The 115,343-nt window shown below is 31.9% G+C and carries 113 protein-coding genes (2 of these 113 only partly in view); 74 read left to right on the top strand and 39 right to left on the bottom strand.

Annotated elements, in window-relative coordinates; translation table 11 throughout:
* The 14 genes from ACJJVO_RS08085 to ACJJVO_RS08020 all read left to right on the top strand — a co-directional run.
* On the top strand, positions 1-624 hold the final stretch of the coding sequence (locus ACJJVO_RS08085) for an alpha-keto acid decarboxylase family protein (RefSeq protein ID WP_405572644.1). It extends 1,077 nt beyond the left edge of the window; the window shows 624 of its 1,701 coding nt (coding positions 1,078-1,701); its start codon lies off the left edge, out of view; the stop codon is at positions 622-624.
* A 62-nt stretch (positions 625-686) separates the two neighbouring features.
* Positions 687-2,027 (top strand): MFS transporter, encoded by a 1,341-nt coding sequence (locus ACJJVO_RS08080; RefSeq protein ID WP_405572641.1) that lies wholly within the window; start codon positions 687-689, stop codon positions 2,025-2,027.
* Positions 2,028-2,051: 24 nt separating this feature from the next.
* Positions 2,052-2,549 (top strand): hypothetical protein, encoded by a 498-nt coding sequence (locus ACJJVO_RS08075; protein WP_405572639.1) that lies wholly within the window; start codon positions 2,052-2,054, stop codon positions 2,547-2,549.
* 23 nt (positions 2,550-2,572) lie between these two features.
* A complete protein-coding gene (locus tag ACJJVO_RS08070) occupies positions 2,573-3,073 on the top strand; it encodes a hypothetical protein (RefSeq protein ID WP_405572636.1) in 501 nt (166 codons plus the stop codon).
* A gap of 11 nt (positions 3,074-3,084) precedes the next feature.
* Positions 3,085-3,654, top strand: coding sequence for an HdeD family acid-resistance protein (locus ACJJVO_RS08065; protein ID WP_405572633.1), 570 nt, complete (start codon positions 3,085-3,087; stop codon positions 3,652-3,654).
* A gap of 14 nt (positions 3,655-3,668) precedes the next feature.
* On the top strand, positions 3,669-5,261 hold the full coding sequence (locus ACJJVO_RS08060; protein ID WP_405572631.1) for an oleate hydratase: 1,593 nt from the start codon (positions 3,669-3,671) through the stop codon (positions 5,259-5,261).
* Between the two features lie 54 nt (positions 5,262-5,315).
* Entirely contained in the window at positions 5,316-6,908 is a 1,593-nt protein-coding gene (locus tag ACJJVO_RS08055) for an oleate hydratase (RefSeq protein ID WP_405572630.1), read from the top strand.
* A gap of 27 nt (positions 6,909-6,935) precedes the next feature.
* Positions 6,936-7,559 (top strand): DUF2238 domain-containing protein, encoded by a 624-nt coding sequence (locus ACJJVO_RS08050; RefSeq protein WP_405572629.1) that lies wholly within the window; start codon positions 6,936-6,938, stop codon positions 7,557-7,559.
* A gap of 82 nt (positions 7,560-7,641) precedes the next feature.
* Positions 7,642-8,118, top strand: a complete 477-nt coding sequence (locus ACJJVO_RS08045; RefSeq protein WP_405572627.1) for a Dps family protein — start codon at positions 7,642-7,644, stop codon at positions 8,116-8,118.
* A 215-nt stretch (positions 8,119-8,333) separates the two neighbouring features.
* Positions 8,334-8,987 (top strand): BON domain-containing protein, encoded by a 654-nt coding sequence (locus ACJJVO_RS08040; protein WP_405572624.1) that lies wholly within the window; start codon positions 8,334-8,336, stop codon positions 8,985-8,987.
* Between the two features lie 172 nt (positions 8,988-9,159).
* Complete coding sequence (locus ACJJVO_RS08035) at positions 9,160-9,822, top strand: BON domain-containing protein (RefSeq protein ID WP_405572623.1); 663 nt, start codon at positions 9,160-9,162, stop codon at positions 9,820-9,822.
* Positions 9,823-9,860: 38 nt separating this feature from the next.
* The gene (locus ACJJVO_RS08030; protein WP_405572620.1) at positions 9,861-10,757 is read left to right on the top strand and encodes a 3-hydroxyacyl-CoA dehydrogenase; all 897 of its coding nucleotides are present in this window, start codon (positions 9,861-9,863) and stop codon (positions 10,755-10,757) included.
* 91 nt (positions 10,758-10,848) lie between these two features.
* A complete protein-coding gene (locus tag ACJJVO_RS08025) occupies positions 10,849-11,502 on the top strand; it encodes a BON domain-containing protein (protein WP_405572617.1) in 654 nt (217 codons plus the stop codon).
* Between the two features lie 29 nt (positions 11,503-11,531).
* On the top strand, positions 11,532-12,296 hold the full coding sequence (locus ACJJVO_RS08020; RefSeq protein WP_405572615.1) for an exodeoxyribonuclease III: 765 nt from the start codon (positions 11,532-11,534) through the stop codon (positions 12,294-12,296).
* Positions 12,297-12,317: 21 nt separating this feature from the next.
* Here the strand turns inward: ACJJVO_RS08020 and ACJJVO_RS08015 are convergent, their stop codons facing one another.
* Genes ACJJVO_RS08015 through ACJJVO_RS07995 form a run of 5 tightly spaced genes read right to left on the bottom strand, consistent with a single transcriptional unit; the run spans position 12,318 to position 15,258 of the window.
* Positions 12,318-12,674 (bottom strand): hypothetical protein, encoded by a 357-nt coding sequence (locus ACJJVO_RS08015; RefSeq protein ID WP_405572612.1) that lies wholly within the window; start codon positions 12,672-12,674, stop codon positions 12,318-12,320.
* A gap of 29 nt (positions 12,675-12,703) precedes the next feature.
* A complete protein-coding gene (trxA, locus tag ACJJVO_RS08010) occupies positions 12,704-13,063 on the bottom strand; it encodes a thioredoxin (RefSeq protein WP_405572610.1) in 360 nt (119 codons plus the stop codon).
* Positions 13,064-13,080: 17 nt separating this feature from the next.
* A complete protein-coding gene (locus tag ACJJVO_RS08005) occupies positions 13,081-13,494 on the bottom strand; it encodes a hypothetical protein (protein ID WP_405572608.1) in 414 nt (137 codons plus the stop codon).
* Between the two features lie 13 nt (positions 13,495-13,507).
* Positions 13,508-14,464, bottom strand: a complete 957-nt coding sequence (locus tag ACJJVO_RS08000; protein ID WP_405572606.1) for a DnaJ C-terminal domain-containing protein — start codon at positions 14,462-14,464, stop codon at positions 13,508-13,510.
* Positions 14,465-14,481: 17 nt separating this feature from the next.
* Positions 14,482-15,258, bottom strand: coding sequence for an RNA polymerase sigma factor (locus ACJJVO_RS07995; RefSeq protein ID WP_405572603.1), 777 nt, complete (start codon positions 15,256-15,258; stop codon positions 14,482-14,484).
* 168 nt (positions 15,259-15,426) lie between these two features.
* On the opposite strand from ACJJVO_RS07995, the gene ACJJVO_RS07990 reads away from it, so the two are divergent.
* From ACJJVO_RS07990 to ACJJVO_RS07975, 4 genes are all read left to right on the top strand, one after another.
* Positions 15,427-16,080 carry a BON domain-containing protein gene (locus tag ACJJVO_RS07990; RefSeq protein ID WP_405572602.1) on the top strand — a complete coding sequence of 218 codons (654 nt, stop codon included), beginning with the start codon at positions 15,427-15,429 and terminating at the stop codon, positions 16,078-16,080.
* A gap of 126 nt (positions 16,081-16,206) precedes the next feature.
* Entirely contained in the window at positions 16,207-16,755 is a 549-nt protein-coding gene (locus ACJJVO_RS07985; protein ID WP_405572600.1) for a hypothetical protein, read from the top strand.
* A 154-nt stretch (positions 16,756-16,909) separates the two neighbouring features.
* Positions 16,910-17,305 carry a hypothetical protein gene (locus tag ACJJVO_RS07980; protein ID WP_405572598.1) on the top strand — a complete coding sequence of 132 codons (396 nt, stop codon included), beginning with the start codon at positions 16,910-16,912 and terminating at the stop codon, positions 17,303-17,305.
* Positions 17,306-17,320: 15 nt separating this feature from the next.
* Positions 17,321-18,175 (top strand): universal stress protein, encoded by an 855-nt coding sequence (locus tag ACJJVO_RS07975; protein WP_405572596.1) that lies wholly within the window; start codon positions 17,321-17,323, stop codon positions 18,173-18,175.
* Between the two features lie 53 nt (positions 18,176-18,228).
* Here ACJJVO_RS07975 and ACJJVO_RS07970 read toward each other — a convergent pair whose 3' ends face one another.
* Both ACJJVO_RS07970 and ACJJVO_RS07965 read right to left on the bottom strand, forming a co-directional pair.
* A complete protein-coding gene (locus ACJJVO_RS07970; RefSeq protein ID WP_405572594.1) occupies positions 18,229-18,897 on the bottom strand; it encodes a carboxymuconolactone decarboxylase family protein in 669 nt (222 codons plus the stop codon).
* Positions 18,898-19,025: 128 nt separating this feature from the next.
* Positions 19,026-19,514 (bottom strand): hypothetical protein, encoded by a 489-nt coding sequence (locus ACJJVO_RS07965; protein ID WP_405572592.1) that lies wholly within the window; start codon positions 19,512-19,514, stop codon positions 19,026-19,028.
* Positions 19,515-19,743: 229 nt separating this feature from the next.
* Between ACJJVO_RS07965 and ACJJVO_RS07960 the strand changes: the two genes are divergently transcribed.
* The 3 genes from ACJJVO_RS07960 to ACJJVO_RS07950 are packed head-to-tail and all read left to right on the top strand — an operon-like array spanning position 19,744 to position 20,643.
* Positions 19,744-20,076 carry a YtxH domain-containing protein gene (locus ACJJVO_RS07960; protein ID WP_405572591.1) on the top strand — a complete coding sequence of 111 codons (333 nt, stop codon included), beginning with the start codon at positions 19,744-19,746 and terminating at the stop codon, positions 20,074-20,076.
* A gap of 2 nt (positions 20,077-20,078) precedes the next feature.
* Complete coding sequence (locus tag ACJJVO_RS07955; RefSeq protein ID WP_405572589.1) at positions 20,079-20,444, top strand: hypothetical protein; 366 nt, start codon at positions 20,079-20,081, stop codon at positions 20,442-20,444.
* Positions 20,425-20,643, top strand: a complete 219-nt coding sequence (locus ACJJVO_RS07950; protein ID WP_405572587.1) for a DUF6327 family protein — start codon at positions 20,425-20,427, stop codon at positions 20,641-20,643. The genes ACJJVO_RS07955 and ACJJVO_RS07950 overlap by 20 nt, the downstream gene beginning before the upstream one ends.
* A gap of 42 nt (positions 20,644-20,685) precedes the next feature.
* Here ACJJVO_RS07950 and ACJJVO_RS07945 read toward each other — a convergent pair whose 3' ends face one another.
* The 6 genes from ACJJVO_RS07945 to ACJJVO_RS07920 all read right to left on the bottom strand — a co-directional run bounded on the left by ACJJVO_RS07945 (position 20,686) and on the right by ACJJVO_RS07920 (position 28,188).
* The gene (locus tag ACJJVO_RS07945) at positions 20,686-21,756 is read right to left on the bottom strand and encodes a response regulator (protein WP_405572585.1); all 1,071 of its coding nucleotides are present in this window, start codon (positions 21,754-21,756) and stop codon (positions 20,686-20,688) included.
* On the bottom strand, positions 21,753-24,137 hold the full coding sequence (locus tag ACJJVO_RS07940) for a PAS domain-containing protein (RefSeq protein WP_405572582.1): 2,385 nt from the start codon (positions 24,135-24,137) through the stop codon (positions 21,753-21,755). The genes ACJJVO_RS07945 and ACJJVO_RS07940 overlap by 4 nt, the downstream gene beginning before the upstream one ends.
* 34 nt (positions 24,138-24,171) lie before the next feature.
* Positions 24,172-25,260, bottom strand: coding sequence for a mechanosensitive ion channel family protein (locus ACJJVO_RS07935; protein WP_405572579.1), 1,089 nt, complete (start codon positions 25,258-25,260; stop codon positions 24,172-24,174).
* A 35-nt stretch (positions 25,261-25,295) separates the two neighbouring features.
* On the bottom strand, positions 25,296-26,075 hold the full coding sequence (locus tag ACJJVO_RS07930; RefSeq protein ID WP_405572577.1) for a patatin-like phospholipase family protein: 780 nt from the start codon (positions 26,073-26,075) through the stop codon (positions 25,296-25,298).
* 71 nt (positions 26,076-26,146) lie between these two features.
* Positions 26,147-27,574, bottom strand: coding sequence for a cardiolipin synthase (cls, locus tag ACJJVO_RS07925; protein ID WP_405572574.1), 1,428 nt, complete (start codon positions 27,572-27,574; stop codon positions 26,147-26,149).
* Positions 27,575-27,588: 14 nt separating this feature from the next.
* Positions 27,589-28,188: a DUF6134 family protein gene (locus ACJJVO_RS07920; RefSeq protein ID WP_405572572.1), complete on the bottom strand. Its 600-nt coding sequence runs from the start codon at positions 28,186-28,188 to the stop codon at positions 27,589-27,591.
* A gap of 386 nt (positions 28,189-28,574) precedes the next feature.
* Between ACJJVO_RS07920 and ACJJVO_RS07915 the strand changes: the two genes are divergently transcribed.
* The 5 genes from ACJJVO_RS07915 (at position 28,575) to ACJJVO_RS07895 (ending at position 34,091) form a co-directional block, all read left to right on the top strand.
* On the top strand, positions 28,575-29,963 hold the full coding sequence (locus ACJJVO_RS07915; protein WP_405572569.1) for a TolC family protein: 1,389 nt from the start codon (positions 28,575-28,577) through the stop codon (positions 29,961-29,963).
* A complete protein-coding gene (locus tag ACJJVO_RS07910; RefSeq protein ID WP_405572566.1) occupies positions 29,960-30,934 on the top strand; it encodes an HlyD family secretion protein in 975 nt (324 codons plus the stop codon). Before ACJJVO_RS07915 ends, ACJJVO_RS07910 begins: the two co-directional genes overlap by 4 nt.
* 8 nt (positions 30,935-30,942) lie before the next feature.
* Complete coding sequence (locus ACJJVO_RS07905) at positions 30,943-32,124, top strand: ABC transporter permease (RefSeq protein WP_405572563.1); 1,182 nt, start codon at positions 30,943-30,945, stop codon at positions 32,122-32,124.
* A complete protein-coding gene (locus ACJJVO_RS07900; protein WP_405572560.1) occupies positions 32,121-33,302 on the top strand; it encodes an ABC transporter permease in 1,182 nt (393 codons plus the stop codon). Before ACJJVO_RS07905 ends, ACJJVO_RS07900 begins: the two co-directional genes overlap by 4 nt.
* Positions 33,303-33,365: 63 nt before the next feature.
* Positions 33,366-34,091, top strand: coding sequence for a peroxiredoxin (locus ACJJVO_RS07895; protein WP_405572558.1), 726 nt, complete (start codon positions 33,366-33,368; stop codon positions 34,089-34,091).
* A gap of 82 nt (positions 34,092-34,173) precedes the next feature.
* Here ACJJVO_RS07895 and ACJJVO_RS07890 read toward each other — a convergent pair whose 3' ends face one another.
* Entirely contained in the window at positions 34,174-34,608 is a 435-nt protein-coding gene (locus ACJJVO_RS07890; protein WP_405572555.1) for an Hsp20/alpha crystallin family protein, read from the bottom strand.
* A gap of 351 nt (positions 34,609-34,959) precedes the next feature.
* On the opposite strand from ACJJVO_RS07890, the gene msrB reads away from it, so the two are divergent.
* From msrB to ACJJVO_RS07835, 11 genes are all read left to right on the top strand, one after another.
* Complete coding sequence (msrB, locus tag ACJJVO_RS07885; RefSeq protein ID WP_405572553.1) at positions 34,960-35,421, top strand: peptide-methionine (R)-S-oxide reductase MsrB; 462 nt, start codon at positions 34,960-34,962, stop codon at positions 35,419-35,421.
* Positions 35,422-35,435: 14 nt separating this feature from the next.
* Entirely contained in the window at positions 35,436-37,004 is a 1,569-nt protein-coding gene (locus tag ACJJVO_RS07880; RefSeq protein ID WP_405572550.1) for a protein adenylyltransferase SelO, read from the top strand.
* Between the two features lie 48 nt (positions 37,005-37,052).
* The gene (msrA, locus tag ACJJVO_RS07875) at positions 37,053-37,559 is read left to right on the top strand and encodes a peptide-methionine (S)-S-oxide reductase MsrA (RefSeq protein ID WP_405572547.1); all 507 of its coding nucleotides are present in this window, start codon (positions 37,053-37,055) and stop codon (positions 37,557-37,559) included.
* 16 nt (positions 37,560-37,575) lie between these two features.
* Complete coding sequence (locus tag ACJJVO_RS07870; protein ID WP_405572545.1) at positions 37,576-38,535, top strand: aldo/keto reductase; 960 nt, start codon at positions 37,576-37,578, stop codon at positions 38,533-38,535.
* A 46-nt stretch (positions 38,536-38,581) separates the two neighbouring features.
* Complete coding sequence (locus ACJJVO_RS07865; RefSeq protein WP_405572543.1) at positions 38,582-38,863, top strand: DUF427 domain-containing protein; 282 nt, start codon at positions 38,582-38,584, stop codon at positions 38,861-38,863.
* Positions 38,864-38,903: 40 nt separating this feature from the next.
* The gene (locus ACJJVO_RS07860; RefSeq protein WP_405572540.1) at positions 38,904-39,428 is read left to right on the top strand and encodes a peptide-methionine (S)-S-oxide reductase; all 525 of its coding nucleotides are present in this window, start codon (positions 38,904-38,906) and stop codon (positions 39,426-39,428) included.
* Entirely contained in the window at positions 39,425-40,648 is a 1,224-nt protein-coding gene (locus ACJJVO_RS07855) for an alpha/beta fold hydrolase (RefSeq protein WP_405572537.1), read from the top strand. The genes ACJJVO_RS07860 and ACJJVO_RS07855 overlap by 4 nt, the downstream gene beginning before the upstream one ends.
* A gap of 626 nt (positions 40,649-41,274) precedes the next feature.
* Entirely contained in the window at positions 41,275-46,908 is a 5,634-nt protein-coding gene (locus tag ACJJVO_RS07850; RefSeq protein ID WP_405572536.1) for a PAS domain S-box protein, read from the top strand.
* Positions 46,909-47,091: 183 nt separating this feature from the next.
* A complete protein-coding gene (locus tag ACJJVO_RS07845) occupies positions 47,092-47,520 on the top strand; it encodes a hypothetical protein (RefSeq protein WP_405572533.1) in 429 nt (142 codons plus the stop codon).
* Entirely contained in the window at positions 47,517-47,933 is a 417-nt protein-coding gene (locus ACJJVO_RS07840) for a hypothetical protein (RefSeq protein WP_405572531.1), read from the top strand. Before ACJJVO_RS07845 ends, ACJJVO_RS07840 begins: the two co-directional genes overlap by 4 nt.
* Positions 47,934-48,163: 230 nt before the next feature.
* Positions 48,164-49,021 carry a phospholipase A gene (locus ACJJVO_RS07835; protein ID WP_405572528.1) on the top strand — a complete coding sequence of 286 codons (858 nt, stop codon included), beginning with the start codon at positions 48,164-48,166 and terminating at the stop codon, positions 49,019-49,021.
* Positions 49,022-49,036: 15 nt separating this feature from the next.
* Here the strand turns inward: ACJJVO_RS07835 and ACJJVO_RS07830 are convergent, their stop codons facing one another.
* The gene (locus ACJJVO_RS07830; RefSeq protein ID WP_405572525.1) at positions 49,037-50,035 is read right to left on the bottom strand and encodes a metal-dependent hydrolase; all 999 of its coding nucleotides are present in this window, start codon (positions 50,033-50,035) and stop codon (positions 49,037-49,039) included.
* 132 nt (positions 50,036-50,167) lie between these two features.
* Between ACJJVO_RS07830 and ACJJVO_RS07825 the strand changes: the two genes are divergently transcribed.
* The 3 genes from ACJJVO_RS07825 to ACJJVO_RS07815 all read left to right on the top strand — a co-directional run bounded on the left by ACJJVO_RS07825 (position 50,168) and on the right by ACJJVO_RS07815 (position 51,819).
* Positions 50,168-51,214, top strand: coding sequence for a DUF3365 domain-containing protein (locus tag ACJJVO_RS07825; protein ID WP_405572523.1), 1,047 nt, complete (start codon positions 50,168-50,170; stop codon positions 51,212-51,214).
* A gap of 13 nt (positions 51,215-51,227) precedes the next feature.
* On the top strand, positions 51,228-51,524 hold the full coding sequence (gene trxA, locus ACJJVO_RS07820; protein WP_405572520.1) for a thioredoxin: 297 nt from the start codon (positions 51,228-51,230) through the stop codon (positions 51,522-51,524).
* A gap of 124 nt (positions 51,525-51,648) precedes the next feature.
* The gene (locus tag ACJJVO_RS07815) at positions 51,649-51,819 is read left to right on the top strand and encodes a hypothetical protein (protein ID WP_405572518.1); all 171 of its coding nucleotides are present in this window, start codon (positions 51,649-51,651) and stop codon (positions 51,817-51,819) included.
* A 68-nt stretch (positions 51,820-51,887) separates the two neighbouring features.
* On the opposite strand, the gene ACJJVO_RS07810 is transcribed toward ACJJVO_RS07815, so the two are convergent.
* Together ACJJVO_RS07810 and ACJJVO_RS07805 are read right to left on the bottom strand one after the other, a co-directional pair.
* Positions 51,888-53,990, bottom strand: a complete 2,103-nt coding sequence (locus ACJJVO_RS07810) for a TonB-dependent receptor domain-containing protein (RefSeq protein WP_405572515.1) — start codon at positions 53,988-53,990, stop codon at positions 51,888-51,890.
* Positions 53,991-54,056: 66 nt separating this feature from the next.
* Positions 54,057-54,434, bottom strand: a complete 378-nt coding sequence (locus ACJJVO_RS07805) for a hypothetical protein (RefSeq protein ID WP_405572513.1) — start codon at positions 54,432-54,434, stop codon at positions 54,057-54,059.
* A 378-nt stretch (positions 54,435-54,812) separates the two neighbouring features.
* Between ACJJVO_RS07805 and ACJJVO_RS07800 the strand changes: the two genes are divergently transcribed.
* From ACJJVO_RS07800 to ACJJVO_RS07770, 7 genes are all read left to right on the top strand, one after another.
* Complete coding sequence (locus ACJJVO_RS07800) at positions 54,813-55,355, top strand: hypothetical protein (RefSeq protein WP_405572511.1); 543 nt, start codon at positions 54,813-54,815, stop codon at positions 55,353-55,355.
* Positions 55,356-55,549: 194 nt separating this feature from the next.
* A complete protein-coding gene (locus ACJJVO_RS07795) occupies positions 55,550-56,275 on the top strand; it encodes a peroxiredoxin (protein WP_405572508.1) in 726 nt (241 codons plus the stop codon).
* Positions 56,276-56,450: 175 nt separating this feature from the next.
* Positions 56,451-57,797, top strand: coding sequence for a rhodanese-like domain-containing protein (locus ACJJVO_RS07790; RefSeq protein WP_405572505.1), 1,347 nt, complete (start codon positions 56,451-56,453; stop codon positions 57,795-57,797).
* A gap of 5 nt (positions 57,798-57,802) precedes the next feature.
* The gene (locus ACJJVO_RS07785; RefSeq protein WP_405572503.1) at positions 57,803-58,243 is read left to right on the top strand and encodes a methyltransferase family protein; all 441 of its coding nucleotides are present in this window, start codon (positions 57,803-57,805) and stop codon (positions 58,241-58,243) included.
* Positions 58,244-58,264: 21 nt separating this feature from the next.
* Positions 58,265-59,581: an APC family permease gene (locus ACJJVO_RS07780; protein ID WP_405572501.1), complete on the top strand. Its 1,317-nt coding sequence runs from the start codon at positions 58,265-58,267 to the stop codon at positions 59,579-59,581.
* Position 59,582: 1 nt separating this feature from the next.
* A complete protein-coding gene (locus ACJJVO_RS07775; protein ID WP_405572498.1) occupies positions 59,583-60,374 on the top strand; it encodes a class I SAM-dependent methyltransferase in 792 nt (263 codons plus the stop codon).
* A gap of 2 nt (positions 60,375-60,376) precedes the next feature.
* Positions 60,377-60,970 (top strand): class I SAM-dependent methyltransferase, encoded by a 594-nt coding sequence (locus ACJJVO_RS07770; RefSeq protein WP_405572496.1) that lies wholly within the window; start codon positions 60,377-60,379, stop codon positions 60,968-60,970.
* 166 nt (positions 60,971-61,136) lie between these two features.
* On the opposite strand, the gene ACJJVO_RS07765 is transcribed toward ACJJVO_RS07770, so the two are convergent.
* Positions 61,137-61,556, bottom strand: a complete 420-nt coding sequence (locus ACJJVO_RS07765; protein ID WP_405572494.1) for a Fur family transcriptional regulator — start codon at positions 61,554-61,556, stop codon at positions 61,137-61,139.
* 85 nt (positions 61,557-61,641) lie between these two features.
* On the opposite strand from ACJJVO_RS07765, the gene ACJJVO_RS07760 reads away from it, so the two are divergent.
* Together ACJJVO_RS07760 and ACJJVO_RS07755 are read left to right on the top strand one after the other, a co-directional pair.
* A complete protein-coding gene (locus tag ACJJVO_RS07760; protein WP_405572491.1) occupies positions 61,642-63,951 on the top strand; it encodes a TonB-dependent receptor in 2,310 nt (769 codons plus the stop codon).
* 11 nt (positions 63,952-63,962) lie between these two features.
* Positions 63,963-64,682, top strand: a complete 720-nt coding sequence (locus ACJJVO_RS07755) for a hypothetical protein (RefSeq protein WP_405572488.1) — start codon at positions 63,963-63,965, stop codon at positions 64,680-64,682.
* Between the two features lie 137 nt (positions 64,683-64,819).
* Here the strand turns inward: ACJJVO_RS07755 and ACJJVO_RS07750 are convergent, their stop codons facing one another.
* The 5 genes from ACJJVO_RS07750 to ACJJVO_RS07730 all read right to left on the bottom strand — a co-directional run bounded on the left by ACJJVO_RS07750 (position 64,820) and on the right by ACJJVO_RS07730 (position 68,464).
* Positions 64,820-65,368, bottom strand: a complete 549-nt coding sequence (locus ACJJVO_RS07750) for a dual specificity protein phosphatase family protein (protein ID WP_405572486.1) — start codon at positions 65,366-65,368, stop codon at positions 64,820-64,822.
* 141 nt (positions 65,369-65,509) lie between these two features.
* The gene (locus tag ACJJVO_RS07745; protein WP_405572483.1) at positions 65,510-67,168 is read right to left on the bottom strand and encodes a bifunctional metallophosphatase/5'-nucleotidase; all 1,659 of its coding nucleotides are present in this window, start codon (positions 67,166-67,168) and stop codon (positions 65,510-65,512) included.
* A 2-nt stretch (positions 67,169-67,170) separates the two neighbouring features.
* Entirely contained in the window at positions 67,171-67,596 is a 426-nt protein-coding gene (locus tag ACJJVO_RS07740; protein ID WP_405572481.1) for a sulfur reduction protein DsrE, read from the bottom strand.
* Between the two features lies 1 nt (position 67,597).
* Positions 67,598-68,002 carry a DoxX family protein gene (locus ACJJVO_RS07735; protein ID WP_405572478.1) on the bottom strand — a complete coding sequence of 135 codons (405 nt, stop codon included), beginning with the start codon at positions 68,000-68,002 and terminating at the stop codon, positions 67,598-67,600.
* A 99-nt stretch (positions 68,003-68,101) separates the two neighbouring features.
* Positions 68,102-68,464: a hypothetical protein gene (locus ACJJVO_RS07730; protein WP_405572476.1), complete on the bottom strand. Its 363-nt coding sequence runs from the start codon at positions 68,462-68,464 to the stop codon at positions 68,102-68,104.
* Between the two features lie 244 nt (positions 68,465-68,708).
* Here ACJJVO_RS07730 and ACJJVO_RS07725 point away from each other — a divergent pair, with 244 nt between their 5' ends.
* From ACJJVO_RS07725 to ACJJVO_RS07655, 15 genes are all read left to right on the top strand, one after another.
* Positions 68,709-70,043 carry a cytochrome ubiquinol oxidase subunit I gene (locus ACJJVO_RS07725; RefSeq protein ID WP_405572474.1) on the top strand — a complete coding sequence of 445 codons (1,335 nt, stop codon included), beginning with the start codon at positions 68,709-68,711 and terminating at the stop codon, positions 70,041-70,043.
* A gap of 2 nt (positions 70,044-70,045) precedes the next feature.
* Positions 70,046-71,122, top strand: coding sequence for a cytochrome d ubiquinol oxidase subunit II (cydB, locus tag ACJJVO_RS07720; RefSeq protein ID WP_405572472.1), 1,077 nt, complete (start codon positions 70,046-70,048; stop codon positions 71,120-71,122).
* A gap of 15 nt (positions 71,123-71,137) precedes the next feature.
* The gene (locus ACJJVO_RS07715; protein ID WP_405572470.1) at positions 71,138-71,449 is read left to right on the top strand and encodes a hypothetical protein; all 312 of its coding nucleotides are present in this window, start codon (positions 71,138-71,140) and stop codon (positions 71,447-71,449) included.
* Between the two features lie 83 nt (positions 71,450-71,532).
* On the top strand, positions 71,533-72,147 hold the full coding sequence (locus tag ACJJVO_RS07710; protein WP_405572468.1) for a TetR/AcrR family transcriptional regulator: 615 nt from the start codon (positions 71,533-71,535) through the stop codon (positions 72,145-72,147).
* Position 72,148: 1 nt separating this feature from the next.
* Complete coding sequence (locus tag ACJJVO_RS07705) at positions 72,149-73,399, top strand: TolC family protein (RefSeq protein ID WP_405572465.1); 1,251 nt, start codon at positions 72,149-72,151, stop codon at positions 73,397-73,399.
* Positions 73,400-73,444: 45 nt separating this feature from the next.
* The gene (locus ACJJVO_RS07700; RefSeq protein ID WP_405572464.1) at positions 73,445-74,347 is read left to right on the top strand and encodes an HlyD family secretion protein; all 903 of its coding nucleotides are present in this window, start codon (positions 73,445-73,447) and stop codon (positions 74,345-74,347) included.
* Positions 74,348-74,372: 25 nt separating this feature from the next.
* Complete coding sequence (locus ACJJVO_RS07695) at positions 74,373-74,831, top strand: OsmC family protein (RefSeq protein WP_405572461.1); 459 nt, start codon at positions 74,373-74,375, stop codon at positions 74,829-74,831.
* 6 nt (positions 74,832-74,837) lie between these two features.
* Complete coding sequence (locus tag ACJJVO_RS07690) at positions 74,838-75,740, top strand: ABC transporter ATP-binding protein (protein ID WP_405572460.1); 903 nt, start codon at positions 74,838-74,840, stop codon at positions 75,738-75,740.
* Between the two features lie 129 nt (positions 75,741-75,869).
* A complete protein-coding gene (locus ACJJVO_RS07685) occupies positions 75,870-76,598 on the top strand; it encodes an ABC transporter ATP-binding protein (protein WP_405572458.1) in 729 nt (242 codons plus the stop codon).
* Positions 76,599-76,704: 106 nt separating this feature from the next.
* Positions 76,705-77,091, top strand: coding sequence for a GxxExxY protein (locus ACJJVO_RS07680; protein ID WP_405572455.1), 387 nt, complete (start codon positions 76,705-76,707; stop codon positions 77,089-77,091).
* Between the two features lie 176 nt (positions 77,092-77,267).
* A complete protein-coding gene (locus ACJJVO_RS07675) occupies positions 77,268-78,374 on the top strand; it encodes an ABC transporter permease (protein ID WP_405572452.1) in 1,107 nt (368 codons plus the stop codon).
* A gap of 200 nt (positions 78,375-78,574) precedes the next feature.
* A complete protein-coding gene (locus ACJJVO_RS07670) occupies positions 78,575-79,696 on the top strand; it encodes an ABC transporter permease (RefSeq protein ID WP_405572449.1) in 1,122 nt (373 codons plus the stop codon).
* 68 nt (positions 79,697-79,764) lie between these two features.
* On the top strand, positions 79,765-81,375 hold the full coding sequence (locus ACJJVO_RS07665; RefSeq protein WP_405572446.1) for a T9SS type A sorting domain-containing protein: 1,611 nt from the start codon (positions 79,765-79,767) through the stop codon (positions 81,373-81,375).
* A gap of 162 nt (positions 81,376-81,537) precedes the next feature.
* Positions 81,538-82,995, top strand: a complete 1,458-nt coding sequence (locus ACJJVO_RS07660) for an NAD(P)/FAD-dependent oxidoreductase (protein ID WP_405572443.1) — start codon at positions 81,538-81,540, stop codon at positions 82,993-82,995.
* Positions 82,996-83,049: 54 nt separating this feature from the next.
* Entirely contained in the window at positions 83,050-83,187 is a 138-nt protein-coding gene (locus ACJJVO_RS07655; RefSeq protein WP_405572441.1) for a hypothetical protein, read from the top strand.
* A 63-nt stretch (positions 83,188-83,250) separates the two neighbouring features.
* On the opposite strand, the gene pncA is transcribed toward ACJJVO_RS07655, so the two are convergent.
* From pncA to nadA, 4 genes are all read right to left on the bottom strand, one after another.
* A complete protein-coding gene (gene pncA, locus ACJJVO_RS07650) occupies positions 83,251-83,859 on the bottom strand; it encodes a bifunctional nicotinamidase/pyrazinamidase (protein ID WP_405572439.1) in 609 nt (202 codons plus the stop codon).
* A 38-nt stretch (positions 83,860-83,897) separates the two neighbouring features.
* The gene (locus tag ACJJVO_RS07645; protein WP_405572436.1) at positions 83,898-85,295 is read right to left on the bottom strand and encodes a nicotinate phosphoribosyltransferase; all 1,398 of its coding nucleotides are present in this window, start codon (positions 85,293-85,295) and stop codon (positions 83,898-83,900) included.
* Positions 85,296-85,798: 503 nt separating this feature from the next.
* Positions 85,799-87,382 carry an L-aspartate oxidase gene (gene nadB, locus ACJJVO_RS07640; RefSeq protein WP_405572433.1) on the bottom strand — a complete coding sequence of 528 codons (1,584 nt, stop codon included), beginning with the start codon at positions 87,380-87,382 and terminating at the stop codon, positions 85,799-85,801.
* A 10-nt stretch (positions 87,383-87,392) separates the two neighbouring features.
* Positions 87,393-88,388, bottom strand: a complete 996-nt coding sequence (gene nadA / locus ACJJVO_RS07635; protein WP_405572431.1) for a quinolinate synthase NadA — start codon at positions 88,386-88,388, stop codon at positions 87,393-87,395.
* Between the two features lie 251 nt (positions 88,389-88,639).
* Here nadA and ACJJVO_RS07630 point away from each other — a divergent pair, with 251 nt between their 5' ends.
* The 6 genes from ACJJVO_RS07630 (at position 88,640) to ACJJVO_RS07605 (ending at position 95,544) form a co-directional block, all read left to right on the top strand.
* Entirely contained in the window at positions 88,640-89,116 is a 477-nt protein-coding gene (locus ACJJVO_RS07630) for a DUF4405 domain-containing protein (protein WP_405572429.1), read from the top strand.
* A gap of 6 nt (positions 89,117-89,122) precedes the next feature.
* A complete protein-coding gene (locus ACJJVO_RS07625) occupies positions 89,123-90,430 on the top strand; it encodes a TolC family protein (protein ID WP_405572428.1) in 1,308 nt (435 codons plus the stop codon).
* Positions 90,431-90,484: 54 nt separating this feature from the next.
* Positions 90,485-91,561 carry an efflux RND transporter periplasmic adaptor subunit gene (locus tag ACJJVO_RS07620; RefSeq protein ID WP_405572426.1) on the top strand — a complete coding sequence of 359 codons (1,077 nt, stop codon included), beginning with the start codon at positions 90,485-90,487 and terminating at the stop codon, positions 91,559-91,561.
* 151 nt (positions 91,562-91,712) lie between these two features.
* Positions 91,713-94,907 (top strand): efflux RND transporter permease subunit, encoded by a 3,195-nt coding sequence (locus tag ACJJVO_RS07615; protein WP_405572424.1) that lies wholly within the window; start codon positions 91,713-91,715, stop codon positions 94,905-94,907.
* Between the two features lie 106 nt (positions 94,908-95,013).
* Entirely contained in the window at positions 95,014-95,319 is a 306-nt protein-coding gene (locus ACJJVO_RS07610; protein ID WP_405572421.1) for a hypothetical protein, read from the top strand.
* Between the two features lie 18 nt (positions 95,320-95,337).
* On the top strand, positions 95,338-95,544 hold the full coding sequence (locus tag ACJJVO_RS07605) for a DUF2892 domain-containing protein (RefSeq protein WP_405572419.1): 207 nt from the start codon (positions 95,338-95,340) through the stop codon (positions 95,542-95,544).
* 282 nt (positions 95,545-95,826) lie between these two features.
* Here the strand turns inward: ACJJVO_RS07605 and ACJJVO_RS07600 are convergent, their stop codons facing one another.
* Complete coding sequence (locus ACJJVO_RS07600) at positions 95,827-97,725, bottom strand: T9SS type A sorting domain-containing protein (RefSeq protein WP_405572416.1); 1,899 nt, start codon at positions 97,723-97,725, stop codon at positions 95,827-95,829.
* Between the two features lie 40 nt (positions 97,726-97,765).
* Positions 97,766-103,408, bottom strand: a complete 5,643-nt coding sequence (locus ACJJVO_RS07595) for a beta strand repeat-containing protein (protein ID WP_405572414.1) — start codon at positions 103,406-103,408, stop codon at positions 97,766-97,768.
* Between the two features lie 607 nt (positions 103,409-104,015).
* Between ACJJVO_RS07595 and ACJJVO_RS07590 the strand changes: the two genes are divergently transcribed.
* Positions 104,016-104,375 carry a DUF4870 domain-containing protein gene (locus ACJJVO_RS07590; protein WP_405572412.1) on the top strand — a complete coding sequence of 120 codons (360 nt, stop codon included), beginning with the start codon at positions 104,016-104,018 and terminating at the stop codon, positions 104,373-104,375.
* 80 nt (positions 104,376-104,455) lie between these two features.
* Here ACJJVO_RS07590 and dnaN read toward each other — a convergent pair whose 3' ends face one another.
* The 6 genes from dnaN to ACJJVO_RS07560 form a co-directional block, all read right to left on the bottom strand.
* Entirely contained in the window at positions 104,456-105,574 is a 1,119-nt protein-coding gene (dnaN, locus tag ACJJVO_RS07585) for a DNA polymerase III subunit beta (protein WP_115817679.1), read from the bottom strand.
* Positions 105,575-105,794: 220 nt separating this feature from the next.
* Positions 105,795-107,465 carry a gliding motility-associated ABC transporter substrate-binding protein GldG gene (gene gldG / locus ACJJVO_RS07580; RefSeq protein ID WP_405572409.1) on the bottom strand — a complete coding sequence of 557 codons (1,671 nt, stop codon included), beginning with the start codon at positions 107,463-107,465 and terminating at the stop codon, positions 105,795-105,797.
* A complete protein-coding gene (locus tag ACJJVO_RS07575) occupies positions 107,452-107,949 on the bottom strand; it encodes a hypothetical protein (RefSeq protein WP_405572407.1) in 498 nt (165 codons plus the stop codon). Before ACJJVO_RS07575 ends, gldG begins: the two co-directional genes overlap by 14 nt.
* Position 107,950: 1 nt before the next feature.
* On the bottom strand, positions 107,951-108,673 hold the full coding sequence (gldF, locus tag ACJJVO_RS07570) for a gliding motility-associated ABC transporter permease subunit GldF (RefSeq protein WP_405572404.1): 723 nt from the start codon (positions 108,671-108,673) through the stop codon (positions 107,951-107,953).
* Between the two features lie 69 nt (positions 108,674-108,742).
* Positions 108,743-109,039, bottom strand: coding sequence for a putative quinol monooxygenase (locus tag ACJJVO_RS07565; protein WP_405572403.1), 297 nt, complete (start codon positions 109,037-109,039; stop codon positions 108,743-108,745).
* A gap of 4 nt (positions 109,040-109,043) precedes the next feature.
* The gene (locus tag ACJJVO_RS07560; protein WP_405572400.1) at positions 109,044-109,883 is read right to left on the bottom strand and encodes an S-adenosyl-l-methionine hydroxide adenosyltransferase family protein; all 840 of its coding nucleotides are present in this window, start codon (positions 109,881-109,883) and stop codon (positions 109,044-109,046) included.
* Between the two features lie 121 nt (positions 109,884-110,004).
* On the opposite strand from ACJJVO_RS07560, the gene ACJJVO_RS07555 reads away from it, so the two are divergent.
* The 3 genes from ACJJVO_RS07555 (at position 110,005) to ACJJVO_RS07545 (ending at position 112,672) form a co-directional block, all read left to right on the top strand.
* Complete coding sequence (locus ACJJVO_RS07555; protein WP_405572398.1) at positions 110,005-110,958, top strand: PhoH family protein; 954 nt, start codon at positions 110,005-110,007, stop codon at positions 110,956-110,958.
* Between the two features lie 133 nt (positions 110,959-111,091).
* On the top strand, positions 111,092-111,607 hold the full coding sequence (locus tag ACJJVO_RS07550; RefSeq protein ID WP_405572397.1) for a hypothetical protein: 516 nt from the start codon (positions 111,092-111,094) through the stop codon (positions 111,605-111,607).
* Between the two features lie 120 nt (positions 111,608-111,727).
* A complete protein-coding gene (locus ACJJVO_RS07545; protein ID WP_405572396.1) occupies positions 111,728-112,672 on the top strand; it encodes a phosphoribosylaminoimidazolesuccinocarboxamide synthase in 945 nt (314 codons plus the stop codon).
* A gap of 101 nt (positions 112,673-112,773) precedes the next feature.
* Here the strand turns inward: ACJJVO_RS07545 and ACJJVO_RS07540 are convergent, their stop codons facing one another.
* From ACJJVO_RS07540 to rlmD, 4 genes are all read right to left on the bottom strand, one after another.
* A complete protein-coding gene (locus tag ACJJVO_RS07540) occupies positions 112,774-113,883 on the bottom strand; it encodes a peroxiredoxin family protein (protein ID WP_405572395.1) in 1,110 nt (369 codons plus the stop codon).
* A 62-nt stretch (positions 113,884-113,945) separates the two neighbouring features.
* Positions 113,946-114,707: a DUF6048 family protein gene (locus ACJJVO_RS07535; protein ID WP_405572393.1), complete on the bottom strand. Its 762-nt coding sequence runs from the start codon at positions 114,705-114,707 to the stop codon at positions 113,946-113,948.
* A complete protein-coding gene (locus ACJJVO_RS07530) occupies positions 114,670-115,275 on the bottom strand; it encodes a DUF6452 family protein (RefSeq protein ID WP_405572391.1) in 606 nt (201 codons plus the stop codon). The genes ACJJVO_RS07535 and ACJJVO_RS07530 overlap by 38 nt, the downstream gene beginning before the upstream one ends.
* 63 nt (positions 115,276-115,338) lie before the next feature.
* A protein-coding gene (rlmD, locus tag ACJJVO_RS07525) for a 23S rRNA (uracil(1939)-C(5))-methyltransferase RlmD (protein ID WP_405572389.1) crosses the window boundary here: on the bottom strand, positions 115,339-115,343 show its 3' portion. The gene runs 1,450 nt beyond the window's last position; 5 of the gene's 1,455 nt are visible here — the last part of the coding sequence; its start codon lies off the right edge, out of view — the gene reads right to left on this strand; the stop codon is at positions 115,339-115,341.

Here is a 115,343-nt window from a genome sequence, read left to right as displayed (position 1 = left end):
AAAGAAGCCAGACAAGATGCAAAACTTATGCGTACCGAACTGTTTAGACAAATCCAAAAAGTCGTCACATCAGAAACGACCATCTTCGCAGAAACTGGTGATTCTTGGTTTAATGGTGTTGCACTGAAACTACCCAATGGTGCTCGATTTGAATCTGAAATGCAATGGGGACATATCGGTTGGTCAATACCATCTGTTTTTGGTTACGCAGTTTCAGCTGCTCAGAATCGTCGTATCATCTCTTTAACTGGAGATGGGTCATTCCAACTAACAGCACAAGAAGTAGCTCAAATGATACGTCGTAAACTACCTGTTATCATTTTTCTCATCAATAATCACGGATATACAATTGAAGTCGAAATTCATGATGGGCCTTATAACAATATTAAAAATTGGGATTATGCAGGACTTGTGGATGCTTTTAATGCAGAAGATGGCAAAGGCCTTGGTTTGCGTGTGGAAACAGGTGGAGAACTCTCCAATGCGATAAAAAAGGCACTAGTTAATGAGGAAGGACCAACACTTATAGAATGTGTGATTGACCGCGATGATTGTTCTGCAGAACTGATTTCATGGGGACATTTAGTCGCTAAAGCAAACGGTCGTCTACCACATGCGCAATAACTACAAACTATTGGTTCAACCCAAATTAAGAACCTAGAAATTTATAATAAAAGACAAATATCATGACCGTTCACAAATCCACTTCGGACGACAATCATAAACAAACGTCCGTATCAACATCGCCACCAAAAGAGCTCAAGAGCGGTTATGTTCTCGCTTGGTTTCTTTGCGCCTTGTTCTATTTTTATCAATATGCCGTGCGCTCTGCACCAGGAGTGATGCAGACTGAACTAACAGCCGCTTGGGGAGAAAATGACATCGGTTCTATAATTTCCGCCTACTATATTACTTATGCAATAATGGCACTTGTTGCAGGTGTGTTACTTGACCGTTATGGCGCTCATCGTACTATTCCTGTTGGTATTACTGTAGTTGGTGTTGGGTGCTTAATATTTGCTCAGGGTAGTGAAACTGCAGGAATGGCTGGATTTGTTATTCAGGCTATCGGTGCAATCTTCGGATTTATTGGAGCGTCTTATGTGGCTGCAAGATATCTTCCTGCAAGAATGCTAGCCATTTTCATTGGGCTTACACAATGTCTCGGTATGGCTGGCGCAGCATTCGGTTCAAAACCTGTTCATATGGTAATCGATTCAAGCGGTAGCTTTCAATGGTCGCTGCAAACGGTATGGATTACATTTGGAGTTATAGGGTTCGTATTAGCAGTTGCCACGTGGTTTGTAATGCCCAAGGATAAAGGAGATAGCGCAACCCATCACGGTAAGCTCTCTGTTGCTAATTTAATTGCACCCTTTAAAACTGTATTCGGAAATAAACAGAGTTGGTATGCTGGTATCATTGGTGGACTTCTTTTTGTGCCAACCACTATTGGTGCGCTAGTATGGGCTACTTCTTTCTTGCATTCGGGAGAGAACATTCCTATGTCGCAAGCAGCTTCTATTGCCTCGATTGTTCCTATTGGTTGGGTTATAGGTTGTCCTTTACTTGGTTTTATTTCTGATAAGATAGGACGTCGTAAACCTGTTTTGATTGGTGGTGCTCTTATTATGTTGGCAGCAGCTATCATAGCGGTTTATGTACAAGCAGATGGTAGCGTTATAATACGTTATGCTGTAGCATTAATACTCGGTATTGCGTCAGGAGCTGCCATGATTCCTTTTTCGATGATTAAAGAAGCAAATCCACCAGAGGTTAAAGGAACAGCAGCAGGCAGTATGAACTTTATTGTTTTTGGAATAAGCGGTGTCATGTCGCCTTTCGTAGCACGACTTATGGGACCTACTCCAGATAAGTCGTTAACCTTACATCAGTTTCAAGATGCGCTTTTACCTCTCATTGGAGGGATAATTGTGGCTATTATATTAAGCTTTTTAATTCGCGAGACAGGGCATTTCAAAAAGAATAAAGAAAATCAACAGAACAAAAATCCTATTCGAAAATAGTAACTTTTAATTATTTAAAAAAAAATGAAATTGTGGATTTTGGCCTTAACCATAATAGGCTTTATGTTAGGAACCATTTTAGTAAGCTGTGGAGTATCATCAAAGCGCAATATTATATCTGAACAAAAGAATATAAAAGAAGTTAATAATAATTTAAAACTAAAAAAGACAAATACTCAAAAACAAATTAAAGTAACTGAAAAAGTAGATTGGGAAGAATTTAATAAAGATGCTCAGATTGCCATAAAAGAAAGGGAATCTCAAATAGAAGAAATACGGAAAGAAATTTTAATAATCAGAAAAAATGAACAACAAAAATTTAATACTGCACTCGATGCATTAGAGCAAAAAAAGAATAATCTAAAAAAGAGCTTAGCAGATATTAATAAAAAACTAAAAACAAACTTAAACAATGTTAATGAATCCGATAAAGTCTTAAAAACAGCTTTTGAGCATGCATTTGTAAACGATATGAATGCACTTTTGGTTGGACTTAGAGATTTTTGGAAAACAAACAATTAAAATAATTTTTAAAACAATAAATTATGAAAACAAATATTTTATCCTTCATCATAATAGTATTTATGACAGGAACAGTTTTAACAAGTTGCGGACAAACATCTAAAAAAGATGCAAAACAAGTTAAAGAAGATGTAAAAGAGCTCAATAAAGATTTATCACAAGGTGCAAAGGATACCAGTGAAGAAATTAAAACTGCAGTAAAAGCGGATTGGCAAAAATTTAAAACAGCTTCGGAAGCAACTATTGCAAACACAGAAGAGGAGATTGCTGCATTGAGATTAAAAATTTCAAAAGCTAATGCCAATGAAAAAGAAAGATTGACAGCAGCATTAGATAAGTTGGAACAAAAAAATATCGAACTCAAAGAGAAATTAGCTGAAAGATCTAAAAAATTCAAAGAAGATATGATCAGCTTCAATGAAAACGCAAAAGCAAATGAACAAAAATTTGAACGCGAGTTTACACATGATACTAATGAGCTAGGAACTGCCTTAAAAGATCTTTTTAAAGACAATGTAAATTAAAAAGTTAGGTTATGGCAACTACAGTTTTAAGTTCAGTACAGTCTGCAGTAAAACATTGGTGGATATCACTATTGTTAGGTGTGTTATACATTATAGCAGGCATTTGGGTGTTTCAAACACCATTAGAAAGTTATGTGTCATTAAGTATTGTTTTTAGCATATTTATTTTTGTCTCAGGGATTTCTCAAATTGTATTTTCTATTTCTAGTAGAAATGAAATAAATAATTGGGGATGGTATTTGGCAGGTGGCATTATAGATTTAATTATAGGCCTATTATTAATAAGTCATCCAATGCTTACAATGGCAATTTTACCATTTTATGTCGGATTTTGGCTTTTGTTCCAAGGATTTATGGCAATAGGTTTATCCTTTCAGTTTAAATCCATTGGAGTATCTTCTTGGGGATGGCTTTTATTTTTAGGATTTCTTACGTTAATATTCTCATTTCTGTTATTAGCTAACCCTGTTTTTGCAGGTTTAAGTATTGTTTATATGACAGCTATGGCATTTGTTTCTGCTGGTATTTTTAGAATTTTTCTGGCTTTTGATTTAAAGAAAATCAATAATATTCTAGACTAAAAAGGATAGAAATTATGAGAACTAATATAAAAGAAACTAAAGCCTATTTAGTAGGTGGAGGTATCGGATCTATGTCAGCTGCTTCATTTATGATCAGAGATGCTAAGATTCCAGGAGAGAATATTACAATTTATGAAGCATTACCTGTATTGGGAGGTGTTTTGGATGCAGCTGGTAATGCAGAAAGTGGTTACTCAATGCGTGGAGGACGCATGCTATGTGCAGACATTTATGAGTGCATGTGGTCACTAATGAAAACGATTCCATCATTAACAGACCCTAATAAATCTGTTTATGATGAAACTGTAGAATTCAATAAAGTAGTTAAAACAGATGCTCACGCACGTATTATCAATAAAAATCGTGCGGTTCCAGATCTTTCATCATTGGGTTTATCAATGCACAATCGTTTTGAACTTTTGAGACTATTAGAAACTAGTGAGGAAAAACTTGGTAATGATAGAATTACAGATTGGTTATCGCCAGAACTTTTAGAATCAAATTTTTGGTACATGTGGATTACGTCATTTGCTTTTGAACCTTGGCATAGTGCTGTAGAATTCAAACGCTATATGCATCGTTTTTTAAAGCAGTTTACACAAATTGCAACTATGGGAGGGATTTCACGTACCGTTTACAATGAATATGATTCAATTGTACGTCCTCTTGAAGCTTGGTTAGTAGAAAAAGGAGTTAAGATTTTAAAAGGACACAAGGTTACCGACTTAAATCTCGATTTTGATGATGAAGATGGCAAATGGGCTGTAAACAAGCTTGAATATGATTTTGAAGGAAAAACAGAAACGATTCCTATTAGTAAGAATGATTTGGTGTTTTTCCAAAATGGTTCTATGGGAGACGCAACTAGTATTGGGTCAATGACAAGCCCACCAAAACATTTAACAAAAGAAGATAGTAAAGGTTGGGTGCTATGGGAAAAACTTGCAAAAGGACGTCCAGAATTTGGAAATCCTGCTGTATTTAATTCTAGCATACCAGAATCTAATTGGGAGTCATTTATCGTAACCTTAAAAGACCCTGTGTTTTTTGATAAAATGGAAGAATTAACAGGTAACAAACATGGTACAGGTGCACTAGTTACTTTCAAAGATTCAAATTGGTTATTGTCAATAGTACTTAAACACCAAAGACGTTATCCACAACAACCAGATGGCGTACAAGTGTTTTGGGGCTATTCTTTAAGACCAGATCGCATTGGTGACTTTGTTAGTAAATCAATGACAGATTGTAATGGTAAAGATATCCTTAAAGAAATCTGTGGTCATCTTAGATTTGATATGGATGAGGTGTTTTCAAAAGCAACTTGTATTCCTTGCAAAATGCCATATATCACTAGTATGTTTATGCCACGTACCAATACGGATCGACCATTACCAGTACCAAAAACATCCAGAAATTTGGCCTTTGTAAGTCAGTTTGTAGAAATAGCACATGATACTGTTTTTACCGTTGAATATTCTGTTAGAGCAGCACAGATGGCAGTTTATGAATTATTGGATATTGATTTGGAAATTCCACCAATTACACGTCACGACAAAAATTTAAAAGTGAATCTTGAAGCAGCTCTTAGAACATTAAAAAATTAAGTAACAAGTCCTCAAGAAGAGTAGTCGCTTTTCTTGAGGAAAAAAAATAAAATTATGAAGCGACATAAAAATAAAAATCCAAAAGACGCTAAAGTATATCTCATTGGAAGTGGAATAGCGTCGCTTGCAAGTGCTGTTTATTTGGTTAAAGACGCTGGTTTGCAAGGAAAAAATATCCATATTTTAGAAAAAGATAATATTCTTGGTGGTGCTTTAGATGGCGCAGGAAATGAAGAAGACGGTTACGTGGTTAGAGGAGGAAGAATGCACGAAAAACATTATGAGTGCTACTGGGATTTACTATCCTATATTCCATCTTTAGAAGACCCTAAGGTTTCTGTAAGAGATGAATCGTTTGAATTTAATGAGAGGTTTGTGTCAAATGGAAAAGCGAGGTTATTAAAAGAGGGTAAAAAACTAGATGTTTCTTCCTATGGACTTTCACTTAAACAGCAAGCAGATTTCTTAAAACTATTAATGACGTCTGAAAAATTATTAGAGAACAAAAGAATTGAAGATTGGTATGATCACGATTTTTTTGAAACTAATTTCTGGTACATATGGTCTACAATGTTTGCTTTTCAAAAATGGAGTAGTGTTGCAGAAATGAGAAGATACATGAGACGTTTAATTCATTTAGTTGGTGGACTTTATCGTTTAGGAGGTGTAATGCGTACAAAATATAATCAGTACGATTCAGTAGTGCGTCCTATGAAAACATATCTAGATGACAGAGGTGTTAATTTTGATATGGAGTGTGAGGTTGTAGATATAGATTTTGATTTGTCTTCTGATAAAAAAACAGCGACTGTAATACATCTAAAAGATAAGAATGAAATAGTGCTTGGTGAAAATGATTACGTTTTTATAACCAATGGTTCTATAACCGATAGCACAGATAATGGTGCTTGGGACAGACCAACAAAACTAAAAGGAGTTGTAGAATCTGGGTCTTGGAAACTTTGGAAAAACATAGCTAAAAAAGATAAGTCTTTTGGTAATCCTGGTGTTTTTTGTGATAATATCGATTTACAAAAATGGTATTCATTTACGGGAACCTTAAAAGATAGTACCTTCCATGATTATATGGAGAATTTTTCGGGTAATGTTGATGGTACAGGTGGTCTAGTAACTATGACTGATTCTAATTGGTTGATGTCTATAGTTATTGCACGTCAACCCCATTTTCCAAATCAACCTAAAGATGTTAAGGTTTTTTGGGGATATGGTTTATATCCAGATAGAAAAGGAAATTATATTAATAAAACGATGGCAGAATGTACAGGTGAAGAAATCTTAGAAGAGCTTTGGTATCATTTAAAAATTCAGAATTTAATGAAGCCTATTGTGTCTACAGGAAAAGTAAACTGTATACCTACAGCAATGCCATTTATCGACAGCTTATTTATGCCAAGAGCGTATGGAGATAGACCAGAAGTTTTAGTTGAAGGCGCATCTAATTTTGCCTTTTTAGGTCAGTTTGCAGAGGTACCAAAAGATATTGTATTTACGGTAGAATATTCTGTAAGAACTGCGCAAACTGCGGTTTATGGATTGTTTGAAACAGGAAAAAAAGTAATTCCTGTTTATCCTTCAATTCATGAAGCAAAATCGCTTATTAAAGCCGCGAAATCAATTAGTAGGTAGTAACTTATAATTTAGAATTATTTTGAAATGAAATTGCAAAGCAGTGTTATAACTGTAATCGGACATAAGCTTTTTTGGTATGGTTTTTTGTTTTGTATCGTTTGGGGAAATTCCCTAATAGGTACTACAGACATTAAGAATTGGCTTATAGAAAATACGTTAACCGTAATAGCACTGCTTTTTTTAATATTTAACTATAAAAAATACAAATTTAGCAACTTTAGTTATTTGCTGATTTGTATTTTTTTATGTCTTCATGTTTATGGCTCTAAATACACTTATGCAGATAATAATTTTGGCTATTGGCTTCAAGATATAATGCATTCTTCACGAAATCAATATGACAGGTTAGTACATTTTTCTTTTGGCCTTTTACTTTATTATCCACTTCAAGAATCTCTTTTAGAAGGTTTTAAAATCACAAAATATATTGCGCTTAGGCTTCCTGTTTTAATAATTCTTTCAGCAAGTGCATTATATGAAATTATAGAATGGTTAGTAGCTGATGTGTTTTTTGTAGAAGAAGGTATTTCTTATTTAGGCACCCAAGGAGATGTTTGGGATTCGCAAAAAGATATGGCAATTGCTTTTTTAGGGGTTTTATTAGCTTCTGTAGGATTTTATACCTATTCCGTATTAAAAAAATCTTAAAAAACGGTCTACTGACCTAGGTCATTATGATTGTTTAAGGCATCCAATACCTTTATACCTAAATTAATTAAAAATCATAAAGATGAAAACGCCAAACATAGGAATTTCAGCAGAAAACAGACAAGCTATAGCAGACCAATTATCTAAAATATTGGCAGACGAGTTTATATTATATTCAAAGACTTTAAACTTTCATTGGAATGTTGAAGGACCAGATTTTCATTCTGTACATGTTTATTTAGAAACCTTATATGAAGAACAACAAGAGGTTGTAGATACAGTCGCAGAAAAAATACGTATGATAGGTCATTATGTGCCTGCAACGTTAGGAAAGTATTTAGAACTGACACATCTTACCGAAAAAACAAAAGGTAAAAATGATAGTCAAAGTATCTTTGCAGAATTGCTAGAAGACCACGAAAGCATTATCGTTTTTATTAGAGAACAAATAAAACCTATTGCAGACAAATGGGAAGCAGATGGTATTAGTGACTACATTACTGGACTTATGGAACAACATGAAAAAACGGCTTGGATGTTAAGATCACATTTAAAATAAGTATAATAAATATTTAACGTATAGCATTTAAAAACCCAAAAGGTAGAAATACTCTTTGGGTTTTTTAGTTGTGTAAGATTATTGTAATCTAAAAAGAAGATTGCTTTGTTAAAGTTTTCTGAAAAAAATAGCATACTGATGTAGGTCAGAGTCAGTGTTTTATGATCCTTATATCTTTGATATATAATAATTGTTTAATATAAATCATAGAAATTATGAGAACAGATTTAAGTATCAAAGAAGATGTTTTGGAAGAATTACAATGGCAACCAAACATCGATGAGACACAAATTGGAGTCGTTGTAAAAGATGGTATTGTAACATTATCAGGAACAGTAAATAGTTATGTAAAAAAACGTGAAGCAGAAAATGCAGCAAAAAGTGTACTTGGTGTAAAAGCAGTAGCTGAAGATATTCAAGTACAATATTCTAGTGGTTTTGATAAATCCGATACAGAAATTGCAAGTGCTGCAGTGAATGCCTTGAAATGGAATATTTCGGTACCTCAGAATAAAATAGATATTAAGGTAGATGATGGTTGGGTATATTTAACAGGAGAAGTTATGTGGGCTTTTGAAAAAAATGCAGCTAAAAAAGCCGTTGAAGATTTACCAGGTGTAAAATATGTAGTCAATAATATCACTTTAAAAAACGTAGTGGATTCTAGTGATATAAAAGATAAAATCAAAAAAGCCTTTGAACGCTCTGCAGATATTGATTCAAAAGGAATTAATGTGATTACAGAAGGACACACCGTGAAATTAACAGGTGAAGTACATTCATTAAAAGAAAAAGATGATGCCAGAAGAACGGCTTATTACGCACCAGGTGTTTGGACTGTTGACAACGAATTAGAGGTTGTTTATTAATTATTAACGTAGCACATAAGATATCGGTTTTGTCGGTTCTTATAAGAAATTGCCCTAATTCAATAGTATTAATTAGGGCAATTTTTTTTACTGATCTGGATCATTAATTATCACTATTAACTGTTCTAATTTTACAATAAATAATGCGTAATTCAACTAAAATAAAGAGACCATGAAAACAGATTTAGAAATTAAAAATAACGTTCTAGAGGAACTAGAATGGCAACCAATTCTTAAAGACGCACAATTAGGAGTAGAAGTCGTGGATGGCATTACAACCCTTACTGGTACAGTAAGTAATTTAGCTGAAAAAATAGCTGCAGAAAATGCGGTGAAAAGTGTAAAAGGAGTAAAAGCGATTGTAGAAAAGCTTAACGTTAAAAATGACAAAAACGTTACAGATAAAGATGTGGCAAAAAGAATTATTGATGATTTAGAATGGAATGCGTCTGTAGAACAAGAAGATATTAATGTAAAAGTTGAAGACGGTTATGTTTATTTATCAGGAAAAGTAAAATGGGCTTATCAGAAAAATGAGGCAGAAAAAAGCTTAGAATATATTGAAGGTATCAAAAGTATTACCAATGATATAAGCGTCACAGAAAAAACAATATCTAATAATGTAACGCATCAAATTAATAAAGCCTTTAAACGTTCTGCAAACATTGATGCTCATAACGTGTCAGTCATTGTAGAAGGTAATACCGCAACGCTACAAGGCACTGTAAAATCAATAAAAGAAAAAGATGATGCATTAAGAGCAGCATATTTAGCAGATGGTATTACTGATGTAAAAAATGAACTCAAAGTAGAGTATGATGCCATTTATATGTAGATACATCTCTCAGGTCATTAATATAAAAACCTATTAAAATGAATTATAAAAATATAACGATAGCAGGAAGCGGAGTTTTGGGATATCAAATAGCATTTCAAACTGCCTTTCATGGATTTAATGTCACCGTTTATGATATTAAAGATACAACTTTGGAAAAAGCAAAACTAAAGTTTAATACTATGAGTGATGCCTTTAAAAGAGACCTAAATGCAACACAAGAACAACTAGATAAAACATTTAAACACTTAAGTTATACATCAGATTTAGCAGAAGCAGTAAAAGATGCAGATTTAGTAATTGAAGCTGTGCCAGAAAACCCAAAAATTAAAATAGACTTTTACCATAAATTAGCAAAAGTAGCTCCGGAAAAAACGGTTTTTGCTACCAATTCATCAACCTTATTGCCAAGTCAATTTGCAGAAGCTACAGGAAGACCTTCCAAATTTTTAGCCTTGCATTTTGCTAATACTATTTGGATACATAATACGGCCGAAATTATGGGCCATCCTAATACGGATTCAAGTGTTTTTAAAGACGTTGTTGCATTTGCAAAAGCCATAGGTATGTTAGCATTACCTTTATATAAAGAGCAACCAGGCTATATTCTAAATTCTTTATTGGTGCCATTATTAAGTGCTGCAACAAGCTTATTAGTTAACCATGTAGCAGAACCAGAAATTATAGATAAAACGTGGATGAAAGCCACTGGTGCACCATTAGGACCATTTGGTATTCTAGATGTTGTTGGTATTACTACTGCGTATAATATTGATAAAATGGCTGCGGAAAAAACTAAAGATCCTTTAAAAATAAAAACGGTGAACTATTTAAAAGAAAATTTTATTGATCAAAACAAATTAGGAGTTTCAACAGGCGAAGGCTTTTATAAATACCCAAATCCGGCTTATAAAAATTCAGATTTTTTAAAATAGCTTTTGCAAATTGAAAGTCTTTTTAAACTAAAAAGTACATCACAATAAATTATTAATACTTAATTAAATTAAGTTATAACAACTAGAAATCATGAAAACAGATTCAGAAATTAAAAGTGATATATTAGAAGAATTAGCATGGCAACCTAATATAGATGAAACCGAAATTGGAGTGGTAGTAGAGGATGGCACTGTAATGCTTACAGGTGTTCTAGATGATTATCGCAAAAAAGTAGCAGCAGAAGACGCTGTAAAAAACGTAAGAGGAGTAAAAGCCTTAGTGGGAGATATTCAGGTTAAATATGGTGCAAATTACCAAAAGACCGATTTAGAGATTAGTAAAGCCATCATAAAAGCATTTGAGTGGAATACAGCTGTACCAGAAGATGAAATTTCGGTTGAAGTCCGTGATGGTTGGGTTAATTTGTCTGGTGAGGTAGATTGGGCCTACCAAAAAGATGCTGCTAAACGTGTGGCTGAAAATATAATTGGTGTAAAATGGATAAACAATACCATTACAATTAAACAAACCATACAACCAGCAGATGTTAAAGAACAAATAAACAGAGCTTTTATGCGCTCAGCACATATTGAAGCCAATGCAATAACGGTAGAGGCAACAGAAGGTTTGGTAAAATTATATGGCACAGTACACTCTATTGCTGAAAAGAAAGCAGCTGAAGATGCAGCTTATTTATCTCCTGGTGTTCATATTGTGATAAATGAATTAGAAGTTATAGATTAGTGTATTATTAAATTGAAACAACATATATAATGAAAATAGTCTCTTGGAATGTTAATGGCATAAGGGCCATTGTAAAAAAAGATTTTTTTGAAACTATTAAAGAATTGAATGCCGATATTTTGTGTTTTCAAGAAACAAAGGCGCAAGATAATGAGGTAGAAAAAGCCTTGTCTCAATTAAAAGGTTATAACCATTATTATAATTCAGCAGAAAAAAAAGGGTATTCAGGTACTGTTATTTTAAGTAAAATACAACCAGTGTCATTTGCAAATGATATGGCCATTACTAAACACGATGCTGAAGGACGTTTACAATGCGCGGAATATGAGAGTTTCTATTTGGTAAACGTCTATGTGCCCAACTCTGGACAGCATTTAGATAGGCTTGATTATCGTAAACAATGGGATTTAGATTTTTTAGAATATGTAAAACAGCTAGAAAGTACTAAACCGGTAATTATTTGTGGTGATTTTAATGTGGCTCATAATGCCATTGACTTAAAAAACGATAAATCAAACTATAATAAAACAGCAGGATATACTCAGGTTGAAATTGACGGTATGGATAATTTTCTAAATGCCGGATTTTTAGATGCCTTCCGCTATTTTTATCCAAAAGAGATTGCCTATACCTTTTGGAGTTATCGTTTTAACTCTAGGGCAAAAAACGCAGGTTGGAGAATAGACTATTTTATAGTTAGTAATTCTTTAATTACAAAAATAAAATCAGTGGACATAAATTCCCAATACTTTGGGTCAGATCATTGTCCGATAAGTTTGGAGATTAATTTGTAATTAAATGTAATGAATAGATATTTAAAAGGCATCGAGATACCCTTTTAAAACATCAATTTGAAACTCACTTACAACAGGCAAGCTTGTATCTGCATTCATCAATACTAATCCGTAGCCTAAATGAGAAAGTTTGCAATCTTCAATAATTCCCTGACCTATTCCACTAAATACAGGCATAAAATGTTTGTTGGTATCAATACCCGAAGATTTAGCCACTTTAATGGCTTCTAAAACGGCATCATTAATTTGATTAGCTGATAATCCTTTTTCTAAAAGATCGCTTGCCAAATGGTTTAAATTAATAGCGTTATAAAAATTCATAAAAGTCTGAATGCTATCTTCCATATCATACGTACTGCTGTATATTGCTAATTCCATAATCGTACTCTTTTTAATTAATATTTTTTTTAACTCATTACTGTGGTATACTGTTTAATCACACTTAGAAGTTGAGATTTACTTTGTACACCAGATTGTCTCCAAACAATTTGTCCTTCATTGAATAAAACCAATGTTGGTACGCCTCTTACATTATAGCGTTGCGCAATAGCCTGATTTTTATCAATATCTATTTTAATAACACGGACTTTTTCACCTACTGCTTCTGCCACTTCTTTAATTATAGGTGATTGTGCTTTGCATGGTCCACACCATTCTGCATGAAAATCAACCAAAACAGGTATATTTCCATTTACTATTTTATTAAAATCCCCTTTCATGAGTTTATTTTTTAATTTGTAACTATTAATTCGTGTTTTGATATTCACGAATTAATAGTATTTTTTTACAACTTTAAACCTTTAGAATAATCAAAAACGATTTTTTTAAACGTTTTAAAATCATTAGAAAAAGTGTTCATTTTGTTATGTAAGTGCTGATGTTTTTCTCTGTAATCATTATCAGATAATCCTTTTTCTGAAAGTTCTATTCTAGATAATAATTGCTCGTGTTTCATGATGCTTTCTTCTAAATCATCAAATAAATCTTTATGAATTTTATCTAAATTTTTTAGCATTTTTTCATAATCTGCATTGTTGTTTTTTGAATTTTCTTTTTTATTTAGTAAATCTTCAAAAAATCTAACTTCATCTTTGTAGAAGTCAATAGTATCTAACCATTCTCTACTTTCAAAGTGTAATACATCTAGTCCTGCACCTAATAAATATTGTGCTTTTGGGTTTGCAATTAAAGTATTCATAATTCTATTTTTTTTAGTTTGTATTTGCAGTTTGTGGTTCTCTTAAGCCTTGTAATGTTTTAAATAAATTTTGTTCTTCAGCAGTCAAGTCTTTAGGAATATTCACATTTAATTTTACTAATAAATCTCCATGATTTGAAGGTTTACCGTATTTTGGCATGCCTTTGCCTTTAAGTCTGAGGGTTTTTCCTGTTTCGCTACCTTTTGGTATGGTTACCATTACACTTCCATTAAGGGTTGGAACTTTTATTTTTCCACCTAATATGGCTGTATATAAATCTACAGAAGCATTGTATATTAAATTGTCCCCTTTTCTTTCAAACTGAGCATCTTGTTGTACTCTTAATATAATGTACAAATCTCCTCTCTGACCTCCTTGAACTCCTTGTTGACCTTTGCCTTTTATTTTTAGTTGTAAACCATCATAAGCGCCAGGTTTAATATTAATTCGTAATTTTTCGTTATGTATCTCAAAAGTACGTTTGCTACCCTTGTAAGCTTCTAAAAGTGTAATGGGCATTTCAGCTTGAGTATCACCGCCCGAACGTGTTGGACGCTGACCTCTAGCGCCTTGTCCGCCTGCGCCAAAGAATGTTTCAAAAAAGCTTGAAAAATCATCACCTCCTTGACCGCCTTGACCAAAAATATCTGAAGGATCGCCTTGATAAGAATAAGAATTTCTTGGACGTTGACCTTGCTTAGCACGATTAGCGTAATCTCGCCAATCATCTCCTGTGTTTTGGTAAGCATCCCAATTAGAGCCTAACGTGTCGTATTTTTCTCGTTTTTCTTTATCGCTTAATACTTCATTAGCCTCATTGATTTCTTTAAATTTTTCTTCAGAAGTTTTATCATCTGGATTTTTATCTGGATGATGTTTAGCTGCTAATTTGCGATATGCTTTTTTGATGTCCTTTGCAGAAGCATCCTTACTTACACCTAATATTTTATAATAATCTTTGTAATTCATTTTACAATGATATTTTGTTAATTAACTGAATATCTATTGAATAAACTTACTTGTAATGCTTTTTTTGCATCATTTAAAAGTTGTTTAACTTCCTCAAGCGTTTGATGTCTTATTTGTGCAATTTCTTCGAGTTCTAAATGCTGAATATTAGCTAACTCAAAAACTTTACGCATGTTTACAGGTAAATTATGTAATACCAATTCTATGTGATGTTTTACATCTTCATCACTTAAGTCTTTGTCTATTTTTTTTATTAAATCTTTTTCATCATTTTCTATAAATACATGATTTAAAGTATAATCATTGTGGTTATAAGATCTGTCTTCAAATTCTTCAATCATTAATAAATGCCCATCTCCATCTGCATCCGAACTATATTTCTCTTGCATGGCATCCCATTCTGGTCTGGTATAATCATCGATGTTTTTAAAGAAAAATTCATCAAATTCTTCCTCAACGGTAATGTCTTCTAATAAATCATTTGTTTTTTTAAATAGCCATACATAAAAATCGTCTGCTTGTTTAACGTCTTCTATATGGTCATAGATTTCAATAAAAAGCTGATCTATAATATCATCTGCCTTAAACTTGTTTTTAGAGAAGTGCCCTTTTCTTATTGCTATGTTTAATTGGGTATTAATATACTGTCTAATTTGAGGCATTATTTTAAGCACTAAGTCATTAAAAGAAGCTTGATTTCCTTCTTTTTTTAGTTGTATTAATTGAGAATAGGATTGTGTTACGAATAATCGGAACTCCTTTATATTTTGATAATAAGAAACATTGGTTTTCATAAGTCGGATAATTGATAATTATAATATAAAGGTCTAAAATTCATTATTTTGATAAAATGACTTGGGTCAGTCTGTAAAAGAACCTTGTGCTGACCTCAATCATTTGAAAGGCTGTATTGGCTCATTAATTTTGAAAAGAAATACGATGTAAATAAAATTCAGATTATTATGAGATCAGATTTAAGTATTAAAGAAGACGTGCTTGCAGAATTAGATTGGCAACCTAATATAGACGAAACCCAAATAGCTGTAACTGTAAAGAATGGCGTGGTAACTCTAAGTGGCATTGTAGATAATTATACTAAGAAACGAGTTGCTGAAAATGCAGTGAAAAGCGTTACAGGAGTAAAAGCCGTAGCAGAAGAAATAGAGGTGAAGTATGTAGATAATAATAAAAGAACGGATGCGGAAATTGCTAAAGCAGCAGTAGATGCATTAATGTGGCATTCTTCTATTCCAGAAGACGTTGTTGATGTTAAGGTTGAAAATGGCTGGGTTTATTTGTCTGGTGAAGTGGAGTGGGATTATCAAAAAGATTCTGCTAAAAATGCCGTTGAGAATTTAAAAGGAGTGCTTGGTGTAACAGATGACATCATTTTAAAACGAGTAATTAAGCCTATTGAACTTAAAGAAAAAATCAGAAGAGCTTTTGAACGGATGGCAGATATGGAGTCTAATAATATTACTGTAGAGGTTGAAGGGCATACAGTAAGATTAAGCGGAAAAGTGCATTCTATTTTAGAAAAGGATGAAGCCAGAAAAATGGTTTTTAATGCTCCTGGTGTGTATGAGGTTAAGAACGAAATAGAGGTATGTAGCTAAAGCATAAAAAAGTATTAAAAATTGTAGAGATTGACCTAAGTCATTCTGCTATTTTATAGTCAGCTTTAGATTTGTAGTATAAATTATCACAATAGTAATATCAGTAAAATTTTAAATAATAAAAAAATGAAAAAAATAATTTTAGGCCTATTTTTAATAGGAATAGCAATGCATTCCTATGGTCAAGACGTGGTTTTTAAAGCAAAAATCAAAAGAGAAATCGTTCCAGTATCAATTATTGAAGCCATAGATTTAGATTTTAGGGGCTTTGAGGTGATTGAATTTTACGGAGTACCTGTAGAATTTATAGAAGAAGATGTATATATAAATGATGATGTTGCAACCGATGAAGATTATGAAACTTTTCAAGTTTCTTTAAAAAGTGAAAACGGTAAATTGATGGTTACTTATAATAAAGAAGGTGAACTATTAAGTTCTGTAGAGCATTTTAAAAACATTGCTCCTAATATAGATGTTAGAGAAGCTATTGTTAAAGCTTTTCCTGGTTGGACACTTACAAAGGATTATTATAAAATGACTCATTTTGCCCAAGAAGCCACTAAAGAACGTTACAAACTTATTCTTAAAAAAGGTGATGAAGAAAAAGTGGTTTATATGGATGGTAAAGGAGAGATTTTAAAAGTTCATAAAAAAATAAATTTAAACCTCAAATAACACTTATATCAGTTTATACTTAAAAGTAAATTTTGTGGTATAATTGATAACCGAACTTATTAAATTAAGTTCAATTAAAAGGAAGTCTTGGTTGGTTGGCTTCCTTTTTTTTAGTTTAAACCATGTGTTTTATTCACTTTAAAATAATAATACGATGTCTTATAATTTTTATTCAAAAATGTTTAGAACTTTAATACTCATTTTTCTGTTAATGTGTTTAAGTTGTTCGGGTCAATATCACTATGATGCTAATGGTAAAACTATAGAATTAAGCGAAGATGATCCGTTTCAAATTGTATTAGAAGGTAATTCTGGCCCTGATTTTTATTGGGAAATTATTTCTAAAAATACCTATGTTAAATTACAAAACCCAGTATCAATAGCCACAGATGCAGATAAAAGAGTTTACACATTTGATTTTAAAACCGTTTCTGATGGAGAAGAACATATAGAAATGATATACACTGATGGTAATACTATTGAAAATACCTTTCGATTAAATGTTATTGTTGGAACCATAGGACTTATCACTTCAGATTTAATACAATAATACTTAGGTGTTACAATGGAAAAGCGAATTTTATGTTACACTGATTTTTCTGAAAATGCCCAAAATGCTATTGATTATGCTATACAGCTATACGATAAGCAGACTTGCACATTTTATTTTTTAAATGCCTTTCAGGCAGATGCAGATGCGTCAGATATTGAAGCGCTCATTCCTGATCTAGAAAATGATATTTATATATCAGAAAAGAAGACATCAGAAGCAGGATTAAATAAAATAATACAAACCATAGCATCTAATTCTAAAAATAACAAGCATAGCTATAAAATGATATCAAGCTATAACGCTTTGCTTTTTGCTTTGAAGGAGGCTATAAAAACGAATGCTATAGATTTACTAGTCATTGGTGCTAAAAATGCATTAGATGATCAGGAAAATAAGAATATACCAACCTTAGATATTATGGAATATATTACAGAATGTTCCATTTTAGCTGTGCCTAGAGACTTTAAATTTTGTAGTCTTAAAGAAATTGTACTTCCAGTTAATTATGAAGAAGTATTGCATGAAACTAGTTTTTTAGAATTGCTTAATCTTGCCAATTTATACAACACAGAGGTGCAAATTCTACACATTAAAAAAGAACATAATTTAGATGATAATCAATTAGAAAATAAAACCAAGTTAGAGCACATTTTTAAAGGTCTAACCTGTAATTTTCATAGTCTTGAGCGCATGAATGTGAATAAAGGTATTATCAGCTTTGTTGAAAATGAACGTTGTAATCTCATCGCTTTTATAGGAGAACAATCCAATTATATTGGCAATGATCTTCCAAAACCTTTATTAAAAGAATTGGATACGCATTTGTCTTTGCCTGTATGGTTAATTAATACTATTGGATTAAAGTAAAATCTATACCATAAACGGTTTTAGTTTAATTGCTACAAATTATTAAGTGTTATTCACACTGTATTGAATCCGTTTTGTTCTTCAGTAGTACTTTTATCAAGTCTTACATTTGATAATCCAATTAAACCTCTTAATAAACCATGAACAAAAGCTATTGGCATTAATAAGATGCCCATAATTAATACACCTAGTTCAAAAAACAATGAACTATCTTTATAAGGTTTTCCTTTAAGTCGAGATTGAAATGCACTAAACGGAATACCAAGCATATTACCAACAGTTATCAACTGGATTGCAGAAAGTATAATACGTGCCTTTTTTTTGCCATAGTTTTGTATAATAACATCGTAAGCATATTTTTTAGGATGACCTCTTGAGTCTGCATAATGTTGCGCAAACATAATGGCTTTAGCTTCTTCTGGCTTTATTAAATGATTCTCTCCGCTTAAAATACTAATTATTTCTTGTCCACTTAAGCCTTGCCGTAAAGCCATTTTAGCATGTCCATACGAGCAAATAGAACACCCATTTACTTCGGTTACGGCCAATTGTAAACGTTTCACAAAATCATTATTAACATATTGCTTTTTGCTATTTGCTATCATTTTTAGCAATGCTCTCGGTAGATAAACAAAAGCACTATACATTTCCCCTAAACTGAATTTTTTTTTAAATTCAGTTTGTGAGCTTATGGTTTCGGGTATATGAAGGTCTGTTTTCATATTATGAGTTAACTGTGTTTTTGACCAACTATTTTTATGCTCAATTCAAAATATATATCGCATAGATAATAGGATGAAAATATATAAATCAACTAGGCTTTTCAGTACTAATTGTTCTCCTTTATTAACTATGCTAATTCCTGTAGATTAACTTTTAGTTTAATTATGTCACTTTTATTACCTCTAATTATAAGTATCAGACCTCCTTTATTTAATGCTTTTGAGTAACCCGAAACATTTTCTTGATCTATACCTAAACCTCTTAAAATTCCATAAAAACCAGTAGACATAGCACCTATTGTTTTACCATTAATTTCTTGCAAAAACATAGGAGCCAAAAATCCGGCTATAAAATACGTGCCAATCTCAGAGTTAGAAACCATACCAAAATTTGAAGCAAGTTGTAATTTATTTGAACAATATGATTTTAGTTCTTTCCATGAGTCTGCAAAATTTGTATCAAAATTAACGTCTTCAACTTTTCCTAATACCGAAATCTGAATGTCATTAATGTCTGAGCTACAAATTTGTTTTATTATATTTTCAATTTGTCTAATGGATTTAAATGACTTTAATAAAACATGTTTATCTTTTATATCCTCGTCTCTATTCTTCATCTGTATTTTACTACTAGAACTATTCTTCCTGATTGTATAGCTAAGTTAATGGGATAATTAAATCTGTAAAATGACTTATATCAATCTTGGCGCCTTTTTATTTTATATATTTTTTGATAGAATGATGTGGGTCATTCTAATTAATGGGTATTTGATCTAATTTTGATGTATAGAAAATTATTTATTAATCATACCTAATGAGAGTTTGTTAGGTTAAAAAAATAGAATCATGACAAATAATAGCGAAAACACACTATTGGCTTTATTAACAGGAGCAGCAATAGGTGCCGGAATTGGAATTTTGTATGCACCAGATAAGGGGACAAAAACCAGAAGAAAAATTAAACAAAAAACAGAAGAAACCAAACACGAAATCTCAGAACGTATTTCTCATGCTAAAGCTGACCTTACAAAAACTGTGAACGATAAAAAGGAAGAGTTTGAGCAAAAATTAGATGACACAATTTCTAATATGAGTGGTAAAGCAGAGGATATAATTTCTAGTTTAGAACACAAATTAGAAGAACTTAAATATAAAAATACGCACGCTCAAAAAAACTAATTATGGCTTTTGAGACCTTAAAAGAAAACGTGTTAGACACTGATGCTAATATTCACAGATATTTAAAAACTAGTGAAGATTACATTAAGCTACAAAGTTTTAAAGCACTTATGATTGGCATAACTTATATGGCTAAAACAATAATTATAGGTGCTTTAGCTTGCGTTGCTTTGTTAATAGTATCTTTTGCTATAGCTTTTAAATTAGCTCAGGTTTTACAGAATACATTTTATGGCTTCTTAATTGTAGGCTTGTTTTATGTTTTGGTTGTAGTGCTTCTGTATTTGTTTAGAGCCAAGCTAAATGCTCCTATAATAAGAAAGTTTTCTAACTATTATTTTACAAGAGATGATACCAAAACGTTATAATTCGTTTGATGAAATAGATAATGACTTGCAGATTTTAAGTTTGCAAAAACAGATCTATAAAGAGCGTATAAAGTTGAGTGTGAGAAACTCAAAAAACAGCTTAAAATCTGTAAATATTAAGAATGAGTTGAAAGGTTTACTTCAAAACCAATTACTTACGTTTGTAAGTGATAAAATTTTAAATCAGCTTAAAAAATAGCAAATCATTTTGCTATAGATTTTTCATTTAATAAAGTCTGCTTTATCCAAATTCTGCAATATCTCTCAAACTTTCTTTATCTAATAATATGAGTTTTCTGTTGGTTTCAATACTAATTAAGTCTTCATTTTTAAACTCAGTTAACATTCTTATAGCGGTTTCTGTTGCCGTACCAATTAAGCCAGCAAAATCTTCTCTTGGTATACTAATGCCTTTGTGCGTGTCATCTTTAATCATGCCTTTTGCATCCAATTCTAATAACGCTTTAGCTGTTTTTTGTCTTACTGTAGCAAAGGCCATATCTACTAAATGTTCTTGTAAATCAATTAGATTATGAGATATGATTTCAATAAATTTATTGGAAACCTCTTTGTTGCTATATAATAGTTTTGTGAAATCGGCCTTAGGGATACCACAAACTTCCGCGTGCTCTAACACACTTGCGGTTTCTAGGTAAATACCAGAATCGTCAAGAAGCGATAATTGTCCAATAAAATCGCCAGCGCCAAAAAAGCCGGTTACAAATTCTTTACCAGATTCTGTTGTGCGGTATGTTTTTACAGTACCACTTTTTATATAAAACAGTTGATGTGCAGCATTACCTTCATTAAAAATATGCTCTTTGTTTTCATAACGCTCAATATCTCTATTTTCTATTAAGGCTTCTAAATTAAGATATTCAGAAGCTTCATTCAGAAATTGGTTGATACCATTTGTGTTTTTTGAGAATTCTTTTTTTAGAAAATCATTTTTTTTGATTCTACACTCAATAGCTTCTAGTAATTCATTTTCCTCAAAAGGTTTGGTTAGATAATCATCTGCACCTAGATTCATACCTTTTCTTAAATCTTCTTTTTCGGATTTTGCAGTTAAAAAAATGAAAGGAATACTTGCTGTTTTAGACATGCTTTTTAGACTCTCAAAAACACCATAACCATCTAATTCTGGCATCATAATGTCGCAAATAATTAAGTCAGGAATAATTTTTAGTGCTTTTTCAACTCCTATTTTTCCATTTTCGGCAGTGCTAACATAGTAATTTTCTATTTCAAGAATTTCTGCTGTATTTTCCCGAACATCTTGGTTATCTTCTATTAATAAAATTTTTTTCATAATTTTTCAATGTTTAAAGGGAACTCAATGAAAAAAGTAGAGCCTACATTTAATTCACTTTTAAATGTAATACTTCCTCCCATCAGTTCGGTATATTGTTTTACTATATTTAAGCCTAAGCCAGTACCTTGGATATTAGTGGTGTTATTTGCGCGATAAAATCGTTGAAACATACTATCTAAATCTTCTTTAGGTATGCCAATACCTTGGTCTATTATTTCAATTAGTACATTGTTGTTTGTTGTTTGTATTTTCAAAGTAATGGATTTATTTTCTTCAGAATACTTAATGGCATTAGATAATAGATTAAAGAGAATATGTTTTAATAGTTTGGAATCTAGGTGTATATCAATTTTTGGTTGTTGATGTTTTAGTGTAATTATTTGACCATTTTTTTTAATGCCTTCAATTTCTTCAATCACAGATTTTGAAAAATCAATAAGATCAAAAGACGAAGGTTGCACTAAAACTTTACCTTCTTGTAATTTACTTAAAGATAAAAAGTCATTAAGAATTAGGACTAAGTCTTTGACGTTAGATCTAATTTTTGACACATGATTTAATCTTTTTTCTTCATTTCCTGGCTTGTTTAGTTTTTCTATTAAAATAGCTGAAGATAATATAGCACTCAGCGGAGTTCTAAACTCATGCGAAGCCATAGAGATGAAACGAGATTTTAATTCGCTTAATTCTTGTTCTTTTTTTAGTGTATTTAAAATTTCAAATTCGGCCTTTTTTTGTAATGTAATATTGTTATGTACCAGCAAAACTTGCTCTATTTTGTTTTCTGAATTGTACAAGGGAGTTGTGTTTACTAAAAAAGTTCTGTTTTGATATGCTATTTCAAAAGAACAATGTTCGCCTTTAAAGGTTTTTAATATATTGTATCTAACTTTTTGCTTAACATCAGCAGGTACACCTATAACATGGTCTAATAATGTGTTTGAATCCGCTAATCCTTTAAATCCTAGGTCTTCAACTTCTTCTCCTTCAACTAAAAGTATATTGAAATCAACATCAAAAACAGCAACAAACCCTTTAGGAAAGTTTTTAGAAATATTTTCAAGTAAATATCTATTCTGTTTAACTTCATTTTCTGCCGACTTCGTTATTTGTATTTGATCCTCGAGACTTAAATTAGATTCTACAAGTTTTTGAACTGTTGTGGTCAATTCCTTAGTTCGCTCTTTTACTTTGTTTTCTAATTTTTCTGTATAATCACGTAAGGCTACGTCATCATCTTTTAATTTTTGTTCTGCTATTTTCTGCGTCGTAATATCATGTGTAACTCCTATGACTCTTATGGATTGGCCTTTTGTGTTTTTAAAAATTTTTCCTTTTTCGTGAAGCCAGTGAATAGAATTGTCAGGATGTATTATTCTATAATCTAAGACATAACTACTTGCGTTTTTTACAGCATTTGAGATCTCCGTTTTTATATATTCTCTGTCGTCAGGATGGACATTTTCTAAAAAAGATTGATATGTAATACTTTGTTCTTTTCCTTCTGTATTAGTTGTTTTTATACCGAATAAATGGTTTTGGTAGTCGTCTCTTATTATTTTATTGCTTACTAAATTCCATTCCCAAGAGCCGAGTTCTCCGACTTCTAAACTAAGTCTAAGTCTTTCTTCATTTTCTTTAATTATTTTATCTGTTTGCTTACTTTCAGTAACGTCTCTAATAACTGTTAAATAATGACCATTGTCTGTTGGTACTATACGAGATTCAAGATGTCTTAAACGATCTTTTACAACAAGTGCATATTCCAAAATTTGAATTTCTTTTGTTTGGTTGCAATCAATAAAAGCCTGCCTAATCATTTCACACACTTTTTTAGGTAGAATAGCATCTATATTTTTACCAATATGATCATTATAAGATGCTATTAGCTCAAGATTATTAGGGGCATGAACTTCTAAATGATTTCCATCCTTATCATATAAAATTACAATATCTGGCAAAGTCCCTAAAATGGCTTTTTTTTGTGCTTGCTTAATGGATAGTTTTTGTTCAATTTCTTTATGTCTTGTGACGTCTTGCACAAAACCTTCTAAAGCAATTGGTTGGTCATTATCATCATAAATGGCTTGTCCTTGTTCCCATAAATACTTGATGTTGCCATTTTTATGCTTAATACGATATTCTAAATTATAAGATGTTTTATTTACTATAGCTTTTTGAGTTTTCTGCCACACCATTTCGAAATCTTCTGCAAGAATTATTTCAGCTAAATGAATACGACTATTAATAAAATCTTTATTATGATATCCTGTTAATTCAAAACAGCCTTCACTAATAAATTCTGCCGTCCAGTTTTTATCATTCTTTGTGCGATATACAATACCTGGCAAATTTTTGATTAAAGCATCTAATTTCATATGGTTAGTTTTTCGAACATTTTAGATCGCTAATTTAGTTTTCATTAGAATTTATTTGTCTAATGGTTGGAAGACCATTACCTTGATTTTTTTGAATGTAATTTATCATTTCTTCTCTTACATTACAACGTAAATTCCAAATATCAGATGCGTTTTTTGCACTAAAAGTAGCTCTCAATTCCATAGTAGTTTTATCTAAATTGGTGACTAAGAGATCAGCCACATTGCAATCCCATAGTTTGTTGTTCTTTAAAATTTCTAAAAGTTTTTTTCTAAAATCACTAATGGGAAACATATAATCTACATGAAAAAAGACAGTTCCAATGAGTTCTTGAGAACTAAATGTCCAGTTTACGAAGTAGTTGTCATTAAAATAATTAAGAGGTAATACAAGCCGTCTCCAATCCCAAGTTTTAATAACTACGTAGGTGAGTGTTATGTCTTCAACGGTACCAAATTCTCCTTCTATCACCACTTCATCATCAATTTTAATAGGCTGTGTAAAGGCAATCTGAAATCCAGTAATTAAATTGGCTATTGATTTTTGAGCGGCTACACCAGCAATAATTCCTATCACTCCAGCAGAAGTAAGTATGGTTGTACCTACTTTTCTTACCGAAGAGATATTCCATAAAATAGCGGCAATTGCAAGTGTAATTATAATAACAACAGTTAGATTTTTCATAAAACGTAACTGGGTCAATACTTTTCTTTCTTTTACTTTATGGCTATCATTAATGGTGAATTTTTGTTTTACAACTTCTTCTATGGCATTTAATGAGGCAATAATTAGCCAAGAGAAATTAATGATAATAAGACTTTCAACACATTTATGCCAAAATGAATTAAGATCAAGAAAATTAAAGGCACTGAAAATAAATAGAATTGGAAAAAGAAACTGGGACGGAATTTTTAAATGTTTAAGCAGTTGGGCTTTTAAAACAGTTGGTTTTCTACGATTAGAAATTTTAATGATTAAAAAGATAATCCATTGTAAGAGTAAGCCAAACAAAATTGAGCCAAGGATTACTAGAATATAGGTAAACCAAGATTCTAATTCCAATGATGTTTTAAATTGGCTGAAATCCATATTTTTTGCTAAATCTATTGCTACATTTTTCAATTTAAAATGACTTGGGTCATGGCTTTACTAAAAATTTATTTTCCATTGAGTACAGCCAATATTTTTTCGTTTTTTGATAGGATTTTATGTGTGTAATTATAACCTATTTTAAAAATAGCATCGACATTATTCATTCCAAAAGTGCTATATTTTACTAGTTCTTGCGGATTTATAACCAAATCGCAATCCGAGAATTTTGATATAGATTCTGCTGCAACTTTTATTTTATAAGCGCGCTCTACAACCGAATATGAATGTTTTAAATCTTCAATGACAACAGATTTTAAAGGATTGACATAAACGCCAATAATTTTATGACATGCATCTTTTAATGGTTCTACAGGGAAGTTGTTTAAAGTACCTCCATCTACATAGTACTTACCATTAATTTCGGTAGGTGTAAAGACACCAGGAAAAGAGGCTGAAGCGATAATAGGTTTAATAACTTCACCAGAGCTAAATATTTTTGAAGTGCCATCTATAATATTTGCTGCTGTAACAAATAATGGTTTTTTTAAAGCACTAAAGTTATCTTCAGGGAAATAGGCTTTAAGATCATCGTAAAAGTTTTCAGAATTTAAAAATCCTGGCTTATTTCGCGCATATCTATACGTACTAAAAATAGTTATGGTTTTAAAAAAACGTAAAATTTCTGACCAAGAAAAGCCTGCAGCATATAAACCACCAACAATGGCACCTGCACTAGTACCAGCAATATGTGTTGGGAAAATATTATGTTCTTCTAATGCTTTAATCACACCAATATGAGCCGCTCCACGAGCGCCTCCTCCAGATAGTACTAATCCTATAGTCATTTTGTGATTTTAGTTGGTTTAAACAAAGGTATTGGGTTGATTATTAAAGAATAATGATATAAATCAGTTTGTTACAAAACCGGACTAAATACTTTGGCAATGCCTTCTTTTAATCGCTCTGTTTTAGGTCTTTTTAGATATTGTTTGTAATCTAATGGTTCACTTTTTTTACAATCTTTTAAAAAGTCTTGCTTCAATTCCGAAGTAATATTACCATCGTAAATTAAAACGTTGACTTCATAATTCTCTTCAAAACTTCTAATATCAAGATTTGCCGTTCCTATAGTTGCAAGTTCATCATCTGAGATAATCACTTTGCTATGTAAAAAACCATCAGGATATAAGTAGATTTTAACGCCTGCTTCTAGTAAATCTTCAAAACTTGAGCGCACTGTCCACTTCACCAAAAGACTATCTGAATTTGTGGATAATAGTAATCTAATATCTACACCACTCATTGCAGCAACTTGTAAAGCTTCTTTTAAAGCTTCGCCGGGAATTATATATGGATTGGTTATATAAACATATTTTTTAGCGCTATTAATTATTGAAAAATAATGCTGGTGAATAGAAGAGAAGTCAGAGTCTGGTCCGCCAGCAACCACTTGCGCAATAGAATTTTTATTAGTGGTATGTTTTACTAAGTATTGCATATTTAATAAGTGGTCTGTACCACTAGCAAAACTCCAGTCCATAGCAAAAACGGCTTGCAGACTGTTAACTACATTGCCTTTTAATTGTAAATGCAAATCGTACCAATTCCCTAAAACAGGATCACCAGAGATGTATTTATCAGCGACATTAATACCACCTGTAAAACCATAAATGCCATCCACAATAACTATTTTTCTATGGTTTCTGTAATTTATAGATGAAATAAGTTTACCAAAATGCATAGGTAAAAAACCATAAACTTCTATGCCTTCTGCTTTAAGGCTATTAATATATTTATTACTCAGTGATCGGCTTCCTAAGGCATCATAAAGAAAACGTACTTCAACACCTTCTTTTACTTTCTGTATTAAAATGGATTTAAATTTTTCAGCTAAATCGCCTTCTTCAAAAATATAATACTCAATATGAATGAATTTTTTAGCCGTTTTCATGGCCGAAAAAATAGCTTTGAATGTCGATGAACCATTTTTTAAAGGAATTAATTCATTTCCAAAAGTAGGAGCGAAGTTAGAACCCTTAGTGACCAGCTTAACTAGTTTTAAGTGGTTTTTAATGGCAATAGGGACATTATTTTTTTTATATAAAGGATCGTTGTTTTCAACCTTTTCTAAATATTCCGAAATGGCCTTAGTTTTCTTAAGGGTATAGAATTTATTTTTTTTTCGGTTTCTGCCAAGTATAAAATAAAACAGCATACCACCAACCGGAATTGTGAAAATGGCCAGCAACCAAGCCAAAGTTTTTGTGGGACGTACACCATAAAGTAACAATCTGCCCATTAAAACGAATGCCATAAGAAAATATATAATTAGAGCTATCGTCATAATTTTAAATTGTATTAATTTTTTGCAACAATTTCGAATTTAATTAATCCGCCATCTATAGTTGCTTTTTTTAAAACACCATTTTTGTAGTAGTAAATATTTTCTCGTCCTTTTGAATTAATTTTTTTATACCGATGATTTCCTAATGGTTTTATGGTATTAAAACTTCCATCTTGTTCAGAATAACACTTTTCTATATGTTTTGGTTCTTTAAAATAAAGTTGAATTGTTGCATAATTAATAGAGTCTGTTAAGGTTTCTTTGTCTTCACCATCTTTTATAACTTGATAATCTGAATTATGCCATAATGTATGCGTTTTGGCATGTGGTTTTTCATTTACGGTAATATCTACATTAGAGGATTCTAACATGTTGTTTTCAAACGCGACATCATATTTGTAATTTACCTTAACTTCTTTTATAATTCGAGTTTCAATAGTTGTAGAACTTTGATAATAGATCATAGAGTTTTTGAAAGTTTTAGTAGCGTTTAGACTTCCAATTACGTTTCCATTATGTACCACATCAAAATAGAGGTTTTTTTCGGTAGAATTTTTACTGCCTACCAATAACATAAAACAACTAATCCATATTAAGGTTTTAAAAATCTGCATTGATGTGTTTTTTATTTTTAGCAAATTATAGTATTAAATAAAGCTATGAAATGATTAAAGTCATTTCGCTATAGTATTATTAAAAGCCAATTGAATAGTGCAAAAAAGAGTGGTGACATTGTAGTGCTGTTATTTCGTTTCTAACTATTCAATATATCAGAAGGAATGACACTTGTATTATAAACAGCAAGCAAGATAAAGACTGATTTAGGTCATGTTTATTTTTATTTGTGAATTGTAATTTTACATCAAAATTTGAGCACTCACCTTTATACATACAGATGAAAGATTGTATTTATATTTTTTCTACAAAAACAGTACACCTCATTAATACGTTTATCCTAATATTATTATGTAGCAATTTTTTATATGCACAAGAAAGAAAGATGAGTATTTCTGAAGCTTTAGAGATTAGCTATAGAAATAACGAAAATATAAAACGCTATACAGAACGAGTTGAGCAAAAGAACTATGAGGACAAAGCGGCAAAAGGTAATTTTTTACCCTCTATTAATTTGCTTGGAGGTTATACTTATTTAAGCGAAAACATGGAGATAAATACGTCTCAAGTTCAAAGCTCTTTAGATGATTTGGGCGGGAAATATGGTGCTGCTTTTATACAGGCTTATGGAGATCAGATAGGTCTATCAGGAGTATCTGCAGAAAGTGCATTTGGTACTTTAGTAGGCGTTTTAGAGCAATTTCCTGCATATCCTAATGTCATTGTAGATAACCAACAGATTTCAACTGCAGCGATAACCGCAACACAACCCATTTTTACTGGTGGAAAAATTATTGCAGCAAAGCGATATGCAAAAGCAGAACTAGAATCATCTGAAATAGAATTGAAGCAAATTAAAGAAGAAATTGCCCATGAGCTTATAGATCGATATCTCACTGTGGTTTTGTTAAAGCAAGTCATTAAAACACGTGAGCAGGTTTATGAAGGAATGTTAACACACAAAGCACAAACAGAACGTGCCATTGAATTAGAAATACTGCCCAAACATGTGTTGTTAAGAGCGAAAGTAGCCGTTGCTGATGCGGAAAAAGATCTAGAGAATGATAAAAATAAATTAAAATTAGCAGAATTAGCTTTGCGCACCACGATGAATCTATCAGATACAATGCCACTTAAAGTTATGGATAGTATTGGTTACCAAAACCTCAATTTTGATTTTAATAAGCTTCTAGAAACAGCGAATACAAATCAACCCATGTTAGAGTTAATTGACCAAAAAGAAATTATGGCTAAACAGTCTTATGCTTTAGAACGATCTAAGTTTATGCCCAATATTGCTGCTTTTGGGACTTACAACATGTTTCGTGAAGATTTGCCAATTATTCCTCCAAAATTCATTGTTGGTGTACAAGCGCAGCTTAATATTTTTAATGGTTTTAAAGATGTGAATAAATTAAAAGCCAGTAAACATTTACAAGAGGAAGTGAAAAACGCAAAAGCTTATGCATCACAACAAATTAAATTACTTGTTGAAAGCAATTATATGAACACGCTTAACCAACAAAAATTATACAATAGCCAAATAACTACAGTAGAACTCGCCAAAGAAAATCTTAGAATTAATACCAGACGTTTTGAAGAAGGTCTTGGGAAATCTATTGATGTCATTGATGCTTCTTTGCTCTACGAAAAATCTAAAATAGAACAGCTTGTGGCTCTAGACGGTTATTACAAAGCTATCGCTAGTTTGTACAGTGCTATTGGGCAACCAGAAGAAATAATTCCAATTATTAGTAACCAACTATTACCATGAAAAAATCGTACATTATATTAACCATTCCGATACTAATTATAATATTCTCAATTGTGTATTTTTTAGTTAGGTCTAATACACCTGAACAAGAGATATATGTTGGCATGCTTGAAACTACAGAGATTAATGTATCATCAGAAATTCCCGGACGTGTAAATTCTATTTTAATAGAAAAAGGAAGTTCTGTGAAAAAAGGGCAAGTTTTGGCAACACTAGAAGCTGATATTTTAGATGCTAAAAAAGGACAGGCAGAAGGTATGGTAAAAGCAGCACAATCTTTAATTGAAAAAGCAAAAACAGGTGCACGAAAAGAAGAGGTGAGTGCATTGCAGAATCAATATTTAATGGCTAAAAGCCAGTTTGATTTTGCAGAAAAAAGTTATAAAAGGTATCAAGCTCTTTATGCAGATAGCATTATTTCCAAACAAGAAATGGATGAAGTACAGTTTAAGTATGATGCTGCAAAAGAACAAATGAATGCCGCAAAATCCATGTGGGAAATGGGTAAAAAAGGGACGAGACGAGAAGATATTAAAGCCGCACAAGGTAGTTATGAAAGTGCTCAAGGTGCTTATAATGAAGTTGAAGCCTATTATGATGAACTAGATATAATTGCACCTAAGTCTGGCATTATTAGCAATCAAATAGCAGAAGAAGGTGAGGTTATGACTTCTGGTTATCCGATTGTAACGATACAAATCCCAGAAAATATATATGCTATTTTCAATATTAGAGAAGATAATTTATCTGATTTTAAAATGGGAACGACGCTAAAAGCTAAAGTGCCAGGTTTAAATAATGAAATGGTAAATTTTAAAGTCACCTACATTTCACCTATGGCAGATTTTGCAACTTGGGTGCCTATTAAAGCAAAAGGTGAATATGAATTAAAATCTTTTGAAATTCATCTAAAACCACAAGAGCGTATTACCGATTTACGACCAGGAATGTCTATTCAAATTATTAAATAAACAGCGCCATGAAATGGTCTGTATACCATATTTTTAAAAGGGAAATGATGAGGTTGTCTCGGCAAAAATCGGCTAGAAATCTTTTTATCATAATACCTATTGTTGTTTTTCTTTTACTAGGTTCTATTTATTACAAAGGCGCATTAAGAGAGGTTTCAATTGCGGTTTACGATAATGATAATAGTGAGTTGAGCAGAACTTATATTCGTTCGTTAGAAGCGTCTCCTAATTTAGATATTACCTACTATATGTCTTCCGAAGACGATTTGGAAACTGTATTTGTAAATAATGAAGTTCAAGGTATCTTCTACATTCCTAAAGATTTTCATAAAGAAGTGCTTAAGGGAAATGCTGTGCAGGTAAAGATATATACCAATTCTACCAATATTGTTTTCGGAAATCTATTATACAAATCTGCAGCAGAAGTAACACAACTAATGAGTGCTGCTGTAGTGGTTAAAAATATGGCACCTTTAGGTATTAATCCAGATAAAATATTGGGTACTGTAATGCCAATAGATATTAACACTAAGGTTTTAGGGAATCCTCAGTATAATTATGTTTACTACCTCTTACCTGGTTTGGCAACCGTTTTGTTACAAATGATTATGTTTTTTGCAGCTTCAAGAGCGTTTAATAATGAATGGAAATTAGAAACATACTCAGATTTATATGCCATGGCAAATGGGAATATATTAGCCATCATTTTAGGTAAATATTTAGCCTTTATGGTATTTGGACTAAGCTTATGTGGTTTCCTTTTTGCAATTGTTTTTCCCATTTTTGGGATTACTATTTATGGTAACATCGGTTCTCTTTTAGTATTGCTATTGCTTTTTCTTACCGTTAATATTTTTCTTGGTTTTGGTATTTCACTGCTTTTTAAAGATGAAATAATAGCACTCGACATGGCTATATTTTATAATTCACCAGCCTTTGTGTTTAGTGGTTTTACATTTCCTATTTGGGCTATGCCTTGGTTTAATAGCTTGTATGCACAAGTTATTCCCTATACGCACTTTTTAACAGGTTTCTTAAAAATATACCAACTAAATACACCATTCAAATTTATAGTGCCCGAAATAGAGAAGTTACTAATTTTTCTTGTTGTTGGTGTTTTTCTAATGAGTATTGGACTTATTATTAATAGAAAGAATGTTTTTCTTCAACCTAAATTGAGTACAATATGAACCTTAAAATCATTTGGGAATTACTCAAAAAAGAAGCGACCTTAGTCTATAACGATCATAGTATTTTATTGGCTTTGTTAGCTGCGCCTTTACTTTATTTTGCACTTATGGGTTCTACTTATTTTAATAAGGATGAAGAAAATGTAAGTGTAGGTGTTGTTGATTTAGACCACTCACAAAGCAGTAAATCTTTTGTAAATAAACTAAATGCTACCCAAAAAATAAACATAACGCATAGTTATATTGATTTGGTTGAAGCTAAAAACGGATTTTACAGTTTTGATGTGCAAGGCATAGTAGAAATTCCTAAAGGATTTGAAGAAAAATTAATAGCAAAAGAAAGTACACCAATTGGCTTAATTCTTAATAATTCTAAGTTTCTATCTTCTAACGATATTAACAAAGCGGTTAATTTGGTGGCTATGGAATATGCCGAGAACTCTCGTCAAAAGTTTTTTGAATCTAAAGGCATAAATCCATCATTGGCTCAGTTAAAGGCTCAACCTATAACTGCGCAGATTAATGCAATTTATAATCCAACCAATAATTATGGTAATTTTTTATTGCCTGCATTGTTTATTCTTATTTTACATCAGACGTTGCTTATTGGTATGTCTGAAAGTGTGGCTTATGACCGAGAAGAAAATCTGCTAAAACGTAACTTAGAAGAAAGTAATTATAGTTTTCTCAATTATATTTTTGGTAAAACAGGCTTTTATCTGTTACTGTATTTTGCTTATTTGTTACTTACTTTTTTTGTTGTATTTCCCATTTTCGATTTGCCGTTAAATGGTAGTTTGTTTACGTTGATAACAATTTCTTTCTTGTTTTTTATGGCGACCATATTTTATGGATGGTTTGTGTCTTCTTTCTTTAAATCTCAAGCTAGAGTTATGGAAATAATGGCTTTTACATCTTATCCTGTGTTTTTAATTACCGGAATCACATGGTCTTTTAAAGATATGCCTCTGATTTTACAATATATTTCGAATTTAATTCCATTAAAACCTTATTTCGAATTTATAAAGAAACAAACTGTAATGGGTGTTGATAGTAGTTTATATAATTCTGAAATTGTTCATATTCTCCTTTTACTACTAGTTGGTTATGTTGCTGCTTTATTGAGATTCTCTTATCTAAAGAAGAGCGTTTTAGAAAAAAAACCTAGACTGATTTAGGTCATTTAGGTTAGTGTAATGGTATCTTAATTTTGTGTAAAATCTTTATAAAAAATAGATATTATGGAAACATTACAAGAAAAAGAGCAGAGCACTGCAATGCCAAGAATTGGTGATGCAGCTCCAGAATTTAAGGCTGTTACAACTCAAGGAGATATAGATTTTCCGGAAGATTATGCTGGGAATTGGGTGATTCTATTTAGTCATCCAGCAGATTTTACTCCAGTCTGTACTTCAGAATTTATAACATTTGCGCATCTAGAAGATAAATTTAATAAAGCCAATTGCAAATTAGTAGGTTTATCAATTGATGGATTGTATAGTCATATCGCATGGTTAAGAACCATTAAAGAAAAAATAGAGTTTAATGGTATGAAAAATATTGATGTCAAGTTTCCATTAATAGAAGATATCTCTATGGAAATTGCCAAAAAATATGGCATGGTGCAGCCAAATGAAAGTAAAACGCAAGCCGTAAGAGCTGTGTTTTTTATAGACCCAAAAGGTATTATAAGAGCAATTATTTATTATCCATTAAGTTTAGGTAGAAATTTTGATGAAATTTACAGAGCTTTAATTGCTATGCAAACTGCAGATGCCTTTAACGTTGCGACTCCAGCTGATTGGAATCCTGGTGATGATGTTATTGTATCTCCGGCAGGTTCTTGTGGTGTGGCAAAAGAAAGAATGGATAGTAATAATGAAGACTTAGACTGTAAAGATTGGTTTTTCTGTACTAAAAAAATGGACAAGGCAACTGTTTTAGATAAAATTCTAAAGAAACAATAATTCAGAATTTTAAAATGTATTGAAACAAAAAAAGTAGGAAATGATATAATTCATTTCCTACTTTTTCATGAAGCTTAGATAATTAAGCAATCTCTACTTTTTTTGGTTTATGATTCTTAGCATCTGCTTTTTTCAGTAGATTAAAACTAAGAATACCATCTTTGTATTTTGCTTTAACATCTTCTTCTTTTACAGAATCTGGAAGTTGTAATTTTTTTTCAAAAGAGCTATAACTAAATTCTTTACGAGTATAGTTGTCGTCTTTTTCTTCTTTAGAATTTGAACTTTCTGCTGTAATATTTAAACATCCGTCATCAATGGTGACATCAAAATCATCTTTTGCATAACCAGGTGCAGCCAATTCTACCTCAAAGGCATCATCAGTTTCTTTAATGTTTAAAGCTGGTTCGTCCAGATTCTCATTAAATAATTGTCGGTCTAGGAAATTGTCATTATCAAAAAAGTCTGATGTAATAAGTTTTCCCCAAGGTCTTCTACTAAATTTTACTAGTGACATAATTTTATAATTTAAGTTAAACAATTTATTTACAGCTAAATTATAATGAAACATACATTTTGAAAATGATCTAGGTCAGAAGAGAAGACGTTATTGTTAAGAGTTTGTGAAAATTTACAATCAATAAATACATCTTTAATTGCAATTATATTATTCAATTATATTTATAATATGAGGCTTATCTTTGCATTTAATGTTGAAATTATACGAGCTTCAACTTATATCATTTATATTAGAAATGATACGTAAGGATGTCTTTATTCGTAGAGTGTTAATATTTATGAAACACTAAACTTAAAGGACGTAATTTTTAGTATCTTATTTCGACTAAAACTCAAAAAGAATAAAGCTATGTTAACGTGGAAAGACATTATCAATTTTTCGATTAAAGGAAATCCAAAACCAGATCGTAGAGTTGAAAAAACGGAAGAAGAATGGCGTGCTATTTTAACTCCAGAACAATTTAGAATAACGCGAATGGCTGGTACAGAAGCTCCAAATTCTGGAGCCTTATGTAGCAGATACGATGCCGGAAAATACAATTGCGTTTGTTGTGATACACCATTGTTTGATTCTACAATTAAATTTGAGTCTGGTACCGGATGGCCTAGTTTTTCGCAGCCTATTAAAGAAAATGCAATTAAGTATATAAGAGATACATCATTTGGTATGCTTAGGGTAGAAGTACAATGTAATACATGCGATGCACACCAAGGACATGTTTTTCCAGATGGTCCAGAACCGAGTGGTTTAAGATATTGTATTAATTCGGAGTCTATGGTGCTTCAATCTCAAAAAGAAGAAAAAGAATAGAGAACGGTAAAAAAATGACATTAAAACTTAATATAAAAGATAGATTTAATAAAGAGCTTCCAGCAGATCCAATTCTCGAGAATAGCAGGAGGCAAGTGAGCGAAGCTTGTTTTTCTTTTGTGACACCTAAAATTCCTAGTAATCCTTCGTTAATTCATGTGTCTCTAGAAATGTTGAATAATCTTGGACTAACAAAAGAGGATAGTGACTCTAAAGATTTTTTAAACTTAGTGACAGGAGCAGAAGTTTTTCCTAACACTAAGCCATATGCCATGTGTTATGCTGGTCATCAGTTTGGTAATTGGGCAGGACAATTAGGTGATGGTAGAGCCATTAATTTAGCTGAAATAGAACATCATAATAAACATTGGGCATTGCAATTAAAAGGTGCAGGCGAAACACCATATTCTAGATCAGCCGATGGTTTAGCTGTTTTGCGTTCATCAATTAGAGAATATTTGTGTAGCGAAGCCATGTTTCATTTAGGAGTACCAACAACAAGAGCTTTGTCGTTGTCATTATCTGGCGATCAAGTATTGCGAGATGTTATGTATAATGGAAACGCAGCTTATGAAAAAGGTGCTATTGTAGCGCGAGTATCACCATCATTTTTGCGTTTTGGAAGTTATCAAATTTTTCCATCTAGAGGAGATGTGGATACCTTAAAAACGCTAGTTGATTATACCATTAATACACATTATTCACATTTAGGAAAACCATCAAAATCGGTGTATATCGCCTTTATGAAAGAGGTTACAACCCGAAGTTTAGAGATGGTAATCCATTGGCAACGTGTTGGTTTTGTGCATGGTGTAATGAATACCGATAATATGTCTATACTTGGTTTAACTATAGATTATGGACCGTATGGTTGGTTAGAAGGCTATGATCATGGCTGGACACCAAATACAACAGATAATACACATAAAAGATATAGTTATGGTTCGCAAATGCAAATTACACATTGGAATTTATTTCAATTAGCAAATGCCATATATCCATTGGTAGAAGATGCAGAACCTTTTGAAACGATTTTAAATAATTTTCCTAAAGAAGCGGAAACAGCATATAGAAATATGATGCGTTCTAAATTAGGTTTAAAAGTTGAAATTGAAAGTGATAGTGAATTAATCGAAGAACTAGAAAAAGTGCTGCATGCATCTGAAACCGACATGACTATTTTCTTTAGAAATCTATCAAATTTAAAGAAAGCAGAATCTCAAGATTGGTGGACCATTATCAACAATGCTTTTTATAAAACCAATGAAATAACAGTAGAAGTAAAAGACCTTTGGATGCATTGGTTTAATAATTATGGTCAACGCTTGGCAAAAGAGAAAATCTCAGACGATGAGCGTAAAGCTGAAATGAACAGTGTAAATCCTAAATACGTACTTCGTAATTATATAGCTCAATTAGCCATAGACGACGCAGATAAGGGAGATTATAAGTTAATTGATGAGCTATTTAATTTGCTTAAAAAACCTTACGATGAGCAACCAGCATCAGAAAAATGGTTTGCTAAAAGACCAGAATGGGCTAGAAATAAAGTAGGCTGTTCTATGCTGTCTTGTAGCTCATAATAAAAACTGAATTATAAAAAATAACATTTTTAACAGAAAAAGAAAACAATGACAAATTATAAAAAAGCATATATAGCAGGAGGCTGTTTTTGGGGAATGGAGGACCTATTTAGAAAACAACCTGGAATAATAGATACAGAAGTGGGTTACCAAGGTGGAGAAAATGAGAATCCAAGTTATAAATATCATCCTGGGCATGCAGAAGGCATAGAATTAACTTACGATCCTAATGAAACGTCTTTTAAGAAAATTTTAGATTATTTCTTCAGAATGCACAATCCAACAACTGTAGATCAGCAAGGCAATGATAAAGGTTCTAGTTATAGATCTGCTATTTTTTATCAAAATGAGGAAGAAAAAGCTATAGCAGAAGAGATGATAAATCTAGTTAATGCTTCTGGTAAATGGGATGGTGACGTAGTTACAACTTTAGAACCATTCTCTCCGTTTTGGCCAGCAGAAGAAAATCATCAAGATTATTTGGTTAAAAACCCAAATGGTTACACGTGTCATTTTTTAAGATTTGATGAAAGTTTTATAAAAGAAGACAAATAACATAAATATTGACTAAGTGATAAACTCAAAACATATAGGATTAGGAACTGCAGCCATTGGCAGACCACTTTATATAAATATTAAACAAGATGCTAATACTGAGCCATTTTCTTTGTCAACTTTCAAAGAAAAAGGAATGGAGGTGTTGGAAGATGCTTACAATAAAGGGATTCGGTACTTTGATACCTCACCTGGATATGGTATTGCAGAAGAATTGTTGTTACAGTGGTTAAAAACTAAAAATGATCCAAGTATTCAAGTATCTACAAAATGGGGCTACACTTATGTCGCTAATTTCAATCCAAATGCCACACAGCATGAGGTTAAGGAGCACTCATTAAGTAAGTTGAATGAGCAATGGGAATTTTCTAAAGCGCTATTGCCTTATTTAAAAGTGTATCAAATTCATTCTGCTACTTTTGATACAGGTGTCCTTGAAAATGTTGAAGTTTTAAATCGTTTGCATGAATTAAAGCAAGAGCATAATATCATTATAGGTTTAACAACTACAGGTGCAAACCAGACTGAAGTATTAGAAAAAGGGCTTTCCATTCAGATTGAAAATGACCCGTTATTTCAGTCTTTTCAGTGTACTTATAATGTTTTAGATCAAAGTGTTTTTAAATATTCTGAAGTATTAAAAAGCCTTAAAGGACCATTTATAATTAAAGAAGCTTTAGCAAATGGTAGATTAATTCCTAATAAAAATTTCCCGCAATATCTTAACCTTTACGATTTAATGAATCACTTAGCAAAGAAGTATAATGTCGGAGCAGATGCTATTGCTTTGAGATATTGTATAGATATTTTTCCGGACGCATTAGTATTAAGTGGAGCAAACAACGGTGTGCATTTAGCGGCTAATTTAAAAGCAGATCAATTCTCACTAACCAATTCAGAAATAGAAGAATTAAGCACTTTTGGAATTTCAAATAATAACTATTGGAAAGAAAGAAAAGCGCTAGCATGGAATTAAGAGGTTATATATAAAGCTAAGAATTAGTTTAAATTAAAGTTACATTATGAAAGCAATTTGGAATAATAAAGTCATCGCAGAAAGCAATAATACCGTGGTTATTGAAGGAAATCACTATTTTCCTGAAGAGAGTTTAAATAAAGCGTTTTGTATATCTAGTGATTTAAAATCTACATGTGCATGGAAAGGGGAAGCGTCTTACTATTCTCTAGAGGTTGATGGTAAAATAAATAAAGATGCGGTTTGGTATTACGAGAATCCTTCAGAAATGGCTAAGGCCATAAAAAATCATGTCGCGTTTTGGAGAGGTGTAGAGGTAACTAAATAAGTGGTGTTTTAAAGGTGTAATTGGAGCATCATAACTTATAATGAAGAGCATTAGTAAGATAGGATTTGGTGGAGGATGTCATTGGTGTACAGAAGCCGTATTTCAGTCCCTTAATGGAGTAGAAAATGTGCAACAAGGTTGGATAGCTTCAAATGGAGATAATTCTAGCTTTTCTGAAGCTGTAATTGTAGAATATAATGTGACTATTATACCAATAGAAGTATTAATTGAAATTCATTTGCATACACACAAAAGCACTTCTTCGCATAGTATGCGTAAAAAATACCGTTCTGCAATTTATGTTTTCGATGAAAATCAAGAAATTAAAATATTAGAGGTACTTAAAACACTTCAACATAAATTCAAAAATAAACTAGTTACACAAGTGCTTGTGTTTTCTGAATTTAAACCATCTAGAGAAGAGATTCTGAATTACTATTATAAAAATCCCGAAAAACCGTTTTGTAAAACATTTATAAATCCAAAATTAAAGATACTCTTAGAAAGTTTTAGAAACTATACCGACTTAATTAAAACAACACATTTAAATTTTAAAGAATTATGAAAAGCAGTAAAATAGAAATTAAAAATAGTAAAGGTTATACATTGGCTGCGCATTTAGAATTACCACCAAATCAAAAGCCAAATTACTTTGCTGTTTTTGCACATTGCTTTTCATGTACGAGTAATTTAAATGCAACCCGAAATATTTCAAGGGCATTAACAGCGCATGGTTTTGGAGTTGTTAGATTTGATTTTACAGGTTTAGGTAGAAGTGAAGGGGAGTTTTCTGAAAGTCATTTTTCTGCAAACGTAGAAGATTTAATTGCTGTGAATGATTATATCACAGCCCATTATAAAGCTCCTAGTTTGTTAGTGGGACATTCTTTGGGAGGAGCAGCTGTAATTGTTGCGGCATCAAAATTAGAAAATATTAAGGCCGTTGCTACAATAGGCGCGCCAGCTGCTGTAGATCACGTTACACAACATTTTTCGCATGCTATTGATGAGGTTGCAGACAAGGGTGAAGTAGAGGTAAATATTGGTGGGCGACCATTTAAAATTAATCAAGATTTTATAAAAGATTTTAGTAAAACTGATTTACCAACCATAACCAAAAATCTACGTAAACCAATACTTATAATGCATGCACCTTTTGATACAATTGTGAGTGTAGATAATGCACAGCAATTATATAAAAAAGCGATGCATCCAAAGAGTTTTGTGAGTTTAAATGATGCCGATCATTTACTTTCAAATTCAAAGCATAGCGCATACGCAGGAAGCATGATTGGAGAATGGGTTAAATTATATTTGCCAGAATTAGAAAACGAAATGTTAAGTACCGAAGGCGAACAATTAGTCGCGCATCTTAATTTAAAAGAAAATAATTTTACAACGCAGATTCAGACCAATAAACATACTTTTATTGGAGATGAACCAACTAGTGTTGGTGGAGATGATTTTGGTCCATCACCATACGAATATCTAAATGCAGCCATTGCCACGTGTACAGCTATGACTTTAAAATTGTACGCAGAACGTAAAAAATGGGATTTACAAGAGGTTTATGTTTATATCTCTCATCAAAAAAAGCATAGTGATGCCTTAATGTTAGATGTTGAAAAACCTGGATACCTAGACCATATCTCAAAACAATTAAAATTTGTTGGTAACCTAGACGAAAAACAGAAGCTGCGATTAAAGGAAATAGCATCTAAATGTCCTGTGCATAAAACGGTGGCTAGTGAAGTCATTTTTAATACAACGATTTTAGAAGTATAATTGTAACAAACATAAAAACATTTATGAATATTACAAATGCTATTAAGTAGTAGTCAGTAATAACAACAAGATGTTTTTATTGTTTAGTAAATACTCATTATAAAAGAATCTCACTTTTTCTTTAAATTCAATTGAGTCATTTGGAGGTGATTTTTACTTTGTTTTTGGAGACAAATAATAAAGCAATACCTGTTAGTTGTTTTCCGTGTTGTTTTAATTGCTTTTGGTTTTAATGGATAGTATTTCTAAGGTCTATTCAAAAATTCATAATTAGATAAAAATAAGGGGAGTTTATTAAAGCCTAATACCAATATTTCGGATTAAATGTTGGTATTTATATTAAGTAAAAAGATATAAAAAGGAAGGCGGAATTTTAAATAAAAAGATCTTTGTGTTTTCATAATAATAGTATATTTTTATCAAAAATTTTTGAGTAAACTTTTTTTTAGTTTATTGTAATTCAATATTTTAAAAAATATTTTTAATAAATGTCTATAATTGCACTGGTAAAGGTGTGTTAAGGGAATTATAGATTCTTTCTTGCTATTTAGTGCTAATATTTATATTTTGAAAAGGGGATATACTTTTAATAAAAAGTAGGAACGTCCAAAAATATTAATTAAAATATGAAAACGATATTGATTGTAGACAGTATGTCTAAAAATCTATATTTACTTAAATCTGAATTAGAAGAAGCGGGTTTTTTAGTTATAGAAGCTACAGATGGAAAAGACGGATTAGATAAGCTAAATAAAAATAGCATTGATGTCATTATCTCTAGTGTGTTGATGTCTTTGATGGATGGTTATAAGTTTTGTGAGGCTTGCAAAAAAGATAAATCATTTAAGCAAATTCCTTTTATTTTTTACACTTCTACTCATGTCGAAGAATCCGACAAAAATGTAGCTTACAAATTAGGGGCAGATTATTATTTGATAAACCCAAAAGATGCATCAAAATTACTTCTTATAATTAATGGTTTGTTTAAAGGAAACCAACTTAATTCAAAACTTAAAAAACAAAATAAACTAACCGGAGAAGAAGTGCTTAAACTTTCTGATAATCTCGTAGATAGTGATGTAGAACAAAAAAATATCGATCTAGGTAATAAATTATTAGAACAAGAAAAATCAGAAAAATTATTAATTAGTAAAAATCAAATTTTAGATTTATTAACGGAAAACACACCTTTAAATAAAATTTTTGACCATTTACTTTTAAACTTCGAATCTATCCATCCAGATTATTATGGCTGCATTAGTTTAGTAGATAAAGATGAAAGTCATCTCGTTTTAGAATCAGCACCATCACTACCTAAGTCTTATAGTTTGGCAATTAAAAGCCTGCCAATAATTATGAATTCTGGTTCATGCCCTACAGCAGCATTCATAAAAAGACCTGTTATAGTAGCAGATATAAGTACAGATAAGTTGTGGGATAAACATAAGGACATTGCCCTACAACATGGATTAAAGTCGTGTTGGTCTATTCCTATTTTATCAAAAGATAATACTGTATTAGGAACCTTTGCTATATACAGTAAGTCCATTAAATCGCCTACAATAGATGAGATAAGGGAAATTAATTTTGCTGTAAGCTTAGCTAATATTGCGCTTGAGAAGTCTAGAATAATTTTAGAAATTAAGAAAAAAAATGAATCGTATAACGCATTAATAAATCAGGCGAGTGATGCCATCCTTATGTATACATTTGATGGTGTTATTCATGAATTTAATCAAGCAATACACCAAATCTTAGGTTATACATCAGAAGAGTTTTCAAAGTTAAAGATTCAAGATGTTATTGTTGGTAATTTTATTACAATGCCAGATGTTTATATGCGGATTCTAGATGGGCAATCTGTATTTTTTGAAAGGCAACTAATTTGTAAAAATAAAACAATAGTAGATTTTGAAATCTCAGCAAAAAAGCAAAAAGACGGAAAAATATTATCCATAGGACGTAATATAACAGAACGAAAAAAAGCAGAAGTAAAACTTAGAGAAAACGAATACTTTTTAAGGCAAACTCAAAAAATAGCCAATATTGGATCTTATACTGTAGATTTAAAATCTAGGACATGGACAAGTTCACCTGTGTTAGATGAAATCTTTGGTATGGATGCATCATATGTAAAAACAGTTGAAAGCTGGAATAACCTTGTCCATCCAGACGAAAGAGAAGAGTTGTTAGATTATTTTGATCATTGTATAGCAAATAATAAAAAGATTAATATTGAATACCGAGTTATAAAAATTGATACAGAAGAAGAGATTTGGGTGACTGGTCTTGGTGAGTTAATTTTTGATAGTGAAAATAAAGCTGCAAAAGTGATAGGTACGATTCAAGATATTACTCATCGTAAAAAATCAGAAATAAAACTTAGAGAAAACGAATACTTTCTAAGACAATCTCAAAATGTAGCCAATATTGGTTCTTATAGCTTTGATATTAAATCTGGTATTTGGGAAGGTTCTCCAGTATTAGATGATATTTTTGGCATCAATGAATCATTTTTAAGAAATGTTGAAAATTGGATTGGTCTAATACACGTTGATGATAGAGAAATAATGCTACGTCATTTGCAAATAGATGTCATTAAAAATCACAAAAAATTTAATAAAGAATACAGACTTGTTAATGTTAAGAATAAGGAGGAAATTTGGGTAGAAGGCATTGGTGAATTAACTTTTGATAGTGATGGAAATCCCGATAAAATGATTGGTGTTATCCAAAATATTACTGAGCGTAAAATGGCTGAAGTGAAAATTTCAGAACGAGAGTATCACTTAAGACAATCTCAAATAGTTGCCAATATTGGTTCGTATAAGGTAGATATTGAGAAGAGAACTTGGACAGGATCATCTGTGTTAGATGAAATTTTGGGTATAGATGAATCATACCCTAAAACTGTTGAAAGCTGGAATAATCGTATCCACCCAGACGAAAGAAAAGAGTTGCTAAGTTATTTTGAATATTGTGTAGCAAATAATAAAAAGTTTAACAAAGAATACCGAGTGATAAAACTAGATACTCAAGAGGAAATCTGGGCACATGGTATAGGCGAGTTGATTTTTAATAGCGAAAACAAGCCTGTATACTTAATAGGAACTATTCAAGATATTACTCACCGAAAGCAATCGGAAATTAAACTGCAAGAAAGCGAGTATAGCTTAAGGCAATCTCAAATAGTTGCTAATATCGGTTCTTATGTATTAGATTTAAATACAAGGACTTGGGAGTCGTCTGCAGTATTAAATAATGTCTTTGGTATACCTGAATCTTATGTAAAAACTATTGAAAGTTGGGTGAATCTTATTCATCCTGATGAGAAGGAAGAGATGTTGAATTATTTGGAAAATAATATCATCAATAAAATTAATTTCAACAAAGAATATCGGGTTTTAAAACCAGATTCTAAAGAAGAAATTTGGGTTTATGGTATTGGTGAGTTACTTTATGATGATGATGGGAATGCAGTGAAACTGATTGGTACAATGCAAGATATTACCGATCGAAAGCGTTCTAGAATTAAACTTCAAGAAAGCGAAAAATCACTGTTAACAGCTCAAAAATTAGCTAAAATTGGTAGTTTTAATTTAGATATAAACAGGTTGGTAGGTGAGACTTCTGTAACCTTTAATGAAATTATTGGAGTAGACCATACTACTGAAGTTGATTTTCTGCTATGGAAATCAGTTGTTTATCCTCAAGATAGAGCTTTAATAAAAGACGCAGTTACAAATAGCGTAAAAAATAAAGAAAAATTTAGTTTAGAATATAGAATTATAACTAAAGATAAAAAGGAATTAAAATGGATTCATGGTTTAGGTGAAGTTATTTATGCTAATGGAAAAGCTATAAGTTTTATTGGTACTATTCAAGATATTACAGAGCGTAAAAAAATTGAATTAGATTTAAATATTGCAAATAAATTTTCATCTAGTCTTTTACAATCAATGCATGAAGGTTTATTTGCTATAAACCTAAACTCAGAAATAGTTAGTGTAAATCCAGCATTTTGTAAGATGACAGGTTTTACAGAAAAAGAATTAATAGGTATTAAGCGTCCATATCCTTTTTCTCCACCAGAATTAAGAAAAGAAAATAACAAACGTTATAAGCTGTTACTACAGAATAAAAATGAAAGCGATTATGAGAATATATACATGCGTAAAAATGGAGAACGTTTTCCTGTGCATGTAATGGTCTCAAGTATTTATGATGAGAATGGTGTAAAAACAGCAAATTTTGCAACTATAGAAGACATTACTCAAAGAAGAAATGCAGAAATAAACTTACAGTTAGCAAAAGCATTTAATGATAAGCTTATTATGTCTATGCAAGAAGGTTTACTTATTCTAGACATGTTAGGTAAGGTGATTAAAGTAAATGATTCGTTATGTAAACTTCTTGGATATTCAGAGCAAGAACTTATTGGGCTAGAGTTGCCCTACCCATTTGCACGAGAAGAAGACTTTGATAAAATGCAAGAGATTAAAGCTAAAGTAGCTAAAGATGAGGCACCTTCTTTTCTGTTAGAATTTACTAGAAAAAATGGTAGTGAATTTTTGGCTTCATTTTTGGCAGGTACCATAAAAAATGACAATGAAGATGTTATTGCCATCTTTGCTACTATAAAAGATGTCTCAGAAGAAGAAAAAGCTAAAAAAGTATTAGAGGAAAATGCTCAAAAATCATTAGAGCGTAAAAATGTTATTATTGAATTGGCTAGTCTTGTAGGTACTGATTATAAGGTGGCATTAAATAAAATAACAGCTTTATCTGCAAAAACGTTAAATGTAGGAAGGGGAAGCGTTTTAAAATTTAATAAAGAAAAAACAGAAATGTTTTGTGAAAAATCATACATCAGAAAAAATGATAGTTATGAAAGTGGGCAAGTGTTCTGTAAAAAAATAAATGAGAAGTATTTTGAAACAATAAACAAAGGTGAAATCGTTAGGGCCTCTAATGCTCAAATTAGTGATATTCTTGAAGGTTTTATGGAAGATCATCTTATACCATTAAACATAAAATCTAAATTGAGTATCCCAATTCAAGGTATAAATGAAGTTTACGGAATTCTCTGTTTTGAAGAAGTGGATGATAAGCATATTTGGTCTACAGATGAAGAAGAGTTTGCAACTTCGATAGCCAATTTAGTGTCTTTAATGATTCAAAGTACAGAACGAAAACTAGCAGAAAAAGCATCAGTTTTAGCAAATAATCAACTTACACTAGCTAATGATGAATTAAATAAATTACGAAACCAATTAGAGCAAGAAAATGTATATCTAAGAAATGAGTTAGATTTAGTATTTAACTATGAGGATATGGTTTATGGCAGTGCGGAGTTTAGCGATGTGTTAACCGAATTAGAAAAAGTAGCACCTACAAAAGCTACGGTTCTATTACTTGGGGAATCCGGAACAGGTAAAGAGTTATTGGCAAGAGCCGTGCACAATATAAGTACGCGTAATAACAAACCTTTAATTAAGGTTAATTGTGCAGCAATACCAAGAGAGCTCTTAGAAAGCGAATTGTTTGGGCATAAAAAAGGCTCATTTACAGGAGCATTTAATGATAAAATAGGAAAGTTTGAATTAGCAGATCAAGGCACTTTGTTTTTAGATGAAATTGGTGAATTGCCTTTAGATATGCAGCCAAAAATTTTAAGATTTTTACAAGAAGGTGAAATTGAAGTTGTTGGTGGTGCTGGCACAAAAAAGTTAGATGTTAGAGTGATTGCTGCCACAAACAGAGATTTAAGAGAAGAAATTGATAAAAAACGTTTTAGAGAAGATTTATTTTTTAGACTCAATGTGTTTCCTATAAAAGTTCCTGCGCTTCGTAAACGAAAAGATGATATTCCATTGTTAGTTGAGCATTTTGTAGAAAAATTTAATAAAAATTATGGTAAAAACATAAAGTATATAGCTGAAGAAGCTATGAATAAACTTAAAAACTATGATTGGCCTGGTAATATTAGAGAATTAGAGAATTTAATTGAACGTGCTGCTATTTTATCTACAGACGACACGTTATTTATACCAGGATTTGAATCTTCTAATCAAATGGTAAACCCAATAAATAAAAAAGATTTATCATTAGATGTAGCACAACGTAATCATATTCTTCGAATTTTAGAGCAATGCGACTGGAAAATAAGCGGACCCAATGGCGCATCTGAGCTATTAGCCGTTAAGCCGAGTACACTTCGTGATAAAATGAAAAAATTAGATTTAAAAAAGCCGAGTTAAAAACACGGTATTCCGTTAATCTTAAAAGTGGTTGAAAATGCATCACGGTATTCCGTGGGTGATTAAAGGGGTTTATATTCTGTTTTGTTTTTTATAGTATTGATATATAGTGATTTACGATTATTTTTGGAGTTGCTAATATCTTTTGGCATACCTATTGGCATAACGTTACAAAAGAACATTATGAGAAACGTTGTACAATATGAAGGTATTAAGCTTTGGGTAGACCAAGATGTCATTCATTGTAAGATTAGACCCGATTTTTTTAAAAATTACGAAAAGAAGAAAACAGAAGAGGCTTTGTTTAATGCTATTTCTATTTTATACGATAGAGAATACAGACCTCTGTTATTAGATTTAAAACAAATTAATAGAACTGATGCTATTGAGATATTCATGCTCATTTCTAATAGTGTGCCTATAAATACCTTAGTGCTTTCAAGAGCTTTTTTAGTGCGTTCTACATGCTTAAAATTTTTACTTGCCATAAATAATATTACAGGTAATAAGGTTGTGCCTAATAGAATTTATACAGATTTTGATTTAGCACTATTATATTGTAAACATAAATACAAGGATTTTAATACCGTTAGCCAAGGAAGTTTTACATGAGCAAAGTAATTGGATTTAATAATGCCATATTTTGGACAGATGATACGGGAATTCTTTATTGCGAGTTTAGTAGTAGTAGCCCAAATCTTAAATTAGAAAAACAAAATATAGAGCTATACATCAATGCTATTAAAACTTTATGTAATGGTAAACCCATGCCATTCCTTATAGATTTAAAAGACATTCGTGGTACGTTTTCTGTCGCTGCTGCTAATCTGGTAACTAATAATCCTGAGATTGTTAAATTAAGGATTACAGAATCTTATCTTGTTAATACTGTGAGAATGAAACTTTGGCTTGCGTGTTATAAGCGATTGTATGACAGAATTACTCCATTTGCTACTTTCAGTGATATCACCTCTGCTAAGAACTATTGTTTGGAAGCAAGAAGCAGGTTTTACAAAAGTGCTTAAATACCGCTTAAAATCGTATTTATGAGAGACTAAATCCACTTTAATGGTTTGTAAAAAGCATAAAGAAGATTTAAAAAAAACCTCAATAAGTCTAAAGTGTAAAACACAGCACAAACTTCTACAATTAAAAAATAATTAACGTTTTTAATGTAACACAGATACTTTAATTCGTATTTGAGTTAACCCTTTGCTTAAGCTAATCCTAGTTTTGTAAAATATTCAAATTTGACATGAAAAAATTAAGACTTAGCCAACTGCAACTTTTATTATGGTGTATTATTGCTACTATCGTTTTGTCCTTTAAAGGACATTCTCAAAGTTATACCAAAGAAGAGTTTAAAGATTCAATTGCAAATCAGCCTTATTTTTCAATCCATAAGGATAATTACTTTATCACAGGCGTACCAACTAATAAAACAATCGATAGAACAACAGCTAACGCTAAGTATCAAATTAGTTTTAAACAAATACTTACACGAAGCAGACTGCCTTGGGATACCTATTTATTTATGACGTATACGCAGAAATCTTTTTGGAATATATATAAAGAATCATTTCCGTTTAGCGATATTAATTTTAATCCTTCTATAGCAGTAGGAAAGGCTTTTTTTGATAAAAAAGGCAAATTAAAGGGGATTGCAAACCTTTCCTTTGAGCATGAATCTAATGGAAGAGATAGTATTTTCTCTAGAAGTTGGAATAGGCTTAGCTTAGAGTATACCACCAGTATAGCTAAAAATACAATAGGTAGATTTAAAGTTTGGGTGCCATTTGGCTATGAAGAAGGAAATCCAGATTTATTAGAATACGTAGGTCTAGGTCAAATTAATCTTTCACATATTATAAAGCCAGATAAGTTTTTTTTCGATATAAGATTTCGTAAAGGTCTAAACTTAGACCTAAAAGGATCTGTAAGAACACGCGTATATTTTAATCCGTTTGATAACAATATATCTAATCAGTACTTAATGCTCGAGTGGTTTGTTGGGCAAGCAGAAGGGATGCTCAACTATCAGCAATCTCAAAGTATGATTAGGCTTGGGTATGTAATAAGAACTAATGAGTTTAAATGGTTAAGTGGTAAATAGTAAATTGAAACAAGATTAGTTCCCTTTTAGTCTTTGCCATAAATCTTTCATAAGTTGTTTGCCGTCTCTATTTGTTTTTTCTTGTTCTATAAAAGTTACATTACCAGAAGAATCTACTTTTATTTCATATTTAAATACAAAATCTTGAGAGTTTGGTTCTAAACTCAATAAACCAAAACGCAAATCATTATAGTATAATGTATCATCTATTTTGTTAATAGTGTACCAACCTTCAGAAATGGCTATCATACGTTTTACTTTTTCATTCTCTATGAGATTTCCTAGTAAATAATGATTTTTAGGATATTTCTCAAACGAGATATCTTTAGTGTCAAAAAATGAATAGGTACCTAATAAGTAGTTGTCTTTAGTATCTACGTTGGCATTCCATAAAATGGTGTTTAGTGGTGAAGGTCTAATGTCTAATTGTAGGTAATTAATATCTTCAGTTAGTAATTGGTCTTCAAATTGATTTAATGCTTTGTCTTTTAATATAAAAGTAAGTGCTAAATATGCTGTACTAATAGTTAATCCAATACCATTATAAAGTCTTCTTTTTTCTGAATTTCGTTTTTGAAACATTGTTAAAATCAAGAATACCAAAAAGGGTAAAGTATATAAGGGGTCAATAACAAAAATGGTTTTAAAAGCCAATCTTAAATCCAAAGGCCAAAATAGTTGTGTGCCCCAAGTGGTATGTGCATCTAATATTGGATGTGTTATTAGTGCCCAGAAAAATAACCACGACCAGCCTTTAAAATCTTTATATTTTTCATATCTCGAAACAAGCCAACCAAAAAGAGGAGCAAAAAGCACTGAAAATATAATAGAATGTGTAAATCCACGATGAATCTCTAAAGCAGAAACTGTATCTGTAAAATAAGAAGCAAAAACATCTAAATCTGGTATGGTACCAGCGATTGCTCCATATAAAATGGCTTTATTGCCTACTTTTTTTCCTAAAACAGCCTCTCCAACGGCTGCTCCTAAAACGATTTGTGTGAGTGAATCCATAATTAGTGGTAAAAATACATTTTCTAATATAGAAAATTAGTCTCATTGTTGTAGTGTTTTTATGTGAGCACTGTAACATTAGTTACCTAATTATTTTTTATTCTTTCGTATCTTTAGTAAAACTTAGTTTGTATGAAAAATGTTATTGGATTTCTCGTGTTAATTGTAACTTTAGTAAGTTGTAACTCAAGTAATAAAACGAAAGACACATATGGTAGTGTTGATAAATCGAGTACAACAAAAGAGCATCCTGGTAAAAAAATGATGGAAGCTAATTGCTATGTTTGCCATAATCCTACTGCAACTGAAGCCGATAGAATTGGTCCTCCAATGATTGCCATTAAAAAACATTATATTGATAGTGAAACAAGTAAAGAAGACTTTATTGCTTCAATGCAAGCTTGGATTAAAAACCCAAATGCAGCTGATGCTAAAATGTATGGAGCTGTAAAACGATTTGGTGTGATGCCAAAACAAGCATTTGCAGAGAAAACTATAGAACAGATTTCAGATTATATGTATGATTATGATATAGAGCAACCAGAATGGTTTGAAGATCACTATAATAAAGAAAGAGGTAATGGAAAAGGAAATGGCCAAGGTAAAGGCATGGGAAATGGGCAAGGTAATGGTATGGGAAATGGACAAGGTAAAAAGCATGGTATGCAACAAGCCCAAACAAATTTTCAAGATTTACCTTATGGTGAACGTGGTTTAAAATATGCGTTAACCACAAAAGCGGTTTTGGGTAAAAATTTAATGGGTACAATTCAGAAAAAAGGAACTTTAGAAGCATTAACATTTTGCAATGAGCGAGCATATCCTTTAACAGATAGTATGTCAGTGGTGCATAATGCTATTATAAAACGTGTTTCAGATAAACCTAGAAATCCAAAAAATAAAGCGAATTCAGAAGAATTAGAATATATAAATACCTTTAAAAAGGTTATTGCTAATAATGAAGAAGCAAGTCCAATTGTAAAAGAACTAGATAATAAAGTTAAGGTTTATTACCCAATTACGACAAACACCATGTGTCTTCAATGCCACGGAAAACCTAATGAGACTTTAGAGAATATTACATTAACAAGAATTAAGAGCTTATATCCTATGGATAAGGCTATAGGTTATAATATTAATGAAGTAAGAGGCATTTGGAGTATTACTTTTGATAAATAAATATAAGTCAGGTATGAGCAAATTTTCAGAAATAATAAATCAAGATCAACCCGTTTTAGTTGACTTCTTTGCAGATTGGTGTGGACCATGTAAAATGTTGAGCCCAATTTTAAAACAAGTGAAAGACACCTTAGGAGAAGGTGTAACTATTCTTAAAATTGATGTTGACAAAAATCAAGCTTTAGCTTCAAAATACCAAGTTAGAGGTGTGCCAACCATGCTATTGTTTAAAAATGGGAAGCAAGTCTGGAGGCAATCTGGAGTGCTTCAAAAAGATGAGATTATAAATGTTATTACTACAGCTAAATAATTAATTGGGATTTATAATTAAAAGATTAGCAGGTTGATAGTTTTTTATATTTAATGATAAATATCATTTTTATTAAAAGTTATTGTTATTAATTTTACACTCTCAAAATTAAATAAATACACATATGATTAATACATTAATAGCATTATATAGTTGGACAGGTGGAGTTGTAATGATTGCAATTTTCGCATTGGTTTGCATTACGCTGGTTGGCATTTTAATTAACTTTTTGTCTAAAGGTAAAAGTAAAGATGAGTCTAACAGTCTTAATGAAGATAATAACTCAGAGTATTAATTAAAGCTAATTATATATTTGAAAAGAGGGTAGTCAATAATTAACTACCCTCTTTTTTTGTATTTATACTAAAATTTATACTGTAAAAATGCTGAAAAATTTCTACCAGGTTCTGTGATTGGTGTGCTTCCAAAATCTGTTTGGTTGGTAAAAGAAAAGTTTAAATGATTATTGTAAGCTTCATCTAAAGCGTTTATCACTGCAACACCTAACGTAATATTCTTAATTGGTTTAACACCTAATCTAATATCTAAGGTTTGGTAACCATCGGTTTCTGTTTCACCGAAACTTCTTGAAATGTTATCTTGCTTAGAGACCATATTATATTGAATATTTGCCCAAAACTTGGCTCTATTTATTCCAACAGCTACTCGTGTTGTAAATGGAGGTGTTAGCGGCAGTGATTCTCCTAAATCCTTGTTTTTAGCATACACATAAGAAAATTCAGATTTAAAATAATAATGATCTAAAAAATCAATTTGTGCCATGGCTTCAAATCCAGTTTTGTAAGCCTCATCAAGGTTTCTAAACACTTTTGGGTTTGTTGGTTCTAGCGTAGGATTAAATTTTCGAGTTAACGATTCATCTACAATCCCAACGATATAGTTTTCAAAAAACGAATAGTAAAAAGAGGTTTCATACCTAAAACTATTAAAGCCATTTTTTAGTGGCTCATTGCCTTTAAAACCAATTTCGAACTGATTATTAACTTCAGCTTTTAAGTCTGGATTTCCAATATACTCATAAGGATCTTGACCTACCGTAAAGTGATTAATAAAACGTTCTATCATATTAGCAGAGCGCACACCACGACCATAAGCTGCTTCTAAAGTGAATTTATCTGAAACTCTCTTTTTAACAGAAACAGTTCCACTAATGTTGTGTTCTGTTCGTTTATTAAGGTCATACATGGCTGCAAAATCGTCTTCAGGATCTTGTATATCTGAAGTTACATTATCATAACGTAATCCTGCAGTGAAAATAGTATTAGCACCAAAACTATATTTAGCTTCTGTAAATACACCTATATCTGTAATATAAGAATCTTGCCAAACCTTATCATTAAATGTAACAGGTGTTGGTAATGTATTGCCATTCATTATTTTTATTAATCGCGTTCTGCCTCCATCTCTTGCAATATACATGGCATCTAAACCAGAAAAGACATTCAATTTTTCAAAAGGGCTCCAATTGAGTTCTATTTTTCCACCAGCTGTAACAGCATCAACAGCAGAAGCGGCTTCCATCATCATAAACGAAGGTCTATTGTTATTAGTCATTAAATGATCTACATAACTGTAATACGCTTTAGCAGTTAATGACTTTATAGTTTTGCCAATATCATCTAATGAGTAATCTAAAGAAAGAATACTGCTATTATCATATTCCGTATCCATTGGTAATGCAGCATGCAACACATCGCGACCAAAAGATTGTCTCCAGTGCGCTTGTAAACGTTGATCGTCAGAAAAATTATAACCTATTTTAATACCATAATCGGTACTTCTAAATGACGAAGGGATTTCGGTGCCATCTCCATCTTCATAATTTCCAAAATCTCTATAACCAGCATTGGCAACAATATCGTATTTATCTTTAATATATTGTAATTGCACAAGGTTAACCAAAGAGTTACCATTGCTTTCATAGCCACCAGAAACTTTACCATGTAAACCATAATCCTCAAAATCTGGTTTTTGAGTAACTAGATTTACAATACCACCAAAAGTAGCACCATACCTTACTGTGTATGGTCCTTTTATAATTTCAATTTTAGAAATTTCTTCAGGAATAATATGCGTAGTTATAGGGTCCATTCGGTTAGGACAAGCATGCATCGCTTTTGTACCACCATCATATTGAATATTGAGTTGCTCATATTGTGCGCCTCTAAACGATGGATCGATAGCATAATTCCCTCTCTTTATAACCGAAAAGCCATTAATGTTGTTAAATAAATCGGCAACGTTCTTAGGTTGCACAATTTTTTCGTCATATTTATTGGAAACAATGGTAAGTACAGGATCGGTTTTTAAATTTCCGGTAATAATGACTTCTGTGAGTTTAGTTGTTTTTTGTTTTGTAGTATCTTTTTTGGTTTCATTTTTTTCTTGACCAAAAGATATTGCTGTAATTAGCGTGCATAAAAGCACTCTATAAAATGTTTTCATATTATATGAGTATTGTATTTGACTTAAGTATTTATAGTAGATAGAGCTACTAAATTAAAAGTAAAATTATACTCTTGGAGGATGAAAATAATCGTAAGTGTTATGGTAACAATATAGGTTAAGGTAAGAAGAAAAGTGTTGCTTTTTTATTTGAATTTTTTTGGAAAATTCAATTTTAGAAATCGGATTTAGATAAAGAGTAAGTTCTTTAAAATCAACAATACTCTCTGGTGTTTTTTTCTGTTTATCCTGAGATTGAGCTACTTTTTTTAGTTGACATTTCCCGTTGCATTGAAGCTCTGGCTTGTCTTTATTTTCACAGAGATTATCAATAAAACCAATTGGGTCTAATTTAAAATAAGCGTAAGTCAAAGAAGCTTTTGTACTATTAAATAGTAACAAACAGGTTAATAGAACTAAAACGATGTAACCCCTTAATTTCATTTTAAGCAAATTTAAAATAGCATTTTCTTTTCTTTACTAACTTTTATCATGTTTTTAAATATATAATAGGAGTTTAATGAACGCGTAAATATTTTAAAATAGTATTCATATAAAATATGGAAAGTTCTTTATAAAAAATGACAATTAAAGTAACATTAGTTACAGCTTGGTGATAAAAAGCAAGACGCTAAATGGTTTAACTAAATAAGTTTATAAAATATGGAAGTGTATGACATAGATCAGTTTTTCTTCTTTCTAAAAGTGTAAACTTGCGATCTTAATTAAAAAATCACAAACGAATTTTAAACATTCTTAGCTTTAAATTTCAAGAAATATTTAGTACATACTTTAAAATATCATTAATTAATACATTACATAATGCTTAAAAAAATATCACTTTTATTGTTACTTCTAATAACAGTTAATCAAATTACAGCGCAAGAAAAACATAGTACTCCTGCAGATGAACATGAAGGATCATCTGGAGAAGGCTTTAGAGTTGCAGTTGTTATTGGCCATACTTATATAAAGAGTGAAGGCACTGATAGTCATCTTTTTGTGCCGTCTTGGGGACTTGATGTAGATTATTGGTTTAACCATAAATGGGGAATTGGATTGCATAATGATGTAGAAATAGAAAGTTTTATAGTTGAAAAAAGCTCTGGAGAAGAAATTGAACGTGTTAATCCATTAGTTTTAACCCTAGATGCACTTTATCATATCTCTAATGGATTTGTTATTAGTGTAGGACCAGGAATTGAAATAGAGGAGAATGAATCATTTGTTTTGGCTCGCGTAGGATTAGAATACGAATATGAGTTTGGTTCTGATTTTTACATGATGCCCACACTTTTTTATGATCATCGTTTTGATGGATTCAGTACTGCAACCATTGGATTAGGTGTTGGTTATAAATTTTAAAGTTTATTTAATTATTGTTTTTAATTTTTTGTTATGCTTATTAAAACAAGAGTTAGTGTATTGTATATCAAAATTTTAGGGTTTTAGTAGTTGCTAGAAAATTTCATAAACGATTCGTTTTAGTAACATAGGTTACATAGTTAAAATCTATTGCAATCTATATTTGCTATAAATTAATTAAATACCTAAAAATTATGAATACTACAGAATCAATAAAAGAAGAGCAATCATTTGCAATGCCAAGAATTGGTGATAAAGCACCAGAGTTTAAAGCTGTAACAACACAAGGAGATATTAATTACCCTTCAGACTATAAGGGTAAATGGTCTATATTATTTAGTCATCCTGCAGATTTTACACCTGTTTGTACCTCTGAGTTTATGACATTTGCACATTTAGAAGAAAAATTTGAAAAGGCGAATTGTAGTCTTATTGGGTTGTCTATTGATGGTCTTTACAGCCATATTGCTTGGTTAAGAACTATTAAGGACAAGATTGAGTTTAAAGGCATGAAAAACATAGAGGTTAAGTTTCCTTTAATCGAGGATATTTCTATGGATGTTGCCAAAAAATATGGAATGATTCAGCCAGGAGAAAGCAAAACACAAGCGGTAAGAGCGGTCTTTTTTGTAGATCCTAATGAAACCGTTAGAGCTATTATTTATTACCCATTAAGTCTTGGCCGTAATTTCGATGAGTTATACAGAGCCTTAATTGCTATGCAAACTTCAGACAAATTTAATGTTGCAACTCCAGCAGATTGGAATCCTGGTGATGATGTTATTGTATCGCCTGCAGGATCTTGTGGTGTAGCCGAAGAACGTATGAGTTCTACAGAAGATTTAGATTGTAAAGACTGGTTCTTCTGTACTAAAAAGTTAGATAAAGATTTAGTGTTAGATTCAATCTTAAAAAAGTAAAATGATTTCAATTAAAAAAGAGCCTCTAATTGAGGCTCTTTTTGTAATTTAAGTCATTATGGATTGTTAATTCTTGCCTAAAATTGATAAATATTAGAATGCTTCAAATTTTTAGTTTTAAATTTATAAGAGTATTCATTCGTTTATCATAAAGTTCAATATTAAAAGAGAAATTATGAAAGTTATACAATTTGAAGACAAACCATTAGCACATTATTCTTATGCAATTATTAGTGGTAATGAAATGGCATTAGTGGATCCAGCGAGAGATCCTAAACCTTATTATCAATTGGCAGAAAAGCATAATGTAAAAATTAAAGCTGTTTTTGAGACGCATCCACATGCTGATTTTGTGAGTAGTCACTTGCAAATTCATAAAGAAACTGGTGCAACAATTTATGTGAGCAAATTAGTGGGAGCCAACTATCCGCATCAAGGTTTTGATGATGGTAATTCTGTTACTATAGGAAACACTAAATGTTCTGCCATAAATTCACCTGGTCACTCACCAGATAGTATAACAGTAATTGCAGTCGATGAAGAAAATAACTATGCTATGTTCTCTGGAGACACCTTATTTATTGGTGATGTTGGAAGACCAGATTTAAGAGAAAAAGCAGGTAACATGAAGGCAAAAAGAGAAGAACTAGCGGGAAGTATGTATCATACAATCCAAAATAAGTTTAATCATTTACCAGATACCACTATAGTTTACCCAGCACATGGAGCAGGTTCATTGTGTGGTAAAAACATGAGTACGGATTCTCAAAGTACATTGGGAAGAGAGCGAAAAGAAAATTGGGCTTTTAAAAATCTTACAGAAGAACAGTTTATGAGCCATATTTTAAAAGACCAACCATTTATCCCTTCATATTTTGGATTCAATGTGGATATTAATAAAAATGGAGCCACTAATTTTGAAAGTAGTATTGCACAACCAGAATTTCATTTTAAATCTGAAGCCACTCAAGATAAAGAGGCTTTAATTATAGATGTTAGAAATAAAGAACAATTTAAAGAGAATCATATCTCAGGCAGTATTAATATTATTGGAGAAACCGAAGATGACAAGCTAGAAACATGGTTAGGTTCTATTGTTAAACCTGAAGAAAAGTTCTATGTCGTTTTAAATTCGGTGGACGATAAAGAAGATATTTTACATCGTATTGCAAAAATAGGATACGAAAAACAACTTATTGGTTTGTTAACTTTAGATGATTCAATATTTGAGACTTCGGAAAAGTTACATTTGGAAGATTTTAAAAAGCATCCAGATCATTATACCATCGTAGATATAAGAAATAGAAGTGAAGTTGCAGAACAAAAGTTTTTTGAAAACGCGATTTCTTATCCACTAAATGAGCTTAGAGATAAAGCAAATGACATCCCAAAAGATAAACCTATTGTAGTGCATTGTGCAGGTGGTTATCGTAGTTCAGCCGGAACAAGTATTCTAGAAAAAGCATTAGAAGGCGTAAAAGTTTACGATTTGAGTGATGATATAGAACAATTTAAAGATTAGTTTTATTGAAGACTAAAAAAGATTATATATACGTAGGTATTCAATTAGTGCTTTTTGTCGTTTATTTTTTACCGATTCAAAACATTAACATAAATCTTCCCGAATGGTTACGCTATTCGGGATTGCTTATGCTAATCTTAGGTTTGGTTTTAGCATTAGTCGCACTGTTGCAAATCAATACAAAACTTTCGCCTTTTCCAACACCTGTTACAAATGGCAAATTGATTACGTCGGGAGCTTATAACATAGCGAGACATCCTATTTATACCGCTTTACTTTTTGTAGGATTCGGCTATGCTTTGCATGAAACTTCTTGGTATAAAATGTTAATAACAGTAGTGTTACTGATTTTGTTTTATTTCAAGTCGCAGTATGAAGAAGAATTACTGACAAATCACTATTCAGAGTATTCAAATTATAAAATGAAAACACGACGATTTATTTAGTATTTCAAAACCAATAGTTTAATGTCAAAAAAAATCCAAGCCTATAAAATTACCACGCTTACAGGTGTTGCCTTAGTGGTGGCAAATATGATTGGCACTGGTGCATTTACCAGTTTAGGATTTCAGTTAAAAGACTTAAACAATCCAACGATTATATTAATTCTTTGGGTTTTAGGAGGATTAATTGCCTTGTCTGGCGCTTTTAGTTATGCTGAAATAGGGACACATATACAACGTTCAGGTGGTGAATATGCTTTTCTTACTAAGCTGTTTCATCCACTTGTTGGTTATTTATCGGGTTGGATTTCAATAACCGTTGGTTTTGCTGCACCAATCGCTTTGTCGGCTATGGCTTTTGTGGCTTATTTTCCCTATTTTAATCTGAATCCTAAATGGACAAGCATTATACTGCTTGCCGTTATTACGGGCATTCATACAAAAAACTTGTCTTTAAGTTCTAAATTTCAGAATATTAGTACGTTTCTAAAAATTGCAATCATAGTGGCACTAATTGGTATTGGTGTTTGGCAAGAACCAACGTTTAACAGTATAGAATTTTTATCTAATTCAGATTATTCTAATCTTATTTCACCTGCATTTGCGGTAGCATTAATTTATGTGAGTTATTCATATTCCGGCTGGAATGCTGCAGCGTATATTACTGAAGAATTTAAAAATCCTAAAAAATCATTACCCATAGCTTTAATCGGAGGTACTTTAATTGTAACGGTTCTGTACACACTTTTACAATATGTATTTTTAAAACATGTCCCTATTCCGGAGTTAAAAGGGGAATTAAATGTCGGTACTATTGCTATGACTAAAATGATGGGTCAAGATTACGGACGGTGGTTTGGATTGGCTATTTCGTTATTGCTAGTGTCAGGCATAAGCGCTATGGTTTGGGTAGGTTCAAGAGTGACCTCTAGTCTTGCAAAAGATCATAAGTTTTGGAATTATTTTAAAACCGAAAACAATAACATTCCACAACGCGCCTTATGGTTACAATTTGGCATTAGTGCGTTATTAATTTTAACAGGAACATTTGAGCAAATACTAATTTATTGTGGTATTCTTTTAACCATATCTTCTATGGCAACCGTTATTGGTGTTTTCAAATTACGAAAGCAGTATAAAAATATAAAAACCGATAGATTTAAAAGTCCGTTGTTTCCACTTTTTCAAATCCTATTTGTTATCTTATCCCTATGGATGATTGCCTATGCGTTTATCAATAGTCCTTTTGAAGTTTTCATAGGTTTTGGTAATATAATCGTAGGTTTTTTAACCTATTGGTGGAGTAATACATTGAATAAAAATCACTTAAAATTGAAATAAAATGAAATCAAAAAATAATACATACAAAAAAACACATGTAACAATGAGCAAAGTAAAACATCTTTTTCTAGCGACAACTTTAGTATTGGCATTTACAGCTTGTAAAGAGAATAATGAGAAAAATAATAGTCAAGATATGAAACACGAAACTAATCACGAGACAAAAAAAGAGGAAGGCCATCATGGACACCATCATAAATCGGACAGTTCAAAAACGGCAAATGACTATATGCACCAATCAAATACTGAAGAATTAATAGAACGTTTTGAATCAAAAGAGCGTGATGACTACCAAAAGCCAGAAATAGTGCTTGAATACCTTGGAGATTTAAAGAATAAAAAAATAATGGATATTGGTGCTGGTTCAGGTTATTTTTCCTTGAAATTAGCAGACAAAGGAGCACAAGTTATTGCAGCTGATGTTAGCGATGAATTTCAAGAGGTCATACAAAAACGCATAGAAGATAATAAACTAGAAAATATAGAGCTTCGAAAAATTCCATACGACAGTCCAAATTTAGCAGATAATGAAGTTGACATGGTGTTAATTGTAAATACCTATCATCATATTGAAAACCGAATCGATTATTTTTCGAAAGTTAAAAAAGGAATCAAACCAGAAGGTGAATTGGTTGTCATTGATTATTTTAAAAAAGAACTTCCAGTTGGTCCACCTACAAACCATAAAATTGATTTGGAAACTGTAAAACAAGAATTAACAAAAGCAGGTTACACACAATTAGATGTCAATATAGATTTACTGCCTTACCAATTCATCATTAGAGCAAAGTAATTATGAAAGACTTTTGGAATGAACGGTATGCAAATGAAGAATTTGCTTATGGTACCGAACCTAACGTGTTTTTTAAGCAACAATTAGATAAGCTAAAGCCAGGAAAACTATTGCTTCCGGCTGAAGGTGAAGGTCGTAATGCTGTATATGCAGCCGCTCAAGGTTGGGAAGTTACTGCTTTTGACATGAGTGTAAAAGGTAAAGATAAAGCCTTACAATTAGCAAAATTGAAAGGCGTTGATATTACTTATGAAGTTATAGGTGTAGAAGAATTTAAAAGCGATGAGAAGTTTGATGTTATAGGTTTAAGTTTTGTGCATTTTCCAGTAGAAATTCGTAAAAAGGCACATCAACATTTACTTCAGTTTTTAAAAGTTGGAGGAGAAGTTATTTTTGAAGGCTTTGCAAAAGCGCAATTAGGTAATGCTTCTGGTGGCCCTAAAAATGCAGCCATGTTATTTTCCATAGAAGAAATAAAAGAGGAGTTTTCGCTATTAGAATTTAAAATATTAGAAGAAAAAACAATAGACCTCTCAGAAGGGGATTATCATAAGGGTAAAGCAGAAGTGATACAATTTGTTGGAGTTTCAAAATAATAAAGCCCTTCAGAAATGAAGGGTTTATTAGCTAAAAAATACGCTTTACAATACTAAAATTTTTATTTTATTATTAATTACTACAAGACCAAAATTAGCTTCATTTGTAATGGTGTAATGCAAGTCATTTTTGTAGATTTATTTTGATAATAATTTTGAAAACCAATTATTTTTTTAGTTGTTTTGGAATTAAAATATCGGCTTGAGACATCCTACATTCATTACATTCCCCAATTAAAAACAGTTCTGCAGATTTTATGTTATGCTGCTTTACTTGTGGTATAAGAACTTCAATATCTAAACAATCTACCTTACCACAATTTGTACATTGAAAATGAGGATGTGCATCTGTATGTTTTTCAGAAGAACAGTCTTTACATTTTGCATACCATTTTAAACCATCTCTTCCCATTATAGAATGTAATAAACCTTTGTTTTCCAATCGGTCTAGGATCCTGTAAACCGTGGTTTTATTCATATTCTTATCAAGTTTTTCAACTAATTCAATAGCTGAAATTGCATTTGATTGAAGCTCAAAAAGATGCAACACCTTTTCAACTGATTTTGTTTTTCTTACTTGTGACATAAATGAAAATATAATGTAACCTACGTTACAAATATAATTGTAATACTATCGTAAATTGCAACTCAGTTGCATTAATTATATATCTATGAACAAACATGTATTATTTTCGTTATTTTTATTAAGCTTTTATTTTGGTTATAGTCAAGTATCAATTATTGGTACGGTTAGCGATGAAAGTAACCAACCGTTAGAAAACGTAAACATTACAGTATTACAATCTCTAAATGGAGCAACATCTAATAGTAAAGGCTTTTACCGTTTAGAAATCCCTAAACAATTAGAATCGGTGACCTTAGAATTTACTTATGTGGGTTACAAATCAACTTTACATACCATAGATCTTTCTAACCTAGAAGGTAATGATAGTTACAAGCTAGATGTCATTATGGTTGAAAGTGCACTAGAGCTTGAGGAAGTTACCATCTCAGCAGGCTTTGCTAAAGAGAAAGATAAGTTGCCTTACATAATTACTACATTAAAGAAACAAGACATTGCTACGTCTGGGCAAAGTAATTTATCTCAAAATCTCGCTAAAATTCCTGGAATTTATAACATCAGTTTTGGAAATGGTGTAGGCAAACCTGTGGTAAGAGGTCTTAGCAATGCTAATTTAATTTTACTTAATGATGGCGTTAAACAAGAGAATTTTCAATTTTCTAGTTCGCACCCTTTTTTAATTGATGAAATGTCTGCAGAACGTTTTGAAATTATAAAAGGACCTGCTTCACTACAGTATGGATCTGATGCTGTTGGTGGTGTGGTTAATGTTATAAAAGAACGGCCTGCATCTATCAATACCATTGAGGGTGATTTCACTTCTAATTATCATACAAATACAAATGGCTATTTAAATAGTCTAGGAATAAAAGGTAGTGGTAAAAACCTATTTTGGGGTGTTAGAGCAAGTTTAAAGTCGCACGAAGATTTTTCAGATGGTGATGGAAATGATGTTTATAATACAAGATTTAATGAAGATAACTTTAGTGCTAATCTCGGTACAAGAACAGGTTTCGGGAAATTTTCAGTGCGTTACGATTATACGCGACCGCAATATGGCATTCAAAATATAGCGAGTCAGAATTTAGTAAACACAGTACCAGAATTATTAAGTTCTGGTAGGGAAAATCAAGTTTGGTATCAAAATTTAACTAATCATTTAATCACATCAAACAACACTATTTATTTGAATAAAAATACAATGGATATTGACCTCGGTTATCAATCTAATTTACGTGAAGCTAATGGAGGTGTTTTTAACCAAACAGAAGAAGTATTGTTATCACCTACATATGCATCCATGCAATTAAATACGTTTACCTATAACGCAAAAATGTCTATGCCTTTTGATGACAATCAACTACTTTTTGGTATCAATGGTGCACTTATTTCTAATGACGCAGACGAAAGTAAACCCAATAATCCTTTGCTAGATTCAAAAATTAATAACTTTGGAATTTATGCTATTGGAGACTTTAAACTTAATGAAAAAATAACGGCTACCTCAGGATTACGTTACGATTACAGAAATATGACTTCAGATCCTGTTGTTACGGAAACTACAGATCAGTTTGCTGTAAATAATAGTTATAATAGTGTTACTGGCTCTTTAGGTTTGGTTTATAATTTTAAAAAAGAACACTTTTTCAAGGTCAATATTTCTTCAGGTTTTAGATCGCCTACCATACCAGAGCTTACTCAAAATGGTATTCATAGCGGAATATATGAACGTGGTGATGCTAATTTAAAAGCACAACGCAATTACCAATTTGATGTTAATTATCATTTTCATAAACCTTGGATGACTATAGATGTATCACCTTTTTACAATAAAATAGGAAACTATATCTATTTAATAATGACTTCTGAAGAAGCACCTATTGGTAATGGCAACATATTTGAACATGTACAAAATGATGCTAACTTTTATGGTGGTGAAATTGCATTAGATATTCATCCTAATAAATGGTTTGGTTGGCATAGCGCTTTAAGCATCATAAGGGCAGATTTAACCAATGCACCATTAGATATTGAACACCCAACATTTATACCTCAGGATAGATGGACCAATGAAATAAAGTTTCAACTTGGCAAATTAGCATTTATGAAGCAGTCTTTTGCTTCTGTAGAATTCATGAGCTTTTTTGAGCAAAATAGAACTGGTCAAAATGAAAATTCAACACCAGCTTATAATTTAATTAATCTAAAATTAGGCACTAAAGTCAATATCTTTAATCAAGACTCAGATATTTTTATTAGTGGATTCAATTTAGCCAATGAAACTTATATAGACCATCTTTCATTTACTAAACAATTAGACCTCAATATGATGGGCAGAAATATTGTATTCGGATTAAATATTCCTTTTACCATACGCACTCAAAAAAGTAATCTTTAAAATTATTTGATATGAAAACAATGAAATTAAGTATGATTGCAATATGTAGCATTGCGATACTTTCCTTATCATGTAAAGATGATAAGAAAACGGAACAATTAGATTCCTTAAGCCAAGAAGAATCTACCGCACAAAAAGGCGAACACAAAACTATTTTTGAAAATGAATATGCTCAAGTTTCAAAAATGAACCTCGAATCAGGTGAGTTTTTACCAGTTCACGAAGGTGAAAATAGAGTGATTTATGCATTAACAGATTACACAATAGACTGGGAAGAAGAAGGGAAAATTTTAGGTAATAAAACCTGGAAAAAAGGTGAAGTTCATTATCATAAAGCAGGAAAACATGCTGCAAAAAATAATGGTACTACCAAGGCTGAATGGTTAGCATTTTCTAGGAAAAACACCGATTTACCAGAATGCGGAGAAAACACAGTAGATAATGACGTTAGTTCAGTGTCGCCAGACTTTACAAAAACGTTACTAGATAATGAAGAGTTTAAAATGACACTTGTAAAATTACCTATCGGAAAAAGTATTCCAATGCACTCAGGTATTAATCGTATTATTTATTCGCTTTCTAATTATGTTTTAGAATACGAGTCTGATGCGCATGGCAAGCTAGATAAACAATTTAAACAAGGTGATACCCATTGGCATGAGGCTTGTCAACATGCTTTAAAAAACAGTGGTAAAACAGAAGCTGAGTTTTTGGTAGTTAGTTATAAATGAAAGCAGAAGCAAATGAAGATAACTACAATAAATGAAAAGCAGAAGTGATACGATTTGTGGGTGTTAAATAACAAAAAAGCCTTTTTAAATTTTTTAAAAAGGCTTTTTATTTCATAATACTTTTTAGAAGTATGGACTTATTCTAGTTCTAATTGTGTTCTTATGTCTTCCGTATTTAGATTTTCTAAAAGATCTATAAGATTTGGATACCAATTTTCATGGTAGCCAAACTCTTTAATTCTAAATTCGGATATGGCATCCTCTTTAGACCATTTTTCAAATACAATTCTGTATGCCGCTACAATAATACCAGTCCTATCCGAACCATGCCAACAATGTATTAACACGGGTTTTTCTGCCTCATTTATAGCTTGTAATGCTTCAACAATTTTGGCTTCTGTAAGTTCAGAAGATCGCATAGGTAGATTCACCAGCTTCAAGTTGGTATTTTTGGCTTTTCTCTTATCGATTTTTATGCGTCTAAAATTAATAATTGTTTTAAATCCATAATTTTCTAATTCTTTAAACGCTTTTTTACTTGGTTGCTCAGAACGATAAATGGAGTCATTTAATGCGAATAGATTATTAAATCGTTTTGAGTTGAATTTCAAACTATCAGTCGCTTGTGCATTTACAAACCCAAATGAAAGTAAATAACCAATAAATAGGATGTGAAATAGTTTCATTCTATTCTAAATTAAATAGGTATTAAAAGTATGGCATGGTATGCATTTAAAATGTTATAAAAACGATAATTAACATGGAATTTAACAACAAATTGAATGCGATTATAAACATCACCTTTTATGATGTTATAGATACCTGAATTAATGAAATTCATAATCCGTTTGAGGAACAGTTGAAAACGAATATTCACCAAGATAATCACAATATGCTCTACCTTCTAAAGTTGGAGAAACTGGCGAATTCTTTTTTAAGTATTCTTCCACAGCTTCATGTATGGTGTAATCTTTTACTTCCACATCCTTAACATTTGCCATGCGACATAAATTGTCTATTGGGTCACCAGGACGTACACAAGCAGAAATGGTATAATATGCATCATCTTGCATTTCTTCACCTTTCACAATTATAGATTTAATGCGTTTACCTCGTTCATTCTGACTATTAAAATCGACTTTCATACCAGAAAAACGAACTAACCAGCCACCAAAACGTTCTGTTGGGTCTTCAGAAAAAGCATTATGCATTTCTTTTTCTAACCAATCCTTAATTTGTTTTCCTGTAGCTTTTCCTGTTTTTACAGGTTCGTTTACAGGCAGTAAATTCCATAAGTTAGCTCTGGTTATTGGTGCAGGTTTTCCATCTGCAGGTACAATTGGGTTTCCAAATCTAAAGCCGTTAGATATTGAAATATCCGCACCAGTTTTCCAACGTGCAGCATCGGTAATCATATTATCCATAGGGTTTTCAACTGTTAAATATCTATAAATTGGTGTGTTGGTGTACCCAACAATAGTTTCCAAATTCTCTTTGTAAGGTGCTTTTTCGGTATCTACTAGTGCCTGAATTGTTTTATCTGCAGGATAAACTTCTGGATCCACATCAATAAGATCATAATCATCACCAACTAATTTACCATTTACAAAATGTAAGGTCAGCTTACCAACAAAAGAACCAAAAGCACCTGGTTCTGTAACCTTGGCATATTTCCCTTGAATCATTTCACGTACACGCTCGTGCGTATCGTTACCTAAAACATAATCGGCATGTTCTGCAATAGGATTATTGGCCAATTCTACTTGTTTAAAAATACCAATATGCGTTACTAAGAACAGCACATCTATTTTTTCTTTCACCTTAATGTCGTCTACCATTTTTTTCAATTCATCGTCAAGACCACTAAAACCTATGCCTTTACTAAAAATAGGATTTTGTCTTACAGGAACATCAGGATCGTTAATGCCAACAAAGCCTAAACGCACACCTTCAATTTCCTTTACAGCATAGGCAGGAAATAATGGTTTTTCATCGTCATCATTAAACATATTTTGAACTATAACGTTGGTTTCATAACCTTTCATAATTTCTAGCATCATGTCTTTGCCATAAACCACTTCCCAGTTACCAGGAATAATAACGTCGTAGCCCATATTTTTAATGACATCTTGCATCACTTTACCTTCAGATAAAGCAGCATAACCGCTTCCTTGTATTAAATCGCCACCATCTACAATAAGGGTTCTATTTGGGTTTGCTTCACGTTCTTTATCAAAAAGTGTTTTAATGTTAGCGAGTCCACCACGATTTTTAAATACAATTTTCTCGTCTTCCCAAAATAATTCGGGATGTGTATCCATTTGCCCATGAATATCGGCAGTTTGTAAAATGGTTATGCTTAGCGTGTCGTTTTTCGTTGTGCTGTTGTCTGCCGTTTTGTTTTTATTTTCCAAATTACAGGATAGTGTTGCAACTAAAATTGCTAAAACAAAAACAGTTTTCAAAATCGATTTTTTATGTGTCATAATTAAAGGCTTAAGTTTTTATAATCTTGTTTTTGAAGTTGAAAATTATACAGAATGCCGTTTTCTACAATTTTTATGTCGTCAGGAACGGAAGCTCTATCAATTTTAAATTTATCAAGCGAAAATCCACAAGCAACAATTTGCACACCTGCTTTTTTCGCTTTTTCTATGAATTTATTGATTTTTTCAGAATCTGTAATGTCACCAATGTTTTGTCCGCAGATGATAACTTCAAAATTCCCAAAGTCTTTTCCTTCTTCGGCTTTTAGTGCTTCTGCAGTTAAAATTATAGGTTGTAATTGCGGTATTTTTTTGGTGAGTACTACATAATTGTTCTTTTCATTTTTTTGTGAATGCTGTGCTTGCATGTGAGCACTAGTAAAAAACGTAAATAATAAAAGGGCTGATGTAAAAAATATTTTTTTCATTTTAATTTTGTTTTAAAAGGTTCTCGGTGTCGTTCATTATAAAAAAAAGAAGTCCACCAAATATGGCTATGTTTTTAAATAAAGGTCCAAGTGTTGTAATCTGTCCAACTTGAACGGTTAGTGTGATGGGAATTAATACTGCCATCAAAATAATTGCCGACCATTTGGTTTTATACCCTATAAGGAATAAAAAACCTGCTATTAGCATTACGATACCAGAAAGGATGATAAGCCATTGTGGTTCGCCAAAAAAATAGGCGATGCCTTTAAAGCTAGCTTGTTCAATTCTTTGAGCTGTTTTTTCTACATGAAGCAAGTGGTTAAAACCTGCGACTAGAAATATACCACTCACTAATATGCGTAACAACTGTATGGAACGACGGCTTATTAAAAGTTTTGTCGTCATTTTTAATATGTAAAAAGGTTTGTTTGCTGAAGTGTATTTTCGAGTTAGTTGGTATAACCATTAAGAAAATAGAAACTTCAAATTTTAAGATGATTAAAATTAAACCAAACGAGGAGGAGGAGATACGCTTTCTAGATAGCGATAACTTAATCTTGAAGTAAAATAATCGTTAAAAACTGTAAATGATTTTAGCATGTTAGATGTCCAAGAAAACAATTCAAATTGAAATTGTGAGGTACAAATAACATTTACAGAAATCTGTTGTGATGGATTCATATCAGCTTGCGAAACATCCATAGCTTTATCTGCGAGTTTTGGAGCATTTTTCTTTTTACAAAATGGCTTTACAAAAGTGATAGCATCATCGCCAAACAGTATTTTTAAGCCATTCGCATCTATGGCAATTAATTTTGCCAAAAATACAAAAGCTAATAATGCTGCTATATAGGTTTTAGTTTTCACGAATCACAAAAATATAAGAATTCTATTAGTGTAAAGTAACTTTTGTTACTTATGAATTTACTGACTAATAAGAATTAATAAATTTAATTTTTTTCGTATTGAAAATTGCACCAATTAATAGTGAAATAGACTCTAAGAGCATTTATTTAAAAATTAAAGTTAACTAAGTTACTATTGTTACATACAGTATATATTATAGTATTAAATTTGCATAATACGTTAGTTTCATAAAATTCTATTCTGAATGGAAGACATGCTATTTTACGATAGAATGCAGTTTGCATTTACTATCACATTTCACTATTTATTTCCCCAACTCACAATGGGATTATCGTTAATGATAGTCTACTTTAAATGGAAATTTCTCAGGTCCAAAATTGAAAAATACAACGATGCAGCAAAATTCTGGATGAAGATTTTTGCGCTTAACTTTGCCATGGGAGTCGTCACAGGTATTCCAATGGAATTCCAATTCGGTACCAATTGGGCTAAGTTTTCAGAGCTTACAGGTGGTATAATCGGTCAGACCTTAGCCATGGAAGGGATGTTTTCCTTCTTTTTAGAATCGTCCTTTTTAGGACTCTTTTTATTTGGTGAAAAACTATTAGGTCATAAACTTCATTTTGTCACAGGTTTTTTAGTCTTTTTGGGCTCTTGGGCAAGTGGTTATTTAATAATAGCGACACACTCATGGATGCAATATCCGGTAGGTTATGAGGTTTTAGAAAACGGTAAATTTATACTTAATAATTTTGGTGCACTATTTTCTAATCCTTGGTTGTTGCCTTCTTATTTGCATAATCAAGCGGCATCTTTAGTCACTTCATCATTCGTTGTTGCAGCTATTGGAGCATTTTATTTATTAAATAATAAGCATCACGAATTTGGTAAACTGTTCGTAAAAACAGGAGTTATTTTTGGATTAATTTCTAGTTTATTAGTAGCCTTTCCAACAGGTGATTGGGCAGCTAAAAATGTTGCAGAACACCAACCTGTAACCTTTGCAGCTATGGAAGGTATTTTTGAAACCGAAGAAGGAGGTTCAGAAATTGTTTTAATAGGGCAACCTAACATGCTAGAAAAAAAGCTAGATAATAAAATTGCTGTACCTAATATTCTAAGTTTTTTAACCTATCAAGATTGGGATGCACAAATTAAAGGACTAAATGAGTTTGATGAAAGCGTACATCCTACAAACGTTCCTGGTTTATATTATTCTTATCATATTATGGTAGGGTTAGGTACTATTTTCATAGGCTTAATGTTATTGGCTGTTGTGCAGTTATTCCGAAAAAAATTATATCAAACCAAATGGATTTTATGGTCGCTTATGTTTATGCTGCCATTTCCATATATCGCTAATACAACCGGTTGGTACACGGCAGAATTAGGTAGACAACCATGGTTGGTTTACGATTTATTAAGAACTGCAGATGGGGCATCTCCAACAGTATCTTCTGGTAATACCTTGTTTACATTACTTGGTTTTATCGGTTTGTATCTGCTACTTGGAATGCTGTTTTTAATGCTAGCAGGTAAAATAATTAACAAGGGACCACAACTAAATCAACAACACTAATTATGGAATTATTTTGGTATATCGTTTTAATGACAATGTTAGCCGTTTATGTAATTTTAGATGGTTATGATTTTGGAGCAGGCATTATTCATTTGTTTTTCGCAAATGAAGAAAAAGATAAAAAAGCAATTACAAACGCAATTGGTCCTTTTTGGGATGCTAACGAAGTTTGGTTAATCGCAGCTGGTGGAGTATTGTTTTTTGCATTTCCAACATTGTACGCATCATCTTTCAGTGGATTTTATTTACCGCTAATTATGATTTTATGGTTGTTGATTTTTAGAGCCATTGGTTTAGAACTTAGAGGGCAAATACATAATAAAATGTGGGAAACCATTTGGGATAAAGCTTTTGGTATCGCTAGCTTACTATTAGCGCTGTTTTTTGGTGTCGCTTTAGGTAATGTAGTTAGAGGTGTAAATCTAGGAAATGTTGTTGATGGCGTTTCTACGTATGAAGCACATTATTTCTTTTTACCACTTTGGAATCCAACATTTAGTCCACAAGCAGAACAGCTAGGGATTTTAGATTGGTTTACGGTATTGTTAGGAATTGTTGGAGTAGTAGCATTAACCATTCATGGTGCCAACTGGATAATTTTTAAAACGAACGCAGACTTAAATGAAAAGCTAAAAAAAGTAGTTTTCAATCTTAATTTTGTACTGTTGGCTTTAGTTATTGTGTCACTTTTAATATGGCATATAATTGAACCAAAACCATTTCATAATTTTATAGATAATCCTTGGTTGTGGATTTTTCCAATTATTACATTCACTGGACTTTTCGGATTATTTAAGGTAAAAACCTTTAAAAAACATGGTATGGGCTTCTTGTTTTCTTCTTTGTTTTTAGGAGGAGGATTAGCATCAACTGTAGCTTCAATTTTTCCAAAGGTATTACCATCAACAAATAGCATAAATCCAGATTTAACTTTGTATAGTGTTGCGGCTCATGAATATGGATTGTCAGTAGGAGTCTATTGGTTTATCATTGCAATCATTTTAGTTATTGTTTATTTTACAATTCAATATCGCGTATTTAAAGGAAAAATGGATGATGTTGGCTATGGTGAACATTAATTAAACCAGACTATTATGACAGGTACTTTAATTTCTTTAATTAGTATTTTCATAGGAATCATTGCTGCAAATGTATTCGCTTATTTTAAGAAGGAATATTCATTTGGCTTCACAGGAAATACCTTAGTTGGTGTATTTGGAAGTATATTTTTTATTAAGTCATTTGGAAGATTGGGTTTTGATCCTTGGTCTATAATGGCAGGCGGAACATTTCATAGTAATTTGTTTATAATAAATTGTTTGGTTTCAGTATTTGGTGGAATCATTGGTTTAATAGCTATAAAATATATTTCTAAGAGATTGAATAAAGAAAAACATAACTTATAAAGCTTTAAAAAATAATCAAACAGAAGAGTGTTTGATTATTTTTTGTAAATTTGTTAACCAGTTGGTTAAACCATTTAGTTAATATGAAAAAAGCAAAAGACGATAATACCGAAGGACTAATATTAAAAGCTGCAAAAAGTGTCTTTCAATCTAAGGGAATGGATGGTGCACGTATGCAAGAAATTGCAGATAAGGCAGGCATTAATAAAGCTTTACTTCATTATTATTACCGAAGCAAACAGTTGTTATTTGAAGCCGTTTTTAATAATGCCTTTTCATTATTAGCACCACAATTAAATGCTATTTTAAATGATGATTCATCAATTGAAGACAAGGTGAGAAACTTCACTTCTAATTACATCTCATTTATAAACAAACATCCGTATTTGCCAACCTTTGTTATTCAGGAACTTAATAGAAATCCAGATTTTATTTTAAAAATGAAAGATAATCCTGGTTTTCCAAATCTCGAAAAGTTTAAAAATCAGGTTAAAACTGAAGTTGAAAACGGTCTTATAAAACCCATTAGTGCAGCACAATTATTTATGAATATAATGGCATTAAATGTTTTTCCATTTGTTGCCAAACCCTTGCTCATGGCATTTACAAGCACAGATAATGATGCTTATAATCAACTTATGGAAAAACGTAAAACAGAAGTTGCCGATTTTATAATTAATTCTATAAAGAACACCTAAAATGAAACAGTTACTAGTCATTTTAATATGTCTAATTACATTGCCAAGTGTTGCTCAGCAAAGTATTACATTAGAAGAATGCTATCAATTAGTTACAACAAACTATCCGTTAGCTCAGCAATCAAAGCTATTAGATTCACAGAATAAACTTGATGCCGAAGTGATTTATACTTCAAAATTACCGCAATTTAGTTTAGATGCTCAAGCGACTTATCAATCTGATGTTATAGAGTTTCCTATTGCCATGTCTGGCATAGAACCTTTAAATAAAGACCAATATAGAGCTACACTTTCTGTAAATCAACTTATTTATAATGGTGGTGCAACGGATGCTTCTTTAGATTTAAAATCGGCTCAATTAAAATCGAAACAGAAACAAGTTGACATCAACTTATACCAATTAAAACAACAAATCAATCAGCTTTATTTTTCAATTTTATTAGCTCAAGAATACAATTTGCTATTAAATGCAAAAAAAGAGCAAATAGAAGCAAAACTTAAAGAGGTGAAATCTGGCATTAAATATGGAGTCGTTTTACCTTCATCTGATAAAATTTTAGAAGCCGAATTATTAAAAATAAAACAACAATTTCAAGAATTAAAAAGTAATAAAACAACACTTATAGAAACACTTTCTAGTTTAATTAATCAGCCATTAAGTGATGACATAGAATTTGAAAACTTACTTATAGAAACGCATTTAGAATCCAGTTTGAAACGGCCAGAACTAGAGTTGTTTCAATTCAAAAAAGAAGAAATAGAAACTTCTGAAAGCTTAATATCTAAACAAAATGCACCAAAATTATTTGGGTTTGCAACAGGTGGTTATGGAAACCCTGGATTAAATATGCTCGATAATTCATTTCAAGCATTTTACACCGTTGGTATTAAATTGAATTGGAATGTTTTCGACTGGAATTCCAACAAAAAGCAACGTGAATCCTTGGCTATTAATAAGGATATTGTAGATAATGAAACTGAAGTTTTTAAACTTAATACCAACATAGAACTAAATCAACAACAAAACGAAATAGAGAAAATTGAAAGTTTTATCACTTCAGATTTAGAGATTATTAGCCTTAGAAAAGAGGTGCTTAAATCAGCAGATTCTCAACTCAAAAATGGTATTATAACATCATCAGCATACATTACAGAACTCACTAATTTATACGAAGACGAAAACACCTTAATTAAACATAGAATTCAATTACAACTCGCAAAAGCAAATTACAACATCATTAAAGGACAATAAAATCTGCGAATATTAGTGGAATTTGCGGGAGAAAATAAGAGAAAAATGAAATACTATAAACACATATTAGCAACAACCATTATTGCAACAAGTCTATTTTCTTGCGGAAATGATAACGGAAAAGCAGATGGTTACGGAAACTTCGAAGCTACCGAAATTACCATTTCAGCAGAAAACAATGGGAAACTAATGCAGTTTAATCTAGAGGAAGGTGATGTACTTCAAAAAGCGCAATTTATTGGGTATATCGATACCATTCCTTTGTCACTTAAACGCGAACAATTAGAAGTGTCTAAAGCAGTAATCAGCTCAAAATCAAAAGGTGTTTTATCTCAAATAAGTGTGTTAAATTCAAGATTAAGAACAGCGAACACTAATAAAACAAGAGCTGAAAACTTAATAAAGGATAATGCAGGCACACAAAAACAATTAGATGATGTTTCTGGTGAAATTGATGTGATTAAAAATCAAATTAGAAGTGTTGAAATTCAAAATGCACCTGTCGTTAATGAACTTAAATCAATTGATGTACAGCTAAAACAAATTGATGACCAGATTGAGAAAAGCAAAATTATTAATCCAACTCACGGAACAGTTTTAACCAAATACGCAGAACCGAATGAGATTACTGCATTTGGAAAACCGCTCTACAAAATTGCTGATTTAACAACGATGCAACTGCGAGTTTATATTAGTGAAACACAATTAGCCAATTTAAAAATAGGGCAGGAAGTAACCGTGAAAATAGATGACGCAGACACCATGAAGTCTTATAAAGGTAAGATTAGTTGGATAGCATCCGAAGCGGAATTTACGCCAAAAATTATTCAAACTAAAGAAGAACGAGTGGCATTAGTTTACGCTGTAAAAGTCGATGTTAAAAATGATGGCAGTCTAAAAATAGGGATGCCAGCTGAAATGTGGATGAGTAATTCAGAAGATAATTGATAAATAATAATTTAAATATAATACAATGGATAAGCATAGTTATAACGTTAACCTTAATTGGTTAGAAAGTAGAAAAGGACAAGTGTGTTCGCCAGAATTACACAATAAAGAAACAAATGAAACAAATTGTATAGAAGTTGCAACACCACCAGAATTTCCTGGAGGAATGCCAAATATATGGTCGCCAGAACATTTATTTACAGCAGCTGTAAGCAGTTGTTTAATGACCACTTTTTTAGCTATAGCAGAATTTTCAAAACTTGATTTTGTGAGTTTTAAATGTGATTCAAAAGGAATTTTAGAAAAAGTAGAAGGCAAGTTTGTTATGAGTGAAGTTTTATTATTTCCAGAAGTTGTTATTACAGACGCGTCTAAACGAGACCGAGCCGAACGCATTGTTGAAAAAGCAGAAAAAGCTTGTTTAATTTCAAATTCTATTACTTCAAAAATTACTATTGACATCAAAATAATTGTTCAAAATTAATTTAAAGTGAGTATAACGGTTAGCCATATTAGTAAGTCTTATAAAAGTGTAAAAGCTTTGCAACATATTTCATTTGATGTAAAAACAAACGAAATTTTTGGACTCATTGGTCCTGATGGAGCTGGTAAAACAACATTGTTTAGAGTATTAACAACGTTGTTGCTTGCAGACGAAGGTAATGCAACCGTGGCTGGTTTTGATGTGGTTTCAGACTATAAAAAAATTAGAAATAGTGTGGGTTATATGCCTGGGAAATTTTCACTTTATCAAGATTTAACAGTCGAAGAAAATCTAATTTTTTTCGCAACGATATTTGGCACAACCATCGAAGAGAACTACGATTTAATAAAGGAAATCTATGTTCAATTAGAGCCTTTTAAAAATAGAAGAGCAGGGAAATTATCTGGAGGAATGAAACAAAAACTCGCTTTATGTTGTGCGTTAATCCACAAACCAAAGGTGTTGTTTTTAGATGAGCCAACCACAGGAGTAGACCCAGTTTCTAGAAAAGAATTTTGGGAAATGCTAAAGCGATTACAACAAAAAGACATCACCATTTTAGTATCTACACCATATATGGACGAAGCTGCTTTATGTGATAGAATTGCTTTAATTCAAGATGGTGAAATCTTGCAGATTGACACACCACAAGCCATTGTAAAACATTACCCAAAACAAATTTATAATGTACGTGCCAATAATATGTATCAACTTATTAACGCATTAAATGCCTATGAGTTTAATCACAGTGTTTATCCTTTTGGTGAGTTTGTGCATTACACAGATAAGAGAACGGATTTTAATCCTGAAGATTTAAAAGTGCATTTAGAAGCTAGAAAGTTATCAATCATTCGTATTGATAAAACGGTAGCAACCATTGAAGATACCTTTATGGAATTAGCGAAATAAATAGACAAGACCTTGCATGTTTTAAAAACCTAGCAGGTCTCTAAATTAGAACTGGTGTCTTAGAGAAGTCGAAGTCATAACCTTATAAGTATAAAAATAAAAAGATTCCCACTTTGTTGGGAACTAAAGATGAAAAATAGCAACGTCATACAAGTAGACCAATTAACCAAAATGTTTGGAGATTTTACAGCCGTAAATGCTATAACTTTTAATGTTGAAAAAGGCGAAATTTTCGGATTCTTAGGTGCAAATGGAGCAGGAAAAACAACTGCTATGAAAATGCTGATTGGGATTTCGAAACCAACATCGGGAAAAGCTAATGTTGCAGGTTTCGATGTGTTTACTAATGCAGAGGACATCAAGAAAAATATTGGTTACATGAGTCAGAAATTTGCACTGTATGACGATTTAACAGTTAAAGAAAACATCACATTCTTTGGAGGTATTTATGGATTAACAAGAAAACGAATCAAAGAAAAAGCATCAATATTAATTGAAGAGTTAGGCTTAGAAGAAGTTGCTAATAAACTGGTTGGTGCTTTACCGTTAGGTTGGAAACAAAAACTATCTTTTTCAGTAGCCTTACTTCACGACCCAAAAATTGTGTTTTTAGATGAACCAACAGGAGGCGTTGACCCAATTACGAGACGTCAATTTTGGGAAATGATTTATAAAGCAGCTAACCAAGGCACAACTGTTTTTGTAACCACCCATTACATGGATGAAGCCGAATATTGCGACCGAGTTTCCATTATGGTAAACGGAAAAATTGAAGCTCTAGATACACCTAAGAAGTTGAAAGAGAAATTTAAAGTAGATAATATGAATGATGTATTTTTAAAACTAGCTCGTGGGTAAATAGGTTCCTGAGGATTTCAATTATTTAGGCAGAAGAGTAACTAAAAAAATCTGCGAGTATTTGCGAAATCTGCGGGAGAATTATAGAAAAGTAAAACAAATAATTATGGCAGAAAAAACAGAAAACGAAATATCCTACCTAATCAGAGGAGCAATTTTTAAAGTCTACAATGAATTAGGTCCAGGTTTATTAGAATCAGTTTATGAAACTGTTTTAAGCTATGAACTAGAAAAAGAAGGATTAAATGTTAGAAGGCAAGTTACTTTACCAATATTTTATGATAGTATTGAAATAGAATCAGGCTTTAGGTTAGATTTATTAATAAATAATAAAGTCATAATAGAAATTAAATCAGTTGAAACTTTAGCAAAAGTGCATCATAAACAAGTTTTAACTTATTTAAAGATGTCAGAATTAAAGCTAGGAATTTTAGTGAATTTCAATGTTGATGATATTCCAAAAGGAATTTTTAGAAAAGTAAACGGATTATAAAAAAAAATAGTATCGAGCAGATTTCGCTGATTTACGCAGAAAAAGTACTCGTAATCATAATAAAAAGAAATCTGCGAGTATCTGCGTAATATGCGGGAAACAAATAAAGATAATCAATCTACCAGAGATAATAAGTATTAATAATTAAAAGATTCCTGCTTTCGCAGGAATAAAGCATGAAAAGATTCATAGGTTTCATAAAAAAAGAATTCTACCACATTTTTAGAGATAGACGCTCATTGTTTATCCTCTTCGGGATGCCAATTGCCCAAATAATGCTCTTCGGTTTTGCCATTACCAATGAAATCAATAATGTAGATATTGCCATTTTAGACCATTCAAAAGATACTACAACCGAAGAAATAATAAATAAAATTTCAGCTTCAAAATATTTCAGTATTAATCAATTTATTGAAAGGGAATCTGATATTGAAACGATTTTCAAAAAAGGAAAAGTAAAAGCCGTTTTAAATTTTGAGAAAGATTTCAGTAAAAACTTAATCAAGGATAATAAAGCCACAGTCCAAATTATTACTGATGCAACAGACCCAAATACAGCAAATACTATAAGTAATTATGTAAATGCTATTCTTCAGCAATATCAAAAAGAATTGAACAAAGACATCGCCATTACTTATCAAATTATACCAGAAACACGGATGGTTTACAATCCAGAATTAAAAAGTGTGTACATGTTTGTTCCTGGTGTAATGACTATTATTTTAATGCTAGTTTCTGCTATGATGACGTCTATTTCCATTACAAGAGAAAAGGAATTAGGCACTATGGAAATCCTTTTAGTATCACCAATAAAACCAATTCAAGTCATTATTGGTAAAGTGTTTCCTTATATTTTTCTCTCTATTATAAATGCAATAGTAATAGTAGTTTTAAGCATATTCATATTTAAAATGCCAGTTCAAGGCAGCTTGTTTTTGTTAGGATTTGAAAGCGTTTTATTTATCATAACATCTTTAGCTTTAGGGATTTTAATTTCAACGATTTCTGCAACGCAACAAACAGCCATGATGATTTCGTTAATGGGATTAATGCTACCTGTAATATTATTGTCAGGCTTTATTTTTCCAATATCAAGTATGCCTTTACCATTGCAAGTCATAAGTAACATAATTCCTGCAAAATGGTTCATTATCATTATAAAAGGAATAATGCTTAAAGGTGTCGGAATTAAATTTATTTGGAAAGAGACCTTGATTTTAGTAGGAATGACCGTGTTCTTTATAGCAGTAAGTGTGAAGAAATATAAAATTAGGTTGGAGTGAGAAAGCATTTAATCTTTCAATAAGTAATGGATAGAAAAAGAATAAAATATTAAAAAAAAGAAAACACCCCTAAAGTCCCCTCAAGGGGACAATTCACTCAGTTGAATCGGACGATTGTCCCCTTGAGGGGACTTTAGGGGTGTAAAAAAATTGAGTTTAGCAATTTAATAAAACACATTCCTGTCTACGCAGGAAGTAATATGAAAACAATTCTATACATCATACAAAAGGAGTTCAAGCAAATCTTTAGAAACAAAGGCATGCTTCCTATTATCTTTGTTTTGCCAATATTACAGCTCGTTATTTTATCTAATGCAGCAACGTTTGAAGTGAAGAACATCAAATTCGCTTATATTGATAATGACCATACATCAACATCTAGAGCCTTAGTCGAAAAATTTAATGCCTCAACCTATTTTGAAGTATTAACAGATTTCCCATCACAAGCAGAAGCTAGTTCAGCGATGTTGAAAGGAGAGGTCGATGTGCTTCTAAATATTCCACAATATTTTGAACGCGATTTACAAAAGGAAAAACATAATAATTTAGGAGTCACAATAAATGCCATTGATGGCGCAGCAGCAGGTGTAGAAAATGTATATGTCACACAAATTGTACAGCGTTTTAATCAAAGCCTAAAGGTTGATTTGTTACAAATTTCAGACCAGCAAATTCAACCAATAAATATCGAAACGATTCCTTTATTTTGGTATAATGAAACTCTTAATTATAAAACCTTTATGGTGCCAGGAATCTTAGTTTTACTAGTAACTATGATTACTTTATTCTTATCTGGAATGAATGTTGTACGCGAAAAAGAAATAGGTACTTTAGAGCAAATCAACGTCACACCAATTAAAAAAAGCCAGTTTATTATTGGAAAGCTTTTTCCATTTTGGGTCATAGGAATGGGTTTATTAACCGTTGGCTTAATTTTGGCGAAAGTCATTTTTAATGTTCCCATGCTAGGGAGTTTACCGCTTATGTATTTATATACCTCTATTTACATCTTAGTCATTTTGGGTATCGGTTTATTCATATCCAATTTTACAGATACGCAACAACAAGCTATGTTTATTGCGTGGTTTTTTACCGTTATTTTTATTTTAATGAGTGGTTTATTTACACCAATAGAGAGTATGCCAAAATGGGCACAAACACTTACAGAATTTAACCCAATACGATATTTTGTAGAAGTGATGCGTATGGTAATGCTAAAAGGTTCTGGTTTTAACGATATTCTTCCTCAGTTATTAAAAACGGCACTTTATGCTTTTATAATGAATGGATTAGCCGTTTGGAGTTATAGAAAGACCAATTAATCTAGTGTAACAATAGATACAGTATTTGTTTTTTGTTAGTCCTACCTTTAATGCTCAACCCTCTAATTATGAAACACAAGGTTTTAGTATTCGTTCTCTCTTTTTTGACAAGTATAAATTTATTTGCACAAGACCAATTTACGGTTCAAATAGAACCATTAACTATTACAGGTGCACCAAACGTGCATTCTTTTTCATGGGGAAAAACTTCAGATGGAAAATGGATAGTCATAGGAGGAAGGATTGATGGTTTACATCAACGACAGCCCTTTGCCGCTTTTCAGGAAAATGATAACAACAAAAGTGTGTATGTTATAGATGCAGTAGCAAACCAAACTTGGAGTACATCTATTGATGTGCTACCTACTGCTCTTTTTGAACAATTACAATCTACAAATCAAGAGTTTGTTCAAAGAGGAAACACATTATACAGCATTGGTGGTTATGGTTATAGTGCCACACAAAATGACCATATAACTTATGATAAATTAACCGCTATTGATGTCGATGGGTTAGCAAATGCTGTTATTAATAACACAAGTATTGTTTCTTTTTTTAGACAAATATCAAATTCTAATTTAGCCGTTACAGGAGGACATTTGGGTTTATTAAATGATGTGTTTTATTTGTGCGGAGGACAGTATTTTGAAGGAAGATATAATCCACAAGGACCAAATAATGGACCAGGATTCATTCAAAATTATACAGATGAAATACGAACTTTTGAAATCAGTGATGATGGAACAAACCTTTCAATCGTAAACTATTCTGCACAAAACGACACTAATAATTTACACCGAAGAGATTATAACATGGCACCTCAAATATTTCCTGATGGAACACCAGGATTCACCATGTTTAGTGGTGTTTTTCAACATACAGCAAATTTACCATGGTTAAATAGTGTAGACATAACAGCTTCAGGATATGCTGTTAATAATGCATTCAATCAATATTTAAGTCAATATCATAGTGCTAAAGTACCAATTTATGATACTTCAAATAACGTAATGCATACTTTGTTTTTTGGTGGAATGAGCCAATACAAATTAGATGTTAATAATAATCTTATTCAAGATGATAATGTACCTTTTGTAAAAACGATTAGTAAAGTGTCTAGATTTAGCGATGGCTCTATGACAGAAAGTAGTTTGGGTATAGAAATGCCAACATTTTTGGGTTCTGGCTCAGAGTTTATTCCACTAAATAATGACTTAAATTACCTAACAAACGAAATAGTAGATATTAATAATTTACAAGATGGTGTAACTCATGTTGGTTATATTTTTGGCGGAATTGAAAGTACTCAAGAGAATATATTTTTCATAAACGACGGTACGCAGAGTAGTGCAAGTAATTTGGCTTTTAAGGTCTTTATTAATAAATCAACTTTAAGTGTAAATGAAGTAGCACTTAATCCTAATAATATTTACAATATTAAAATTTACCCAAACCCTTCTAAGGGTATTTTTTCTATTGAAGTATTCATTCCAAACACTGATCAGAACACTTTAGAAGTTTATAATCTCTTAGGTGAAAATGTGAAATCAATACCGATTGAAAAATCTATTGGTTTAAAGGAGATATCCCTAGACTTAACTAATATGGCTTCTGGCGAATACATTTTAGTAGTCAAGAATAAGCAACATACATTAGAGAAAAAAATTATAAAGCTTTAATTAATTACGTCATAGTGTAACAATAGTTACGGTTAGTTTTATTTGAAAATATGACCTTTATACTCTAGTTAAAGTTATTAATTAGTCCAAAGGTCAAAATGACCTAAATCATTTCATAAGCTTAATTATTCAACTAATTTCATATCACTAAATTATAAGAAAATGTCTAAAATTGTCATTCTTGGAGCCGGAATTTCTGGTCACGTTGCAGCAACTCATTTACGCAGAAAATTATCAAAAAAGCACGAGGTTGTTGTCGTATCACCTAATAGTAATTACCAGTGGGTTCCTTCTAATATTTGGGTTGGAATTGGAAGAATGAAATCAGAAAAAATTTATTTTCCATTAGCGCCATTATATAAAAAGAAAGGAATTGGTTATAAACAAGCTAAAGCAATTTCGTTTCATCCTGAAGGCGATAGTACAGAAGCAAAACCTTACGTTTTATCAGAATATGTAGTAGGAGATGAAAAAGGAAAACAAGAAAAAATAACTTATGATTATTTAATCAATTCCACAGGACCAAAACTTAATTTTGAAGCCACTGAAGGTTTAATTCCTGGAAAAAACAAAGCTTATTCTGTTTGTACATATACACATGCAGACCATGCTTGGGAAGGTTTGAAAACGGTTATTGAGCAAATGAAAGCTGGTAAAAAAGCTAAAATTTTAATAGGTACAGGTCACGCAAAATCTACTTGCCAAGGAGCTGCTTTTGAGTATATCTTAAATGTAGAACAAGAATTACGCAAGCATAATGTGCGTGATATGGCTGAAGTTACTTGGATTTCTAACGAATACCAATTAGGAGATTTTGGTATGGATGGTATGTTAATGAGCTATGGAAGTTTAACGATGAAATCTCATGAAATGATTGAGATGATTTTTGAAGACAGAGACATAAAATGGATTTTAGGTGCTGGAGTCAATAAGATTGAAGATGGAGTAGCACATTACGAAAATCTTGAAGGTGAACATAAATCAGAATCTTATGATTTTGCAATGTTAATTCCGTCGTTCTCAGGTCATGGTTTTAAAGCTTATGATAAAAACGATAATGATATTACAGAGAAGTTGTTTAAAGGATTTATGTTAGTTGATGCAGATTATACATCAAAACCTTACGAAGAATGGTCGGTTAGAGATTGGCCAGAAACCTATCAGAATCCAAGTTATAAAAACATTTTTGCACCAGGTATTGCATTTGCACCACCACATTCAATATCTAAGCCAAGAAAAAGTAAAAATGGAACTGATATTACACCTGCACCACCCAGAACAGGTATGCCTTCTGGTATAACCGCGAAATTAGTAGCAGATAATATTATAGATTCCATAAAGAATGGAAAAGAGTCATTAAGCCACAAAGGTTCTATGGGAAATATGGGAGCTGCTTGTATTGCTTCTGCAGGATTTGGATTACTTAATGGAAGTGGAGTTAGCATTACCACTTTTCCCATTGTTCCAGATTATGAAAAGTATCCTAAAACACAAGGTCGTCAACTTGGTAAAACTTTTGGGGAAATTGGTTTGGCAGGTCACTGGCTAAAATTAGCCTTGCACTATGCTTTTATCTATAAAGCTAAAATGAGACCATTTTGGTGGTTGATTCCTGAATAAGGTTTTTAAAAATTAGTGAAGTCACAAAAATAAAACCTTGAAAATTTAAATATTATGACACAAAGAATATCAAAATATCAAAGATTTAAAATGATGAATCCTATCATTCAATTTTTTAAATTCATTTATTTAAGTATAAAAATAATGTTAGTTGTGGCTGGTGGACATGGAGGCACAAGAAAAGTGAGCTAAAATGATGGTTACAAATTAGAACTGAATTAACATAAATTACTCATCTATTTAATAGTTCTACAACTATTGAATAGATGCTGATGTTACCATCTTAATTCCCATTGCAATCATTTCTTTCTTAAGCTTTTCAAATTCTATATTATCCAATGCTTTAGAAGCATCTTCAATTAAAAAGCAATCAAATCCTTCTTTGAAAGCATCCATAATAGAAAAGTAAACACAGATATCTGCTGCTAAACCACATAGATAAAGCTCTGTGGTTCCTTTTTCTTTTAAATAACCAGCTAATCCAGTTGATTTTAAATGGCCATTGTCATAAAAAGCGCTGTAACTATCAATGGTTTTATCTGTTCCTTTTCTAAAAATAGCTTCAAATTTCTTCGTTTTTAAATCCGGATGAAATTCTGCACCTTGAGTACCTTGCACGCAATGGTCTGGCCATAAGGTTTGTTGTTTTTTATGAATTTCAATAACATCAAAATTAGATTTCCCTTCATGATTACTAGCAAAACTTATGTGGTCTTTAGGATGCCAATCTTGTGTGCCAATTACTAAATCAAATTTATCTTGAATCTTATTAATTACTGGCACAATTTGATTACCATTGGGTACAGGAAGAGAACCGTTGGGTATAAAATCGTTCTGTACATCTATGATTAATAGCGTTTTCATAAGTAGAATTTAATTTTAAATTATTTTATTAATCTAGTCTAGAATTTATGTTTTTTAATTAATAAGTCACGTTCTTTCTTAAGTGCTGAACTAAGTCCAATTTTATAAATGTGCGGATTCTGAAAACGTTTATATTCATTAGGAAGTTGTTCTAAACGCAATTGAGAATATTTAGAAATTTCAGTAACCGAGCGCGATGGAAGTATTCTTTTTCCGTCTTTCATTACGGGTTCAAGCAACGGTTCATGTTTAAAAGAATTAAGGTCTAAACTTTTAGTTGTATCAAAAGGATGTTCCATAAGTGCAACTTTATCTTCAGCAGAAAGTGTTATAGCATCAGCACCGTAAAACATGTCATTTTCATCTAGCATACGGTAAACTTGCTTTTTAAAAGGAAGCGAGATTTTAATAATATTTTCAGAAAGTTTAATTCTTGGTGTGTCGTTATATTCTGCTAATTTATAAACACCATCTAGTGCAGCATCTGGTTTTCCTGTAACTAGGTTTGTACCAACCCCAAAAATATCAATAGATGCGCCTTGTTCTTTCAAACTTTTTATAACATATTCATCCAATTGGTTAGACGCTACAATTTTTACATAACTCAAATTAGCATCATCTAATATAGCACGTGTTTTTTTAGATAAATAAGCTAAATCACCACTGTCTAAACGAACACCTAACAGAGAATCGCCTCTTTTTTCCATTTCTTTGGCTACCGTAATGGCATTTGGCAATCCACTTTTAAGGGTGTTATAAGTATCAATTAAGAGGACGCAATTTTCTGGTCGCATTTTAGCGAAATCTCTAAAAGCGTCTAATTCTTCGTCATAACTTTGAATAAAAGAATGGGCCATAGTACCAGAGGAAGGAATGTTATAATCCTCGGCAGCTTTAACATTACTTGTACTATCAAAACCACCAATAGCAGCAGCTCTAGAGGCATAATAGCCACCTGTAGCATGTGCACGACGTAAACCCATATCTAATAAAATACCATCTTTAGCACTGAATTTTATTCGGCTTGCTTTTGTTGCTATTAAGGTTTGAAAATTGAGAATGTTCAATAAAAGTGTCTCAATAATCTGTGCTTCAATAATATTAGCTTCCACCTGTAAGATTGGTCTGTTGGGAAACACAACATCACCTTCTTTACTTGAATAAATATTTCCTTTAAAACGAAAATTCTTTAAATACTCTAAAAAATCACTTTCAAATCCTTTTTCTTTTAAATATGAAATATCTGTTGCTGAGAACTCTAGAGTTTCAAGAATATCCAAAACATCTTCTAATCCTGCAAAAATGGAATAACCACTTTTAAACGGATTGTGTCGAAAATAATAATCAAAGACCGCTCGTCCATTGGGTTTTGTGCCAAAATAAACTTGAGCCATTGTAATTTGATAGAGGTCTGTATAAGCAGCTGTAATATTCATGAGAATTTGGATTATATTCTTCCAAGATATCCAAAAATAAAAAGATACCTTGTTTAGAATTTTAAAAAAATAAAGCCAATAAATTTAAGGATATTTTGCCACTCAAAGAACGAAGACGCAAGAAAGATTGGGTTTGTTAATTAAAAAAATCAGATTTAATTAGAATTCACTTTTACTGAGTAACATTAGTTACTAAGTGTTATTATATGTTGATTTATTTTTGTTAAGTGAAATGGTGTTTTGTTCGATTTTAATAGAAATATAAGAGTTGATATCCATAATTACATGAGTATCGTTATGACACAAAGAATTTCAAAATATCAAAGATTTAAAATGATGAATCCTATCATTCAGTTTTTCAAGTTCATTTATTTAAGTATAAAAATAATGCTTGTAGTTGCTGGAGGACATGGAGGCACAAGAAAAGTTAACTGATGTGGTTGTCAGTTTTTTTGGTTGGTTAGTAAAAAGCATTCATTCTTTTAAATGAATGCTTTTTTGTTTTAAACTAAATCCATGTTATAAAAACCACCACAGTTTTTCTTACGTTTTTTAGAGAATTTTGTAATTAAATAAGCTGTAATAATTAAGTTTCTTAATTCGCATAATTCAGAAGACAATTCTGAGTGGTCATAAAGGCGCTTATTATCCTTATATAACACACGTAATCGTTTTTCGGCACGTAATAATCGTTCGTTAGACCTTACAATGCCAACATAATTACTCATTATGGTTTTAACTTCATTTTTATCGTGCGTAATTAAAATATTTTCCATGTTTTTAATCACACCAACATCATTCCATTGAGGTATGTTTTTTGGCATCGTTACATTATTAAACTTTTTAAGTACATGCAAATAAGCACGATGTGCATACACTAAACCTTCTAATAAAGAGTTTGAAGCTAATCGGTTTCCGCCATGTAATCCTGTTCTAGTAACTTCACCACAAGCGTATAAGTTTTTTATAGAGGTTCTTGCGTTTTTATTCACTTTTACGCCACCACAAATGTAGTGTGATGCTGGTAACACAGGTATAAAATCTTTTCTAATATCGATACCAAGCGACGCACATTTTTCTGTGATATTAGGAAAATGTGATTTAAATTTTTCGTAATCAAGATGGGTGCAATCTAAAAAAACATGTGGCGAACCACTTTTCTTTAATTCATTATCAATGGCTCTGGCTACAATATCTCTCGAAGCTAATTCTTCGCGATTATCATAGTTGTGCATAAATGCTTTACCATCAATAGTTCTTAATTTTGCACCAAAACCTCTAACGGCTTCAGAAATTAAAAAAGCAGGATATTCACCAGGATTATACAAAGCGGTTGGGTGAAATTGTATAAATTCTACGTCTGTGATTTCTGCTTTGGCTCTATAAGCCATAGCTAAACCATCACCTGTTGCCACTTTGGGATTGGTAGTCGTTTGGTAAACTTGTCCGCTACCACCAGAAGCTAACATTGTAAATTTGCTCAAAAGAGTTTTTACAACCGATTTCTTTTCGTCTAAAACGTAAGCCCCAAAACAAGATATTTTAGAGTTTCGCTTTGTTTTAGATTTTTTTGCTTGGTGTTCAGTAATAAAATCTATAGCATAATGATGCTCTAAAAATTCAATATTTGATTGTGCATTAACTTGTGCAATTAATGCCCTTTCAATTTCTGCACCAGTAACATCAGTGTGATGTAGAATACGGTTTTGAGAATGACCACCTTCGCGACCTAAATCGTATTCACCTTCATCATTTTTGTCAAATTTTGTTCCCCAATCAATTAACTCTTGTAAGCGTTCTGGTGCGTGTTTCACCACCATTCTTACCACTTTTTCATCGCATAAACCATCACCTGCAATTATAGTATCTTGTATATGTTGTTCAAAACTATCTACAGTTTTGTCATAAACAGTTGCTATACCACCTTGAGCATATTTAGTATTAGATTCTGTTTTTTCGTCTTTAGTAACAATAATGATTTTTGAATCTTTATATTGAATAGCTATTTTTAAAGCAAAAGTTAAGCCCGAAACACCCGAGCCAATAACTAAGAAATCAGATTCTATTATTTTTTTGTCATTTACCATCTAGAAATATTTATTTTGACAGTTCTAGCATTCTTTCAATAGGAACAATTGCTTTCTTTGCTAATTCAGCATCAACTTCAATATTTGGCAATTCGTGCTTAATACACAAGTACAGCTTTTTTAAAGTATTCAATTTCATGTAAGCACATTCACTACAAGCACAAGTATTGTCTTCTTTAGCAGGAGCAGGAATGATGTCTTTATCTGGATTTTCTCTCATCATTTGATATAGAATTCCGGCTTCCGTAGCGACTATAAATTTCGTTCTACTACTGTTTTTAACATAATCTAATAAGCCTGCTGTAGAACCAATATAACTAGCTACTTGAAGTAAATGGTCTTCAGATTCTGGATGTGCAATAATTTCTGCATCAAGATTTTCTTTATGAAGTTTTATTAATTTTTCCATAGAAAAAGCTTCATGTACAAGACAAGAACCTTCCCATAAAACCATATCTCGACCTGTTTCTTTATTTAAATAAGCCCCTAAATTTTTATCGGGTGCAAAAATAATGGGTTGTTCTTTCGGAATGGAGTTAACTATCTTTTTAGCATTAGAAGACGTGCAAACATAATCACTTAGAGCTTTTATCTCTGCAGAACAATTAATATAAGTGATTACAACATGATTTGGATGTTGTTTTTTGAATTCTGAAAAATTATCTGGAGGGCAAGAATCCGCTAAGGAACAGCCTGCTAATAAATCGGGTAGCAATACTTTTTTAGTAGGATTTAAAATTTTGGCCGTTTCTGCCATAAAATGAACACCAGCAAAAATTATCATATCGGCATCCGTTTTCGCTGCTTTTTGCGCTAATGCTAGACTGTCCCCAACAAAGTCAGCAATTTCTTGTATCTCATCAATTTGATAATAATGAGCAAGAAGAATGGCATTTTTTTCTTTTTTTAGCTTTTGTATTTCGGTAATGTAATCTATTCCTGATGTTTCAATATCTAAATAACCTTTGGTTTCGATATTTTGCTTAGCAAGTTCTATTAATTTCATTTCAGAGTACTTCGATTAATACTTTTTTGAATTAGTAATTCCTCATTTTGGTAAAAATAATTAGATAGTTTCTATGAAAACATGATAAATAGCATGTTAAGAAATGAAATTATTTTTACAAATAGAAGTCAATAATTATGTATAGATACGGTGGGATGCATTCTTTGTGTTTTACTTGGTCTGACCAAGGTCATTGTAGCATTTCTTTCTAATAGATACTTTTAATTACACATTAAAAAAGTATAGATACAATGAAAAAGTCTGTCAAAGCCATGCGGAAATCTACTTGGAGTTTTATACTAAATGCAACCATGACTTTATGTATGTCTGCTATTATTGGTATTGGTTTTTTAATTAAGTACACACTTTTATCTGGTCAAGACCGGAAGGAGGTTTATGGACAAAACGTAGAATTGTATTTTCTTAATATGGATAGGCATCAATGGGGAACAATTCATCTATACTTAAGTTTTGTGCTCATTGGCTTATTAATAATGCATGTTTTTCTGCATTGGAAAGTCGTCACAGCCGTTTACAAAAAGATTATTAAAGTGCAATTCACTAAGAGAATAGTAGCTTTAAGTTTCGCCATAATATACGCTTTTTTAGTTCTTATTCCATTTTTTATTATTCCAAAAGTAGAGCCTATTAAAAAAGGAAAAGGACGCCAAGTAACATTGGTTACAGACTTCAATAATTCATTAAACTATTTTTGCCTTGTAAATTAATGATTGATGAAAAAACATATTTATATACCACTATTATTTTTAGCTTTTACATTGTCTGTGAAGGCTCAGGATGTAGTGTCTATTACAAAAACTGAAGTCTTAACTAAAGTTTCAGAAAACAATACAAGTATTAAGATTTCTGAGGAAGATTTTAATCAGGCGAAAGCAGATTTTAGACAAACAAACGCTGTGTTTTTACCAAACATAACGGCTAGTCATACAGCAATAGCAACGACAAATCCGTTAATGGCATTTGGTTCTAAATTGAATCAAGAAATTTTAACAGCAAATGATTTCAGTCCTGCGTTATTAAACGACCCGTCTCAGATTGAAAACTATGCGACAAAATTCGAAATTCAGCAACCATTAATCAATGTAGATGGTAAGTTTCAACGAAAAGCGGCTAAATCTAAAATGGAAGCTATGTCTTTAAAGACGGAACGTACACAAGAATATTTAGCGTTTGAGGTTGAAAAAGCCTACATGCAATTACAATTAGCTTATAAAGCAGTAGATGTTTTAGAAACCGCTTTAGAAGCCGCAAATGCCAATAAACAATTAGCAGATAATAGTTTTAAACAAGGCTACTTGCAACGCGCAGATGTTTTGAATGTTGAAGTACGAGTGACTGAGGTAAAGAATCAATTACAATCCGCAAAAAGTAATGTGCAAAATGCTTCAAATTATTTGTCATTTTTAATGAATGATGACACCTATGTGATTTACACACCAACAGATGAATTAGAGGTAACAACGACAACAATAGAGGATAAGTCAATTTCTGAAAACCGTTCAGATATTAAAGCGATGGAATTGGCCTCTAATGCTTATGAAGCAATGAACAAGGCTGATAAAATGGCATTCTTACCAAGATTAAATGCATTTGGAAGTTACGAATTGTACGACGACCAAATTTTTCAAGCAGATGCTAGTGGTTATTTATTTGGCGCACAATTAAGTTGGGATATTTTTCAAGGGTCTAAACGTTTTGGGAAAGCACAAAAAAGTAAATCTGAATTCGAAAAATCGAAACTAGAATATAAACAATATGTGTCTCAAAGTAATTTAGAATTAAACAAAGCGAAACGTGCGTTTATTGATGCTGAAAACAAACTGCAATTAAACACTTTAGCTTTAGAACAATCTGAAGAATCTTTAAGAATTAGAACTAATAGATTTAAAGAAGGTTTAGAAAAAACGTCTGATTTATTAATAGCTGAAACACAATATGCTCAAAAACAGTTAGAATATTACCAAACTATTTTCGAATACAATTACGCACAAGCTTACTTACAATTTTTAACTAAAGAATAATTTTTCTTGCAAGGTTTCTAAAACCTTGTAGGTATCAACATAAAAACAATCAAAATGAAAAAAACATATACAATCCTAACATTTTCTTTAGCCTTGTTATTTGCGAGTTGCGGAAGTGAAGATAAAAAACCAGTTGAAGATAATTCGCCAGCAATTACAGTGAAAACGAGTCAGGTGGAAGCTAATACAAATAGTCCTTTTTTGGCTGTAAGTGGAAAAATTCAGGCTGTGAATAGTGCTGATTTAAGCACAAGAATGATGGGTTACGTTAATAAAGTTCATGTTAATGTTGGAGATAAAGTACGTAAAGGACAATTATTAGTGTCTATTAATAATGCTGATTTACAAGCTAAACGCGCGCAAGTAAACGCAGGAATTACAGAAGCAACAGCTGCTTTTAATAACGCACAAAAAGATTACAACCGTTTTAAAAATTTGTTTGCAGAGAATAGTGCATCACAGAAAGAGATGGATGATATGACGGCTAATTTTGAAATGGCAAAAGCACGTTTAGAGTCTGCTAACCAAATGAAAAACGAAATTAATGCACAATTTACATACAGTAATATTACAGCACCATTTAGTGGAACAATTACAAGCAAAAATGTGGAAGCTGGTAATATGGCAAATCCAGGAGCACCATTAATAAGTATCGAAACACCAGGACATTTTGAAGTGATGGCAATGGTACCAGAATCTGAAATTTCAGAAATTAAAAAAGGGACTACAGTTGATGTTTTGGTAAAATCTATTAACCAAACCATTAAAGGAAAGGTGACTGAAGTTAGTACATCTGCAAAAAATACTGGAGGTCAATATTTAGTGAAAATAAATTTGGATAAAACAGATGCGAAAATCTTATCTGGCATGTTTACAACAGTTCAATTTCCTGTAGAACGTAAAGCTAAATCAGAAATGGTTTTAGTACCAACAGAAGCTATTATAACTAACGGTCAATTATCTGGTGTGTATACGGTAAGCCAAAGTAATACAGCCATGTTACGTTGGTTACGTTTAGGAAGAACTTTTGGAGACCAAGTAGAAGTTTTATCTGGTTTAAATGCAGACGAAGCTTATATCGTTTCAGCTGAAGGAAAACTTTATAATGGTGCTAAAATCAGTGTGCAGTAGACAGTAAACAGTATTCAGTTAGCAGTTGCAGTACGCACACCATATGTTGCAAGGCTAGTGACAAACTTGATAGGTAAAAAAATAATAATAACTAAAAAATAACCCGTAATAGTTTTTCCCCTTTGGGGAAATTAAAAGGGGCTTCTATATTATGAAAGAAGGAATCGCAGGTAAAATCGCCAAAGTCTTTATGCAATCTAAGTTAACCGTGTTGTTAATGATTGTATTTATGGTGGTTGGTGTATATAGTTCGTTTTTAATTCCACGTGAGGAAGAGCCGCAAATTGACGTGCCAATGGCAGATATTTTTGTGGGTTATCCTGGAGCAAGTCCTACGGAAGTAGAATCGCGAGTGATAAAGCCTTTAGAGCAATTAATTTCTAATATCAAAGGTGTGGAATACGTGTATTCTACGTCTATGAAAGAACAAGGCATGGTGATTGTTCAGTTTTATGTTGGCGAAGATATTGAGCGTTCGTTTGTGAAAATGTACAACGAAATCAATAAACACATGGACCAAATGCCAGCTGGTGTTACGTTTCCATTAGTGAAAACTAGAGCGATTGACGATGTACCAATGTTAGGTTTAACGTTGTGGAGTGAGAATTATGACGATTATCAATTAAACCAAATGGCTCAAGAGTTAGAAGCCGAAATTAAAAAGGTTAATGATGTTGCGATTACACATAAAATAGGAGGAAGAGACCGTCAGTTACGTGTGGTTTTAGATAAGGATAAATTGGCAGCAAGTGGATTAGATTTCTTGTCGGTTTCTGAAATGATTAAGGCCAATAACAGTCAATTAAGTGCTGGAAGTTTTGATAAAGGAGATACTGAATTTTTGGTAAATACGGGTAAATTCTTAGCATCTGTAACCGATGTTGAAAATTTAGTAGTTGGTGTACAACAAAATCAACCGATTTATTTGAAGCAAGTTGCTAAGATTATTGATGGACCAGAAGTACCTCAAAATTACGTGAGTTTAGGTTTTGGAAAAGGAGGCGAAAAATCAGCTGAATATAAATCTGAATATCCTGCGGTTACTATTTCTGTTGCTAAACGAAAAGGCGCAGATGCTATGAAAATCGCAGAAGTCATTATTGATAAAGTAGACCATTTACGTAGTACCTTAATTCCTGATGATGTTCACGTTGAAATCACAAGAAACTATGGCGAAACAGCGTCTCATAAAGTATCTGAATTATTATTACACCTAATCGGTTCAATCTTCGCTGTGACGATTGTTGTGATGTTAGCTATGGGTTGGCGAGGTGGATTAGTTGTGTTTTTATCAGTACCAATTACGTTTGCTCTAACGTTGTTGAGTTACTATATGATGGATTACACACTAAATCGAATCACGCTTTTCGCATTGGTATTTGTAACAGGAATCGTCGTCGATGACTCGATTATTATTGCCGAAAATATGCATAGGCATTTCAAAATGAAACGCTTGCCATTTAAACAAGCGGCTTTATATGCCATCAATGAAGTTGGTAACCCAACCATTTTGGCAACCTTTACAGTAATCGCTTCGGTATTACCGATGGCTTTTGTTTCTGGTTTAATGGGACCATATATGGCACCAATGCCAATTGGCGCATCTATTGCCATGATATTATCTTTATTTGTAGCCTTAACAATCACACCATATTTAGGGTATATTTTCTTAAGAGAAAAAGATAAAAAAGGAGCAGAAGAGAAACCTGAAAAAGCTGTAGAGGATACTCTTATTTATAGAATTTACAACAAGTTTGAAAGACCACTTTTAGAAAGTAAAGGCAAACGTTGGTTGTTTTTATTAGGAACGTTCGCCGTGTTAATGGGAACCATGGTATTGTTTTTTACCAACTCGGTAGCAGTAAAAATGTTGCCTTTTGATAATAAGAATGAATTCCAAGTGGTTATTGATATGCCTGAAGGCACAACTTTAGAAAGAACAGGAGTTGTAGCTCAAGAGATTTCTCAATATTTATCTAACAGACCAGAAGTCGTTAATTATCAAAACTATGTTGGGACATCTGCACCAATTACATTTAATGGTTTAGTGCGTCATTACGATTTACGTGGTGGAAGTAACATGGCAGATATTCAAGTGAATTTATTGGATAAGGAAGAGCGTTCTACTCAAAGTCATGATATCGCCAAACTTATGCGTCCGGATATTCAGAAAATTGCAGCAAAATATAATGCAAATGTGAAGTTAGTGGAAGTGCCGCCAGGACCACCAGTAATGTCAACCATTGTTGCCGAAGTTTATGGACCTGATTATGAAGAGCAAATAAAGGTTGCAAACCACGTTCAAGACATATTAAAAAACACAGATGATGTGGTTGATATTGATTGGATGGTAGAAGGTGACCAAACCGAATATCAGTTTGATATCAATAAAGAGAAAGCCATGTTGTATGGTGTTGCACCACAGCAAATTGCTTACACTATGAATATGGCTTTATCTAATAGAGCGATTACTAATTTGTACGATGAAGATGCTGTTAACCAAATTGGTTTAGTATTAGCTTTAGATGAAAAAGAAAAATCTACGATTACTGATATTTCACAATTAAAAGTAAAATCTAAAATGGGGAATATGGTGCCAATTTCAGATTTGGTTGATATTTCTCAAAATATGGCAGCAAAAAGCATTTACCATAAAAATCAAAAACGTGTGGTTTATGTGATGGCTGATATGGCTGGAGAATTAGAGAGTCCTGCATATGCCATTTTAGGAATGGAAGAAAAATTGAAAGAGATTCCATTACCACAAGGCTTTGAGATTAATGAAATGTACTTAGGTCAACCAGAATTTGAAGATAATTATACTGTGAAATGGGATGGTGAATGGCAAATTACTTTAGAAGTATTTAGAGATTTAGGAATAGCTTTTTTAGGAGCTATTATCTTAATCTATATTTTAATTGTAGGATGGTTTCAAAATTTTAAAGCACCAATTGTGATGATGGTTGCAATTCCATTATCCTTAATTGGAATTATTCTGGGACACTGGCTCATGGGAGCATTCTTTACTGCAACTTCTTTTATTGGTATGATTGCTTTAGCGGGAATCATGGTGAGAAACTCAGTATTACTGATTGATTTCATCAACTTAAGAACAGCAGAAGGCATACCATTAAAACAAGCTTGTATTGAAGCTGGAGCCGTTAGAACAACACCAATTTTATTAACAGCAGGAACCGTTGTTATTGGAGCGTTTGTGATTTTGTTTGACCCAATTTTCCAAGGTTTAGCAATTTCATTAATGGGAGGAACGATAGTTTCAACAGTGTTAACATTATTGGTAGTGCCATTAGTGTATTACATGATAGAGAAGAAGAATTATAAGTAAGTCGAGTTTTTCCTACAAGGTTTCCAAAACCTTGTAGGTATGAAAGATTGAGAACTAAACCTACAAGGTTGGTAAAACCTTGCAGGTTGTATAAAAATAGAATCAAATGAAATTAGTCATAGTTACAGCAGTAGAACAGTATCAAAAAGAGGTTTTGAAACTATTCAAAAAAGCAGATATAGAAAACTTTAGTAGTTCTGAAATTGATGGTCATAAAAATGGTTCATCTTTATTAATGGCTTCCAATTGGTTTCCTGCAGAAAAAGGAGGAAACGAATCTAGTATGTTCTTTTCATTCACTGATGAAGAGCGTATTGATGCTTTGTTCGAAGTTATAAAAGAATTTAATGAAAATTTAGAAACTAACAATCCTATAAAAGCGATAGTAGTTCCTATTGAAAGATTTATATAAACTAAAAAATTAATTAAAATGTTAAATACATATTTTAGAGTTATTGTTGGTGTCATGGTATTATTAAGCGTTGTACTTTCTGTTTACGTAAGTCCAAAATGGATGTGGTTTACCGTATTTATTGGTGTCAACTTAATTCAATCTGCTTTTACTAAGTGGTGCTTATTAGAAACTATTTTAATGAAATTGGGTATTAAGAAAGAGGGTGGAAGTTGTTCTGTTTAAAGTACAGAAACTTAAAAGTATTGGTTTTAATGAATTTGATTCTTCAGAAATTTTAAGGACAGGAAGTTTATTCTTTTTGTTGTTATAATGCAGGATCTAAAAATATAGTTTCCAATGCGGATTGAGAGCTAATAAAAAAACGACTTAGTTTATTCTAAGTCGTTTTTTTATGAATGATTATCCTGTAGTTTCAAAATGAATATGAATTGGAAACAGGATTGAAATAATAGGTTGAAAAATTCACTTAAATTTATAATATATTTTTTAATTAAATTTTAGGTACTATTCGTGGGTCACTATTAATTTTTTAGAGAAAGATTTATTATTAAGTAGAATTTTGGCTACATAAATTCCTTCACTTAAATTTTTTGATGGATAACTATAACTACTTTCTATCGTTGAAATAGAATGACTTAAGACCATTCGTCCATTGATGTCGTATACTTGAAACGATTTTAAATCTCTCAGATTAGGGTTTAAAATAGTAAATCGAGATTCTTGATTATTTACAAAAATATCAAATTGATCTTTAATATTAGATTGCGCACTCAATGTGTTGTCGTTTGCAAATACAATTCGAAATCTAGATTCAAAAGTTCCAGCATCAATATTTAAGTTATAATCTTGTTGTATTAAATCTACATAAATATTAGTTTCTAAATCGTGTAAATAAATTGGTTGCGAATCCTCAAAATTTTGAACATCAAAAATACTGAATTTCAATTGCTGCTGGTTTTCTGCCTTAACAACAACAGGTAGCGATAAATCTAAAGCATAAGCGTTTGCCTGAATAGTATAAGGTACAGCATCCAATATCCAAAAAGCATCGGTTGATGTGTCACTAGACGATTTTGCCTCCATCCCATAATCAAATCCAGGGGTTGCTGTATTATGAAAATTATGAAGTAATTGTCTTGTATGCTGATCATTAAACGTAACGTTTAAACGAAATCTTTTATAGTCTTGCGGAACATTATTAAGTCCATATTCATTATACAAAGATTCATTTGTATCTGTATCAGAAGTTATAGTTTGAGCGTTTGAACTTCGAAAAAACAGACTATTTCCATCAGATATTTTTTCATAAACACGATGTGCATTTTTCATATACACATTTGATCCAGAAGGTATGCCACTTGCACCTTCTACCATAAAACCTTGACCAATTGGGATATATCGCTTTGATATTTTTGTACCAGTATTTCCTCCTGGTGACGGAGCTAGGGGAACCGGATTACCTGCACCGTCGTAAGCTGAAAACATTGCGTTTACAAAACTTTCTACGCCTGTGTTAGAAATTGTATATGAAGCATAACCACCTATATACTCATCAAGCACATGTGATCCTTCATCAGATTGTTCCCAAAAATAAAGAGCACCAGTAGTTGTTGGATGAGGACTCGGACCATTGTTCAAATTTGTATTTTGTGGATCATGAATAAAAAGTAAGGCATCTATAGCGGATGGATAAGGATTACCAATGAGCGTAAATTGCTCCGCTGTAACTAAGTTATTTATTAAACCATTATTAGCTTTACCTCTAAAATCGTAAAGTTGGTTATTGGTACCAGATACTCCCTTCATAGTAAATCCAAGTCCAGGTAAAATAGGAGCAGACTCTCCAACAAAGTTCCAATCTGCATAGTCATTAGATGTGCTAAATGTGTATAACCAACGATCAGAAATAGTCAATGCTGGTGATGAAAACCCATCGTAACTAGACGTAAAAGCAACATCCACACTTGATGTTAAGCCTAAAGGATCTTGTAACGTTGCAATGTTGGTTGCTTCATCTATTAAATTGACACGTGCGGACTCGTTACCTGCAGTAACGGAATTGTTACCTACTGGAGAACACCAATAATTATAAATGTAATTACTGGCATTGCCTGTCTGATAGACACTCAGTTCACCAATACCTGTATTAGAAGATAGGTCGTTTCCTTGAATGAGTTGTCCTTCTTTCCTTAAATAAAATTTTGAATCAGTTTCACCTAAAGTTATAGCATCGTTCACAAAAATAATTTCATCGTTTACAATAATAAAATTGTCATTTCTTACGCTTAACTGTGCGTAGGCTGAGAAAGCTGTTCCAAGTAACATAATAAAAGCTGTAATAGTCCTTACATGAGTATTGAAAAATTGATGTTTTATCTTCACAATATTTATAAAGTGTACCATAGATATTTATTTAAAAATAAAATAGTGTCTATTACTTATTTTAATTTACCGTAGCTGTAACATTAGATTCATTGTAAGACCAATTATCGCTACCTATATTTCTTCCCCAGAGTGATATCGTATAGGTGCCATCACAAGCACTAGTTGCTCCACTAGTACCTCCGTAGCCTTTAGAATCATCATGATTGACTTCTGAGAAATTTCCACCTGATAGATTTACATCGCTACATCCTCCACTACCTGTTAATCGCACTTCAAAATTTAACGTATCCGTAGTGCTTGCTCCTGTTAATTCTACAATGGTAGACCAGTTTACTAGAATAACATCTCCGTTTCTCACATCTAATGAAGATGAAACATTAGAAATTCTTCTCCAATCATCTGAACTATTATAATTAGCACTTGTTCCTCTAGCAAAAGTGGCACTTCTTGATGATCTTATTGTTAATACTCCATCACTATCAGCGTAGACTATTCTGTTTCCTGAGCTACTTAAGTCGCGTACACGCACACTACCATTGTTGACATCTAATTGTTCTGATGGTGTTGTTGTGCCAATTCCTAATCCTGTTGTAGTTAAGGTCATTCCAGTGCCAGTGGTTACAGCAGTACCTGCTGTTACGCCTTCTGCTATTTCAAAACGCATGGCAGCATTTACATTACTATCAACATTTACGCTAATTCGTGCTGCATTACCATTTACGTCTGGAATACGTGCCGTATTATTAAATGTAACATTTGCATTTCCACCGCTATCATTAACAGTAAGCGCAACTGATCCTGTGTTTAATCCAGTTTCTATTCTGTTGGTTGCAATTTGTGTATGCGTAGATGTTGCTCGTCCTACTTGAATAATACCGTTAAGTACGTTTAATCTTTCTTCAGGATCTGACATGCCAATACCAACTCTATTTGTGTCAGCATCTATGGTAAATGTAGATCCATCAACTTGAAAGGCATCGTTAGCACTACCATTAAAATCGATGGTGTTTGTGTTTAAATTTACAATACGATTTGCAGTAATTGTGCCGTTAGTAGAGTAGATGTTATCATCGTTTCCACCACCAGCAGCTACAATTTGAGCAGCCGTTCTTCTGCGAATATTACCATTAGAATCTCTAGTTAATATGTTATCAGTATCTGCTCCATTATTAATGGTTCTTATCCTAACATCTCCAGCGATATCTAATTTCGCTGTTGGGTCGCTTGTGCCAATACCAATATTACCACCATCTTCAATAAAAAAATCATCAGTATTATTTGTACCTAGACGTACTTGTCCAGCACCTCGGTTACGTAAATACATGATACCATTACCTTCATTGTCAATAATTAAATCACCATCAGTACCATTATTTCTAATTATTTCTGCGTCATTAGAAGCATCAGCATCAGTATAAAATTGAATTCTTGAGTTTCTGTTTCCTGTACCCATTTGGTTCAGCCTTAAATCACCATCACTAGCTATATTAGTACCTAATTGACTAGTGCCATTAACATGTAACCTTTGTGCAGGTGCTGTAGTTCCAATACCAACATTACCATTGTTACTGATTCTTACTCTTTCATTATTATTAGAGTAAATGGCAAGCATTCCGTCTCCTTGTTGCTGCAACCCTGTATCATTATCACCAATAGCTAAATCTATATTTGGATTGGTTACACCTATACCAACATTATCAGAACTACCATCTACCACTAAAGTGTTAGCATCAAAGTTAAGATCAAAGTTTCCTTGTGTGATATAACGATTTGCAGTAATTGTGCCATTAGTAGAATAAATGTTGTCATCGTTTCCACCACCAGCAGCCACAATTTGAGCAGCCGTTCTACGACGAATATTACCACTAGCATCTCTAGTTAAAATATTATCTGTATCGGCTCCGTCATTTACTGTTCTTATTCTAGCGTCTCCGTTGACATCTAATTTGGCTGTTGGGCTGTTAATACCAATACCAACTTCATTCGCGCTACCATCTATTACTAAAGTGTTTGAATCAAAGTTAAGATCAAAGTTATTCTGTGTGATATAACGATTTGCAGTAATTGCACCGTTAGTAGAGTAGATGTTGTCATCGTTTCCACCACCAGCTGCTACAATTTGAGCAGCCGTTCTACGACGAATGTTACCACTAGAATCTCTAGTTAAAATATTATCGGTATCTGCACCGTCATTTACTGTTCTTATTCGAGCGTCTCCGTTGACATCTAATTTTGAAGTTGGAGCACTTATCCCAATACCAATATTACCACCATCTTGTATATAAAAATCATCAGTATTATTTGTACCTAAACGTATTTGTCCATTACCACGATTACGAATGTACATGATTCCATTACCTTCGTTATCAATTTCTAAATTACCATCCGTACCACTTCTTCTAATAATTTCGGCATCGTTAGAAGCATCTGTATCTGTATAAAATTGAATTCTTGAGTTTCTGTTTCCTGTACCCATTTGGTTCAGCCTTAAATCACCATCACTAGCTATATTAGTACCTAATTGACTAGTGCCATTAACATGTAACCTTTGTGCAGGTGCTGTAGTTCCAATACCAACATTACCATTGTTACTGATTCTTACTCTTTCATTATTATTAGAGTAAATGGCAAGCATTCCGTCTCCTTGTTGCTGCAAACCTGTATCATTATCACCAATAGCTAAATCTATATTAGGATTGGTTACACCTATACCAATATTATTAGAACTACCATCTACCACTAAAGTGTTAGCATCAAAGTTAAGATCAAAGTTCCCTTGTGTGACATAACGATTTGCCGTAATTGTGCCATTAGTAGAATATATGTTGTCATCGTTTCCACCACCTGCAGCTACAATTTGTGCAGCCGTTCTACGACGAATATTACCACTAGCATCTCTAGTTAAAATATTATCGGTATCGGCTCCGTCATTTACTGTTCTTATTCTAGCGTCTCCATTGACATCTAATTTAGCTGTTGGGCTGTTAATACCAATACCAACTTCATTCGCGCTACCATCTATTACTAAGGTGTTTGAATCAAAATTAACATCAAAGTTATTCTGTGTGATATAACGATTACCAGTAATTGCACCATTAGTAGAGTAGATGTTGTCATCGTTTCCACCACCAGCAGCCACAATTTGTGCAGCCGTTCTACGGCGAATATTACCACTAGCATCTCTAGTTAATATATTATCTGTGTCTGCTCCATTATTTACTGTTCTTATTCGAGCGTCTCCGTTGACATCTAATTTTGAAGTTGGAGCACTTATACCTATACCAATATTACCACCATCTTGTATATAAAAATCATCAGTATTATTTGTACCTAAACGTATTTGTCCATTACCTCGATTACGAACGTACATGATTCCATTACCTTCGTTATCAATTTCTAAATTACCATCCGTACCACTTCTTCTAATAATTTCGGCATCGTTAGAAGCATCTGTATCAGTATAAAATTGAATTCTTGAGTTTCTGTTTCCTGTACCCATTTGATGCAATCTAAAATCACCATCACTAGCTATATTAGTACCTAATTGACTAGTGCCATTAACATGTAACCTTTGTGCAGGTGCCGTAGTTCCAATACCAACATTACCATTATTACTGATTCTTACTCTTTCATTATTATTAGAGTAAATGGCAAGCATTCCGTCTCCTTGTTGCTGCAAACCTGTATCATTATCACCAATAGCTAAATCTATATTAGGATTGGTTACACCTATACCAATATTATTAGAACTACCATCTACCACTAAAGTGTTAGCATCAAAGTTAAGATCAAAGTTCCCTTGTGTGACATAACGATTTGCCGTAATTGTGCCATTAGTAGAATATATGTTGTCATCGTTTCCACCACCTGCAGCCACAATTTGTGCAGCCGTTCTACGACGAATATTACCACTAGCATCTCTAGTTAAAATATTATCTGTATCGGCTCCGTCATTTACTGTTCTTATTCTAGCGTCTCCGTTGACATCTAATTTAGCTGTTGGGCTATTTACACCAATACCAACTTCATTAGCACTACCATCTATTACTAAAGTGCTTGAATCAAAATTAAGATCAAAGTTCCCTTGTGTGATATAACGATTTGCCGTAATTGTGCCATTAGTAGAATATATGTTGTCATCGCTTCCACCACCAGCTGCAACAATTTGAGCAGCCGTTCTACGACGAATGTTTCCGCTTGCATCTCTAGTTAAAATATTATCAGTGTCAGCTCCATTGTTTACTGTTCTTATTCTAGCATTACCATTGACATCTAGTTTTGCACTTGGACTGTTGGTTCCTATACCGACTTCATTTGCACTACCATCAATCACTAATGTACTTGAGTCAAAATTAAGATCAAAGTTACCTTGTGTAATAAAACGATTAGCTGCAATTGTGCCATTGGTTGAATAAATGTTATCATCGTTTCCTCCACCAGCAGCCACAATTTGAGCAGCCGTTCTACGACGAATGTTTCCGCTTGCATCTCTAGTTAAAATATTATCAGTGTCAGCTCCATTGTTTACTGTTCTTATTCTAGCATTACCATTGACATCTAGTTTTGCACTTGGACTGTTGGTTCCTATACCGACTTCATTTGCACTACCATCAATCACTAATGTACTTGAGTCAAAATTAAGATCAAAGTTACCTTGTGTAATAAAACGATTAGCTGCAATTGTGCCATTGGTTGAATAAATGTTATCATCGTTTCCTCCACCAGCAGCCACAATTTGAGCAGCCGTTCTACGACGAATGTTTCCGCTTGCATCTCTAGTTAAAATATTATCAGTGTCAGCTCCATTGTTTACTGTTCTTATTCTAGCATTACCATTGACATCTAGTTTTGCACTTGGACTGTTGGTTCCTATACCGACTTCATTTGCACTACCATCAATCACTAATGTACTTGAGTCAAAATTAAGATCAAAGTTACCTTGTGTAATAAAACGATTAGCTGCAATTGTGCCATTGGTTGAATAAATGTTATCATCACTTCCACCTCCTGCTGCAACAATTTGAGCAGCCGTTCTACGACGAATGTTTCCGCTTGCATCTCTAGTTAAAATATTATCAGTGTCAGCTCCATTGTTTACTGTTCTTATTCTAACGTCTCCGTTGACATCTAATTTAGCCGTTGGGCTGTTTGTACCAATACCAACTTCATTAGCGCTGCCATCAACAACTAACGTGTTAGCATCTATATTCAAATCGAAGTTACCTGTTGTTAATGTTCTATTAGCATCCAATGTTAAATTTGTGTTAGCGATATTGGTGTCAGTTACTGAAACTATATCTGCTAATGGAACAGTCGCAGTATTACCATTTTCCAAAGAAATACTCAGATTAGAGCCAATGACACTAAAATTGGTGATTATTTGCTTATCCACATTAGAGCCTGCTGCCACACGAACCCATTCGCTATTGTCCCAATAGTAGTAGCCAGGTTGAACATCATTTATAGATTGCGTATTATACACTAATAGGCTTTCTACATTACCATTTGCAATGGTTGTAATGTCATTAGTACTTGTTAGTTCTACTCTTGGAATAAGTATTCCTTGTGAATTAGATTCTATATCTAATATAGATGATGAGTTAGGAGTAGTAGTACCAATTCCTACTTGGGCATTTGCATAAAAACAAAAACCAAAGATAAACATGGCAATTTTAAAAGTTGAAGTTACTTGAAGTCTCATTTTATAAAATCATTATTTCTTAGAGCACAAATAAACAAAAATAAAACCGATAAAAAGCATTTATCATCGATTAAATGCTATAATCATCGACAAAATAGGGTTATTAATCGATAAAGTGTAGTTTTGTTTGGGTTGTCTAATTGTGTAATTGATTGATTGTTAATTTGTTGAAAATTTAGAATCAATCAATTTTTTCTTACATAGAAAAATGAAAATATTGATGAATAAATTATGTTAATAAAAGAATTTAATAAAAGTTTAGAAGCTAATAATCCTATAAATAGGATTGTGGTTCTGATAAAAAGATCTATTTAGATATAAAACTTTGGAGGTTGAAAAAAAACCAAAAAAATGTTAAATGCATATTTTAGTCTAATAGTTAGTGTTAAACTTTTTGTAAACGTAAGCCTAAATTGGATGTAGTTCACTGTTTTATTTGGAGTGAATTTAATCCAATCCGTATTTACCAAATGGTACTTATTAGAAACTATTTTAGTGAAGCTAGGTGTTAAGAAAGAGGGGAGAAGTTGTTCCTCTTGTTAATTTTATGTTATAGAATGTAACAAATTAAATCTGTTTGCGTCCTATCAGTGTAAAATCATCAATTATGGAATCAAATTATCATACGCTTAAACGCACAGACAATCAATTATTAGTAATTACACACTTATCTCAATTACTAACGTATGCCACTGTTTTTGGTGGAATAATAGCACCATTAATTCTTTGGGCAACACAAAAGGAACAAGTTGAAGGTATGGATGCTCATGGAAAATCGATTATAAATTTTCAAATTAGTATGTTCATCTATTCTATAATAAGTATTCCGTTTATGCTTGTTGGAATTGGATTTATAACATTAGGAATAATTGCAATACTGGCATTTGTAATGCCAATTGTAAACGCTATAAAAGCTAGTAATGGAGAATTACCTAGCTATCCATTGTCTATTAATTTTGTTAGTTAGTTATTAAAAGATATGGAAATTAAAAGGCTCACCAATTGGTGAGCCTTTTTGTATTGAATTAAGTTGCAAGAAATAAGCTCTTAATTATTAAGCATTACTGGCATTACAAGCATAGTTACATGCTCACCTTCATCTAAACCGTCAATTGGTGTTAAGATACCTGCTCTATTTGGTAAACTCATTTCTAACTGTACGTTATCTGAATTTAAGTTATTTATCATTTCTGTTAAAAAACGTGAGTTAAAACCAATTTGCATATCATCACCTTGGTAATCACATGTTAAACGTTCTTCAGCTTTATTAGAGTAATCAATATCTTCAGCAGATATGTTTAATTCTGCTCCGGCAATTTTTAAACGAATCTGATGTGTTGTTTTGTTAGAGAAAATACTAACACGACGCACAGAGTTTAAAAATTGTGTTCTGTCAATTACTAATTTATTTGGATTCTCTTTAGGAATTACCGCTTCATAATTAGGATATTTTCCATCAATTAAACGACAAATTAATATTGAGTTTTCAAAAGTGAATTTTGCATTAGATTCGTTGTATTCAACTAAAACATCATCATCACTTCCAGCTAATATACCTTTTAAAAGATTTAAAGGTTTCTTAGGCATAATGAATTCTGCTGTTTCTGTTGCACTCACATCGTTTCTTGTATATTTTACCAATTTGTGAGCGTCAGTCGCTACAAAAGTTAAATTATCTTGAGAAAATTGAAAGAAAACACCACTCATTACTGGTCTTAAATCATCGTTACCAGCAGCAAAAATTGTTTTACTAATTGCGGTAGCTAAGATATCTCCCATTATTGTAGTTGTGCTAGCATCTTCAATAGAAACTGCATTTGGAAATTCTGCACCATCAGCGTAAGCTAAAGCATATTTACCATGATTAGAGCTAATTTCTACTGTATTGTTTTCTTCAACAACAAACGTTAAGGGTTGTTCCGGAAACGTCTTCAATGTGTCTAAAAGTAATCTTGCAGGCAAGGCAATACTACCTTCTGAGTCACTTTCTACATCAATAGTTGCAGACATTGTAGTTTCTAGATCACTAGCCGAAATGGTTAATTTAGATTGGCTAAGTTCAAATAAGAAATTATCTAAAATAGGTAATGTATTACTGCTATTAATAACACCTCCTAATACTTGAAGTTGTTTTAATAAATAGGTGCTTGAAACAATAAATTTCATGTGTTCTATATTAATTGTTTTCTATTCTTAATTTGAAACATCTCAATAGTATTTTAAGATAAAATTCACCCTAAAAGGCTAAATGTTTCATATTGAATAGATGAGTTTTATATTTTTAGTTTGTGTTACAAATATATCTTAATAGAAGGGTTTTATAAAACAAACTTATTAACAAATTACCCTTGCAACAGCGTCTTTTTAATATGACGAAGTATTCAATTTATAATGTGTATTTACGTTTTCGTAAATAGTTGAAAATAAAGCCGAACAACCCTAAAAGTATGATTGGTAAAGCAATATTGATAAATTGCCAAGTGCCTTTACTGTCTTTTACTTTGTCTTCATCTAAGAATGCCACACTTATTTCTTTTGCTCTTATGTTTATAAGTCCTGTATCATCTAAAAGGTAATTTACAGTATTTAGTAAAAATTCCTTGTTGCCAAAAGATTTTCCTGTGAGTTGATCAAAGCCTAATTCTAAAGGCCTATTCTTTAATACTTCATTTTTTATCACATTTCCGTCAGAAATGATAACCATCTTGGTTTTTGGGCTTTTAGACTTAAAGTTATTCACTTTAAAAGGTAACACGCGTTGGTCATATACAGAGCGAAATTCACCTTCTAATAAAGCAGCTAAATTTTGAGAACCTAAGTTGTAACTGGCTTCGTCTGGAGCTTGAGTTACATTATCTAAAGAAATTGTAGTTGGTGCTCCTTCTGTTTTAGATTTTGGTGAACTTCGTAATAATATAGATTTTTTGATTCCATTTTTTAGGGTATCAATAGGACTCGCAAAATCAAATTTTACTAAATCTATATTTTTAGTAATTGGATGATTTGGATTAGAAGCTGCTAAAGGAGAATATTGCCATTGCAAAGGTTGCATTTGTGCCTGACTGCCTTCTCCAATTGTTAACATTATTGGTGCAGAGATGAGGTCTTTTACTAAAGTTGGGTTAACACGCACTCCATATTTAAAGAAAAAATCATTCAGTTTTAAATCTCGCATAATAGAAACGCCTGTACCAGCAGCATTGTACAAACTGTCTTTGTCCATAACCACAGATTCAGTAAGCCATAGACTTTTGCCACCATTCATGGTATATTGGTCTAAAACTAATTTTTCGTTTTCAGTAAAAGCGATACTTGGTTTTGCTGAAACAATTAAATCGTAATCTAATAATTTGTTTAAGGTGCCTTGTGGGTTAGATGCTACACTGTCTAATGTAAATTGCGCTAAATTATAATAAGGCTTAATTGTTTTTAAAAAATCAGCAATATAAATATCATCTAATTGGCCGTTGCCTTTTAAAATAGCAATCTTTTTTTCTTTAGCTTTAACGAGCTTACTAAACCCATCAGCAAAAGCATACTCTAAAGATTGAATAGAATTGTTAATTTGCTCTTGTAAACCTTGTGTGATACTTCTTTTTAGAAGCGGAATTTTAATGGTTTGGTCTTTGTAACTTCCAAAAGCCCATGGAAAAATAATATCTTGAGTTACTTTTCCGGTGCTGTTATCAGTATTTATATAGGGTTCTAAGCCAGCATTTGTGAGTTCTTCAATATATTGTTGTCTTGTGGCTTCATCTTTTATAGGATCAATATAATTAACGAAAATTTGATTAGATTCTAATTGAAATTCATCAACCATCTGTTTCACTTCGGTTTGAAGTAATCTAAATTCTGATGGAAAATCTCCTTCTAAAAATACGTCGATAATTAAAGGTGAGTCTAATTCGCTAATTAATGATTTTGTGGTATCAGAAAGTGTGTAACGATGATCTTTTGTAAGGTCGAATCGTTGATATACAGAACCCGAAATTGCATTGACAATGATAACTCCAACAACAATAGCAATAATATATAATATAGATTTATTCTTTTTCATTATCGAAGGTTATTTCTTCTTGATAGGTTTTTAAGGCTATTACTTTTTCATCTTGAAAAGTAATTTCTAAACAGTCCTTTTTATCATTAAATGCTCCAGGTTCTATACCAAGTCCATAATTCCATTTGTTGGTATCATGTGCTTTTTTAGCGTCATCCCAAGAGAGCCATTCAGCTTTACCTAAAAGCGTTGTTATTTTTTCTTTTGAAGCACCAATTAACGTATCAGATTCTATGGTGTTATCAATCATTTCGTAACGTAAAGCAGGCTTTTCTATCCATGCGTCATTATCAAAATATTTTTGATGATGATAGTTGCTTATTATATTAAGAAAGGGATAAAACAGAAAGAAAAACACAAAAGGAGTGAGTACTAAACTGATGAGTGCAGTTAACCACTTGCGTTTATCTACTGTGTTTAAAAATAAAAACAACAGCACAAATACTACGCATAAGAATACAATTAATAATGGTGTAAAAATCATCCTATTGTTTTTGGATTCTAAGTTTTGTAAATAATAAGAAAGCTACGGCAATACTAATAAAATAGACGAGATCTCTAGTGTCTATAACACCACGACTCATACTATTGTAATGTGCAGACATACCAATGTTTTCCATATAAACAAGGTTGTCAAAAATATTATAATTAGAAAGACCTTCAAATCCAAAATAGAAAAAGAAACAGATAAAAACAGCAATAATAAACGCTACAATTTGATTATCTGAAAGGGTAGAGGCAAATACTCCAATTGCAGTATAAGATCCAATTAAAAATAGTAATCCAAAATAAGAGCCAATAGTACTGCCTATATCAAGATTGCCTTCTGGATTTCCTAATTGTGAAACGGTGTAAACATATAATAATGTAGGAATTAAAGCTATTAAAATTAGTGCAAAAGCGCCAAAATATTTTCCTAATACAATTTGAAAATGAGAAATAGGTTTGGTTACTAATAACTCTAAAGTGCCTTGTTTCTTTTCATCACTAAAACTTCGCATTGTTACAGCAGGAATTAGAAAAATAAGAATCCAAGGTGCCAATAAAAAGAACGATGATAAACTAGCTAGTCCATTATCTAATATATTGAATTCTCCTTTAAATACCCATAAAAATAAGCCGTTTAATAATAAAAACACTCCAATAACCAAGTAACCAATTGGTGAGGCAAAGAAGGTGTTTATTTCTTTTTTTAATATTGCGAACATAAATTAGTATTCAGTTTTTTTGTCTTAAGTTCTTATTAATTAGCGAGATCAAAAGACTTTTATTGTTTTTTATTCTAAACTCTCCAATTTATCTACACTCCAAGCTTCTGGTTTTGCATTAAAAAATGGTTTGGTTTTTGCCCAAACGCCATTAAATAATTCAGAGTGTCTATAGTTATTTAAATCGTCTTCGGAACTCCAATAGCTATATGTGAAAAATATATTTGTATTGTTCTGGTCACGATAAAGCTCTAAAAATTGGCAACCCTCAAAATTGCGAATCTTTTCTTTAACAGTTTCAAAATTAGCCAAGAATTCTTCAATTTTTGACGGTTCAAAACTCATTTTTACAATTCTTACTAACAAAAGCTTATGGATTTAAAAAGTTAATAGTTACCGTATCCATTGTTTTCAATCCCATTAAAGTGGAAGCACTGCCAACAGTACTATTGTTGCTTTTATAAACTGCAATTTCAATATAACCAGAGGAATTAAATACAACCATACCTTTACCTTCAAGATTACGTTTAGATGTTTCATCATCATCGTAATTTAATATGTCGCTATATTTATTAAATATTATTTTAAACTTGTGGTTTCTAGCAAAAACCTCGTAAGCTCTTCCTTTTTGAAAGGATTCAAAAAATTTACGTTTAATATTTGTGACTACATTGCCATAATTATCAATGTATATGATTGTACCAATTATTTGATTTTGCTCGTCATTAACAAAAGGGTTTAAATTTTTAATTGGCTTTATAGTGTTAATAACTTTTCCAATAACGTCTAATGTACCTCCTCTTGCAATATGGCAAGCCACTTTTACAAAAATGTCTAAAACAGGAAAATTGGTTTCAACTTTATCATGGATGTTTATTTCAACTATTTTCTCTGGTACAATTTCTGTGCAAATCATACTCATAATACCGTTGTTTGCACATATAAAGTAATGGTCGTCTAGTTTGACTGCAATATGCTTATTTTCAGCACTTAACTCGGAGTCAATTCCTATTAGATGAATAGATCCTTTTGGGAAACTGCTATATGCATTTTGAATTATATAGGCGGCTTCACATATATTAAAGGGAGAGACATAATGTGAGATATCTACAATTTTAATATCCTCAAGTTCGCTATAAATAGCTCCTTTTATGGCTCCAGCAAAGTGGTCTTTTTCTCCAAAATCAGTCGTTAAAGTGATTATCGCCATGGATTGATTGTTGATATTTTTTTATGATTTGTGGTTGTAAAATTACTAGCTTTGTGTGTATACACAAGAATTACAAAATTAATAAAAGAAAACAGATTAACACACTAAATGTAGCTCGCTTTTGAATGAACTTATCCTAGAACTCGAAGAAATATCTCCAAAAGAATTCTTCGGTGCACAAAATGCTAATATTGAACTTCTAAAAAAGTATTTCCCTAAACTTAAAATTGTTGCAAGAGGCAATAAATTAAAGGCCTATGGTGACGAAGATTTACTAGAAGAATTTGATCGTAGAATGACCATGTTAATGAAACATTTTGGAAAGTATAATAAACTTGATGAAAATGTGATAGAGCGTGTACTAACAAGCCAAAGCAGTGACGATTATTCAACGTCTGCAAAAAGCGATGAAGTTTTAGTACATGGTGTTGGAGGTAAACTCATTAAAGCACAAACAGCAAACCAACGTAAGTTGGTAGAAAGTATGCGAAAAAATGACATGGTTTTCGCTATTGGACCAGCAGGAACTGGTAAAACCTACACCGGAGTTGCGCTGGCAGTTAGAGCCTTAAAGAATAGAGAGGTGAAACGTATTATTTTAACACGGCCTGCAGTAGAAGCGGGAGAGAATTTAGGATTTTTACCAGGTGATTTAAAGGAAAAGTTAGATCCATATATGCAACCGTTGTATGATGCTCTACGCGACATGATTCCGCATGAAAAATTGGATAGCTATGTAGAAAAAGGTGTGATTCAAATAGCACCTCTGGCTTTTATGCGTGGTAGAACTTTAGATAATGCCTTTGTGATTTTAGATGAAGGACAGAATACAACACATGCACAAATGAAGATGTTTCTAACTAGAATGGGTAAGAATGCAAAATTCTTATTAACGGGTGATCCTGGGCAAGTAGATTTGCCACGTAGAACCATTTCTGGATTAAAAGAAGCACTATTAGTATTACAAAATGTGGAAGGTATTGGCATGATTTATTTGGATGATAAAGATGTCATTCGCCATAAATTAGTTAAGAAAGTGATTGCCGCTTATAAAAGTATAGAGAATAGAGAATAGTACTTAAGGTGTTGTTATTTAGTTGTTTAGGTGTTTTTGGCTTGTAATTATATAAGATTAAGTAGAAATCGTATAAAATATGAAGCTGCATATCTGTCTAAATTTGCTGATATAATAAAAAACTTATAACAACATGAAAAAAGTACTTTTAATTATCGGAATATCATTAGGATTTAGTCCATTATTTGCTCAAGAAGAAGATATAGACTTTAATGCAGACAATTCTTGGCTTAAAGCAGGTTTAACAGCAGGCATACCAGTAGGTGATGCAGATGATGCGTCATCATTTGCGCTAGGTTTGGATTTGAGAGGGCAATATTTGTTCAATCCTAACTTAGGAATAGGTGTTGCTTCTGGTTACACTAATTATTTTGGGAAGGATGACAATGATGATTTTGGTATTGTTCCACTTGCAGGATTTATTCGTTATTATTTTACACCAAATGGCCTTTTCTTCGGAACCGATTTAGGTTATGGTTTTTTAACTGGAGTAGATGACAACGAAGGAGGTCTTTATGTTAATCCACAAATAGGTTATCATAACCGTGATTGGAATATTTACGCTTATTATCAAAACACGTTTGCAGAGAATGATATAGATATTCAATCTGTAGGTGTAGGCGCAACCTATAATATTAGGTTTAAATAAGAGAAAATTATAATAATTGAATTAAAAAGGAGAAAGTTTATTTCTCCTTTTTTTATTGAGTTTATTGTTTGGCCCAAGTAAAGAAATTACATTTGTAGTTCACAATTAAACGATTATTAAATGAGCACTATAGTAGATACCAATTTCAATTTTCCAAATCAGAAAAGTGTTTATAAAGGAAAAGTAAGAGAAGTGTATAATATAAATGATGAGCAATTGGTTATGGTTGCTACGGATCGTTTAAGTGCATTTGATGTAGTAATGCCCAAAGGCATTCCATATAAAGGTCAAATCTTAAATCAGATTGCGACTAAAATGATGAAGGATACTGAAGATTTGGTGCCTAATTGGTTAGTGGCTACACCAGATCCTAATGTGGCAGTTGGCCATTTGTGTGAGCCATTTAAAGTTGAAATGGTGATTCGCGGTTACATGTCTGGTCATGCAGCTAGAGAATATAAAGCAGGAAAACGTATGCTTTGTGGAGTTGCTATGCCAGAAGGTATGAAAGAAAATGATAAATTTCCTAATCCAATAATAACTCCAGCTACTAAAGCCGAAATGGGTGATCATGATGAAGATATTTCTAGAGAAGATATTTTAAAAAAAGGCATTGTTTCAGAAAACGATTATGTAGTTCTTGAAGATTATACGAGAAAGTTATTTCAACGCGGAACAGAGATTGCTGCAGATCGTGGATTAATTTTAGTAGATACTAAATACGAATTTGGTAAAACTAAAGAGGGAAAAATAGTGCTGATTGACGAAATCCATACACCAGATTCTTCGCGCTATTTTTATGCAGATGGTTATCAAGAGCGTCAAGATAGAGGAGAAGCACAGAAGCAATTGTCTAAAGAATTTGTAAGACAATGGTTAATAGCCAATGATTTTCAAGGTTTAGAAGGACAAACTGTTCCTGTAATGAGTGACGATTATATTGAAACTGTAAGCGAGCGCTATATAGAATTGTATGAAAATATAACAGGAGATACGTTTGTAAAAGGTGATGTTACTGATATACAGAATAGGATAGAGGCTAATGTTTTAGACTATTTGAAGTAAGATTTAAATATTTGTTGACAATAATCAATTTGATAGTTCTTTTACTTTTTCAACTATAGTATTATCATGGTGAAAACAAAAAGTATTATTTTAAAAATTGCTTAATTAGTTTCTAATAACTCATCTATTTTAGCAGACATAATTTCTGTAATATCTTTTCTAAAGCTTGTTTTAAAAAGTTGAACTATACCTTTTTTATCAATTATTAAGTTAGTAGGGTAACGAGATATGTCAAATTTAGTAGCCATCCATTTGCCATCTGTTATTTGATTATAATTAAAAGGAGTATGCTTAAGGAAATTATAAATTTTACTTTCTGAATCTAAAGCAACAGCAATGAATTCAACATTTTTGTCTTTATATTTTTTTTTAAGGTCATTAAGTAGGGGGATTTCCTTAAGACAAGGCGGACAATTGATAAACCAAAAGTTTAGAACTACGACTTTACCAATGAGATCTTTACTTTTAATTTTTTTTCCCTTCATACTTTTTGCAGAAAAGTTGTGTGATGTTTTTCCAATATTTTTTAAACCTTTTTCTTGTTTTGCAGGTAATAAGCTTAATTCTTTTCTTTGTTGTTCCATGGTTTGTATATGATAACCATCGAGACTATAGGTTGTTTCAGGTAGTTTTGAATAAAATATTTCTTTTGCCGTAACTGTATATGGTCCTAGAATATCATCAGTCAATGTGTACTTTAGTAAAAAGCCTTCTGTTTTAAATGATTTCACAAAACGCAATCCAAACTTTTTTGTAGTATATATTTTTCTTGTTATACCATTAACTTCTGCTGTAGAAACTTGACATGGAAATCCGAGAATTTTTGCTTCTTCATCATCTAATAATGTAACCTTTTTTGTTGGTTCTAATATATTAGAAATAAAGGCCCATTTATTATTTTTGAATTTTATGCCATTATAGAGTTTTTTTTTACTAAGATCATATAAATGAAATACCTCTTGGTCAATGGTGTTTAGAAAAAACTTTTCTTTTATTTTTTTGCTGTTAAAAATAACAACAATGTCATTAATGAATCTTGGAGATTGTTTTTGCTCTTCTGAAAGTTCATTCTCATAAACAACATCATACTTAATAATAACATCATTTTTAATATTGTCCGCATTTGGATATCTCCATTGCGAATACACGTCAGGTATGGTAAAAGTTAGACAAAATAATAAAAGACTAAATTTAAAAGTATTATTTGTCATAAGTTGATTTTATGAAATAAAATTAAAGTAATTTTATTCTGATAATATAGATTTTTTTTAGATTATTCCTCAACTTGCTTTTCTTGAATCACAATTTTGTCTTTCTTAAAAATAGGAATTAAATAAGATAAATTAAAACCAAAACCACCACCAAATTTACTGCTGTCATAAGTTCTATTATAACCAGGAATGTATAGGTTTTCGTAATTATTGGGTTCTTTTTCAGAAATTAAAAATTTAAGTTGCACATTAATACCTGCAAAAAAGTTATTGAAAAGTTCTGCTTTTAATCCTATTTGAAGTTCTGCCCAAAGTGCTGTTAAGCCATCAAAATCTTGGCTTTCTTCCTCTGAAAATGGTTCATCCCAATATTGATTGTTTACATCATAGATGGTATAACTATTTCTTGTTTGATTAAAGGTACTTGCTCCAACACGAAAACCTGTATAAATCATGTTTTCCATATCGAGCCAATTTTTGTAGAAATTAATATCTACGCCTCCTTTAAAATAGCTTCCTTTTGTGGTATTGTCTAGATATTCGTATTCAAGTGTGCGTTCTTCATTACCTATTTCACCAGCAATAAAGATACGTTTGGTGAGACGGTAATCTCCCATAATTTCAAAACCTGTATAATTATCGTCAAAAAAAGTACGTGCCAGTTTACTTAAATCTGCTCCAACCCTAAGGCCATACTTTTGCTTGTAAACTAAAGTATCATTAATTGTTTTTTTCTCTTCTTGCGCAAAAGCTATTGTAGAAAACAACAGCAATAGAATTACGCTTCTAGTTATGGTAGATACGTACATGTGTTGTGTTTTCATTCTCTATTAATGCTTGTGTTGTTTCTTCAATTTCTATATTAGTAATCCAATTGTCATCATCTGTAACTCTAGAAACGCCAATGCTTTTGAAATTACTTTTGTAACCGCAAGCTCGTGAAACATAAACAAAATCTGTGTTGTATGAAATTTCTATTATGTCAATATTTGATGAGGTAGAATCATCATCATCTAATCTAAGGTCAGTATCTTTTTCTAAGACAAATCGCGTCGTTAACAGCTCTCCTTCATGACCTACAATAAGAGGTAAAGCTATTGTGTTACTATTTATATTAAAAACATATGAATCTTCATCATCATAATCTACAATTATTAGGTTAGACTCTTCAATTGGCTCTGTGGTAACGCCATCTTCATCGGTAAATAAACCGTCTCCGTACACTGTAATTCTAGATACATTTAATAATTCCTCTGTGTCAGTAGCATCATAGAAACTTACAATCAGCCGTGGAGTTGTTTGCGTGGTTGCTGCACAAATATCATCCCGTTCGCAATTAAAGTTAATAATAGCTAAGGTGATAAAACTTATAAAAATTAGTAGTCGTTTCAAATTTATTAATTTCAGTATTCAGTAATTAGTACAAAGTTTAAAATTAAAAGGTTTAAGTTATTTTCAGT

It is taken from the genome of Winogradskyella sp. Asnod2-B02-A (assembly GCF_045063645.1).
Lineage (GTDB): Bacteria > Bacteroidota > Bacteroidia > Flavobacteriales > Flavobacteriaceae > Winogradskyella.
The sequence above is the reverse complement of the archived record's forward strand: the minus strand, read 5'-3'. Positions and strand labels throughout refer to the sequence as shown.

Bases quoted from the DNA above. Each gene is read 5' to 3' on its own strand.
- ACJJVO_RS07575 (WP_405572407.1), bottom strand. From the start codon at position 107,949: ATGATTTTTACACCATTATTAATTGTATTCTTATGCGTAGTATTTGTG.
- ACJJVO_RS07995 (WP_405572603.1), bottom strand. From the start codon at position 15,258: ATGAAAACCAATGTTTCTTATTATCAAAATATAAAGGAGTTCCGATTA.
- ACJJVO_RS07610 (WP_405572421.1), top strand. From the start codon at position 95,014: ATGAAATTAGTCATAGTTACAGCAGTAGAACAGTATCAAAAAGAGGTT.
- ACJJVO_RS07560 (WP_405572400.1), bottom strand. From the start codon at position 109,883: ATGGCGATAATCACTTTAACGACTGATTTTGGAGAAAAAGACCACTTT.
- ACJJVO_RS07890 (WP_405572555.1), bottom strand. From the start codon at position 34,608: ATGTCACTAGTAAAATTTAGTAGAAGACCTTGGGGAAAACTTATTACA.
- ACJJVO_RS07545 (WP_405572396.1), top strand. From the start codon at position 111,728: ATGAGCACTATAGTAGATACCAATTTCAATTTTCCAAATCAGAAAAGT.
- ACJJVO_RS07950 (WP_405572587.1), top strand. From the start codon at position 20,425: ATGATACCAAAACGTTATAATTCGTTTGATGAAATAGATAATGACTTG.
- cydB (WP_405572472.1), top strand. From the start codon at position 70,046: ATGGAATTATTTTGGTATATCGTTTTAATGACAATGTTAGCCGTTTAT.
- gldF (WP_405572404.1), bottom strand. From the start codon at position 108,673: ATGTTCGCAATATTAAAAAAAGAAATAAACACCTTCTTTGCCTCACCA.
- ACJJVO_RS07990 (WP_405572602.1), top strand. From the start codon at position 15,427: ATGAGATCAGATTTAAGTATTAAAGAAGACGTGCTTGCAGAATTAGAT.
- ACJJVO_RS07815 (WP_405572518.1), top strand. From the start codon at position 51,649: ATGATTAATACATTAATAGCATTATATAGTTGGACAGGTGGAGTTGTA.
- ACJJVO_RS08060 (WP_405572631.1), top strand. From the start codon at position 3,669: ATGAGAACTAATATAAAAGAAACTAAAGCCTATTTAGTAGGTGGAGGT.
- ACJJVO_RS07945 (WP_405572585.1), bottom strand. From the start codon at position 21,756: ATGAAAAAAATTTTATTAATAGAAGATAACCAAGATGTTCGGGAAAAT.
- ACJJVO_RS07955 (WP_405572589.1), top strand. From the start codon at position 20,079: ATGGCTTTTGAGACCTTAAAAGAAAACGTGTTAGACACTGATGCTAAT.
- ACJJVO_RS07920 (WP_405572572.1), bottom strand. From the start codon at position 28,188: ATGCAGATTTTTAAAACCTTAATATGGATTAGTTGTTTTATGTTATTG.
- ACJJVO_RS08065 (WP_405572633.1), top strand. From the start codon at position 3,085: ATGGCAACTACAGTTTTAAGTTCAGTACAGTCTGCAGTAAAACATTGG.
- ACJJVO_RS07810 (WP_405572515.1), bottom strand. From the start codon at position 53,990: ATGAAAACATTTTATAGAGTGCTTTTATGCACGCTAATTACAGCAATA.
- cls (WP_405572574.1), bottom strand. From the start codon at position 27,574: ATGACGATAGCTCTAATTATATATTTTCTTATGGCATTCGTTTTAATG.
- ACJJVO_RS07805 (WP_405572513.1), bottom strand. From the start codon at position 54,434: ATGAAATTAAGGGGTTACATCGTTTTAGTTCTATTAACCTGTTTGTTA.
- ACJJVO_RS07535 (WP_405572393.1), bottom strand. From the start codon at position 114,707: ATGAAAACACAACACATGTACGTATCTACCATAACTAGAAGCGTAATT.
- ACJJVO_RS07590 (WP_405572412.1), top strand. From the start codon at position 104,016: ATGGAATCAAATTATCATACGCTTAAACGCACAGACAATCAATTATTA.
- ACJJVO_RS08015 (WP_405572612.1), bottom strand. From the start codon at position 12,674: ATGGAATTAGCAATATACAGCAGTACGTATGATATGGAAGATAGCATT.
- ACJJVO_RS08035 (WP_405572623.1), top strand. From the start codon at position 9,160: ATGAAAACAGATTTAGAAATTAAAAATAACGTTCTAGAGGAACTAGAA.
- ACJJVO_RS07600 (WP_405572416.1), bottom strand. From the start codon at position 97,725: ATGGTACACTTTATAAATATTGTGAAGATAAAACATCAATTTTTCAAT.
- ACJJVO_RS07660 (WP_405572443.1), top strand. From the start codon at position 81,538: ATGTCTAAAATTGTCATTCTTGGAGCCGGAATTTCTGGTCACGTTGCA.
- ACJJVO_RS08080 (WP_405572641.1), top strand. From the start codon at position 687: ATGACCGTTCACAAATCCACTTCGGACGACAATCATAAACAAACGTCC.
- ACJJVO_RS07795 (WP_405572508.1), top strand. From the start codon at position 55,550: ATGAATACTACAGAATCAATAAAAGAAGAGCAATCATTTGCAATGCCA.
- ACJJVO_RS07930 (WP_405572577.1), bottom strand. From the start codon at position 26,075: ATGACTATAGGATTAGTACTATCTGGAGGAGGCGCTCGTGGAGCGGCT.
- ACJJVO_RS08000 (WP_405572606.1), bottom strand. From the start codon at position 14,464: ATGAATTACAAAGATTATTATAAAATATTAGGTGTAAGTAAGGATGCT.
- ACJJVO_RS07675 (WP_405572452.1), top strand. From the start codon at position 77,268: ATGAAAAGATTCATAGGTTTCATAAAAAAAGAATTCTACCACATTTTT.
- ACJJVO_RS07750 (WP_405572486.1), bottom strand. From the start codon at position 65,368: ATGAAACTATTTCACATCCTATTTATTGGTTATTTACTTTCATTTGGG.
- ACJJVO_RS07965 (WP_405572592.1), bottom strand. From the start codon at position 19,514: ATGAAGAATAGAGACGAGGATATAAAAGATAAACATGTTTTATTAAAG.
- ACJJVO_RS08050 (WP_405572629.1), top strand. From the start codon at position 6,936: ATGAAATTGCAAAGCAGTGTTATAACTGTAATCGGACATAAGCTTTTT.
- pncA (WP_405572439.1), bottom strand. From the start codon at position 83,859: ATGAAAACGCTATTAATCATAGATGTACAGAACGATTTTATACCCAAC.
- ACJJVO_RS07775 (WP_405572498.1), top strand. From the start codon at position 59,583: ATGAAATCAAAAAATAATACATACAAAAAAACACATGTAACAATGAGC.
- ACJJVO_RS08005 (WP_405572608.1), bottom strand. From the start codon at position 13,494: ATGAATACTTTAATTGCAAACCCAAAAGCACAATATTTATTAGGTGCA.
- ACJJVO_RS08020 (WP_405572615.1), top strand. From the start codon at position 11,532: ATGAAAATAGTCTCTTGGAATGTTAATGGCATAAGGGCCATTGTAAAA.
- ACJJVO_RS07735 (WP_405572478.1), bottom strand. From the start codon at position 68,002: ATGACGACAAAACTTTTAATAAGCCGTCGTTCCATACAGTTGTTACGC.
- ACJJVO_RS07895 (WP_405572558.1), top strand. From the start codon at position 33,366: ATGGAAACATTACAAGAAAAAGAGCAGAGCACTGCAATGCCAAGAATT.
- ACJJVO_RS07695 (WP_405572461.1), top strand. From the start codon at position 74,373: ATGGATAAGCATAGTTATAACGTTAACCTTAATTGGTTAGAAAGTAGA.
- ACJJVO_RS07985 (WP_405572600.1), top strand. From the start codon at position 16,207: ATGAAAAAAATAATTTTAGGCCTATTTTTAATAGGAATAGCAATGCAT.
- ACJJVO_RS07745 (WP_405572483.1), bottom strand. From the start codon at position 67,168: ATGACACATAAAAAATCGATTTTGAAAACTGTTTTTGTTTTAGCAATT.
- ACJJVO_RS07595 (WP_405572414.1), bottom strand. From the start codon at position 103,408: ATGAGACTTCAAGTAACTTCAACTTTTAAAATTGCCATGTTTATCTTT.
- ACJJVO_RS07605 (WP_405572419.1), top strand. From the start codon at position 95,338: ATGTTAAATACATATTTTAGAGTTATTGTTGGTGTCATGGTATTATTA.
- ACJJVO_RS07860 (WP_405572540.1), top strand. From the start codon at position 38,904: ATGAAGAGCATTAGTAAGATAGGATTTGGTGGAGGATGTCATTGGTGT.
- ACJJVO_RS08045 (WP_405572627.1), top strand. From the start codon at position 7,642: ATGAAAACGCCAAACATAGGAATTTCAGCAGAAAACAGACAAGCTATA.
- ACJJVO_RS07665 (WP_405572446.1), top strand. From the start codon at position 79,765: ATGAAACACAAGGTTTTAGTATTCGTTCTCTCTTTTTTGACAAGTATA.
- ACJJVO_RS07910 (WP_405572566.1), top strand. From the start codon at position 29,960: ATGAAAAAATCGTACATTATATTAACCATTCCGATACTAATTATAATA.
- ACJJVO_RS08075 (WP_405572639.1), top strand. From the start codon at position 2,052: ATGAAATTGTGGATTTTGGCCTTAACCATAATAGGCTTTATGTTAGGA.
- ACJJVO_RS07620 (WP_405572426.1), top strand. From the start codon at position 90,485: ATGAAAAAAACATATACAATCCTAACATTTTCTTTAGCCTTGTTATTT.
- ACJJVO_RS07825 (WP_405572523.1), top strand. From the start codon at position 50,168: ATGAAAAATGTTATTGGATTTCTCGTGTTAATTGTAACTTTAGTAAGT.
- ACJJVO_RS07975 (WP_405572596.1), top strand. From the start codon at position 17,321: ATGGAAAAGCGAATTTTATGTTACACTGATTTTTCTGAAAATGCCCAA.
- trxA (WP_405572520.1), top strand. From the start codon at position 51,228: ATGAGCAAATTTTCAGAAATAATAAATCAAGATCAACCCGTTTTAGTT.
- ACJJVO_RS07850 (WP_405572536.1), top strand. From the start codon at position 41,275: ATGAAAACGATATTGATTGTAGACAGTATGTCTAAAAATCTATATTTA.
- ACJJVO_RS08040 (WP_405572624.1), top strand. From the start codon at position 8,334: ATGAGAACAGATTTAAGTATCAAAGAAGATGTTTTGGAAGAATTACAA.
- ACJJVO_RS07655 (WP_405572441.1), top strand. From the start codon at position 83,050: ATGACACAAAGAATATCAAAATATCAAAGATTTAAAATGATGAATCCT.
- ACJJVO_RS07670 (WP_405572449.1), top strand. From the start codon at position 78,575: ATGAAAACAATTCTATACATCATACAAAAGGAGTTCAAGCAAATCTTT.
- ACJJVO_RS08055 (WP_405572630.1), top strand. From the start codon at position 5,316: ATGAAGCGACATAAAAATAAAAATCCAAAAGACGCTAAAGTATATCTC.
- ACJJVO_RS07540 (WP_405572395.1), bottom strand. From the start codon at position 113,883: ATGACAAATAATACTTTTAAATTTAGTCTTTTATTATTTTGTCTAACT.
- msrB (WP_405572553.1), top strand. From the start codon at position 34,960: ATGTTAACGTGGAAAGACATTATCAATTTTTCGATTAAAGGAAATCCA.
- ACJJVO_RS07830 (WP_405572525.1), bottom strand. From the start codon at position 50,035: ATGGATTCACTCACACAAATCGTTTTAGGAGCAGCCGTTGGAGAGGCT.
- ACJJVO_RS07840 (WP_405572531.1), top strand. From the start codon at position 47,517: ATGAGCAAAGTAATTGGATTTAATAATGCCATATTTTGGACAGATGAT.
- ACJJVO_RS07700 (WP_405572464.1), top strand. From the start codon at position 73,445: ATGAAATACTATAAACACATATTAGCAACAACCATTATTGCAACAAGT.
- ACJJVO_RS07615 (WP_405572424.1), top strand. From the start codon at position 91,713: ATGAAAGAAGGAATCGCAGGTAAAATCGCCAAAGTCTTTATGCAATCT.
- ACJJVO_RS07845 (WP_405572533.1), top strand. From the start codon at position 47,092: ATGAGAAACGTTGTACAATATGAAGGTATTAAGCTTTGGGTAGACCAA.
- ACJJVO_RS07835 (WP_405572528.1), top strand. From the start codon at position 48,164: ATGAAAAAATTAAGACTTAGCCAACTGCAACTTTTATTATGGTGTATT.
- ACJJVO_RS07865 (WP_405572543.1), top strand. From the start codon at position 38,582: ATGAAAGCAATTTGGAATAATAAAGTCATCGCAGAAAGCAATAATACC.
- ACJJVO_RS07725 (WP_405572474.1), top strand. From the start codon at position 68,709: ATGGAAGACATGCTATTTTACGATAGAATGCAGTTTGCATTTACTATC.
- ACJJVO_RS07685 (WP_405572458.1), top strand. From the start codon at position 75,870: ATGAAAAATAGCAACGTCATACAAGTAGACCAATTAACCAAAATGTTT.
- ACJJVO_RS07760 (WP_405572491.1), top strand. From the start codon at position 61,642: ATGAACAAACATGTATTATTTTCGTTATTTTTATTAAGCTTTTATTTT.
- ACJJVO_RS07715 (WP_405572470.1), top strand. From the start codon at position 71,138: ATGACAGGTACTTTAATTTCTTTAATTAGTATTTTCATAGGAATCATT.
- ACJJVO_RS07960 (WP_405572591.1), top strand. From the start codon at position 19,744: ATGACAAATAATAGCGAAAACACACTATTGGCTTTATTAACAGGAGCA.
- ACJJVO_RS07630 (WP_405572429.1), top strand. From the start codon at position 88,640: ATGAAAAAGTCTGTCAAAGCCATGCGGAAATCTACTTGGAGTTTTATA.
- ACJJVO_RS07800 (WP_405572511.1), top strand. From the start codon at position 54,813: ATGCTTAAAAAAATATCACTTTTATTGTTACTTCTAATAACAGTTAAT.
- ACJJVO_RS07705 (WP_405572465.1), top strand. From the start codon at position 72,149: ATGAAACAGTTACTAGTCATTTTAATATGTCTAATTACATTGCCAAGT.
- ACJJVO_RS07915 (WP_405572569.1), top strand. From the start codon at position 28,575: ATGAGTATTTCTGAAGCTTTAGAGATTAGCTATAGAAATAACGAAAAT.
- ACJJVO_RS07765 (WP_405572494.1), bottom strand. From the start codon at position 61,556: ATGTCACAAGTAAGAAAAACAAAATCAGTTGAAAAGGTGTTGCATCTT.
- ACJJVO_RS08070 (WP_405572636.1), top strand. From the start codon at position 2,573: ATGAAAACAAATATTTTATCCTTCATCATAATAGTATTTATGACAGGA.
- gldG (WP_405572409.1), bottom strand. From the start codon at position 107,465: ATGAAAAAGAATAAATCTATATTATATATTATTGCTATTGTTGTTGGA.
- ACJJVO_RS07770 (WP_405572496.1), top strand. From the start codon at position 60,377: ATGAAAGACTTTTGGAATGAACGGTATGCAAATGAAGAATTTGCTTAT.
- ACJJVO_RS07625 (WP_405572428.1), top strand. From the start codon at position 89,123: ATGAAAAAACATATTTATATACCACTATTATTTTTAGCTTTTACATTG.
- ACJJVO_RS07790 (WP_405572505.1), top strand. From the start codon at position 56,451: ATGAAAGTTATACAATTTGAAGACAAACCATTAGCACATTATTCTTAT.
- ACJJVO_RS07740 (WP_405572481.1), bottom strand. From the start codon at position 67,596: ATGAAAAAAATATTTTTTACATCAGCCCTTTTATTATTTACGTTTTTT.
- ACJJVO_RS07940 (WP_405572582.1), bottom strand. From the start codon at position 24,137: ATGAAATTAGATGCTTTAATCAAAAATTTGCCAGGTATTGTATATCGC.
- ACJJVO_RS07710 (WP_405572468.1), top strand. From the start codon at position 71,533: ATGAAAAAAGCAAAAGACGATAATACCGAAGGACTAATATTAAAAGCT.
- ACJJVO_RS07550 (WP_405572397.1), top strand. From the start codon at position 111,092: ATGAAAAAAGTACTTTTAATTATCGGAATATCATTAGGATTTAGTCCA.
- ACJJVO_RS07680 (WP_405572455.1), top strand. From the start codon at position 76,705: ATGGCAGAAAAAACAGAAAACGAAATATCCTACCTAATCAGAGGAGCA.
- dnaN (WP_115817679.1), bottom strand. From the start codon at position 105,574: ATGAAATTTATTGTTTCAAGCACCTATTTATTAAAACAACTTCAAGTA.
- nadA (WP_405572431.1), bottom strand. From the start codon at position 88,388: ATGAAATTAATAGAACTTGCTAAGCAAAATATCGAAACCAAAGGTTAT.
- ACJJVO_RS07755 (WP_405572488.1), top strand. From the start codon at position 63,963: ATGAAAACAATGAAATTAAGTATGATTGCAATATGTAGCATTGCGATA.
- ACJJVO_RS07905 (WP_405572563.1), top strand. From the start codon at position 30,943: ATGAAATGGTCTGTATACCATATTTTTAAAAGGGAAATGATGAGGTTG.
- ACJJVO_RS08025 (WP_405572617.1), top strand. From the start codon at position 10,849: ATGAAAACAGATTCAGAAATTAAAAGTGATATATTAGAAGAATTAGCA.
- ACJJVO_RS07780 (WP_405572501.1), top strand. From the start codon at position 58,265: ATGTCAAAAAAAATCCAAGCCTATAAAATTACCACGCTTACAGGTGTT.
- msrA (WP_405572547.1), top strand. From the start codon at position 37,053: ATGACAAATTATAAAAAAGCATATATAGCAGGAGGCTGTTTTTGGGGA.
- ACJJVO_RS07970 (WP_405572594.1), bottom strand. From the start codon at position 18,897: ATGAAAACAGACCTTCATATACCCGAAACCATAAGCTCACAAACTGAA.
- ACJJVO_RS07855 (WP_405572537.1), top strand. From the start codon at position 39,425: ATGAAAAGCAGTAAAATAGAAATTAAAAATAGTAAAGGTTATACATTG.
- ACJJVO_RS07900 (WP_405572560.1), top strand. From the start codon at position 32,121: ATGAACCTTAAAATCATTTGGGAATTACTCAAAAAAGAAGCGACCTTA.
- ACJJVO_RS07645 (WP_405572436.1), bottom strand. From the start codon at position 85,295: ATGAATATTACAGCTGCTTATACAGACCTCTATCAAATTACAATGGCT.
- nadB (WP_405572433.1), bottom strand. From the start codon at position 87,382: ATGGTAAATGACAAAAAAATAATAGAATCTGATTTCTTAGTTATTGGC.
- ACJJVO_RS07980 (WP_405572598.1), top strand. From the start codon at position 16,910: ATGTCTTATAATTTTTATTCAAAAATGTTTAGAACTTTAATACTCATT.
- ACJJVO_RS07880 (WP_405572550.1), top strand. From the start codon at position 35,436: ATGACATTAAAACTTAATATAAAAGATAGATTTAATAAAGAGCTTCCA.
- ACJJVO_RS08030 (WP_405572620.1), top strand. From the start codon at position 9,861: ATGAATTATAAAAATATAACGATAGCAGGAAGCGGAGTTTTGGGATAT.